Here is a 112,082-nt window from a genome sequence, read left to right as displayed (position 1 = left end):
CCAGCGGCGAGACGAACCGCGCCGCGGTCTGCGGGTTCACCTTGTCCACCGCGAGGATCACGTCGGCGATCATGCGGTAGCCAGCCCCGTCCCCATCGTGAAAGCCCTGCGGATTGCCCGCGAAAGCCATGTAGAGCGAGCGCAGGCGGTTGGGATTCTTCAGCGTGAAATCGGGATGCTCCGCCAGCGCCCGGACCTGCGCGATCACATCGGGATGAAGCGAGAGCGCCTGAAGGGTGAACCACTTGTCGATCACCAGCGCATTGCCGCGATACCGCTCGTAGAACGCGGCGAGCTTCGCCTCGCGCTCGGGATGGTCGAGCCCGGCGAGCACCATCAGCGCGCCCTGCCGGTCGGTCATGTTGTCGGCGGCGTCGTATTGCGCGGCGGCGAGGTCGGCCGCGCGCGCCGGGTCGGCGGCGGCGATCAGGACGAGCGCCTGTGTCTTGACCTTGCGCGCGCCGCGGCCCGCAGGATCGTCGAAGCCGATGCCGCTTGCCCGTTCGTGCAGCGCGGCGAGTTCGCCCGCGAGTTCACGGCCCAGCGCGGCTTTCAGTGCCTCGCGCTCGCGGTGGATCGCGCCGGGATCGGCCGACCCGCTGCGCTGCGCCATGGCCTCGAACAGGTAGGTCTCGCTCGGCAGCAGCATAAGCTCGCCGCGCATCGCATCGTCGAGCTTTTGGTCCGCCAGCACCGCGCGCATCGCCGCGACGACAGCCTCGCGTCCTGCCGCCGCTTCGCTTTCGGACAATTCGCCGCTCGCCGCACCGACAAGATGCGACAGCGCGAGTTCCTGCATCGCCTCGGACCGGGCGAAGGGATCGTCGTCGCGCGCAGCGAGGAAGACGAGGTCCTCGTGCGCAAGCTCGCGCTCGATGATGACCGGCGCGGAAAAGCCGCGATTGATCGAGACGACCGGATCGGGTCCGGCAAGCGGGAGGTCGACAGTCTGCTCGGCCTCGGACAGGATCACCAATTGCTCTTCGCCAAGCACGCCGCCATCCGGCGCATTGCCGCGCGAATGCACCGCGAGGCGCAGCGGGATCGGCATGGGGCTCTTGTCGGGCTGGCCCGGCGTTTCGGGCACGGTCTGCGACAGGGTGAGCGCGAGCATGTCACCCTTTACCTCGGCCGCGACCTTCACCCGCGGCGTGCCGGCTTGGGCGTACCACAGGCGGAACTGCGCAAGGTCCAGCCCCGCGCCTTCCTCGATCGCGCGCACGAAATCCTCGCAGGTGGCGGCCTCTCCGTCGTGGCGGTCGAAATAGAGGTCGGTGCCTTTGCGAAAACGCTCCGCCCCGGCCATGGTCCGCATCATGCGGATCACCTCGGCGCCCTTATTGTAGACGGTCGCGGTGTAAAAATTGCTGATCTCGCGGTAGCTGTCCGGCCGGATCGGGTGGGCGAGCGGCCCCGCGTCCTCGGGGAACTGCGCGGCGCGCAGAATGCGCACATCCTCGATCCGCTTGACCGCCTCGCCCCGCATGTCCTGCGAGAAAAGCTGGTCGCGCAGCACGGTGAAGCCTTCCTTGAGCGAAAGCTGGAACCAGTCGCGGCAGGTGACGCGGTTGCCCGACCAGTTGTGGAAATATTCGTGCGCGATCACGCCTTCGACCGCGTCGAAATCGGCATCGGTCGCGGTGTCGGGATCGGCCAGCACATATTTGGTGTTGAAGACGTTTAGTCCCTTGTTCTCCATCGCCCCCATGTTGAAATCCGAGACGGCGACGATGTTGTAGAGATCAAGGTCGTATTCGCGCCCGAAAGTGTCCTCATCCCATTTCATCGACCGGTGGAGCGATTCGAGCGCATGGTCGGTCAGCGCGAGGTCTTCGCGGCGCACCCAGACATTGCACTCGACCTCGCGGCCCGAGCGGGTGGTGAAAGGCTTCGAATTCGCCACCAGGTCGCCCGCAACCAGCGCGAAGAGATAGGACGGCTTGGGCCAGGGATCGTGCCATTCGCCCCAATGCGTGCCGTCGCCATTGTCGCCTTGCGCCGTGCGGTTGCCATTGGCGAGCAGGATCGGGAAAGCTTCCTTCGGTCCCTCCATGCGAACGGTGTAGGTCGACAGCACGTCGGGCCGGTCGGGGAAGAAGGTGATGCGGCGAAAGCCCTCGGCCTCGCACTGGGTGCACAGCATCCCGCCCGAGGCGTAAAGGCCCATCAATTGCGTGTTGGCGGACGGATCGACCTCGGTCACGATTTCGACCTCGTGCCCCTCGCCGGGGAGCGTGAGGACGAGGTCCGGCCCGTCCATCCGGTAATCGGCGACCTCGACCCCGTCGATCGCGACTCGCTCGGGTTTCAGACCGTCGCCGTCCAGCCGCAATTCCTGCCTGATGTCGTCCGACGCCGGGTTGCGCTCCACGCGCAAGGTCGCGGTGATGCACGTCTTTTCGAGGCCGAGTTCGAAGGCGAGCCGGGTCTTTGGCACTGCCCAGGGATAGGGCCGGTAATCCTCGCGCCGGATCACCGGCGGCTCCTGCGGAGTCGGCGCGGCATCGGCCACATAGGTGTTGCCTTCGGGGTTCGTCGGGGTCTTGGCTGCATCCATGAGAGTGGATTTAGATTGATTCGGCCCCGCGTCCAACCGCATGAAGCGTGCCATGTCGCATTTGTTGGTCTTCGGTCTTGGATATACGGCGAAACGCATCGCGGCACGGCTGCACGAATGCGGATGGGCGGTGCGCGCAACAGGCAGCGCGGGCGAGCTCGATTTCGCCGATCGCAACGCTGTGCTGGCCGCGCTGGACGAGGCGAGCCATGTCCTCTCTTCGGTTCCGCCGGACCGCAAGACGGGGAGCGATCCGGTGCTCGAAGCGTATGGCGATGCTCTGCAGCACAAGCCGCTGTTCTACCTCTCCTCGACCGGGGTCTATGGCGACCGGCAGGGCGCATGGGTGGATGAGGCGACACCAACCATCGCGCAGTCCGGGCAGGGCCGCAGGAGCGCGCGCGCCGAGGCGGACCTTGCATGGATGGACATGGGCGCGCGGGTGTTCCGCCTGCCCGGCATCTACGGGCCCGGACGCAGCGCGCTCGACCGAGTGCGCGAAGGCAAGGCGCGGCGCATCGACCTGCCGGGGCAGGTCTTCAGCCGCATCCATGTCGACGACATCGCCAGCGCCGTGGTCGCCGCGCTGACGCTAGACGCGCCGCCCGGAGCCTACAATATCGGCGACGACTGGCCTGCTAGCGGCAATGAAGTGACCGAACACGCCTGCCGCCTGCTGGGTGTCGAACCGCCGCCTCTGGAGACGCTGGAGGAAGCGAACCTCTCCGAAATGGCGCGCGGGTTCTACATGGAGAATCGCCGCGTCGCGAACGGCAAGGCGAAGCGGGTGCTGGGCTGGAGGCCGCTTTACCCGACCTATGTGGAAGGGCTGGAAAGCCTGACCTGAGGAGCGAGGCCCGGCTGCACAGCAGCCGCAAGGGCGGAGTCGAAGCCGAAGGCGCAGACGTGCGAAGCACACCTGCAAGCCCGCCCGCAGCGGGCGCAGCTCTGCTGCGCGTCTAGCGAGGACCGCGCGCCCGGATGGGCGTGCGGCAAACGACGACTCATCGCCTCAGCCGCGCCGACTCCTCGACCTGGATCGCCTTCTGCCGCCGCGCGCGCAGCGCGATGACCATTCCTAACACCGCCAGTACCATCCCCAGCATCGTCAGCCCCGTCCAGCGATAGTCCTCGAACACCGTCGACAGACCCATCGCGACCGCGATCGTCAGGATCGAATTGTAGGCCGTGCGCCCCGCCCCGATTTCGCGCACGAGATTGTAATGCAGCGGGAAGGTCACGACCGAGCCGATCAGGGCGAGATAGGCGATACCCGCCCAGTAGGTCGGCTTCATCGGGAAGGGCGGCGGCCCGGCGGTGGCAAAGGCGTAGAACAGGTCGAAGCTCGTGCCGTAAAGCATCGCCCAGGCCAGCAGGCTCACCATCGGCACGGCGCGGCCCGTGGGATTGGCCTGGATCACGTTGGCGACCGAGGCCGCGAGGATACCCAGCATGGCAAGCGCGATGCCAAGCAGCACGTTGCCGCCGACCACGCCCGCATCCGGGTTCGCCCGCCATTCATGGATCAGCAGGAAGGACACGCCCACGATCGCCACCGCGCTGCCGACAATGAAACCACCCTGCACTGTCTCACCTAGAAACAGGCGCGCGAACAGGGCGTTGGGCACCATCAGCAGCGCGAACATCATCGCGACGATGCCCGAGGTTACGTAAAGCTCGGCGTGGTAGACGAACAGGAAATTGCCCGAGAACTGGAACAGCCCCACCAGCACAGCGAGCCTTTGTTCCGGGCCCGTCAGCCGCAACCGCCGCTTCATCAGGAACGCGACGCAGAACAGCGCCGGTGTGGCGAGCGCAAAGCGGTAGAACACGCTCCACGCCGCGGGCACGCCGTCGATCTGGCCGGTGATGACGAACCAGGTCGACCCCCAGATCGTGCCGGTCAGCACGAAGGGGAGGATGACCCTCCAGCTGAGCATGTCGGTCGTGTTGACGCTCACAGGGCGGCGATCGCCTTGCCGAGTTCCTGCGCGTCCTCGGCGCGCGTGTTCCACGCTGAGACGAAACGCGCGGCATCCACGCCCCAGTCGTAGAAGGCGAAACCCTGCGCCCGCAGCGCCTCGCGTTCCTCCGGGGAAAGCCGCACGAACAGCTCATTCGCCTCGACCGGGTGCATCAACCGGTCGCCGCAGCCGCTCGCGACTTCCTGCGCCGCCGCATTGGCGTGGGCGGCATTGGCGAGCCACAGATCGCCCTCCAGCATGGCGAGCACCTGCGCGGCGAGATAGCGCCCCTTGCATTGCAGGTGGCCGGCCCGCTTGCGGCGATAGCGCACTTGCGCCGCCTGTTCGGGATCGAACAGCACGACGGCCTCGGCACCCATCGCGCCGTTCTTGATGAAGCCGAAGGCGAGGCTGTCGACCGGGCCGCTCGCCGCCCGCGCCGCCTCGCCCGCATCGTCCGACAACCCGGCGGCGGCATTGGCGAAGCGCGCGCCGTCCATGTGCAGGCCGAGAGAGCGCGTCGCAGCGAACTTGCCCAGCGCCTCCAGCTCGGGCAGCGCGTAGGCGCGGCCATATTCGCTCGCCTGCGTGATCGAAATCGCGTGCGGCTGGACCTGGTGGACGTCGTCGCGGATCGGGTCGATGGCCTGCGCGATGCCCTCCGGTGTCAGCAGCGCGCCTTCGCCGGGGACAAGGATCAGCTTCGCCCCGTGCAGGAAGAACCCGGGCGCGCCGCCTTCATCGACTTCGATATGCGCCTCCTCGTGGCACACCACCGCGCCGTGCGGCGCGCACAGCGTGGCGAGCGCCAGGCAATTCGCCGCCGTTCCGGTCGCCACCCAGAGTCCGGCGCAGTCCCGCCCGAACAGAGCGGTGAAACGCGCGTCGAGCTCGGCCGAAAGCGCATCGCCGTCATAAGGATTGTCGGGGTTGTCCGCCGCGCGCATCGCCTCCCATACCCTGGGATGGACGGAGGCGTTGTTGTCGGAAAGGAAGGGTTTCACGTCGGTCATTACGGAACGCCTCTAGCCGCCATGGCGTTGATGGCAAGGAGGAGCAATCGCATGACCGAACCGGGCCCGAACGGCGACATCACCATCACCCATCACGTGCAGGGCCAGGGCGGGGTCTACACCGCCGTAATCGAGGGCGAGAGCGAGGAAGGCTATCTCGAATGGCAGCCCGGCGACGAGGAGGACGTGCGCGTCGCGCGCACCACGGTCGTCCCGCGCCCCATCGGCGGTCGGGGGGTTGCGGCAAAGCTCACCGAACGCATGGTCGAGGATGCACGGCGCGAGGGCTTCCGCATCCGCCCGGACTGCTCCTATGTGGCGAAGAAGTTCGACGAGAATCCCGACTGGGCCGCTCTCAGGACCTAGCGTGGCGCCCCGTCCAGGCGCGAAAAATCGGTTTCGGCAATGGTCTCGAGGATCTTGGTCCGGACCTCGCGCGCGCGATTGAGCGGCACACCGGGAATCGCAAATTCACCGCCCGCCAGTCCCAGATGGACCGTCGCATAGCCGCGCCATCGCGCGATCGGCCCCTGCGCGATCTCGACCGAATGGAGCTTGCGCCGGGTCGCGACCTGCGTCTTCGGTGAGAGGATCCCGCTCACCGCCATGATCTGCGCCTCGTCCAGAGCGTGCCGCTTGAACCGCCAGGCGAGCGCCTGAAGTCCCGAATTGAGCACGCCGAGCGCGAAAGGCCCACCCGCCGCGAGCCACGCCCATTCGGGCGCGAAGACCGCGGTCGCCACCCCGGCGATGATCGCCGCGATGAAGAAGGCGAGCGAATCCCAGATCATCGAATCGGTGCGATATTTCCGGCTTGCGCGGTGCCAGTCCTCTCCCGCTCCCGGCAGGCGAAAGCCGGCGACCCGGGCGATCGGCTCGATCTCGTCGAGCTGCGCAAAGGGCGCGACCACGTGGCTGGTCGAGCCCGCATCCTGCGCGAGGCTGACGAAGGACAGCGAATGCCAGCCGAAGCGGTAGCGCAGCCAGCCGGTCGCCAGCATCACCCCCTGCACCCGGTGGACGGGCATGACCACGTCGGTCCGGGTGAACAATCCGCGCCGCCGACGAAAACCGCGCGCGGTGCGTTCGAGCACGAAGCCCCATTCGCGCGCGAAAGTCCGCGCGATCCCCGTCGCCGAACCGATGAACAGGACCGCGACGAGCCCGGCCAGCGCGGTCAACACCTGCCCGTAGGCGCCGAGTTCGAAGATCCAGCCGCCCTGCCGTTCGACCACCTGTTCGACCACGCGTTCATCGATGTCATCGAAATCGAAGAAACTATTGGCGTACTGGAACAGGCCGCCCAGCACGGCGAAGACCGCGAGCGAGAATTCGAACAGGCCGAAAGTAAGGAGACGCCCGCCATCCATGGCAAAGAGCGTTTCGCCCTCTTCGGTTGCCGCAGCGCGACTTTCGGGGGGCTCGGCGCTCGCGTCGTCGTCCTGCGCGCCCTCTTCCTGCACCTCGTCGCGCCGTTCGCGCACCAGCTGGCGCAGGCGCTCGCCCTCGGCACTGGAAAGATAGGAAAGCGCAAGGTCGTCCGCCCCGCCCGCCCCGGTTTCGAACTTTACCGCGACGAGATCGAATATCCGCGCCAGCAGGGGCTGTTCGAGGCTTACGTCCTGAATGCGCTCATACGGGACCGAACGGGCCGAGCGGGACAGCACCCCGCTTTCGACGCGAATGTCCTGGTCGCCCACTGTGTAGGTCAGCCGACGCCACGCGACATAGCTGAACAGCGAACCGACCAGCGTGATGGCCAGACCGACGCCGAGCCCGATCAGCACGCCCGCCCCGCCGGTCGAAACACCGGCGAATATCGCGGGCAGGATCGCGCCCTGCGCGCTCGACAGGCTGCCGATGACGACGCTCAGGGGCGCGGTGCGGCGGGGCTCGCCGCTCGGCGCAGCATGTCGAGCAGCGTCGCCCGGAGGATGGGCGGCATGGGCCGGCCCGTCGGCGCTCACATCGGCGTTCACAGGCTCTCGCGCTTGATGTGGGCGCGGATTTCCTCGCGCATGTCGCGGGCATGTTCCTCGCCCAGCCCCGGCAGGTCGACCGAGGCGTTGTGCGTGCCGGCCGTGTGCAGGGTCATGGTGGCGATGCCGAAAGCACGTTCGAGCGGGCCCTGGTCGACATCGATATGCTGCACCCGGCCGAAGGGGACGACCGTGTCGGAACGCCAGAGGATGCCGCGCACCACGCGCAAACGGTCATCGCTCATCTGATAGCCGCGCGCAGCGAAACGGCGCTGCGGGATGCGGATCACGAGCACGATGGCGAGAAGAAGCAGCGACCCCGCGATCACGCCGGAAGGGATCGGCGCACCTTCGGCGGCAAGGATCGCCTCGGCGATCAGCGCGCCGATCAGGATCGGGATGAAGACGAACACGGTCTGTAGGCGGAGCAGCGTTTTGTAGCTGGGATGCAGCGCAGTCAGCTCCTCGCCATCGGCGACGGGCCGGATCCGCTCCGAGGGGAGGGATTGCGCACCTGCGGGAGCGGCCGGGGAGAGGGTCGATTCCATGACTGCGACAATGTGGGCCGGAGCGCGCGGGCGCAAGCCCTCTCTCTGCCGGGACCGCCCCTCTCCCGATCGGTGCCGAAACCGGGCCCGCTCAGGCGCGCTGGTTGAACCGGCGGCCAATCAGCGCGGCGGCGATGTTCGTCTTCTGCACGTCGGTCGTCCCGCCCGCGATTCCCCAGCCGAAGCCGTCGCGCAGGCGCTGCTCCATGCCGTATTCCTTGTGGTAGCCGTATCCACCCATCACCTGCACGCCCATCGCCGTGACCTCGCGCACGATTTCATTGGCGTAGCACTTGGCGACGCTGCTCTCGTAGACCGTCGGCAGGCCGTCGGGCTGGTGCGCGGCATTGGCGGCGGCGCGATGGATGAGAAGGCGCGCGGCCTCGACCTTCATCGCCATTTCCGCGATCTTCAATTGCACCGCCTGGAAATCGATGATCGGCTTGCCGAACGCCTCGCGTTCCTGGACATATTGTGTCGCGGCTTCGAGAGCGGCGGCGGCGACGCCGAGGCTCTGCGTCGCGTTCCCACAGCGTTCGAGGCCGAAGGCGCTCATCAGCTTGCCGAAGCCGCCTGCGCCGATGATGACGTTTGCGCCCGGCACCTTCACGTCCTCGATCGCGTAGTCGGCGGTCGGGATGCCGCGAAAGCCGAGCAGTTCCTCGCGCTTGCCGAAGACCATCCCCTCCATGTCCTTCTCGAGCAGGATCGCGCCGATCCCCTTCGCACCGGGATCGTCGGTGAAGCGGCAATAGGTCACGTAATAGTCGGAATGCCCGCCGCCGCTGGTCCAGCGCTTGTAGCCATTGACCACGTATCCGTTGCCGTCGGCGAGAGCGCGGGTCTTGAGATCGGTCAGCGCCGTTCCCGCATCGGGTTCGGACATGGACACCGCGACGACCTTCTCGCCCCGGATCACCTCCGGCAGCACCCGCGCCTTCATCTCGTCGGAACCGAACCGCTCGATCGTGCGCACCGGGCCGACCAGCGCCTCGAACACCGGGAAGGCGACCGCGTTCGAGACCTGCGCGAATTCCTCGAGCACCAGCAGCGCCTCGAGATGGCCGAGGCCGAGCCCGCCGTATTCGGTGGGCAGGTTGACGCCGAGAAAGCCCATCTCGCCATAGCGGCGCAGCATGTCATGGGGGACCGGGTAGTCCTTTTCCTCCATGTCGCGGGCGAGTTCGGGCAATTCGGCCCGGGCGAATTTGCGCGCGGTTTCCTGGAGCTCGCGCTGGTCGTCGGTGAGTGTGAAATCCATGGTCCCTCGATCCCCTTTATGCTCTCGTGCGTCCCCTAGCGCATTTGTGAGGGCGACGGGCAAGCCGCTTTTCGCGTAAACCCTTGCCCACACGCAGACAGGGAGAGAACGCGCGATGAAACTCTATTCCAGCCTCGGTCCCAACCCGCGCCTCGTGCGCATGTTCATGGTCGAAAAGGGCCTTGCCGAAGGGGAGGCTTTCGAGCGCGTCCATTACGACATCATCTCCGGCGAGAACCGGCAGGACGAAGGCTATCTCGCCAAGAACCCGCTCGGCACGATCCCGACGCTGGAACTCGATGACGGGACCTGCCTCACCGAAAGCTGGCCGATCTGCGAATATGTCGAGGAGATGCATCCCGCGCCCAACCTCTTCGGCGAAACCCCGGTGGAGCGCGCGACGGTGAGGAAATGGGCGCGATTGTTCGACCAGGAAGTGGTCGTGCCGATGACGATGGGCTTTCGCGCCGGCGCGGGCCGCCCAATGTTCGAGCCGCGCATGACCGTCGTCTCGCCCGAAGCGGGCGCGGAACTGTCGGCGCTGGCGGACGAAAAATGGCGCTGGTTCGACAAGACGCTGGGGACAAGCGATCACTTCGCGCTGGGCCGCTTCACCTTCGCCGACCTGATCGTCTTCTGCTTCGCCAATTTCGGCTTCACCGTGGGCTGGAAACTGCCCGACGGGACCGACAACCTCGCCCGCTTCATCGACACGCACGGGCAACGCGAAAGCGCGGGCATCTGGCAGCAGGCCGAATAATGCCGGACCTTTCGGGAAAGGTCGCTCTCGTCACCGGCTGCGCCTCCGGCATCGGCGCGGCGAGTGTGCGGCGGTTGGCAAGCGACGGTGCGCAGGTATTCGGGACCGACCTCGACGAAGCGAAGGGCAAGGCGCTGTGCGACGATGTCGGCGCGCGCTTCGCGGTGCAGGACGTGTCGGACCGGGCGCTGTGGCCCAGAATCGTGGCGCAGGCGGTCGAGGCTTTCGGGCGGCTCGACATCCTCGTCAACAATGCGGGCATGGTGACGGGCAAGAGCATCGGCGAGGTCGATGACGACACGTGGGACCGCGTGCTCGCGGTGAACCTCACGGGGACCATGGCCGGATGCCGCGCCGCGATCGCGGCCATGATCGACAATCCCGGCGGCGCGAAAGGCTCGATCATCAACATCGCCTCGACCACCGCCATCGCGCCGCTGCCCACCGATGTCGGCTATTCGGCGAGCAAGGGCGCTGTGCGGGTCATGTCGAAGTCCATCGCCACATGGTGCGCCAAGCAGGGCCATGACATACGCTGCAACACCGTCATCCCCGGCGCGACCGAAACGGGTATCCTCGACGCGGCCGAAGTCGATATGCCGGGGCTCAAGGCGGCGGTGGCGGCGACCTCGCCGATGAACCGGCTGGCCGATCCGGCGGAAACGGCGGCAGCGATCGCCTTTCTCGCAAGCGACGAATGCCCCTTCATGACGGGTGCGGAAATGCTGGTCGATGGCGGTGCGCTGTCGATCCATCCCGGCTTTTGAGGCTCAGCCCTCGGCCTTGATCCTTTCGACATAGCCCGAGCGCGTCATCTCGCGGCCGGTCCACACGAAAATCGCCAGCGCGCCGATCCCTGCGGCGAAGGATACCGACAGCACCGACACGGCAAGCGCGGCATTGCCCTGCGTCGGCTCGAGCGTGTCGCTCAGCCAGCCGATCAGGTAAAGTCCTGCAGCCTGCCCGAACAGGTTGTTGAAGAACAGCGCCACCGCCACCGCGAATCCGCGCTGCGAGGGTTCGACGGCGGACTGGATGCCCGACATGATCGGCGCCTGGCTCGCCACGAAGATCGCATAGCCGATGGCGAACAGGCCGAGGAACACCGCGAAATCACCCGATCGGAAAGCGAGCCAGAGCGGCAGGATGCACCCAAGGCTGACAATGCCGGGAAACCATGCCCGCCAGCGCTCGTCGAAACGGGTGAGCCAGTCGGTCAGCACGCCGCCCAGCACCGGGCCCGGCACGCCGCCGATGAGGAAGGCAAGCCCGAGATAGAGCGCGACATCGCCGACCGAGACTTCGAACAGCCGGATCATCGCAGGCGCCATCCAGAAGGCGAGCGCATAGCCGATCATGATCTGGACCGCCCAGCCCAGCGCGAGACCGAGGAACACCCGGTTCGCCAGCAACGAACGCAGCGTCTCGCCTAGCGGGGTCTGGTCGGTGCTCATGCCCACGGGGGCGTAGCGGCCCCGGCGCGGCTCGATCACGGTGAAATAGAGCAGGCCGCCGATCGCAAAGCCGGGCGCGGCCATCAGCACGAAAGCCCAGCGCCAGCCGAATTCCTCGGCCAGCAAACCGCCCGCGATCAGCCCGAACGCGGTGCCCAGCGTCGATCCCAATGTGAGGAAGCCCATCGCGCGCGCCAGTTCGCGGCGGGGGAAGTAGTCGGCCAGCATCGATTGCGAGGCGGGGCCGGAGCACCCTTCGCCCACGCCGACCCCGGTGCGCGCGAAAAACAGCGTCCAGAACCCCGTCGCCGCTCCGCACAATGCGGTCATCGCGCTCCAGAAGCTGATGGCGCCCGCGACGATGTTCTTGCGCACCGACCGGTCGGCCAGCCGCGCGGCGGGAAAGCCCGCGACGACATAAGTCAGCGTGAAGGCCACTCCGCCCAGCAGGCCGAGCTGCGCGTCGGAAAAGTCGAACTCTGCCTTGATGTCCTCGAGCAGAATCGAGAAGACCAGCCGGTCGGCGACGCTGAACAGCAGCGTGCAGATCAGCAGGAACAGGACATACCAGCGATAGCCGCTGCCTTCGCCGCGCACCGGAGCCCCGGTGAGTGGACTCTCAGTGGTGGGGTCTGGCGTCGAGGCCATTGTCCACCGGGATCGTCAGCCCGTTCAGGAACCGCGCATCGTCCGAGGCCAGGAACAGGACGCAGCCCGCAACGTCCTTCGGCGCTCCGAGCGCGTCGGCGGGCAGCGGGCCTTCGGGAATGTCCATCGGCGCCTCGCCCGCGCGGCCCGACACGCCCATCACCATCGGCGTTTCGATCCCGCCGGGCGCGAGCGCGTTGCAGCGAATGCCGTATCCATTGTCCTGGCAATGCATCGCGATCGAGCGCGTCATCGAGGAAATCGCGCCCTTGGCAGCGGTATAGGCGGGGATCGTGCCATAGCCCATCAGCGCCGCGGTCGAGGCCATGTTGACGATCGAGGAACCGCCCCCGCCGATTGTCTTGTGGCGGTGCTTCATCAGCGGCAGCGCGTATTTGCAGCCGAAAAACGTGCCCATCACGTGAATGTCGAGATGGAGGCGGAAATGCTCGGTCGAGACGGTCTCGATGTCCTCGAAAATGACATTGCCGGCATTGTTGACGAGGATGTCGAGCCCGCCGTGGCGCTCCTGCACGGCCTGCATCACATCCTGCCATTGCGTCTCGTCGGTCACATCGAGCGCCAGCGCCTCGCCGCCGATCCGCACGGCCACTTCCTGCGCCTGCCCGATTTCGCGGTCGGTAACGATCACTGTCGCGCCTTCCGCAGCGAGCGCTTCGCAATCAGCCCTGCCCAGACCCATGGCGCCGCCTGTCACGAGCGCGATGCGGCCCGCTACCCTTCCCGTCATGCCTCTCTCCCAAGCATTGTCCTGTCGGGTCGCGAACCTATTGCACGTCCACGCCCGCGCCACTGATTAAAGCGATGGGGCCCGGATCTTGTTGGGCGCGGCTCCCTCGAAAAGTGCCAGTCGCGCGCCGTCCGCCGCGCGCGGTATGAACGCTGCAGGGAGAGAACCGATGGACGCAAGCGAGATCGCCCGCCTCAAGGCTTTGATGGAATGGGAGGGCCGCCGCACCGCGCCGCCGCGCGGCTTTCCGAAGCTGCCCGACATGCCCGCCGCGCGCTACACCTCGCCCGAATATTACGCGCTCGAAAAGGAACGCGTGTTTCGCAGGAGCTGGCTGTTCGCAGGGCACATCGACGAAATCCCCGAACCGGGCTGCTGGATGCGCTGGCACAATGCGGGCGATCCGATCGTCATCGTCCACGGCATGGATGGCGTGGTGCGGGCCTTCTACAACACCTGCCGCCATCGCGGCGCTCCGGTTGTGACCGAGGAGTTCGGCAAATCCAGCCGCCTGATGTGCGGCTATCACAACTGGACCTACAAGACCGACGGGACGCTGGTCGGCGTGCCCGAGCGGCAGGACTTCCCGCCCGATTTCGACATGAGCTGCCGCGGGCTCATCCCGGTGCGCTGCGAGAGGCTTGGCAATGTCATCTTCGTCAATTTCGACGATGAGGCCATGCCGCTGAAGGAATGGATGGGGCCCTTGTGGGACGAATGGGCCGAGTTCGCCTTCGACCGGATCCGGCTCGCCGCGCGCCATTCATTCGAGCTTCAGTGCAACTGGAAGGTCGCGATGGAGGCGAACATGGAAGTCTACCATGTCCCCTTCATCCACCCCGAAACGGTCGCGCCGCTGGTCGATCCCAAGCGCAATCTCAACACCATGTATCCCAATGGCCACGCCCGGATGCTCGCCCCGCCGCCGCGCACGACGGATCGCGAGCACGTGCGCGCGATCGATTCGCCGCCGGGCTGGCAGCAGATCGAGAGCGTGGGCGAACTCGGGCGCACCTGCACGCAGAGCTACACGCTGTTTCCCAACTGGGTCTCGCCGTTGTCGAACTACTTCGTCCCGCCACTGGTGTTCTGGCCGACTTCGCTGAATACGACCCGGCTCGAACTGGTGACTATGGCGCTCGACTGGGGTGACGGGCCCGCGCCCGACCTGTGGACCGTGCCCGACGACACGCAGCCGGGCGGCCGGCGGATGAGCCCGATCATTCTCGAGGACACGCAATTCGGCGAAGCGATCCAGAAATCGATGGAAAGCAACGCTTTCCGCAGCGTGCCGCTGTCCTATCAGGAAGCGCGCATCTACTCCTTCCACCAGTCGCTCGACCGGATGATAGGCGTGCACGACGTGCCGGAGGAGCTGCGCATCGAACAGGTCATCGGCGAAGAGTGGACCTGGCCCAACGAACCGCGCGACGCGCTGCTGCGCGAGGAGGCGGGAGAAGCCTGCGACGCGGCCGAATGAGCAGCGAGGGCATTCTCGCGTGACGTTACGGCATGGCGATTTTGCGAGGGCCTGTGACGAATTTGCCGCAGTTTGGAGGGCTCCCTAGCGGTTTTGCTAGATGAGCGCCCGATACCCCGACCATACACGTGACGGTGTGCCAAGAGACGCAATCAAGGCGTCCGGGCTGGGGAACAGGGGCCGGCCGCGTTCGGCCTCACGCAAGGGAGAGATCTGATGAGGACCCGTCACACCCGTACTGTATCCGCTCGCAGCGCATCCGCGCGCCGGGCGCTTCTTGCCGGGGCCGCGCTTTCGTGTCTGGCTGCTGTGCCGCAGGCCGCTTTCGCACAGGACATGGAAGAGGCCGAAGCGCAGTCGCCCGACGAACAGCAGGTCATCATCGTCCAGGCGCGCCGCCAGAACGAGACCCTGCAAGAAGTCCCCGTAACCGTCACCGCGATCGGCGGAGAGACGCTGTCGCGCTACAATATCGACCAGGTCGCGGACGTGGTCAGCCGCGTTCCGACGCTCAATGTCCAGGTCGGCGGCTCCGGCTCGGGCGGCCAGCTCTCGCTTCGCGGCGTCGGCTCCTCCAACATCTCGGCGGCGTTCGATTCGGCGGTCGCCTTCGATTTCGACGGGGTGCAGGTCTCCACCATGCGCCTCGTGCAGGCGGGCTTCTTCGATGTCGAGCAGATCGACGTGCTGAAAGGTCCGCAATCGCTGTTCTTCGGTAAATCGGCCTCGGCGGGCGTGTTCGCGATCCGCTCGGCCGATCCGACCTCGACCTGGGAAGTAGGCGGCGCGGCTTCCTACGAATTCGAGGAAGATGGCTACATCGTCCAAGGCTACGTTTCCGGCCCGGTGACCGACACGCTCGGGGTCCGCCTTGCCGCGCAGTTCAACGACATCGACGAATATGTCGTACTGCAGGACGGCACGCCGGCGGCCAATGGCCGTTTCCGCGGGCTGACCAACATCGTCGCGCGCGGCACGCTCGACTGGGAGCCGAGCTCGAATTTCGACGCCAATCTCAAGGTCCAGTACGTCCGCAACGAAAATGACGGCGCGATCCAGCATTCGGACATCTCCTGCGGCGCGAACGGCGTTGCCGACCCGATCACGTTGCTGGGCGGATCGATCATCATTCCGGGCGGCTATGACTGCAACGCCTTCGACCAGCGTTACTTCCTGCCCGACACCGCACCGCCGCTGGCGGGCGGCGTGCCGACCCCTTCGGCCGCGGCCGGGCGTAACGGCGTGCCTTTCGGCGAAACCGACGTCTGGTTCTCGCGCCTGCTGATGAACTGGCAGATCACCGACAGCCTCAAGCTGACTTCGACCACGGGTTATCTCAATCTCGATGCGGTCGACTTCGACAACTATTCCTATGGCGGCCTGCTCGGCCCCGGCGTGCCCGGCGGTGTCGGTACGTCCGACCCGGTCAACCAGCTCGAACAGTGGACGCAGGAATTGCGCCTTGCCTCGGATTTCGAAGGTGCCTTCAACTTCATGCTTGGCGTGTTCTACGAGGACCGCAAGTTCGTCTTCGACACCGCTCAGCAGGCGGTGAACATCTCCTTCCTCGGCCCGGACCCGGTCACCGGCTTCACCTATGACTGGGACCGTCGGCAGGACACCGATACCGAAGCGTTCTCGGTCTTCGGCTCGGTCATGATCGACCTGACCGAGGATCTCGAGCTGTCGGGCGGCGTCCGCTATACCGATGAAACAAAGACCGCGGTCATCACGGTGCCTTACCTGCATACCTTCCTGCAGGGTCCGGGCTTCGTCTCGCCGGGGTTCAATTCCGGCCCGATCGAGTTTTCGGACGACAATTTCTCGCCCGAGATCACGCTGCGCTACAAGGCGACCGAGGACATCAACGTCTTCGCCAGCTTCAAGACCGGCTTCAAGTCGGGCGGCATCGACAACTCGGCGCTGCCGTCCCAAAGCCTTAGCGTAGCGGCGAACAGCGGCGATTTCTCGCCCCTGATCTTCCGGTCGGAAACGACGCAGGGCGGCGAAGTCGGCATCAAGACGCAGTGGGCCGACCGGACCTTCACCCTCAATGCAACCGCCTACTACTACGTGTTCGACGACCTGCAGGTGCAAAACTTCGACGCGGTGGCGGTGCAGTTCCTCACTCTCAACGCGGGGCAGGTGACCTCGCAGGGCATCGATCTCGAGGCGAACTGGCTGACCCCGGTCGACGGGCTGAGCTTCTCGGGCAACCTGGCCTATCTCGACGCGGAATTCACCGACACCTTCATCACCAGCGCGGGCAACGATCTCGACGGTCGCGATTCGGCTCGTGCGCCGACCTGGTCGGGGAACCTCGCCTTCGACTTCGTCACCCCGATTTCGGACGGCCTCGATTTCGGGCTGAACGGCAACATGATCTATTCGGGCGAATATTTCACCAACGAGGACACCCGCAACGACTTCATCCAGGACGATTACGTGACCTTCGACGCGTCGGTCTCGATCGGCGCTGCCGACGGGACGTGGAAGGTATCGCTGATCGGGGTCAACCTCGCGGACGAGATCTGGGTCAACACCTCTGCGCCGCGACCCTTCCTTCCGGCGACGGGCGACGACCTGATTTTCACCCAGAACCGCGGGCGGCAGGTCTTCCTGGAAACGCGCTTCCGCTTCTGACGCCGGTGCATGAACGCAATGAAGGGGCGGGCCTTGGCAGGTCCGCCCTTTTGCGTTGGCGCGCGGGCACAGCCGCCCCCTTTCAAAAGTGAGCATTGCGCCCTCCGCCGATATGGGCGCATCATCCCGCCATACCGGGCGGATCAACGGGAGAACTGGATATGTCGCGCGAACAACTGGTCGACATGACGCGCAGCCTCGTCGCACATGGCGAGGCGGACACGATGGAACTCACCGACGAGGTCGTGCGCGTTCCGGCAAGCGCCTACACCGACCCCGAACAGTTCGAGCAGGAGAAGCGCAACATATTCCGCCGCCTGCCGCTGATGGTTGCGCCGTCCTGCGAACTGCCCGAACCCGGCGATTACAAGGCGATGGATATCTGCGGCGTGCCGCTGCTGCTCTCGCGCCAGAAGGATGGGCAAATCGCCGCCTTTCTCAACATGTGCACGCATCGCGGCAATCCGCTCGCCTCGGGCACGGGCAAGGCGAGCCGTTTCACCTGCGGCTACCATGGCTGGACCTTCCGGCAGGACGGCGACCTTCTCGGCGTTGCCAGCCCGCAGGATTTCGGGAAAGTCGACAAGGCCGCGCATTGCCTCAAGCGTTTCCCGGTGCTCGAGCGCGCGGGGCTGATCTGGGTGACGCTCGATCCCAATTCGAAGCTCGCCATCGAGGATTACCTGTGCGGCTACGATGCCCTGCTCGAAGCCTTCGGGTTTGACGGCTGGACCCTGTTCGCCAAGCGCACACTGGCCGGCCCGAACTGGAAGACGGCCTATGACGGCTATCTCGATTTCTACCACCTGCCGGTCCTCCACAAGGACACGTTCGGGGCCGATTTCTTCAACCGCGCCAATTACTTCGCTTGGGGGCCACACCAAAGGCTCGCGAGCCCGTCGAAATTCGCCCAGCGCACCGGCAGCGACGAGCAGATCGACCTCACCCAGATGTCGGACGAGGAAATCCCGCAGGACGCGCTGGTGCAGGGCGTGTGGACGATCTTCCCGCATATCTCGATCGCAAGCTTCTATGGCGGCGGGCAGCGCGGAGCGCTTATCAGCCAGCTCTTCCCCGGCGACACCGTCGAGGAGAGCTGGACCACCCAGTTCTACGTCATGGAGAACCAGCCCGAGACCGAGGAACAGGTGAAATCGGCCCACGAACAGTTCGACTTCCTCGAAGTGGTGGTCCGCGACGAGGATTACGCCACCGGCAGGCGCCAGCACGAGGCGCTGCAATCGGGATTGATGGACCATGTCCTGTTCGGTCGCAACGAACGCGGCGGTCAGGTCTTCCACCAATGGGTCGAACGGCTGGTGAACGCCTCGGACGAGGATCTGCGGGAGATTTTCGCAGGCGAACAGCGCGAGGCCGCCGAATAGGACCCCTTAGAATTCGAAGGGTCGGGCCGGAGTGCTCGGCCCCCTGACGGTGGGATTGTCGTTCAGCGCGAGTTCGACCAGCGCAGTGTCGAAAAATTCGTGCAGCTCGGCGATCTTGCCGTCGCGGATGGTCATCACCTGGCAGTAGGTCTGAATATATTCGTGGCCGTTCACGCCCATGCCGCCGCCGCGCATGATGCCGACCACGCAATTCTCGTCCGCACACATGATCCGCCATTGCCGCGAGAATTGCACGGTTTCGGGGACGAGCTTGCCCACGACATTGTCCGCGACCAGCGGGCCGAAACATTCCTCCTTGCCGACCCATCGTCCCGAGACGGGCGTCGAGCCGACAAGGTTGAACACGACATCTTCACTGTGCAGGGCCGCCAGCGCATCGAAATCGCCCGCTGCCAGCGCTTCGTAATAGCGCGTGGCGAGCGCGATATTGGCGTCGCGGCTGCCCGGCATGGCGCAGCCCGCCTCAGCCGAAGGCGGGACGGAAATTGCTTTCGCCCCAGTCGACGCGCTTGGTCCATTCGCCCAGCGTTTCCAGCTCGCCTTCGAGTTCGGGGAAGCGTTCGTAGACATGGTCCATGTCGACCTCGAAAGGGCGCGTGGGCGCTTCGTTGTTGTATTCGTAGAAGGCCTGGATGCCCTTGGCGAAATCCTCGCGCATTTCGGGCGGCATGGAATCGCCCGCTGCCTCGACGAGGTAGCGGCCGAATTCCTCCGGCGTGCACGGATCGTACTTGATCGGCTTGCCGAGCGCTTCGGACAGGCACTCCGTCACCTGGCTGCCGACCAACCGCTCCGGCCCGCCGATATTGAGCCACGCGCCTTCCATGTCGGGCCGATCGAGGCTCGCCAGCATGAAGCGGGCGACATCGTCGAGGCTGATCCAGTTGGCCTCCAGATTGGGATTGTGCGGATAGACGTAGCGGTCTTCGTTGACGATGAAGGGCCGCGCCCAATTGGTCAGCAGATTGTCCATGAACAGCACGCTGCCGAACACGGTGCCCGGTGCGCCCGACCGCCACAGCGCGTTGATCCCCTTGGTGTTCTCACCATAGCTGAAAGGATCGCCGGGACGGTCGGGGATCCAGCTCGAGGTGTTCCACACCACCCGCTTCACGCCCAGTTCGGCCGCCGCCTTGCCGACCTGGCCGACCAGGACCGCGCGATCCGCGCGCGCCTGCAGTGGGTGGGTGTAGAAGATGTAATCCGACCCCTCCAGCGCGTCCTTGTAGGTTGCGGTATCATAGAGGTCCATCGGGCGGACTTCGACCTTGTCGATACCCTCGATGCTGCTGCCGGCGAAGGGATCGCTCTGGCGCGAAATCGCGCGCACGTCGTAACCCGCCTTCAGGGCCTGACCGACCTGCGCCGTGCCCTGCCTGCCCGAAGCACCGATGACCGTGATGCGTGCCATTGTCTCTTTCCCCTCTCAGCTTGTTCGCGAGCCCGTTCGAATTCGCGCAACCTAGGCGAAGGGTCCGGCCGCTTCCCCGGTGTTTTTTGATAGCGTGAAAATGACAGGTCGCGCTCTCCCCGTCCTAGCGAAATGGCGGGGTTGCAGGGCATCGTTGCGGGTCGGACAATGCTTCGATGGAAAACCGTCTCTGGCGCATCATCCGCCGCCCCCACGGAACCGCTTTCGAAGAGGCGCTGGAGCTCGTCACCGAGCCGCTGCCCGGTCTTGCGACAGGCGAAATCCTGATCCGCAACGCGATGCTGTCGATGGACGCGGGAACGCGCTTGTGGCTGACAGCGCGCAAGGACGGCTACCAGCCGCCGCTCCCGGTCGGGGCGCCGATGACGGGGCTGGTGCTCGGCGAAGTGATCGAAAGCCGCGCGGAGGGCTTTGCCGCCGGCGATCTCGTGCGCGCTTTCGGCGTGTGGGGCGAGCTGAGCCAGGTCGATGCGGCGATGTCGGGCGCGGTGAAACTCGACCCTGCCGTCGAGAACCGCCGCGCATGGTTCGGCCCGCTCGGCATGAACGGCTGGACCGCGTTGTGGGGCATCGAGCGAACGGGAGCGGCAAAACCGGGCGAGCGCGTGCTGGTCTCGGCGGCAGCGGGCGCGACAGGCATCCTCGCGGTGCAGATCGCGAAGCTGTTGGGCTGCGAGGCTTGGGGGATTGCAGGCGGGGCGGAGAAATGCCGTTTCCTGACCGAGGAACTCGGCATCGCCGGGGCGGTGGATTACAAGTCGGGCGACCTGGCCGGGCAGCTCGATGCGGCGGGCGGGTTCGATGTCTATTTCGACAATGTCGGGGGCGAAATCCTCGACGCAGTGCTCACCCGCATGAACCATTACGGGCGCATCGCGGTGTGCGGCCTGCTGGCGGACTATGGTTCGGGCAAGCGCACCGCCCCGCGCGAATTCGACCAGGTGCTGATGCGGCGGCTGCGGGTCGAAGGCTTCTTCTCGCCCGATTTCATGCAGGAAGGCGAAGCGCTCACCGCGCGCCTGCGCGAATGGGTCGAGGCGGGTGCGCTCGTGATGCCCTATGACGTGACGCGCGGGCTCGACAACACGCTTGCCGCCTATGCCAAGCTGTTCACCGGCGGTAATATCGGCAAGGTCATCGTGGAGCTGGACACATGAAAATCCATCTCGAAGCGCGCGCGGAAATCGGCGACGTGATCGCAGCTTACGCCCATGCGATCGACCGGCGACGGTGGGAGATGATGGACCGCCTGTTCCACGACGACGCCGAATTCCAGTTCGGCACCGTAATCGGCGACTGGCGCGGCTTCGTCGAACAGGCGCGCGCGATCATCGAGCCCTGCCTTGCGACCCAGCATCAGCTCGGACAGGTGCAGTTCGGGTTCGATAACGATCTCGTCTGTCACACCGAAACCTACATGACCGCGATGCACACCGTGCCCCCCGGCTATCCCGTGGCAGAGGTGTTCCCGGACAAGGGGCGCATCTATTCGGCCGTGATCGCCGGGCGCTATGTCGACCGGTTCGAAAAGCGCGACAACCAATGGCGCATCGCGCGGCGCACCGGCCTTTATGACTGGCGCGAGTTCCGCGAGGTCGACGGCGTCGACCTGGCCGAAATGCCCGAAAGCTCATGCGGCTACCATGACGAGCGCGATCCGGCGGCGCATGTCGTCGCGCGCTGGCTGGGCTAGGACCTTCTGATCGCGAACACGCCGCTCATAGTCGCGATCGCATCCTCGCCGCGCATGATCCGGCCGCTCGTATAGGCGGTGCGCCCGCCCATTCGGTCGATCGTGACATGCGCCTCGAGCCATTCGCCGAGCCGCGCGGAGGAAAGGTAATTGACCTGGAGAGTGATCGTCGATGGGGCGAGGCGCGGGCGCTCGGCATCGTAAACGGCATGGCTGAGCGCAACGTCGGCGAAGGTCGAGATCACTCCCCCGTGCGCACCGTCCTTGTAATTGATGTGATGCGCCATGATCCGAAGGCCCACCACGCGCGGTTCTTCGCCCCGTCGCCCGAGAAAATAGGGCCCGCCATGGTCGAGAAAGCCGGGCGAGAAGCAGGCGGGCTCGAAGCCCTCGGGAGGAGCCGGGTCAGCCATCGTATCGGACATGACCGCCAGCATAGCCCGAGATTCGTCCGCGCCAAATGCTATGAAATGTGCCAATGGTGGGACAGGGCAGCGCGCGTAGGCTCGCGCCCATGGGACAGGAGACACCGATCATGGCCAGCCAGGCTGCGCTCGCCGAGGCGGGATCGTTCTGCGACATCGTGCGCGAACATGCGCGCATGCGCGGCGACACCCTCGCATTCACCTTCGGCGAGGAGACGATCGCCTTCGCCGAGCTCGAGGAGAATTCCAACCGGGTCGCCAACGCGCTTGCCGCCTTCGGGGTGAAGAAAGGCGAGCGAGTTGCCTTTCTCGGCAAGAATCACCCCTTGTATTTCGAGGCGCTGCTGGGCGCGGCCAAGATCGGTGCGGTGATGACCCCGGTGAACTGGCGGCTCGCCCCGCCCGAAGTTGCCTATATCCTCGACAATTGCTGCGCCCGCGTGGTCTTCGTGGGCGAGGGTTTCGCCGATCTTCTCGGTCGGGTGCGGGAGTCCCTGCCCGAAGTCGAACAGGTCATCGGGATCGATGCGCCCGACCATGCCGGGACCGATTACCGTATCTGGCGCGACGGGTTTCCCGCACGTCCCCCGGCGACCCGGGTCGGGCTGGATGACGATGCGCTGCAGCTCTACACCTCGGGCACGACCGGGCGGCCAAAGGGCGCGGTGATGACTCACGGCTCAATCCTTTCCAGCCGCGACCCCGCAAGCGAAGGGCAAATGCGCAGCTGGCAGGAGCCGGTCGAGGGCGATGTGACGCTTCTTGCCATGCCGTGCTTTCATATCAGCGGGACCGGCACGGGTATTTCGACCATGGTTGCGGGCTCCAATTCCATAGTCCTGCCCGAATACGATCCGACCAGGGCATTGGACCTGATCGAGAATTACAACATCTCCAAGATTTTCCTCGTCCCCGCCGCGATCCAGATCCTGCTGAACCACCCGCGCGTAAGGGAGGTCGATTTCAGCCGGCTGAAATACGTCACCTATGGCGCCTCGCCGATTCCGCTCGAACTGATGCGCGAGGCGATGGAGGTGCTGGGCTGCGGCTTCGTGCAGATGTACGGCATGACCGAGACCAGCGGCACGATCGTCGCGCTCGACCCCGAAGACCACGTGCCCGAAGGCTCGCCGAGAATGCGCAGCGTCGGCACGCCGCTTCCCGGAGTGGAGATCAAGATCATCGACGAAGAGGGCAACACGCTGCCCGCGAACACGGTCGGCGAGATCGCGACGCGTTCGTCCAAGAATATGAGCCGCTACTGGAACAATCCCGAAGCCACCGCCGAGACGATCGATGCCGAAGGCTGGCTGCGCACGGGCGATGCGGGCTATCTCGACGAAGACGGCTATCTCTACATTCACGACCGGGTGAAGGACATGATCATCTCGGGCGGGGAAAACGTCTATCCGGCGGAGGTCGAAAACGCGCTCTACGCCCATCCCGGTGTTGCGGACGTCGCCGTGATCGGCGTGCCGAGCGCGAAATGGGGCGAGGAGGTCAAGGCCTGCATCGTCGTCAAACCCGGCGAGACGCTCAGCGAGGCCGAGCTGATCGCCCATGCCCGCGACCATATCGCCGGCTACAAATGCCCGAAATCAGTCGATTTCATCGAGGCCCTGCCGCGCAACCCTTCAGGCAAGATCCTGCGCCGCGAATTGCGCGCGCCCTATTGGGAAGGCAAGGAACGGGCGGTGAACTAGGCGCTCGCGAGACCCGGCAGGTCGATCGCCCGCGCGCGACATTCGGCATCGGCGAGCGCGGCGACGACCGACAGCGCGACGAGCCCGGGCTCTCCCAGTTCGGAAGCGACCGCAGCGGCCTCTTCGTCGGTGATCGCGGTGTGTTCGAACACCATGCGACGTGCGAAGGCGAGCACCGCCTCGGGAGCCACGCCGGGAGCGTGCTCCACCGGCGCACCATGGACCTCGGCCACCGCGCCGCGCACCGCCTCGACCAGCTCCGGCCCCAGCGCGTCATGCGCCGCATCACGAAACGCCGCGTAGCGGGCGGCGAGGTCGGGCGACCCGGCGAGCGCTTCGATTACCGGCCCGCTCACCCGGCATTCTCCGGCACGGCGGGTGTCGGCAGGACCGTGCGATCCATCTGCTCCGGCTCCAGCCCCAACGTGATCAACGCCTTGGCGAGCGCAAGGAACAGGGTCACACCCAGCCCGAGCTCGGCGATCTGTTCTGCCGAAAGGTGCCGCCTGAGCGCCGCCTTCGCATCGCCGGTGAGAAGGTCCGGATCGTGGATCAACGCATCGGTGAATTTCAGCACCGCCTTTTCCGCCTCGGTCAGCCGCGGCGAGTTTTCGTAATCGTCGGTGATGTCGTCCACCACCTCCTCGCCCAGCCCTTCGGCCACCGCCTTGTCGAAGCGGACATTGCGGCAGAACCCGCATTCGGTCACCCGCGCATTGCGCATCCGCGCGACCTCTTTCAGGCGCGCGGACAGCACGTCACTGTCCCAGAACCGCCCGTACAGGTCGGCGAATTTCTCCGCGAGTTCGGGCTTATGGGCGAGGACCGTGCCGAAATGGGCGGGCTCGCCCTCAATGGCTGAGGATGCGCGGGGAATGGTCGACATGGGCTTGTCTCCTTGGGCGCAAGTGTAACCCGCAGCCTGCCCGGGCCGCGCCTGCACATTTTCGCAGGGGGCGGCGCGGGCCAGCGCGTGGCAATCTGCCGGGCGCAACCGAATGGGGAGAAAAGGCCATGCCGGGACAGGCACAGGACGTGATCGAGCAATTCTGGCGCATCCAGGACGAAGGCGACTACACGAAGCTCGCCCCGCTCTTTGCCGAGGACGCGGTGGTGGAGGACCCGGTCTGGGGAACCTATCACGGGCGCGAGGCGATCCTTGACTTCATGACCAAGATGGTCGCCGAAATGGGGACAAGGAAAATCCGTTTCACCGTCGATGAAATTTGCGGCGACGATCACGCAGTCTGGGCGCGCTGGACGATGCATTCGCCCGAAGGATCGCGCGGGGGCTGCGGGATCTACAAGGTTTCGGGCGGCCAGCTGACCTATTACCGCGACTACATGGACCCGCCTGCCGAGTGACGCTTCGCTCGGGCCCGACCATATGGGTCCGATCACATGGGCCGATAGAGTTCGTGCCCGCTCTCCACGATCTGCAGGATCGGCAGCGGCAGATTCGGATCGGGATCGTTTCCCGGCTGTTCGGTCAGCGGCACGCGCCAGTCCATGATGTATTGCCGCCTTGAAATGCGCCATTCCATCGCGCCGTCGGGATCGCCATCGCTCGCGCGTTTCTCGAATTCGTCGAGATAGCGCCCGCCGTACAGATTGCCCGACCAGCTCCCGTCTTCCTGCTGGCGTATGCCGGTCGCCATCCCGTAGCATTCGACGCTTGCCCTCGTGAGCGAAGCGAGGTCGATCGAAAGGCCGGACAGCATGTGCCACCGGCGCTGGCTTGCCCGCTCTATCTCCATCACCACGGGGATGAATTCCGCCGCGGTCCCGGTGAAAAAGCCATAATCGATCGGCGCGTCGGGCCAGAAACAGCTGGCCTGGCCTTCGTCGTCGAGCCAGTCGAGCGTGCGCGAATAACGCTGCATCACATCGGCGATTTCCTGTTTTGCCAGCAGCGCTTCGAGCCGGGCGCCCGGGCCTTGCGACACGCTCATCGCCGATCGCTCCACCAGCCGGGAATGACAAGCGGGAACCGCTCCTGCGCGGTGCGCATCGCCTCGCTCGCATCCGGGGCAAGCGGCGGGTCGAGCGTCGGCGGCAGGCCTCCCCCTGCGCGTGTGACGGGGTCGACATATTCGAGCCGGATATCCTCCAGCACGTCGGCAAAATCGTGACTTTCATGGTGGTCGGACATCTGGTGGGCATAGAATGCCCATTTGTCCTTGAAAGCGAGCAGGCAGTAATAGGTCCGCTCCGCCTCGCCCTTCCAGTATTCGTAGCGGATCACGCCGGCCTCGGTCTTGAAGGTTTCGAGCACCATCGCATGCATGATGGCTTCCCAGGCCTCCTCCTTGCCGGGCTTGATCCGGATATGCGCGAGCAGTGTCGCCATTTGCGTCTCCTTCAATGGGCCGGATCGCTTGCCGGGGTAAGGTCGAGCCGGAGTTCGTGAATGCCGAGCATGATGCCGCCCTGATGGGCGAAGGTGTTGCCGGGCGCATAGGCGAAGGCGGCGATCGAATCGCACAGACGGTTCCAGGCGATCGTCTGTTCGAGCCGCGAGAGATTCGAGCCCGGGCATGATCGCGCGCCCTGGCTGAAAGCGAGATGCCTGCTCGCGGCGCGCCGGTCGAGCTTCACCTCGTGCGGATCCTCGAATTCGTCCGGATCGATATTCGCCGCCGCCCAGCGCAGGTGCAGCATCGATCCTGCGGGAACCTCGACTCCCTGGAAAACCTCGTCATGCGCGCAGATCCGGGTCGACAGGCCCTGCGTGGGAGAGCGCAGCCGCATCCCCTCCTCGATGAAAGTGCGGATCGCCTCGCGGTCCTTTCGGATGGCATCGTAAACGCCCGCCCGCTCGCACACGAGCTGGGCCTGTTCGGCAATGGCGTATTGCGTCGTCTCCAGCCCGCCGATCACCATCGCATAGACAACCCCGCCGACCTCGTCATCGGTCAGCCCGCGTCCAAGCGCCCGGTATTCGACCTGCGTGAGAAAGCTGATCATGTCGTCCTGCGGGTTCGCCCGTTTCTCGCGCGTCTTGTCGGCGACGTAATCCTTCATGCCCGCAAGCAGGCGGAACTTTTCCCGCGTCTGTTCGGGGGTGAGCAGGTTGCGGTGCGTGCGCCCGTGGACATAGGACATGACCTGCGCATTGCCCCATTCCTCGAGCTGCGGGATATCCTCCTGCGGAAAGCCGAGCAGGCTCGCCATCACGCGCTGCGGCAGGGGGCGGGCGAATTCGGCGACGAAATCGACTGTCTCGCCCGCTCGCGCCCGCTCGACCATCGGGGCCAGCAGGTCATCGACATGGCCCGCGATCATTCCGGCATGGCGGGTGCAGCCCGGCCCGACCCACGGATCGGTCAGCTCCTTGCGGTGCGCGCGCCACAATTCGGGCGTCGGGCGCAGCGACACGATCGAGGCGACCATCGCGTCGATATCGGGAATGTGAGCGGGCATTTCCCCGGTTTCGATGATCTGCGCGACCAGCAGCGACAGGGTCGGCGGAAACCGCTCCCAGTCGCGCACGACCCGCTTTACGTCCTCGTATTTCGTCAGGACGAAGGCATCGCTGCCCTCGCTCAGCCCCTCGCCGGGCAGACGCTGCACCGGCGCCTCGCGGTGCAGGATGGTATAGGCATCATACCAGTGCTCCTGCGCACCGGGCGCGAACAGGTCTATATCGGCGAGGCATTCAGGTCGCCGTGCCAGGACCTTAATCCGACCCCCGGTTCCGCCATCGCTTCGCATCTCGCCCGGCACGATCACGTCTCCCCAAGGAAAGGCGCAATCCCGACCCGCTTGGCAAAAGCGCCAATTGCCGCATCCGGTGCGCGCCCGCACCCTTGTCACCAAAGGCTGCCCTTACGGAAACGGACTATTTTGTCAGGTCGGGCAGCCATGGGAGACAGCAATGAGCAGGATCGACAAGCTTCCCCCGGAGCAATGGGACCCGCGCCTGCGCAATGCGGTGAACCCGGAAGCGCTCAGCGAGCTCGAACAAGGGCTGACCCGCTTCTTCGCCCATTGCCCGGAACAGGCGCTCGGCCTGATGGGATTCGGCGGGGCGCTTAAGATGCACCGCAGCCTGCCCGACCGGCTGGTCGAACTGGTGCGCCTGCGCATCGCCTTCTTCAACCAGTGTCGGTCCTGCATGGCGATCCGCTATTCCGACGCGGTCGCGGACGGGGTGGATGAAGGGCTGGTCTGCTCGCTCGAACGCCCGCAGGAAGCCGAAAACCTCTCGCCGGCCGAAAAGGCGGCGATCCGCTATGGCGAGCTAATGGCGACCGATCATCTCGCGATCGGCGATGACACCTATACCGAGCTGCGCGAGTATTTCAGCGAGGCCGAGATCGTCGAGCTCGGCATGACCTGCGCGTTTTTCATCGGCTTCGGCCGGCTCGCGGCGACGTGGCACATGGTCGAGGAACTGCCCGAGGCCTTTCGCAAGGCCGAAAGCGCCGGGACCATCGCGCCGTGGGGCTCAGACAGGATCGAGGTGCGCTGATGGCGACGCGCGAGCCGGACGGACTGCCGGAAGACCCGCCGCCGGGAGGTGGCGGGCCCGCGATCAACCTGTTCGATCCCGAATTGCAGCAATGCCCCTGGGAGGCCTATCGCACCCTGCGCGACGAAGCGCCGGTCTATCGCATTCCCGGCACCGACATCTTCGTCGTGTCGCGTTATGAACATGTGCGCGAAGTGCTGATGGACCCGGAGCGCTTTCCCAGCACCGCGAAGAACGAGCTGATGCGCGCCAGCCCGACCGATATCGAACGCGGACGCAAGGTCGCCGAACGCTTTGCCGAGAAGGGCTGGATCCCCGCCCCCACGCTCGCCGGACGCGACGATCCGGGCCACAAGCAGATGCGGGCGATGTTCAACGAGGCGTTCAAGCCGAGCCGGATCAAGCAGATCGATCCGCGAGTCGAAGGCCTTGCCTATGAGCTGATCGACGGTTTCCTGGACGAGGGCGAATGCGACTGGGTGAGCCGGTTCTGCATACCCCTGCCGCTGTTCATCATCGGCGAGCAGATGGGCGCAAAGCGCGAGGACATGTGGCGGATCAAGAGCTGGACCGATGCCTTCTTCCACCGCATCTCGCTGATGCTGCCCGAAGACAGGCATCTCGAAATGGTCGACCGCGAAATCGAGGCGCAGCATTATTTCCAGCCGATCTTCGAGAAATTGCGCAAGCAGCCCGATGACAGCCTCATCTCGGTGCTGGTCAACACCGTGATCGAGGGCTGGGGCCGGCCTCTCAATGACAATGAACTCCACGCCGAAATGATGGCCGACACCTTCGTCGGCGGCAGCGAGACGACGACCAATGCGCTCGCCGCGGGGATGAAGCTGCTGATCGAGAACAAGGACGTGTGGGCGAAGCTCAAATCCGATCCGGGCCGCTACATGCGCACTTTCGTCGAGGAGGTGCTGCGATTGGAAAGCCCGGTGCAGTCGCTGATGCGCTTCGCCCATGAGGACGTGGAGCTTGCCGGCGTGACGATCCCGGCAGGCTCGGTGATCAATGTCCGCTACGGCGCGGCGAACCGGGACGAGCGCGCTTTCGAATGCCCGGAAAAGCTCGATCTCGACCGGCCGCGGGCGGGCGCGCACATGGCGTTCGGGTCGGGCACGCATCATTGCCTCGGCGCGCCGCTCGCCCGGCGCGAGCTGACATGGGGCTTCACCGCCGTGGTCGACCGTTTCGAGGACATGCACTTCGCGGACGGGAAGAACGACTTCACCTACCACCCGCATTTCCTGCTGCGCAGCCTCAAACAGCTGCACATCAGCTTCGAGCCGAAAAAGACGCCCTAGATGTTCGCCCGCGCCGCGCTGCGTCCGGCAATATAACCGAAGGTCAGCGCCGGGCCGAGCGTGCCGCCCGCTCCGGCATAGATGCCGCCGGTGGGACAGGCGATCGCATTGCCCGCGCCGTAAAGCCCCGCGATAGGCTCCCCGTCATGGCCGAGGATGCGCGCCTCGCCATCGGTGCGCGGCCCGCCATTGGTGCCGAGCATTCCCATATGCACCGACACGGCGTAGAAGGGCGCCTGTTCGATCGCGCCGAGCGTCACCGCCGTGCCCTCGCGGCTGCGATCGCCGTAGAAATGGTCGTAGGCCGACGTGCCACGCTCGAAATCGGGATCGTGGCCCTCCCGTGCGAAGGCGTTGAACCGCCCGACCGTGGCGGCGAGCGCGGCGGCATCGATGCCCAGCTTTTCACCCAGCGACTCGAGGCTGTCCGCGCTCGTCACCCAGTCGGGCAGGGGCTGGCCCGGCATCCGGGTGCCGAGCGGATAGCGCGCGGCGTATTGCTCGTCGAACACCAGCCAGCAGGGCATATTGGGATAGGAATAGGTTTGCGCGTCGAACTGGTGGAAGGCTCCGGCAAGCGCGGAATAATTCGCCGCCTCGTTGCAGAAACGCTTGCCCGCCGCGTTGACCATGATCGAGTGGGGCACGGTGCGCTCGATCAGCATGGGCGCGGCGCGTCCGCCGCCTTCGGGCCACGAGGCTTCCGGGTCGGCGAGCGTCGGGGACCACCACGCGCTCGTCATGTTGCCGAGCTTCGCACCAGCTGCCATCGCCAGTTTCAGCCCCTCGCCCCGTGCCGTCGGGGGCGAGGCCGGCGCGGGCGCGGGACCGCGCAGGAAGGTCTGGCGCAATTCCTCGTCCCATTCGAAGCCGCCGGTCGCGATGATGACACCCGAGCGCGCGGCGAGCGCGAAGGGCTGGCCGTCCTTCTCGCCCTCGACCCCGGCGATACGTCCGCCCTCGCGCAGGAGTCGCTTCGTCTCGACCCCGGTTAGCGGCTCGATTCCCCTATCGAGGCACGCCTTCAGCAGCCGCCCGACCATCGCCTGGCCGAAGCCGCGCTCGTTCGCCTCCATCCGGCGCTTGAGTTCCTCCGGCGGGATCACGCCCGTCCCGCCGCCGAGCGGGGTTTCGCGCAGCATCATCGGCCGCGGCTCCTCGATGCCGTAGACCCGCGCCGCCCAGTCGCCCAATTCGCGGTAGTCGAACAGGTCGTGGTCGAGCGCGCGCCCGCCTTCGGGCTTCGCGCCGGGCCGGTCGAGATAATAGTCGGGATAGCCGTCGAGCAGCGCGACCTTGAGCGCGTCCCGGTCCTCGAGAAAGGCGAGCGCTTCGGGGCCGCAATCGACGAAGGCCTCGAGTGTTTCATCGACGAGGTCGCCGTGACCCAGCGCGCGGAAATAGGCCAGCGCCTCGGCGCGCGAGTCGGCCATGCCCGCGGCGCGCTGGCGCGGGTTGTCGGCGACCCAGATCACCCCGCCCGACACCGCGCCCGTCCCGCCGATGCGGTCGAAACGTTCGAGGATCGCAACCTCGGCCCCCGCCTCGTGCGCGGCGAGCGCGGCGGTCATTCCGGCGGGGCCGCAGCCGAGGATGATGATATCTACGGTTTTCATGCGGGGCATCATCGCGGCGGCGCGGGACATGCCAATTCGTCATTTTGGCAAGGTGCGCGCCTGCCTGCGGGGGGCTAGGCAAGGGCCAAGCGAGGGAGAGACGCCTATGAAACTCGAAGGAAAGGTCGCCGCCATCACCGGTGGAACGGCAGGGCTGGGGCGCGGGATCGCGGAGGCGTTCCTGCACGAAGGTGCCAAGGTCGCGCTGTTCGCCCGCAACAGGGAGAAAGGCGAGCGCGTGGTCGAGGAACTGCGCGTCGGGCGCGGCAGCCGCGACCGCGTAGCCTTCTTCGCGGGTGACGTCATGAACCAGTCCGATGTCGAAGGCTTCATCGACGGCGTGGTCGAGCAGTTCGGCACGATCGACATCCTCGTCAACAATGCGGGCGGGGCGGGCGATCTCCAGCCGATGGTGGACCTGTCGGACGAGGCCTTCGACGAGGCGATGAAGTGGAACGTCTATTCGACATTCTGGGCGACGCGCCGCGCGCTGAAAACGATGCTTGAAAAGAAGAGCGGGCGGATCATCAACATGAGCTCGATGGAGGGCAAGCACGGCAAGCCCGTCTTCACCGCCTATACCGCCGCCAAGCACGCGGTGAACGGGATCACGAAAAGCCTCGCGCGCGAGGTCGGCGAGCAGGGGATCACGGTCAATTCGATCTGCCCCGGCCTCGTCGTGACCGACATCATCAAGAATAACGGCCCCGCCACGGCCGAGGCGATGGGGATGGAATTCGACGAGATGATCGCGCTGTTCGCCAGCGAATCCGCGATCAAGCGGCCGAACACGGTCGAGGAAATCGCCGCCGTGGCATTGCTGCTTGCCTCACCCGAAGGAGCCGGGATCACGGGCGCACAGATCAGCGTCGACGGGGGAACCGCGCAGTTTTGACGGGGGCGAACCTCGCGTCAGCTCTCCGACTGCATCTTCGCCATCGCCGCGCCGACCGCTGCCTCGATATCGACCGCCTGGGGATTGCCGCGCAGGGTCACGCCGCCATTGGGCTGGATGTTCTGGCCGGTCACGAAGGCGTGATCGGTGCACAGCCACAGGCAGGCATGGGCCACGTCCTCGGAGGTGTTGAGCCGGCCCAGCGGATAGCGCGGCATGAAGGCATCGACGAGGCCGGGCGTGGCAAAGGCGCCTTCGGTCATCGGGCTTTCGGTGAAAGCGGGCGAAACCGTATTCGCCTTGATCCCGAGATGGCCGTAATCGTTCGCCGCGCATTCCATCATCGCCTCGCCCGCGCGCTTGCTGGCGATATAGGCGGCGTGGTTGTTGATGATCGCCTTGGTCGTCGCGGATGACAGCGAGATCAGCGAACCGCCCGTCGGCTCCTGTTCGCTCATCACCCTGACGAAGGCCTGCACGAAATGGTGCACGCCCTTGAATTGCAGGTCAGTGATCCGGTCTAGGTCCTCCTGCGTGATCTCGAGGAAGCTAGCGAGCAGCCCCCAGCCGGTCGTGTTGATCGCCGCATCGACCCGGCCCATGTCGGTCTTCGCCGTGTCGGCGAGCGCGTGGACCTGTTCATGGCTCGAAATGTCGCACAGCGCGTAATGCCCGCCGATCTCCTTTGCGAGTTCGGCCAGCGGCTCCTCGTTGCGCCCCGCGACCATCACTGTCGCGCCTTCCTGCGCGAACAGGCGGGCGGTCACCTGCCCCATGTTCCCCTTCGTCGCCGCGCCGAGAATGACGGCGGTCTTGCCTTCGAGCTGGCCCATGATCTCTCTCCCTCTCGTCTGATGCGGCCGGTTCTAGGCGCGCGCACTGACAAGTTCCCTTCACAAAAGTGTCCATTGTCCGCGCGCGCTCGCTGCCGGATAGGCCGGGACACAGCACAAGGGGAGGATACGCGCGATGTTCACTGGAAAAATCGAGGACCGCCTCGAAATCCGCGAACTGGCGGAAATCTACGGCGACGGCGTGGTCCGCATGGACAAGGACACCTGGGCTTCGGTCTGGGCGGATGATGCCGACTGGGATTTCATGGGAATGCAGTTGAAGGGACGCGAACAGATCGTCGAGACATGGCTCGGCGCGATGTCGAATTTCGACGCCGTTAGCTTTTCCTGCGTACCCGCCGCGATCGAGGTCGACGGCGACAAAGCGACCTCGCGTATCCAGACGCAGGAAGTGCTCAAGGCCAAGGACGGCACGACCCGCATGATCGGCGGGCTCTACACCGACGAACTGGAAAAGCGCGATGGCCGCTGGGTCTACACGAAGCGCGCCTTCGCCATCGTCGCCGAATACAATCCGCAGGAAGGATAAGACCGCAGATGGCCAAGATCGTCATTGCCGCCCAGATCGACCTCGACCCGGCCCAGCGCGCCGACGCGCTCGCCAGCGCCAAGCCGCATATCGACGCCGCGCTCGAACAGCCCGGCTGCCTCGCCTATGACTGGAGCGCCGACGGCAACGACCCGGCGCGGGTCAACGTCTTCGAGGAATGGGAAAGCGAGGAGGCGCTCGCGGCGCATTTCAAGGGCCAGGCCTATGCCGGGATGCGTGACCATATCGGCAATTTCGGCCTGACGAACGCGGTCAGCCGCAAATATCGCGTCGATGCCGAAGGTCCGGTCTACAACGAGGCTGGCGTGGCGACAGAGGCGTTTGGCTAATCTCCAGCCAGCGATCCTTGGCGCGATCCTCGCCGGGGGCCGGGCGCGCCGGTTCGGGAGCGACAAGGCGCAGGCGCTCTGGCGCGGGCGGCGGCTGATCGACCACGTGGCCGATGCGCTGGGCACGCAGACCACCGCGCTGGTCGTATGCGGGCGCGAAGAGCCGGGGTTCGGCTGCGTGCCGGACCTTCCTGCGCCCGGGCTCGGCCCGCTCGGGGGGCTTCATGCAGCGATCGCCTTTGCCGAGACGCACGGCTTCGCCCATGTCCTCACCGCCGGGGTGGACTGCCCGGACCTTCCCGCCGACCTTGCCGCGCGCCTTGCGGGAGAAGGCGCGGGCGTGGTCGCCGACCAGCCGGTCGTGGGACTGTGGCCGGTGAGCGTTACCGACGACCTTGCGGACTTCATCGCCGAAGGAGGCCGCGCGCTCTACGGCTTCGCCGAGCGCATCGGTGCACGGCGGGTGGCACTCCCCGCCCCGCTGCTCAACGTGAACCGCCCCGGCGACCTGCCCGGAAGCTAGAGCTTGAGCATCTGCTTGCCGCGGTTCTGCCCGGTGAACAGGCGCTTCAATGTCGCCGGAGCGTTCTCGAAGCCTTCCTGGACGTCTTCCTGGTAGGTCAGCCTGCCGTCGAGCACGAAGCTTTCGAGCCGCTTGCGAATGTCGGGAAACTCGCTCGCCCAGTCGAGCACGATGAAGCCCGCCATGCTCGCCCGGCGGAAGATGAGGTTGAAGTAATTGCCCGGCCCGCTCGGCTTGCCGCCCGTTTCGTAGCGGCTGATCCCGCCGCACACGACGACCCGCGCACCGGTGGCGATGTTGGCGAGCATGTCGTCGAGGATCGCGCCTCCGACATTGTCGAAGATCACGTCGACGCCGCCCGGGCAGTGCTGCTTGATCTGCCCCTTCACGTCGGCCGCCTTGTAATCGATCGCGGCGTCGTATCCCGCTTCCTCGACCAGCCACTTGCACTTTTCCGCGCCGCCCGCGATGCCGACTGCGCGGCAGCCGGCGATCTTCGCAAGCTGGCCGACGACGCTCCCGGTGGCCCCGGCGGCGCCGGATACGAGCACGGTGTCGCCCGCGACCGGCTTGCCGACCTTGAACAGCCCGCAATAGGCGGTCAGCCCGGTGGTCCCGAGCACGGAAAGCACGGCGGTCGGGGGCAGCTGCGTCTCGACTTTCACCAGCCCGGTGCCGTCATGGACAAGGTGCTCGGTCCAGCCGGTCGTGCCGAAGACGAGATCGCCTTTCTCGAACTTGGGGTTGTGGCTCGCCATCACCTCGCTGATCGCGCCGCCGCGCATAACATCGCCGATCTCCATGGGCGCGACGTAGTCGGCGATGTTCTCCATCCAGCCCTTCTGCGCCGGGTCGAAGGAGAGATAGCGCGTCGCGAGCAGCACCTCGCCTTCGCCCGGGTCGGCAAGCTCGGTTTCGGTCAGTTTGAAATCCCCGTCCTCGATCCCGCGTCCGAGCGGGCGGTCGTTGAGCAGCCATTGGCGAGTGGTGGTGGGCATGCGGTCCTCCTTTTCCTGTACCCCCTATTGCGGGCGCGCGGTGGCACTCTTCCACGGACAAAAGTGTCAGTCGCTGCGGCAAGGCCCTGTGCTATCTTCGACAATGAGGAGATTTGCGATGGGACTTGAGACGCAAAAGACTTTCTGCCGCTTCTGCCATGCCAATTGCGCGATGCTGGTCGATGTCGAGGTGACGGACGAGGGCACGCGCAAGGTCGTGGAGGTGCGCGGCGACCCGGACGATCCGGCCTATGGCGGTTACACCTGCATGAAGGGCCGCGAATTGCCGGATTCGCACAATGCCGAGCATCGCTTGAAGCACAGCCTCGTGCGCAATGACGCGGGCGAATTCGTCGAGACGCCGATGGACGAAGCGCTCGCCCACGTGGCAGCACAGCTGCGCCGGATCATCGATGAGCACGGGCCCCATTCGGTCGCGGTGTTCATGGGTTCGGGCGGGTTCCAGAACTCCTCGGCCATGGCCGCGAGCCTCAGCTTCGCGCAGGCGATCGGCAGCCGAAATTTCTACACCTCGGTGACGCTCGACCAGCCGGCCAAGGTCTACACCACGATGCGCTACGGAAGGTGGATGGGCGGGCCCAACACCTTTTCCGAAAGCGATGTTGCCATGTTCATCGGCAACAATCCGATCGTCTCGCACTATGCCCCCGTCGGCGGCGTACCGCCATTCAGTCCGTCGCGCCGCATCCGCGACCGGCAGGCCGATGGTCTCAAGCTGATCGTCGCCGATCCGCGCGAAAGCGATGTCGCACGACTCGCCGACCTGCACCTTCCGGTCAAGCCGGGCGAGGACCCGGCCCTGCTCGCAGGGATGCTCAACGTCATCATCTCCGAGGAACTCTACGACCGCAATTTCGTCGCCGCCCATGTCGACGGCTTCGACCAGCTCGCGCAGGCGGTGGCGACGATGACTCCCGAGGTCGCGGCGGAACGCGCCGGGCTCGAACCCGGTCAGATCATCGCGGCCGCGCGCATGTTCGCGGGCGGCACCAGGGGGTGCGCGGTCACCGGGACCGGACCCGAAATGGCGGGCAACGGCACGCTCACCGAATATCTCGTCACCTGCCTCAACACGATCTGCGCCCGGTTCAAGCAGGAGGGCGAAAAGGCCGCGATTCCCGGTGTCTTCACCCCGGCACAGGGCCCGCGCCGCGCGCAGGTCGCCCCGCCCGTGCCGATGTTCGGGGCCGAGGGCATGCCCGAATCGCGCTTTCGCGGCCTCGGCCATCTCGGCTGGGAAATGCCGTGCAACGTGCTCGCCGATGAAATCCTCACTCCCGGCGACGGGCAGGTGCGTGCTTTCATTTCGGTCGGCGGCAACCCGGTCGTGGGTTTCCCGGACCAGCAGAAGATGGTCCGGGCATTGGACGACCTCGACCTGTTCGTGCAGATCGACCCGTGGATGAGCGCCAGCGCCAAGCGCGCGGACGTGGTGCTCGCCCCGTCGCAATGCCTCGAGCGCGAGGACATCACCAACCTGTCCGAATGGTGGCACGAGGAACCCTATGCCCGCTATGTCGAGGCGGTCGCCACTCCGCCGGGCGACGTGATCGACGAATGGGAGATGTTCTGGACGCTGGCGAAGCATCTGGGCCTGACCATGCAGCTCGCCGGCGGCCCGCTGCCGACGGAACGCAAGCCGACCAAGGAGGAGTTCCTCGACCTCTCGGTTGCCGGATGCCTTGTCCCGCCCAGCCAGGTGCGGCGCGATTGCCGGGCCAATGGCGGCGCGGCGGTGATCTATTCCGACAAGCATCCGGTCGTCGAACCGGCCGATGACAGCGAATTCCACCGCTTCGACCTCGGCGCAGGCGACATGCCCGGCGAGATCCTGCGCTATGCCGACAACCCGCCGCTCAAGGCCGGATATGATTTCAAGCTCATCAGCCGCCGCTCGAAAACCCGCTTCAATTCGATCGGGCACCCGCTCAGGAAGTTGCAGGAAAAGACCACCACCAACCCGGCCTATATCCACCCCGAGGACATCGAGGCTCTCGGCCTTGTCGAGGGCGGGATCGTCGAGATCTCAAGTCCCCACGCGACCATTCACGGCGTGGTGAAAGCGAGCGACAAGGTGCGCCGCGGGCTCGTTTCCATGGCTCATGCCTATGGCGATGCCGATGCGTCGAAGGAAGACGTGCGCACGCGCGGTTCCTCGACCAATCGGCTGACCAGCGACACGATCGATATCGACCCGATCACCGGGCAGGCGCTGCAGAGCGCGATCCCGGTAAAACTCGTCGCCGCCTGACCCTTCCATAACGAAAACAAGGAAAACCCATGCCTGATAACCGGCGCTTTCTGTTGCAGCGTCGCCCCGACGGCGAGCCAGTGCGCGACGATTTCGAGCTCGTGACCGAGCCGACACCGGACCTTGCCGAAGGGCAGTTCCTGATCCGCAACCATTATGCCTCGCTCGACCCCGCCATGCGCGGCTGGATGGATGCGGGCGGCAACTACATGCCGCCCATCCCGCTCGGCGATCCGGTGCGCGCGACGACCATCGGCGTGGTCGAGGAAAGCCGCGCGGAGGGCTTCGAAAAGGGCATGTGGGTGATGGGTCTCAACGCCATCGAGGATTATTCGATCGGCGAAGCGGGCGGTTTCACCCAGCCGATCGACCCTGGCATGGTGCCGAGCGTGACCAATTACCTCTCGCTGTTCGGCGCGGTGGGGATGACCGCCTATTTCGGCTTTCTCGAAGTGTGCGAGCCCAAGGAAGGCGAAACCGTGCTGGTGACGGGCGCAGCCGGAGCGGTCGGAAGCGTCGTTGGCCAGCTCGCGAAAATCCGCGGCTGCCGTGCGGTCGGGATCGCGGGCGGGCCGGAGAAATGCGCGCGGCTGACCGAGAAATACGGTTTCGACGCCAGCATCGATTACAAGGGCAAGGACGAGGCCGCCCTGACAAAGGCCATCGCCGAGGCCTGTCCCGACGGCGTGGACGTGATCTTCGAGAATGTCGGCGGGGAAATCCTCGATGCCGGACTGATGAACCTCAACCTCTACGCCCGCGTCGGCCTGTGCGGCCTGATCAGCGAATACAACACCGAGCCGCGCGGCATTCGCAATCTGTGGCAATTGATCGTCAAGCGCGCACAGATCCGCGGCCTGCTGGTGGCCGATTATGTCGAGCGTTTCGCCGAAGGCGCGGCGAAAATGGGCGAATGGGCGGCTGCGGGGAAGATCGCCATCGACGAGCATGTCGACGAAGGCCTCGAAAACGCTTTCGAGAGCTTCATGCGCCTGTTTGCCGGGTCGAACCAGGGCAAGATGATCCTCAAGATCGCCTGATGGGGCGCTCCTTGCTCGTCCTGTCGGGAGGCCACCCCTACGAGGAGGAGCCGTTCGAAGCTTTCATCCACGCGCTCGGCGACTGGGACGTGACCCATCTCGTCCACCCGCAGGCCGAGGACGAGGTCGCGCGCGGCGCGGCGCAGGAAGCGGACGCGCTGCTGTTCTACGACATGCCGGGATACACCTTCGCCGAGGGCACGGTTACGACCCGCCCGCCCTCGCCCGGCTTCGTAAGGGCGATCACGCGGCGCTTCGAGGCGGGGCGCGGGGCGGTCGCGCTGCATCATGCACTGGCCGGGTGGGCGGAATGGGACGCATGGCACGACTGGCTCGGCGGGCGGTTCCTTTACCGGCCGGGCGAATGGCGCGGTCGTAAGGCTCCGGACTCGGGCTATCGCCATGAAATCGAATACACAGCGCGCGCCCTCGCCCATCACCCCGTCACCGCCGGCCTGCCCGAAAGCTTCCCCGTCACCGACGAGCTTTACCTGTGCCCCATCGACGAAGGCGCCGTCACCCCGCTGATCCGCGCCGAAGGGTTCGCCTTCACCCGCGACAATTTCTACTCTGCTGCCAATGCGGTGGCAGGCGACATGTTCAGCCGCGAGGGCTGGGACCATCCGACCGGATCGAGCCTTGTGGGGTGGGAGACCCGCGCCCTTGCCGCCCCCTTGATCTATCTGCAATTCGGCGATGGCCCCGCCACCTATGCCAACGGCCATGTCCGGCGCGCCGTCGCCAATGCGCTCGCTTACACATCGGGAGGAACAGGATGAGCAATATCGAGAAAGTCCGCGCCTTTATCGGCCACTGGAACGCAGGCGATATGGAAGCCATGTATGCGATGTGCGCCGAAGGCGTGGTTTGGCACAACGTGCCGATGGAGCCCTTCACGGGCAAGCCCGCGATGCGCGAGGCGGTGGCGGGCTTCATGGCCAATGTCGAGGCTTGCGAATGGGAAACCCATCACATCGCAGAGAACGGCGGCGCGGTCCTGACCGAACGGACCGATGCGTTCCGGCTGAAGGACGGTCGCCGCGCGGCGATCCGGGTCATGGGGACCTTCGAATTCGATGCCGACGGCCTGATCGCGGCATGGCGCGACTATTTCGACATGGGCGAATTCCAGCGCGCCTTCGCCGGCGGGTGAGCCGCGCCCTAACACATTCGTGCATCGCGCCTATGGGGCCGGGAGGGTTAGGAATTGGGCCAGCTATTCCGTCCGGTTGGGAGCCGCAGCCATGAACAAGCCCGAAGGCAACGTTTTCGCGCCCGAAACGCTGGTCGATCCGTTCGACTATTACCACGCCGTGCACGATGCGGGCGTCGCGATCGAGCACCTGCCCGAAATGAACACCTTCGTCGTCTACAGCTATGATCTGTGCAGCGAAGCCAATACGAAGCCGGACATCTTCTCGAACGATTTCAGTGTTCTGATGGGCCGCGAAGGCGACGAGGAAATCAAGGCGATCCTCGCCGAGGGCTGGGACGACGTGCCCACCCTGCTGACCGCCGACGCGCCGGTCCACACCCGCAATCGCAAGCTCGTCAATCTCGCCTTTTCCGCCCCGCGCGTGAACGCGATCGAGGAGGACATGCGCACCAAGTCGATCGAGCTGATCGAGGCGTTCGCCGGTAAAGGGGAATGCGAATTCGTCGAGCAGTTTGCCGTCCCGCTGCCGGTGGCGATGATCGCGGGGCAGATCGGGCTCGACGACAATCCCAAGAAGGTCAAGGAATGGTCCGACGCCGCCGTCGACCGTTTCAGCCAGATGGTCGACCAGGAGCGCAAGAAGGAATGCGCCCGCAGCCTTGTCGAATTCCAGCATTACATGAAAGGCAAGATCGACGACCGCCGCGCCAACGGGGGCGACGACCTTCTCACCGATCTCGTCGAGGCGCGGGTCGAGGGCGAGACGCCGCTGACCGATCCGGAAATCATGTCGATCATGCAGCAATTCATGGTCGCCGGGAACGAGACGACCACTTCGACGCTGGCGGGCGGATTGCTCCAGCTGATCCGCAATCCCGACCAGATGGAAAAGGCGAAAGCCGCCGCCGGCGGGCGCGATCCCAAGCTGATCGGCAATCTGGTCGAGGAATCGCTGCGCTATGAAACCCCGACTGCGGGCATGTGGCGCATCGTCAAGCAGGATACCGAGCTGGGCGGCGTGAAGATGCCCGCCGGATCGGTCGCGCAGCTGCGCTATGCGGCGGCGAACCGCGATCCGAACAAGTTCGAGGACCCGGACAAATTCGACATCGAGCGCAAGAATGCGCGCGCGCATCTCGCTTTTGGAAAGGGCCCGCATATGTGCGTCGGCAATATGCTCTCGCGCAAGGAAATGCTGGTTGCCTTCGATGAATTGCTCGAACGGCTCGACGATTTCGCCGTGGCCGACGAGGACGGGATCACGATCCTTCCCAATATCCTGCTGCGCGGTGTCACCCGTCTTCCGATCACCTTCACCCGGAAAGCCTGACTGAAATGAATTTCGACCTGTCCGAAGAACAGGAAATGTTCCGCGCGAGCGTCGAGCGCTTCGCCGCGCCGATCGATGTCGAGGCGCGGCGCAGGCTGCGCGTGAAGGACGGCGGATATGACCGCGCGCGCTGGCAGAGCCTGGCCGAGCTGGGCCTGATCGCACTCGCCGCGTCCGAAGAGGCGGGCGGCATGGGCGGTTCACCGCTCGATCTCGCGCTGGTTGCAGAGGCGATCGGCAAGGCGAACGCGCCCGATCCGTGGCTCGAACTCGGCGTGCTGCCCGCCCTGCTGCTGGAGCGCGGCGGTGCGCAGGGCGCGCTCGACAAAGTCCTTTCGGGCGAGACGGTCGCGTCGTTCGCCTGGACCGAGCGGGCCCAGCGCTACAGCCTTGCCGCCAGGGCGACGAAGGCCGACCGCGGCGACGGGGGCTTCGAGATCACCGGCGAGAAAACGATGGTGCTGGGTGCTCCTCTCGCCGACCTGTTCATCGTTACCGCCGATCTCGACGGCGAAACGCGCGCCTTCCTCGTGGCGAGCGATGCCGCCGGGCTGGACATGCGCCCCTATCGCCTGACGGACGGGAGCATGGCGGGCGAGGTCAAGCTTACCCGGGTCGCCGTCGGCGAAGGTGCGCTGCTCGATCTCGATGCGGGCGCAATCGCCGCAATCGCGAGCGAGGTGCGGTTGCAGGCAGCGGCGGAAATGGTCGGATTGTCCCAGCGCCTGCTCGACGACACGCTCGCCTATGTGAAGGAGCGCGAGCAGTTCGGCGTGCCCATCGGCAGTTTCCAGGTGCTGCAGCATCGCCTGGTCGAGGCCTATGCCAAGATCGAACAGTCGCGCTCGATGCTCTACCGCGCCGCGATGCGCGCGCGCGATGCCGATGCGGGCGGTCAAGCCGGAGACTGGCAGCGCGCCATTGCCGGAGCCAAGGCCTATATCGGCGAGAACGCCGATGCCATCGCGCGCGAAGCGGTGCAGATGCATGGCGGCATGGGAATCACCGACGAACTCGCCATCGGTCACGCGATGAAGCGCGTCATGGTGCTTGCCCGGCTGTTCGGGGATACCGATAGCGTGCTCGCCGAATATGCGCTGGCTGCGTGACCGGCGCGGCGTGACGGCTGCAGCCTGAAAACAGGCGCGAACAAGGAGGGACAAATGGGCGAGAAGATCGACCCCGAACTGTGGAGCGACGACCCGCAGCCGCACCTGATCGGTGGCAGGCTGCCTTCGGGCGAGATCGTGTTTCCCATGCCAAAGGGGGACGCGGCCAGGGATGTCGAACCCTACAAGCTGTCGCGCCGGGGAAAGTTGTGGTCGTGGACCAGCCAGGGCTTCCTGCCCAAGGAACCCTATGAAGGCCCCGGCTCCGGCCCCGGCGAAGGCCCGCCCGACTTCAAGCCATTCCTCATCGGCTATGTCGAACTTCCCGGCGAGGTCATCGTCGAAAGCCGGATCGTCGATGCATCGCTCGAGGATCTCGAACTCGGAATGGAGATGGAATTTACCATCGTGCCGTTCAACGACACTTACGACACCTATGCCTTCCGACCTGTATCGGGCGCGCAGGAGAAAGCCGCATGAGCGAGAATGTCTATATCATCGGGGCTGGCATCCATCCCTTCGGCCGGACCGAGGAACGCTCGGGCCGCGAACAGGGTGTCTATGCCGTGCGCGAGGCCTTGAAGGACGCAGGGCTCGAATGGGCCGACATGGAATGCGCCTATGGCGGCTCGGCCGCGGCGGGCAGCGCGGATATCATGGTCAATGAGCTTGGCCTCACCTCGCTTCCTTTCACCAATGTCGCCAATGGCTGCGCGACCGGGGGCAGCGCGCTCTCCGCCGCGCAGCAGGCGATCGCGAGCGGCATGTACGACCTTGCGCTCGCAGTCGGCTTCGACAAGCACCCGCGCGGGGCCTTCAACGCCAAGCCCGCCGATTACGGCCTGCCCGAATGGTACGGCCAGACCGGCATGATGCTGACGACGCAGTTCTTCGCGCTCAAGATCCAGCGCTACATGCAGCTCCACGGCATCAGCCGCACGACCCTGGGCCGGGTGGCGGAAAAGGCGTTCCGCAACGGGGCGAAGACCCCGCACGCATGGCGGCGCAGCGAGATCGACCTCGAGACGATCATGAACGCGCCGATGATCAACGATCCGCTGACCAAGTTCATGTTCTGCTCGCCGTCCGAAGGCGGGGTCGCGCTGATCCTCGCCAGCGAGAAGAAGGCGAAGGAGCTGGGCGCGCTCCAAAACAGGGGGGGCGTGAAGATCGCCCGGATCGCGGTGAAAACCCGTCCGCCGGATTCCTTCGAGGTGTTCCAGCCGGGCGTCAGCGTCAAGGATGGCGGCAAGCCCACCGTGCTCGCCTCCAAGGCCGCCTTCGAAGGCGCAGGGATAGGCCCGGAGGATGTCGAGGTCGCCCAGCTTCAGGACACCGAAAGCGGCGCGGAAATCATGCACATGGCCGAAAACGGCTTCTGCAAGGATGGCGAGCAGGAGGAATGGCTGGCCAATGGCTGGTCCGGCCTCGATGGAAAGCTGCCGATCAACACCGATGGCGGCTGCCTCGCCTGCGGCGAGCCGATCGGCGCCTCGGGCCTGAGGCAGGTCTACGAGAATGTCGAACAATTGCGCGGCCGCGCGGGCGAAAGACAGGTCGCAGGGCGCGACGGCAAGGGGCCGAAGCTCGGCTATTCCCATGTCTACGGCGCGCCGGGCCTGTCCGCCGTCGCCATCCTGGAGCGATAAGGGACGCCGATGGGCAGGATGGAAGGCAAGGTCGCGCTCGTCACCGGGGGCGCGGAAGGGATCGGGGCGACGGTCGGGCGGATGATCGTCGCCGAGGGCGGCAGGGTCATGCTGTGCGACGTCCAGATCGACAAGGCCCGCGCGCTGGCCGGGGAACTGGGCGAGGCGGCTGATGCGTTCGAACTCGACGTGCGCAATCTCGATCGCTGGCACGAGGCGGTGAAGGCGACGCAGGACCGCTTCGGCAAGCTCACCGTGCTGTGCAACGTCGCGGGCATTTCCGAACCCGGCAACGTGCCCGACGGCTCGGAGGACGTGTGGCAGCGCACGATCGATATCAATCTTCACGGCCCCTATTACGGAATGCGCGCCGCGATCCCCGCGATCGAAGCGAGCGGCGAGCCGGGGGCGATCGTCAATATCGGCTCGATGATCGCGATGCGCGCGGCCTCCTTCGTCGCCGCCTACAGCGCGTCGAAGGCGGGACTGCTCGGCCTTACCCGGTCGGTCGCTCTCGACCTTGCCGAACGCGGCCTGCCGATCCGCGTCAACATGGTCCATCCCGGCGCGATCCGCACGCCGATGTACGAACGCTACAAATATTCGGGCGCCGACACCCCGGAAAACATCGAAACCAATTTCGCCGCAACCCATCCGATGAACCGCATCGGCGAGCCCGAGGAAGTGGCGCGCGCCGTCCTCTTCCTCGCGAGCGACGATGCAAGCTTTACCACGGGCTGCGATTTCACCGTCGATGGCGGCGGGTCGATAAGGAGTTAGCATGGCCCGAACGGACAAGCACCAACCCGCCACACGCATCGACGCGCATTTCGTCGCCGCGGGCAAATATCACGACATCGACTACCCCCGGCTGGAGATTCTCAAGCTGCTCGCCGAACACCCGCAAATCCGCACGACCGTCGCGTGCGATTATTCGGGGCTGGAGCGGCTCGATTCCTGCCGTTTCCTGATCACCTATACCTGCGACCTGATGCCGAGCGAGGAACAGGCCAGGCAGCTTCGCGCATGGGTCGAAGGCGGGGGCAAGTGGCTGGCGCTGCACGGCACCAATTCGATCCTCGTCTTCACCGAGGAAGGCCTGGTCGATGCACCGAACGACCGGCCCGACGTGATGGAAATGCTCGGCACGCAGTTCATGGCGCATCCGCCGATCGGACCCTTCCCGGTCGAAGTGGTGAACAAGACCCATGAGCTGACCGAGGGGATCGAGGATTTCGAAGTGGTCGACGAGCTTTACCTGTCGAAGACCACCGCCCCTATCGACACGCTGATGCAGACCGCGTTCGAAGGCGAGGCGACCGGATTCGTCGAGGCGGACTGGGACAAGACCACCGTCCCTATCCTTTATACGAGGGATATCGGGAAAGGCCGGATCGTTTACAACACGCTCGGCCATTGCCGCGGTCATTACGACCTTCCGGGAATGGTCGATTTCTACCCGCACAAGGAAATGTGTGCGTGGAATTACGATGTCTATTATGACCTTCTGAGGCGCTCGATCGCATGGGCAATGCGAAAAGACTGAAGACGCGACAAGACTGACTGGACTTGACGAATTATGGATATGGATTTCTCACCCGAGGACCTGGCCTTCCGCGAGGAGGTGCGCGATTTCCTCGAGCACAACCTGCCCGCTTCGCTGCGCGACGGGGCGCGGCGCACGCCCGGCGTCTTCGTCGAGCCCGATATCGGCATGGAATGGCACCGCATCCTCCATGAAAAGGGCTGGGTCGCGCCCCACTGGCCCGAGGAAAACGGCGGCACCGGCTGGACCCCGACGCAGAAATTCATTTTCGAGAAGGAATGCGCGCTGGCAGGTGCACCCTCGCTCGCGATCCTCGGCCTCAAGCTCGTCGGCCCGGTCATCTGCGAATTCGGGACCGAGGAACAGAAGGAACGCTTCCTCCCTCGCATCCTGTCGGGCGAGGATTACTGGTGCCAGGGCTATTCCGAGCCCGGCAGCGGGTCCGACCTCGCCAGTCTCAAGACGACCGCCGTGCGTGACGGCGACGAATATGTCGTCAACGGATCGAAGATCTGGACCACCCACGCCCATCACGCCAACTGGATCTTCGCGCTGGTGCGCACCGATCCCAATGTCAAAAAACAGGCCGGCATCACCTTCCTGCTCATCCCGATGGACCAGGAAGGGGTCGAGGTCACCCCGATCCATTCCATGTCGGGCGACCACGAGGTCAACGCCGTGTTCTTCTCCGACGCGCGCACCAGCGCCGCCAACCGGATCGGCGAGGAAGGCCAGGGCTGGGGAATCGCCAAGTTCCTGCTCGAGAACGAGCGCGGCGGATCGTGCTTCGCCCCGCGCCTGCTCCAGTCGATCGACAAGCTCGAGGAGCTGGCGAAAGAACAGCCCTCCGGCGTCAACGGCGCGGTCGGCCACGATCCGCGCTTCCGCGACCGGCTCGCACGCGCCCGGCTCGAAGCCGAAGCGCTGGAAGTGACCGAGCTGCGCATCCTTGCCGAACTCGCCAAGGGCCGTTCGCCCGGGCCGCAGACCTCGCTGGTCAAGCTGCTCGGCTCGAATATCGGCCAGACCATCGACACGCTGCGGCTCGAACTGCTTGGCCCCGACGCGCTGCAATTGCCGCTGGAGCGCCCGCTCTACGGCAACGAAGCCCCCGAACCCGTCGGCAGCGAGACCGCGCAGACCGCTATGGGCCGCTATCTCAACAACCGCGCCGCCACGATCTTCGGCGGTTCGGACGAGGTGCAAAAGAACATCATCGCCAAGACCGTGCTCGGGCTCTGAGCCGAGCGGGACGGCGCACCAAGACAGGGGATTTCCAATGGACGTATCGAAGCTGATGTTCCGCGACGGGCTGATGGACGGCGAGCGCATCCTCGTCACCGGCGGCGGGACCGGGCTGGGCAAGGAAATGGCCGAGGGTTTCCTGAAACTGGGCGCGACGGTCTATATCTGCGGTCGGCGCCAGTCGAAGCTCGACGAATGCGCCGCGGAACTGATGGAAAAGCACGGCGAGAGCGGCGGCAAGGTCGTCGCCCATGCCTGCGACATCCGCGACGCCGATGCGATCCATGACATGATCGACGCGATCTGGGCCGATGGCGGCGCGCTCACCGGCGTGGTCAACAATGCGGCGGGCAATTTCATCAGCCGGACCGAGGACCTGTCGGTCAACGGCTTCAACGCCATCGCCGACATCGTCTTTCGCGGGACATTCTACGTCACGCTCGACGTGGGCAAGCGGCTGATCGCGGAAGGGAAAAGCGCGAGCTTCCTGTCGATCCTCACCACCTGGGTGTGGTCGGGCAGCGCCTTCGTCGTGCCTTCCGCCATGAGCAAGACCGCGATCCACGCCATGACGCAGAGCCTCGCGACCGAATGGGGCCGCTATGGCCTCAGGTTCAACGCGATCGCGCCGGGCCTCTTCCCGACCAAGGGCATGAGCGCGCGCCTTTCCCCCGGCGGGCAGGGCGGCAATTCCAAGAACGACATGAACCCGATGGGCCGCGCGGGCGAGATGCACGAACTCGCGAACCTCGCGGTGTTCCTGATGGGGCCGGGCGCGGAATATGTGAACGGCCAGACCATCGCGATCGACGGCGCGGGCTACCAGGCGCATGGCGGGACGTTCTACCCCGTGCTCCACGCGCTGGGCGACGCCGAATGGGAGCAGATGCGCGCGATGATCAAGGGCACGAACGAAAAGGACAAGGCCGAGCGCACGACGGGGTGAGGTCCAGAAATATCCTCTGACCACACTTGGTCCAACGACCGAAGAGCGGCGAAATTTGCTATGAACTCAATCTGCTGATCAACAGAGACCCCACCACCAGCAAAGCAAATCCCGCGAACATACCAAGGATGACGCTCAACCCCACTGCAGCACAAGATTTGAACATCAACCCGCGCCCTGCCGGTTCCAAGGGGGTTTAATCAGCCTAATGAGACCTGTCTCGAGTCCAGACGCCCCATCGACTGGCAGACCGTTCCACTCGAGGTCGGGTGGGCAGGCTACATAGACCTCAACGTTGTCGCCGTTGGCAAGGGCCGAAAGTATTAAGCCCTTCACGCGAGCGCTCGTCCTTTGTTTCTCGTGACCGTAAACATAATGGCCGAGGCGCGTCCGCAGGTCTCCCCTAGTAAGACCAATATAAGCGACAAGACCGTTGACCGAGAACGCGTAGACCCCCGGTTTCGCGGGTGATCGAGCAGAATATTGGAATGTGCCGTCGCCCGTGAGATGGCACTCACTCACCTTCTGAAAACCTGATGTGAGCAGACGGCTCGCAGGCCACGATTCGGCAGTCTTTTCGACTCGCTTGTCCCTTGCTCGCGTCAGATCGTTTCTTTTGCCCGCAGTGATGCCAGCTTGGACCAAAACATTCCGAACATGCTGATATCGAATCTCGAGATACTTTGCTATCTCCGTTCGTGAGTATCCAGCCCGCGCCAGGGCTCTGATCATCTCTGATTTTGTGGGCAGCCCCGCTATGACTGTGCTTGGTTCAGGTCGGCTCATGCAAGTATAGTGACAAGGATTTCATTTCTGGCTAGTCACTTTCTTCAGATGACCCGAGACCACGTCTCTATTCAAAAGCAATCCGAGCTAAGAGGGGCCGTTTGAGCTACCCCGCCGCCTCGTCGGCCAGCCTTTGCGCGGTCTTGTAATCGGGCTTGCCGTTGTTGAGCCGCAGCGAACCGTCGGTGAACACATAGAGCCGCGGGATCTTGTAGCCCGCCAGCCCCTCGCGGGCGTGCGCGTCGAGCGCTTCTTCCAGCCCCTCGGCATCGCCTTCGGGTTCGACCACGGCAACGACCTTGCGGCCGAAGCGTTCGTCGGGCAGCGAGACGACGCGCGCGTCGTGGACGTGCGGGTGGTCCATCAGCACCGCCTCGACCTCCTCGGGGAAGACCTTTTCGCCGCCGGTGTTGATGCACATGTTGTCGCGGCCGATGAATTCGAGGCTACCGTCCGCCGCCCAGCGCGCGCGGTCGCCGGTCATCAGCCAGCGCCGCCCGCCGATCTCGGGGAAAGTCTGGCGGTTCTTCTCGTCCTCGCCGAGATAGCCGAGAGGCAGCGGCCCGGTGCGCGCGACGATGCCGACGCCGTCGCTGCCGGGCGGAATCTCGTTGAGATTCTCGTCGAACAGCTTGGTCTCGCGGCCCGGCAGCGGCTGGAACTTGCCCCCGCCGGTGGACCCTTGCGCGGTGGTGATGACGATGCCTGTGCCCGAGCTTTCGGAACTGCCCAGCGCGTCGACGATCATCAGCGTCGGGTGATGCGCGATCAACCGCTGCTTGAGCGCGGGCGAGAACACCGCGCCCGATGAGGTGATCGAGCGCAATGTCTTGAGCACCTCTGCGCCATCGCCGCGCGCATCGAGCCGGTCGGCCAGCGGCAGGGCGAAGGCATCGCCGACGATGAACACGCCCTTCGCCCCGATCCGGGCGATCTCGTCCAATGCGATGTCGGCGTCGAATTTCGGATGCGGCAGCAGGGCGAGCGTGCCGCCCTTCAACAGGTGGATCAGCGCGGTAAACTGTCCCGCCCCGTGCATCAGCGGTGAAAGCAGCAGCAGCGGCGAGGTGCTCGCCGGGTGTTCGGGGCCGATCGTGACGGCCTCGGCGACCTGTTCATCGAGGGAGGTCGCAACGAAAGGCGGCTGTCCGGGCGCGCGCTGCCAGACCGAGATGCTGAAGGCCTGCCACGCCTCGACCATCGGCCACATCACGGCCTTGGGCATCCCGGTCGTCCCGCCCGTGGCGGTCAGGAAGAGCGCCTGCGGGTCATCGTGTATCGCGAAACCTTCGGGCAGGTCCGCCTGTTGCAGCGCGTCCCAATCGGCATCCGACACGTCGATCACCTGCGTGCCGTCCGGTGCGGCCTCCCGCGCGAGATCGGCGAAATCGCGCTCGGTGAAGATCGCCTTCAATCCGAAACGCGCGGCGATGTCGGCCAGTTCGCGCGCCTTGTAGTGATAGTTCACGTTGACCGGGACGACTCCCGCTTTCGCGCAGCCGAACCAGGCGAGCAGGTAATCGGGCGTGTTGCGCAGCATCTGCCCGGCGATGTCGCCCGGTGCGAGACCGCGCGTCCTGAGCCCGGCGGCGATCCGGTCGGTCGCGATTTCGAGTTCGCCCCATGTCACGACCCGCTCCCCATGGACGATGGCCGGCCGATCCGGCTCCACGGCGGCTGCGATTGCACGAAGGGCAACACAGAAATTCGACCCAGACCAGCTCATGAGTGCCAAGCTCCTTTTCTTTTCACATGTTTCGCCTAGAGTGCCGGATACCGCAATTCCCCTGCGTAAAATACGAGGCGAATCGACAAAAATACGCTACGCTGGCGCAGGAGCGGGGACCAGACGGAGGAGAGGAACCCATGAGCACGAATGTGGTAGAGTTGCGCGTGCCGCACGGCCGCGAAACCATCGAGCAATTGCTCGAGGAAGTCACCATCACCTGTCCCGAGGACATCCACGATGCGGCCGTCGCGCTCGCCCGTGTGGCGCAGGAACGCGGGATGCAGGTCGCGGTGTGCGACGACATTTCCTCGAAGGAACCGATGGTCGATGCCGAGGGCACGATCCTCAATGCCGATGTCTTCCGCTGGCTCGACGACGGGGCGCGCTGGTGGGAGGACCATCGCCTCGCGCTCCATTCGCCGCTGCCGCGGGCATGCCGCTACGAATCCGAGCCTTTCTGGGTCAATGCCCAGGGCTTCAACACGCGCTGGCGCAATTGCTACCTTGAGGAGATCGACCTGACCGATTTCGAGAAACGCGCCCTTTGCAGAGCGGCGATCGTTGTGCCGGTCCACCTGCCCTTCGGGCAGATCTCGGCGTCGAGCTTCATTTCGATGGATCGCGCGAAAGAGGATCTGTCGGAGGAATTCGCCGCCTATGGCCAGCTTTTCGCGCAGGTCGTGCGGCGCTTCGTCGCGGGCTATGTCCAGGCGATCCGGACCAAGCGGCGGATCCCTTCCGATTGCGTGCTGTCCAAACGCGAGGTGGAATGCCTGCGCTGGGCCGCGATCGGCAAGACGGACAAGGAGATCAGCATGATCCTCAACCGTAGCCACGCCACGATCCGCTATCACATCCACCGCGCGGGCGAGAAGCTCGACAGTGTCAACCGCGCGCAGACGATCTTCAAGGCGGGGCAATTGGGGTATCTGGGGGCTTCTGATTGATTTTGCGCAGCCCATCCGGGCTGCGATAGCCTCGCTCACGCGACCTTGCGGTCGCATCGCTGCGGGCGGCCGGTCGGCCTTGCGGCCCGCGACGCGGGCCGTACTAGCGCGATTAGGCTACCCGGCTCCAGCGATGCCCGGAAATCCGTGCTGACCCCGGAGCGCAGCCGCCGCGAGCGCAACCGCGCGAGCCGCAGCGGGCGCAGCCTTGCTGCGCGTCCAGCGAGGACCGCACCCCGGATGGGATGCGGAAAAACAATGACTCCCCTTAACCCAATTTGCGCAGCGGTTCCGAGCCGTCCCAGTCCTCGCACGCCTGCTTGATCATGGCGAACAGGCCCGGGCCGCTTTCGCCCTGCTGGAGTATCTCGACGAGGCTCCCCGGACCCCGTCCGGGGTCGACATAGATCACCCGGCTGTCGCCCAGCGCGCCCTCGATCACGATCTCGGCGCCGCGCGCGTCGCAGACGCGGCGGGCCTCCTCGATGTCCTCGACGAGGATACAGACATGGTGCAGGCCCCCGCCAACCTCGGCATATTCCCCGCGATAGATCGAGGGATGCGCATCGCGCGGACGGATCAGTTCGACCTGGATGTCGCCCCAATAGGCGAGCGCGAGGTCGAACGCCGCTTCGGTCGGCTCGCCCTTGTAGCGCATCCCTTCGAGGTGGATGCCTTCCATAAGGTGGAACGGGCCCACCCCCATCACCTCGGTCCAGTGCTTCACCGCCGCGTCGAAATCCTCCGGCACGAAGGCGAGTTGCATCACCTCGCCCAGCTCGCTCAGCCCTGTCTCATCCGCATTTCCCGCCACAACCATGCCCGTCCTCTCCAATCCGCTAGGATGACCGGGTGCGAAGCTGTGTGATATTGGGGCCAAGAAACACTGCGCAATTTGCGAGGCTCCGGAAGGCCGGGCGAGCGGCCGTGGCCTGCCAGAGCGGATCGAGAGGACCCATGAACGAAGTCAAGCACGTCACGCGCGAAGACCGGTGCCCCGGGATCAGCTATACCGAAATGCTCGAAGGCGACACCCGAACGCCGCCCGATTACCTGTTCGAGGAATCGACTATCGAGATGGGCGACGATCCGATTTCGGTCGATCCTTATATCTCGCAAGAGTTCGCGCAGGCCGAACGCGAGCGCATGTGGCCCAATGTCTGGCTCTTCGCGGCGCGCGAGGACGAAATGCCCGATCCCGGCGACACGGTCGTTTTCGACATTGCGGGCAAGAGCTTCCTGCTCGTCCGCCAGAAGGACGGCAGCGTCAAGGCGTTCTACAATGCCTGCCTCCATCGCGGGCGCAAGCTGCGCACCGAGGCGGGCAATTCGATCCAGCTGCGTTGCCCTTTCCATGGCTTCACCTGGCGCAATGACGGGTCGCTCAAGGAAATCCCCTGCGCATGGGATTTCAAGCATCTCGAAGGCAAGGACATGACCCTGCCCGAGGCGCGCGTGGAGCTGTGGGAAGGCTTCGTGATGCTGACCGAAAATCACGACCTGCCCGATTTCAAGACCTGGCTGGGCCCGGCGGCCTCGCATTACGAACGCTACGATTTCGGCAATCGCTATACGGGCATGTGGGTGCAGAAGAAGATCCCGGCCAACTGGAAGGCCACCGCCGAGGCCTTCATGGAAGCCTGGCACTCGATCACCACGCACCCGCAGCTGCTCGGCTTCCTCGGCGATGCGAACACGCGCTACGATCTGATCGGCGACCATTTCAACCGCGCGATCACGCCGTCCGGGGTTCTCAGTCCTCACGTGAAAGGCAAGAATTCGGACTACGTGCTTGAGAAGATGAACGAATTTTCGGGCGGGGACGATGCCCAGACCAACCGCCGCTTCACCGCAGGGGAGGGCGGGCAGGAAGGATACGATCCCGACGATCCGCTGGCCGCGCGCAAGGTCCTGGCCGAAGCGGGACGACAGGGCTTCGCCGAACAATATGGCTACGACTATTCGGACGCCGCCGACACCGAGATTCTCGACAATCACACCTACAACATCTTCCCCAACTTCGCCCCTTGGATCGGCTTCCTGCCGACGCTGGTCTATCGCTGGCTGCCGGGCGACACGCCGGATTGGTGCATTATGGAAATCCGCCTGCTCTTCCCCACGCCCAAGGGCGAGGACCGTCCGCGCGCAGTCGAGATGACCTACATCCCCGACGACGAGCCGTTCTCCTGGGCCGCCGACAAGATGGGTCCGGCGCTTGCCAACGTGTTCGACCAGGACATGGCGAACCTGCCTTTCGTGCAGGAAGGCATGAAGGCGATGAAGGAAGGCAAGATGGAGCTCGGCCATTACCAGGACAGCCGGGTGCGCCATTTCCAGACCACGCTTCACAAATATATCGACGGCGAGCTCCCGGCGACTAAGTAACCCGTCCCATGAGCATCACTGTCGACCTGTCAGGGCGCACCGCCCTCGTCACCGGCGCGTCCTCGGGCCTCGGCGCGCGGTTCGGCCGCATACTCGCGCAAAGCGGCGCGCGCGTCGCGTTGGGCGCGCGGCGCAAGGACCGACTCGAGGCACTCGCCGCCGAAATCGGCCCCAACGCCGCGGCAATCGCGATGGATGTCGCGCGCGAGGTCGATGTGATCGCGGGCTACGATGCCGCCGAAGCCGCCTTCGGCACGGTCGACACGGTGATCGCCAATGCGGGCGTGGACGGCGCAGGGCTCATGACCGAAATGAGCGAGGCCGAGATCGAGCGCACGCTGGCGATCAACCTCAAGGGCGCGATCCTGACCGCGCGCGAAGGGGCGAAGCGCATGATGGCGGCGGGCGTCACCAAAGGCCGCATCGTCCTTGTCGGCTCGATCACAGCTTTCGAGCCCTCCCCGGGCCTCGTCGCCTATGCCGCGAGCAAGGCTGGTGTGGTGCAGGCGGCGCGCAGCATGGCGCGCGAGTGGGCGCGAAAGGGTATCTGCGTCAACACGATCTCGCCCGGCTATATCCGCACCGCCATCAACGACGCATGGTTCGACACCGAGGGCGGGAAAAGGCAGATCGCGCGTTTCCCGAGGAAGCGGCTGATGGAGGAAAACGGCCTCGACGCACCCGTTCTCTTCCTGTGCTCCGACGCGGCGGACTTCGTCACCGGCGCGGACTTCGTGCTCGACGACGGCCAGACGCTCTAGGACGCGCGCCATGGCCCGCCGCCGCATCTCGCTCGCCGCCGGGATCATGCCCGAGGCGACCCCGTCCCAGCTGGTCGAAGCGGCGGCGAAGGCCGGGTTCGACATGGGCGGCATGTGGGCCGAGCAGGACAGCTGGACCCCGGCCACGACCCGCGCGATCCGCCGTCAGGCGCGCGAGGCGGGGGTGGAGCTGCTCGATCTCGAGGTCGCGTGGATCAAGCCGGGCGATCCCGACCCGTGGCTTACCGAGCTGGTCGACATCGCGGCCGAACTGGGCGCTCAAAACCTCCTGTGCGTCTCGAGCGATCCCGACCCCGCCTCTACCACCGCCAAGTTCCAGGCGCTGGTCGATCGGGCGCAAGGCACGGGCGTGCGGGTCAATCTCGAATTCGGCCTCTTCACGGAGGTGAAGACCGTGCACGACGCCCGCGCCATACTCGAATCGGTCGAGGCCGATGCCAAGGCGCTGCTGGTCGATACGCTGCACTGGTCGCGGTCGGGCGGGACGGCGAATGACCTTGCGGCTCTCCCAAGCGAATGGCTGTCCTACTGCCAGCCCTGCGACGCGCCCGCCGAGCCGCCCGACCTGTCGGACGGCGATGCCGTGATCGACGATGCGGTCAACCGCCGGATGCCGCTGGGGCAAGGAGGCCTCGCGGTGGGCGCGATGCTGGACGCGCTGCCCGACACGCTGCCCTGCGCGGTCGAGGAACGCTCCGCCGCCTTGCGCGAAGCCTTCCCCGACCTCAACGAACGCGCCGCCGAAGTTCTGCGCACCAGCCGCGCCTTCCTCGACGCGCGCGGGTGATTTCCTACCCCGGCGCGGCGCGTTACGACGGGGCGGCTCCTTCTCATCCTTGTCCCCCCTGGCCGAGCGAAAAGGCCCCTCGCCCCCAAGTGTCACCTTGGGGATGAGGGGCCTCAACGTTCTGAAATGTCTAAACTAACGAGGCGGCTGCAAAAGTGACAGGGTGTAACCTTTGTCCGCTTTGTCGCCCCTATTCGATCGTGCCGATGAGGTCGCCGACCTTGTAGACCGTGCCCTCCTCGCCGGTGGGATGGATCACGCCGCTCGCCTGAGCCTCGATCTCGGTCGTGCTCTTGTCGGTTTCGACGGTGTAGATCACCTCGCCCTTCTCGACCGTTTCGCCGTCGCCGAACATCCATTCGACAAGGGTCATCTCGGTCGCGCTCATGCCGAGTTTGGGAATGCGGATCTCGGTTGCCATGTTTCGGTCTTTTCCCCTAAGCCTTGCCAACGCTGGCCTTGATCTGGCCGACAATCTCTTCCTTGGTCGGGATCCACGCCTGTTCGAGATGGGTCGCGAACGGCACGGCCGAGAAGGTCCCGCCGATCCGGCGCACCGGGCCTTTCAGTTTGTCCCAGCATTTTTCCTGGATATTGGCGGCCAGTTCCGCGCCGGTGCCGAAGGGACGGACCGCTTCGTGCAGGGTCAGCGCGCGGCCGGTCTTGTTCACCGACTTGAGCACCGTTTCCTCGTCGTAAGGCGCGATGGTGCGCAGGTCGATCACTTCGACGCTGATGCCTTCCTTTTCCAGCTCCCCCGCAACCTCGAGCGCATCGAGAACGGTCCGGCCATAGGTGATCAGCGAGATGTCGCTGCCTTCCTTGGGAACCGCCGCCTTGCCCAGCGGCACGCGGTAGCCGGGGCCCGGATCCTCGGACTTGAGGCCGTAGCACAGGATGTTCTCGATGAAGATGACGGGGTCATTGGCCTCGATCGCGGAGCGCATCAGGCCGCGCGCATCGGCGGCATTGGACGGCGTGACGGTGTGAATGCCGGCGACATGCGCGAACCAGGCTTCGAGCATGTCGGAATGCTGCCCGCCGAAACCTACGCCGACGCCGGTCGTCGTGCGGATCACGATCGGGCACGGCGTCTGCCCGCCCGACATGAAACGCAGCTTGGCGGCGTGGTTGACGATCTGGTCCATGCACACGCCGACGAAATTCATCAGCATGATTTCGGCAATCGGCCGCTGCCCGGCAAGCGCTGCGCCCACCGCCGCGCCGACGATGGCGGTTTCGGAAATCGGCGTCGCGCGGATGCGGTGTTCGCCGTATTTCTCGGTCAGGCCCGATGTGACCTTGAATACGCCGCCGCCCTGCTTGGCGGATACGTCCTCGCCCAGGCAGAAGACACCGTCATCTTCCGCCATGGCTTCGTCGATGGCCTTGTTGAGGGCCTCGGTCATTGTGATCTCGGCCATATCAGGCAGTCTCCTCGAGAACGTCCTTGTAGATTTCGTCGGTATCGGGAAGCGGTGCATCGAGCGCATGCTGCACCGCCGCGTCGATATCGGCGTCGATGCCCTCGACGATTGTGTCGAGCTCTTCCTCGGTGAACTGGTGTTCCAGCATCACCTTGCGCAGCTTGGGCAGCGGGTCTTCCTGCTTCATCTCCTCGATATGCTCGGGCGGCATGTAGGAGAAATCCGAACCGAAGAAGTGACCCATCATGCGATAGCACATGGCCTCGACCAGCGTCGGACCCTCGCCGGCGCGCGCCCGGTCGACTGCGTCCTTCATCGCCGGATAGATCTGGTTCACGTCATTGCCGTCCACCCGCACGCCGTGCATGCCATAGCCGCGCGCACGCTCGGCGATGGTTTCGCTGTCGGTGTGATCGGCATAGGCGGTGTGTTCGCCATAGCGGTTGTTCTGGCACAGGAAGACGACCGGCAGCTTGTAGAGCTGGGCCATGTTCATCGCTTCGTGAAAGCCCCCGATATTGGCCGCCCCGTCGCCGAAGCTGACCAGCGTCACGCGCCCGTCGCCGTTGTTCTGGCTCGCCATGGCAAGCCCGTTGGCGATGGGAATGCCGCTGCCGACCACGCCGGTCGTCACCATGATGCCGGTGTCGGGATCGGTGATGTGCATGGTCCCGCCCTTGCCCTTGCAGGTGCCGGTTGCCTTGCCGAGGCATTCGCCCCACCACTTCTCCATCGGGATGCCCTTGGCGGTCTGTTCGCCCTGCCCGCGATAGGTGCACACGACATAGTCGTCGTCCTCGAGCGCGGCCATCGCGGCGGCGGAGACGAGCTCCTGCCCGCGCACGCAGTAGTACATCACGGCGACCTTGCCCTGCATGAGAAGCTCGCGGAACTTCTCGTCGGTGCGGTTCACCTTCATCGTGCGGGTGTAGATGTCGAGCAGCTTGTCGCGGTCTATTTCGGCCATGGGGGAAAGCCTTTCTGTCTTGAGGAGGGGGCGCGTCAGAACTGCACGCGCTGGGTGAAGCCGCCGTCCACCACTATGTTCGCGCCTGTCATGTAAGGCACGGCGGGGCTGGCGGTGAAGACGATCGCCTTCGCCACTTCCTCGTCATTGCCGAAGCGGCCCATCGGCATCTTGGCGAGCGTGCCTTCGTAAAGCTCGGGCATCATGCCCTTGATCGCCTCCCAATTGCCGCCCTCGTAATAGATCGCGCCGGGCGAGACGCAGTTCACCCGGATACCCTGCGGCGCAAGCGCCTGGCTGAGCTGCGAACCATAGGTGATGAGCGCGGCCTTCATCGCGTTGAACGCCTGAGGGGCGATGAAGGTCTCGAGCGCGGCGGTCGAGCTCATGAAGACGATCGATCCGGTATCCGATTCGGCGAGCATCGGGGTGAGCGTTTCGACCGCGTTCACCGCGCCCATGATGTCCATGTCGAGCGTCGCCTGCCAATCGCCGGTCCCGCCCGTGCCGGAGGACGAGGCGGTATGGATGAAGATGTCGCAGCCGCCCAGTTCCTTGGCGGCCTTTTCCAGCCACGCCTTGTAGGCATCGGCACCGTCATTCATGTCGAAGACCTCGGCAAAGACCTTGCCGGGACCGGCGGCGTCGATCGCGGCCTTGGCGGCCTCGATCTTGTCTTCCTTGCGGCTGAAGAATGCGACGTCGGCGCCTTCCTCGGCGAACAGCTTGAGCGAAGCGAGGCCGAGCCCGTGCGCCCCGCCGTTCATGATCACTTTCTTGCCCTTGAGTCCCAGATCCATGGCGCACCTCTCCCATGCGGTGATTGATTGCGCAGGGAATAGCGAAGGCGGCTGGCGGGGCGTATCGTCAAAAGTGTGGGGAGATGAAGTGTGATGCACCGTCCGCCTTCCACGGTCGCACAGCGACCACAAGCGGGGAGTCGAAGCCGAAGGCGCAGACGTGCGGAGCACACTTGCACGCCCGCGCAGGTGCCCGGAACGAAGCGAAGCGAAGTGGAGGAACAGCACCGCAGATGCTCGCCCGGATGGGCGAGCCTAAGAAAAAAGGTGGTGCTGCTGGGGAGGATTGAACTCCCGGCCTCACCCTTACCAAGGGTGCGCTCTACCACTGAGCTACAGCAGCGTGACCATTGCCGTGATGGCGGGCAGGCGCGCGCTATTGTCGCGCTGCCCCGCAATGTCAAGCGAAGGCTTGAACGGGCCGTGTCTTAGCGGCAAGGCGTTAGGGATGAGTGAGGAGCCCGACAAGAATATGGCGCGCGAGGAGCGGCTCGCTGCCAAGTTGCGCGAGAACCTGCGCCGCCGCAAGGCCCAGGCACGCGCGCAGTCAGAAGGAGGCATGCACGAATCGCGCGACAATGGGCTTTCCAAGCCGGACGAGCATAGCTAACCACACCCGCCTTCAAGCCCGATTTGGCCCGACAGAGACAGGAGCCTCGCGTCCCGTGCCCAAGCTGATCCTAGTGCGCCACGGCCAGAGCCAGTGGAACCTCGAGAACCGCTTCACCGGCTGGTGGGATGTCGACCTCACCGAGAAGGGCGTCGAGGAAGCCAAGGCGGCCGGGCGGCTTATGCAAGAGAAAGGCGTGCTGCCGACCCGCGCCTTCACCTCGCTGCAGACCCGCGCGATCAAGACACTGCATCTCGCGCTCGAAGAAGCCGGGAGGCTGTGGATTCCCGAGATCAAGGACTGGCGCCTCAATGAACGCCATTATGGCGGGCTGACCGGGCTCGACAAGCAGGAGACGCGCGACAAGCACGGCGACGAACAGGTCCACATCTGGCGCCGCAGTTTCGACGTTCCGCCGCCCGAAATGGAGCCGGGCAGCGAGTTCGATCCGGGTGCGGACCCGCGCTATGCCGGGATCGACGTGCCCTATACGGAAAGCCTCAAGCTCACGATCGAGCGCGTGCTGCCCTATTGGGAAAACGACATCCTGCCAGTCCTATCGAGCGGCGAGACCGTCATCATCTCGGCCCATGGCAACAGCTTGCGCGCGCTGGTCAAGCACCTTTCGGGCATCTCGGACGAGGACATCACCGGGCTCGAAATTCCGACCGGCCAGCCGATCGTCTATGATTTCGACGGCGCAAGAGCGGCGGGCGAACGGTATTACCTGAAGGACAGCTGATGGGCGCCGACACACCCGGCAGGGTCGCGATCGTGATGGGCAGCCAGTCGGACTGGCCGACCATGAAATGCGCCGCCGAAGTGCTCGAGGAACTCGAAGTCGAGCACGAGGCGCGGATCGTCTCGGCCCATCGCACGCCCGACCGGATGAGCGCCTTTGCGAAAGGCGCGGAGGGCGAAGGCTTCGACGTCATCATAGCGGGCGCGGGCGGCGCGGCGCACCTGCCCGGCATGATCGCGGCGATGACGCATCTCCCGGTGCTCGGCGTACCGGTCCAGTCGCGGGCGCTCAGCGGCATGGACAGTCTGCTCTCGATCGCCCAGATGCCCGCCGGGGTCCCGGTCGGCACGCTTGCCATTGGCGAGGCGGGGTCGACCAATGCCGGGCTGATGGCCGCTGCGATCCTTGCGCTTTCGGACGAGGACCTGTCGCAGCGCCTGCAGGACTGGCGCGCCGCCCGCAGCGCCGCCGTGGGCGAGGTGCCAAAGGACTGATGACGGATCGCTCGCCCCTTCCCCCGGGTTCGACCATCGGAATTTTCGGCGGCGGGCAGCTTGGCCGGATGCTCGCCATTTCCGCGCTCCAGCTCGGCTATCGCTGCATCGGCTACGCCCCCGCAGGCGACAATGTCGCAGCCGAGGCCAGCGCCGATTTCATCGAGAAGCACTGGGGCGATGGCGAGGCACTCTCGACCTTTGCCGCCCGCTGCGACGTGGTGACCTGGGAATTCGAGAACGTGCCGGTCACCGCGGTTGAGGCGATCCCGGCCGAACGGCTCGCCTGCGGGCCGCGCGCACTCGAGATCGCCCAGGACCGCCTCGCCGAAAAGCGCTTCGTCGAGGAACTCGGCGGGCTCGCCACGCCGCATATGCGGGTCGAAAGCGACGAGGACTTCGCCGCTGCCATCGAACGGATCGGGACTCCCGGGATCCTCAAGACCGCGCGCGAAGGCTATGACGGCAAGGGCCAGTGGCGCGTGGATGATGGTCATGCGGCCCGGGGAGTGCGCTTTCCGGGACAGCGCTGTATCTATGAAGGGCTGGTCGATTTCGAAGCGGAATTCTCCGTCATCCTCGCGCGGGGCAGCGATGGCGAGGTCCGTTTCTGGGATTCGGCGGCCAACACGCATGAAGGCGGAATGCTGGTGCAATCCGTGCTTCCTGCGGGTGCTCGGATCGAGGCGCAGGTTGAGGAGGCCCGCGCGCTGGCGAGCCGGGTTGCCGATGCGCTCTCCTATGTCGGCGTCCTCACGCTCGAATTTTTCGCCACGAAGGACGGGCCGGTCTTCAACGAAATGGCCCCGCGGGTCCACAATTCGGGCCATTGGACGATCGAGGGCGCGGCCACGAGCCAGTTCGAGAACCACGTCCGCGCGATCTGCGGCCTGCCGCTGGGCGCGACCGCGACGCGCTTCGCCACCATCGACATGCGCAACATCGTGGGCAAGCAGGCATCGCGTGCGCACGCAATCCTGGCCGAGGAAGGCGAGCCGCACCTCCACCTCTACGGCAAGCGCGAGGCGCGCGAGGGGCGCAAGATGGGCCACGTCACGCGGGTGGGCGCGCGCCTTCCGTGAGCGCTCCGGTGGTCCTGATCTATGCGCGCGCCGAAAACGGCGCGATCGGCCGGGACGGCGGCCTGCCCTGGCACCTGCCCGCCGATCTCAAACGCTTCAAGGCGCTCACCATGGGCAAGCCCATGATCATGGGCCGCAAGACCTTCGAGAGCCTGCCGGGCCTCCTGCCGGGCCGCCGCCACATCGTCCTCACCCGGCGCGAGCGGTGGGACAGCGAAGGTGCCGAGGTGGCGCCGTCGGTCGAAGACGCGCTGGCCCTCGCCCACAAGGACGATCCCGAAGCGATCGCGGTGATCGGCGGGGCGGCGATCTACGACGTGTTCATGCCGCTGGCGGACCGCATCGAACTGACCCAGATCCACGCGGAAATCGATGGCGACACTTTCATGAATGCGCCCGGTGCGGGCTGGGAAGTGGTCCGCCGTGTCGAGCATCCGGCCGAAGGGGGCCTTCCCGCCTATTCCTTCCTGACCTATGAGCGCGCCGAAAGGGGCACATCCTGATGCGCTGGCTCGATCACCGCGATCCCATTCCCGCACCCTTGCGCGGCGGCATCATCGCGCTCGGCAATTTCGACGGATTCCATCGCGGCCACCAAGCGGTCGCGGGTGAGGCGATTCGCTGGGCGCAGGCGGAAGGCCGCCCCTCGATCATCGCGACTTTCGACCCGCACCCGGTCCGTTTCTTCAAGCCCGATGTTCCGCCGTTTCGCCTGACAACGCTCGAACAGCGCCAGGAACTCTACCTCGCCGCAGGTGCCACAGCGATGCTGGTGTTTCATTTCGATGCGGACCTTGCCGGGACGAGCGCCGAAGATTTCATCGAGAGGATACTGATCGAGCGGCTCGGCGCGCATGGCGTGGTCACGGGGGGCGACTTCACCTTCGGCAAGGGCGCGAAGGGCAATGTCGAGCTGCTGCGCACGCTGGGCGGGCAGATCGGCCTCGAATCGCGCGTGGTCGAGGCGGTCGAGAAGGACGGCGTGGTCTCTTCCAGCCGCATCCGCGAGGCGCTGCGCGAAGGCGATCCGCAGACGGCCGCCGACCTCCTCACCCGGCCCTTCGCGATCCGCGGCGTGGTCGAGCATGGCGACAAGCGTGGGCGCACCATCGGCTATCCCACCGCTAACTTGGCGATCGACACCTATCTGCGCCCGAAATACGGGATCTACGCGGTAACGGGGAAAATCCTTCAGACGGGCGAAGTGCTGAAAGGCGCGGCCAATATCGGCATCCGCCCGCAGTTCGAACCGCCCAAGGAACTGCTCGAGCCCTACTTCTTCGACTTTTCGGGCGATCTCTACGGACAGGAGATCGAGGTCGCCTTCCACCACTTCCTGCGCGGCGAGGCGAAATTCGACAGCCTCGATGGCCTCATGGACCAGATGGAGAAGGATTGCGCCGAGGCGCGGCGGCTTCTAAGCGCGCTTGCGCAATGACCGACGACAGCAAGCGCGACCTCAAGGATACGGTTTTCCTCCCGAAGACCGATTTCCCCATGAAAGCCGGCCTTCCGCAGAAGGAGCCGGGCATTCAGGCGCGCTGGGACAAGATCGACCTCTACGCCAGGCTGCGCGAGGCACGGCGGGGTCGCGAAAAGTTCATCCTCCACGACGGCCCGCCCTACGCCAATGGCGACATGCATATCGGCCACGCGATGCAGCGCATCCTCAAGGACATGGTGGTGCGCTCGCAGAGCCTGATGGGCAAGGACGCGCCCTTCGTTCCCGGCTGGGACTGCCACGGCCTGCCGATCGAATGGAAGGTCGAGGAACAGTACCGCAAGAAGAAGCTCAACAAGGACGACGTCCCGCGCGCGGAATTCCGCGCCGAATGCCGCGCCTACGCGCAGCACTGGGTCGACGTGCAGCGCGGGCAGCTGAAGCGGCTCGGCCTGCTGGGCGACTGGGACAATCCCTACCTCACGATGGATTACGAGGCCGAAGGCACCATCGTCGCCGAGCTGATGAAGTTCGTGGAAAGCGGCAACCTCTATCGCGGCGCGAAGCCGGTGATGTGGTCCCCGGTGGAAAAGACCGCGCTGGCCGAGGCGGAAGTCGAATACGAGGACATCACCAGCACGCAGATCGACGTGGCGTTCGAGATCGTCGAAAGCCCGATCGAAGAGCTGGTCGGCGCGCACGCGGTGATCTGGACGACGACGCCGTGGACGATCCCGGTGAACCAGGCTTTGGCCTATGGGCCGGAGGTTGAGTATGTCGCCTTCAGGGCTGTCGCTGCTTCGCACGTCGGCCCAGATATCAGCCCAAATAGCAACCTCATCAATTCGTGGTTCCTTGTCGCTGAGCCCCTGCTTGAGGACTTTCAGCGGCGCACTAGCCTTGTCGCTGGGATGGGCAAGGATCGCAGAAATCTCAAAGGCTCCGACCTCGCCGGAACCAAGGTCCGCCACCCGATGCACCATCTCGGCGGGTTCTACGCCACGCCGCGCCCAATGCTCGCGGGCGATTTCGTCACCACCGATAGCGGCACCGGCCTCGTCCACATGGCGCCCGATCACGGCGAGGACGATTTCGAGCTGTGCAAGGCCGCCGACATCCACCCGGTCTTCGCGGTGATGGGCGACGGGCGCTATCGCGATGACTGGCCGTGGCTCGGCGCGGGCGATCTCGATGACGAGGGCAAGGAACGGAGGCGCGCGGTCATCAATCCCAAGTTCAACGCGCCCGAAGGCCCGATCTGCTCGGACCTGCGCGCAGCGGGCGCGCTGCTTTCAGCGAGCGCGGACTACGAGCACTCCTACCCCCATTCCTGGCGGTCCAAGGCGAAGGTGATCTACCGCGCGACCGCACAATGGTTCGTGCCGATGGACAAGCCTCTTTCCAACCCCTCCTCTTCAGAGGAGGGGCAAGGGGTGGTGCCGGCCCGGTCGGGCTCGCAGCCCGCAACCACCCCCGACCCCTCCTTTGAAAAGGAGGGGGGAGATACGCTACGATCCCGCGCCCTGTCCGAAATCGAGCGCGTGAAGTTCACCCCCGCCCGTGGCAGTCGCCGGATCGGCTCGATGGTCGAAGGCCGGCCCGACTGGGTGCTCTCGCGCCAGCGCGCCTGGGGCGTGCCGATCACGCTCTTCGTCCGCCCCGACGGGACCTACCTGCAGGACCGGGAGGTCAACGCCCGCGTGATCGCCGCGATCCGCGAAGGCGGCGTCGATGCGTGGGACGAAAGCCGCAAGGCCGAATTCCTCGGCCCCGAGCATGACCCGGACGAATTCGAGATGGTCATGGACATCCTCGATGTCTGGTTCGATTCGGGCTGCACCCACGCCTTCGTCCTCGAAAGCGGCAAGTGGGCGGACCTTTCGTGGCCCGCGAACCTCTACCTCGAAGGCAGTGACCAGCATCGCGGCTGGTTCCAGTCGAGCCTGCTCGAGTCCTGCGCCACCCGCGGCCGCGCGCCCTATGACCAGATCCTCACCCACGGCTTCACCATGGACGCCAAGGGCATGAAGATGTCGAAGAGCCTCGGCAACACGGTCGATCCGCTCAAGATCATGGAGCAATACGGCGCGGACATTATCCGGCTGTGGGCGCTGAGTGTCGATTTCACCGCCGACCACCGGATCGGGGACGAAATCCTCAAGGGCGTGGGCGACCAGTATCGCCGGCTGCGCAACACGTTCCGCTACCTGCTTGGCGCGCTCGACGGGTTTGTCGGCGACATGAGCGATGCAGGCGAGATCCCGGAACTCGAAATCTATGTCCTCTCGCTGCTGTCCGAACTCGACGAAAAGCTGCGCACGGCGGCGGAAGAATACGATTTCAACGCCTATACCCGCCTGCTGGTCGATTTCTGCAACGAGGACCTGTCGGCCTTCTTCTTCGATATCCGCAAGGACACGCTCTATTGCGACGGGCCGGATTCGGATACCCGCAACGCCTATCGCACCGTGCTCGACCTCTTGTTCCACGCGCTGGTGCGCTATGCCGCGCCGGTGCTGGTGCATACGGCGGAAGAGGTCTGGCTCACCCGCTACCCGCAGGACGGCGAACAGGGCGGCAGCGTCCACCTGCTCGAATGGCCGAGCGTGCCCACCGTCACCGCCGACCGCGCCAAGTGGGAGAGCTTGAGGCTCTTGCGCGAGCGCGTCACCGAGGCGATCGAGCCACTGCGCCGCGAAAAGACGATCCGATCGTCGAACGAGGCAGCCGTTACCGTGCCCGCCTCCGCCGTGCCGGAAGGCGTCAGCGACGAACAGCTCGCCGAATTGTTCATCAGCGCTCAAGTCACGCGCGGGCAGGGCGACGAAGTGACCGTGACCCGTTCCAGCGACAACAAGTGCGGCCGCTGCTGGCGCCTGCTGCCCGACGTGCCCGAGGACGGTGCGCTGTGCGGGCGTTGCGCATCGGTGGTGAGCGCGATGGACGAGGCGGCGGCGTGAGCGGAGTCTTCACTCGCAACCGGCTGATCGGGCTCGCGATCGCCGCCGTGATCGCGATTATCGACCAGGCGGTGAAATGGCTCATGATCGAGCCGCTCGATCTCAGGCAGGTGCGGCATATCGACCTGCTGCCGTTCTTCGACCTGACCTATACAGAAAACCGGGGCGTCTCGCTCGGCATGCTTCAGGCGACCAATATGGAGATGCGCTGGCTTCTGGTGCTGCTGACGGCGGGCATCGCGCTGGTCGTGCTGGTCTGGATGATGCGCGAGCGGAAGATCGCGGACATCGCCGCGCTGGCGCTGATCCTTGGCGGTGCGATCGGAAACATCATTGATCGCTGGGAGCTCGGCTATGTCATCGATTATGCCGACTTTCATATCGGCACGTTCCGCCCCTTCCTCATCTTCAACATCGCCGATGCCGCGATCACTATCGGCGTCGTCATAATCCTTGCCCGCAGCCTGCTGGTGCGCGAAAAGGACCAAGACAACGAGAACCCGCGCCTGGATGAAACAGGCGAGACGGAGCAATGACCATGCGTATTTTCAAGACCGCGATCCTGCTCGGTTCTGCCAGCGCCATGCTCGCCGCGTGCGGCGGCGGCGGGCTGCTCAATCGCGACCGGCCCGACGAATTCGCCGTGCAGCGGCAGGCCCCGCTTGTCGTGCCGCCCGATTTCAGCCTCACCCCGCCCGAACCCGGCGCCCCGCGCCCGGCCGAAGGCACGGCGAGCCAGCAGGCCCTCGAAGCCCTGTTCGGCGGTCCCGCACCGCGCAGCGAGATCGAAAGCACCGCGCTCAACCGCGCCGGGAGCGCAGCGCCGAGCATTCGCTCGCAGGCGGGCGATGAAAAGACCAACACCGTCGCCAAGGGCCGCGTGACCCGCGACATCATCGCCGCGCCCGAAGGCGACGGCCAGAACGCGCAGACGCTTATCCCGGGCTGAAACCCCTAGTAAGCTGGATTTGGAGTTTCGCGCGCCCATCCGGGCGCGGGATTCTTGTTGCCGCTTCCTTCGCCTCGCTACGGGGCAGCTGCGGGCGGGCTTGCAGGTGTGCTTTGCACGTCTCGGCCTTCCGCTTCGACTCCGCCTTCGCGGCCCGCTCCGCAGGCCGGTTCGCGCAAGACTTGATGGAATGACTCAGGCGTCCTCGTGCTCGGGAACACGGCTCACCAGCACCTTGTCGATGCGGCGATTATCCATGTCGACGACCTCGAAGCGCCAGCCCTGGTCGGTGAAGCTCTCGCCTTCCACGGGCAGTTTCTTGAGCACCGACAGGACATAGCCCGCCGCGGTCCCGAATTCGCGGTCCTCGCCATATTCGAGGCCGAGCCGGTCGGCGAGCGCATCGGCCGAAAGCGCGCCAGAGACGAGCAGCGAACCGTCCGCCCGTTCGACCACTTGCGGGCTCTCACCCGCGTCGCGTTCGCTGGCGAAATCGCCCGCAATCGCGGTGAGCAGGTCGACCGGCGTCACCACGCCTTCGAAATGACCGTACTCGTCATGGACCAGCGCGAGCGCAATGTCGGCCGACTGCAGCACCCTCAGCGCATCCATCGCGTCGAGCTGGTCGGGCACGACCTCGGCCTTGCGGATCATCGCGCGGATCGAGATCGCTTCGCCTTCAACCATCCGCGCCAGCACCTCGCGCACCTTGACGAGACCGAGGATCGCATCGGGAGAACCCTCCGCCACCGGCAGGACCGAATGTGGGCTGTCGGCAATCGCGGCGCGGATCCGTTCACGGTCGGCATCGGCATCGATCCAGTCGACTTCGGTGCGCGGGGTCATCATCTCGCGCACCGGCCTCTCGGCAAGGCGCACCACGCCCGTGAGGATCTGGTGCTGCTCGGCCTCGATCACACCCGAACGGGTCGCTTCGGCGAGGATCATGCGCAGTTCGTCGGAAGTGACCGAGGCCTGCCCCTTCGATCTGATCCCGAACAGGGCGATCATCGCTGCGGAGGACTTGTCGAGCACCCACACGAGCGGTGCGGCGACCCGGGCGAGCCAGTCCATCGGGCGCGCCATGACCAGCGAGATCGGCACCGCTGCGCGCAGGGCGAGCTGCTTGGGCACGAGTTCGCCCACCACGATGGTAAAATAGGTCGTCAGCGCGATCACGAGGGTGAAACCGAGCTCTTCGGCGATATCCGAAGGGACGCCGAGAAAGGCCAGCCGCTCGGCCACCGGCATGCCCAGATTGGCTCCCGAAAAGGCCCCGTTGACGATACCGATAAGGGTGATGCCGACCTGGACCGTGGACAGGAACTTGCCCGGCTCGGCAGCAAGTCGCATCGCCACCCCGGCGCTTTTCGATCCCTCGTCGCGCCGGGCCTCGAGCCTTGAAGTCCGCGCCGAAACTATGGCGAGTTCGGACATGGCGAAGACGCCGTTGAGCACGATCAGCCCGGCGATGATGAGAAGTTCTGGCCAGGGAAAGGGGGTCACGCGCCAAGCGCTAGCACAATTGCCCGGCCATGCCAGTGCACAATAGAGCATGCAGCCGTCGAAAGCGCTGTCATCCGACGGATCGCGGGACTAGACTGCGCGCGTGCGCACGATCTTCGCTGTCGGACCTGCGCGATCGACGCACGCGTAAAAGGGGAAGGCGAGCGGAACAAGGGGCGGTTCCCCCGCTTGTAAGGGAACGGCAGGTAGGGCCGTAACGGCCCTGCAATGTTAGAGAGTGGAGGACAAAAATGAGAATATCACGCATCCTTTTGTCGGGCACGGCAGCGCTGGCCCTCGTCACCACGAGCGGCTGTGTCACCGATCCCAATACCGGTGAACAGAAGGCCTCGCGCACGGCGATCGGCGCGGGTGTCGGCGGCACACTCGGTTACCTGCTTGGCAGCGTGATCGGCGGTGACGCCGCGCGCATCATCGGCGCAGGCATCGGCGGGTCGGCGGGCGCCGTGATCGGCAAGCAATATGACGACCAGATCAAGGAGCTCGACGAGGTCACCGAAGGCACGGGTGTCGAGGTCGAGGAAATCGGCGACCAGGAAGCCATCCTGCTTCGCATGCCGGACGGCGTGACCTTCGCCTCCGGCTCGGCACAGGTCAATCCCGGCTTCTACGATACGCTCAATGCCGTGGCGCAGAACCTGATCGACTATCCCAACAGCCTAATCGACGTGTACGGCTTCACCGACACCACCGGATCGGACGCCTTGAACCAGCGCCTGTCCGAACAGCGGGCGCAGGCCGTCGCCGACTATCTTGCCGCCCGCGGCGTAGCGCGCAGCCGGATCGCGACCCAGGGCTATGGCGAGCAATACGACTATCTGCGGGTCAAGACCGCGGACGGAGTGGCCGAACCGCTCAATCGCCGGGTCGAGATCAAGATCATCCCGATCTCTCAGGATGACGTGAACGCGGCGCGCAGCAACTGAGCGCAAGCCAATCGCGAAACTGGCGGGCGGCGCAGGCGGACCTGCGCGCGCCCGCCTTTCATTTGAGCTGATCGGCCCGCCTCGCCAAATGCCGGACGGCCGCTTCGTGAATACCGGGCGCGCATACCAGCACGCCGAAATCGCGCGGGTCGTGCTTGTTGTAGTCGAGCGGCCTGCCGAAGGCATCGCTGACCCTCGCCCCGGCCTCGCGCGCGATGAGGGTCGCGGCGGCGATGTCCCATTCGAAGCCCCAGCGAAGCGTCGCGACAAGGTCCGCCCGATCATCGGCAACCATCGCGATCCTCAAGGCGATCGAATTGGGCTTTTCGACCGCGACCAGCATCGAATCCTCCGCCTCCAGATGGTCGGCTGGAACACGTGCGCCCTCGAAATTCTCAAGGGTGCTGGCCTTAAGCGGCGCGTCATTAAGGGTCGCCCCCTGTCCCGCCAGGGCACACCATTCCTCGCCCCGAGCGGGCGCGACCAGCATGCCGATGAGCGGACGCCCCGAACTGACCAGCGCGACCGAGATCGCCCAGCCGCTGCGCCCGCGCACGAAATCGCGGGTGCCGTCGATCGGGTCGACCTCCCAGATGAGACCGCTGCGGGTGCGGCGCTTGTCGTCGGCCGTTTCCTCCGACAGCCAGGCCGCCGCGGGCAGCAGGCGGGTGAGTTCGCGCCTGAGGAAGCGATCGACTTCGAGATCGGCCTCGCTCACCGGATTGCCCGGTGTCTTGTCCCAGCTTTCGAGCGCATGGCCCGCGCCCGGCCAGCGGGCATGGGCGATCCGGCCCGCCTCACGGACGATCTGAGTAAAACGGGCCTTGTCTATCACTTTTCAGGGTCTTTTGCGGGGGACATGTCACGGATCAGGCTTGGCCGCGCGAGAGACACTTTTCAAGCGCCCCGATCCATGCTTAGGCCGCGCGCAACCTCCCCGGCGATACGAACAAGGGATCGAAAGCTGATGAACGTCCACGAATACCAGGCCAAGGAACTCCTCAAGGCACACGGGATCGCCGTGCCGGACGGGCACGCGGCGCTGAGCGTCGAGGAAGCGGTCGCGGCGGCGGAGAAGCTGCCCGGGCCGCTCTATGTCGTGAAGGCGCAGATCCACGCCGGCGGGCGCGGCAAGGGCAAGTTCAAGGAACTGCCCGAGGACGCGAAGGGCGGCGTGCGGCTCGCCAAGAGCCTCGAGGAGGTCGAAGCCCACGCCAGGGAAATGCTCGGCAACACGCTCGTCACCGTGCAGACCGGCGCGGAAGGCAAGCAGGTGGGCCGGCTTTACGTGACCGACGGGGTGGATATCGCCAAGGAATACTATTTCTCCCTGCTGGTCGACCGCGCGACCGGGCGCGTCGCGATGGTCGCCTCGACCGAAGGCGGCGTGGATATCGAAACCGTCGCGCACGAGACGCCGGAGAAGATCACCACGATCACGATCGACCCCGCGCAGGGCTTCATGCCGCATCACGCGCGCGCGCTCGCTTTCGGCCTCAAGCTCGAGGGCGATCTCAACAAGCAGGCGCAGAAGCTCGCCAAGCAGCTTTACCAAGCTTTCATGGCGACCGATTCCGCGATGCTCGAAATCAACCCGCTGGTCGAAACCGATGACGGCAAGCTGACCGTGCTCGACGCCAAGATGAGCTTCGATTCGAATGCGCTCTTCCGCCACAAGGACATCGCCGAGATGCGCGACGAGACGGAAGAGGACCCGAGCGAGGTCGAAGCGAGCGAATACGACCTCGCCTATATCAAGCTCGACGGGAACATCGGCTGCATGGTCAACGGCGCAGGGCTCGCCATGGCGACGATGGACATCATCAAGCTGAACGGCGCTTTCCCGGCTAACTTCCTCGACGTGGGCGGCGGCGCGACCACCGAAAAGGTCACCGCGGCGTTCAAGATCATCCTCAAGGACCCGGCGGTCGAGGGGATCCTCGTAAACATCTTCGGCGGGATCATGAAGTGCGACGTCATCGCCAACGGCATCGTCCAGGCGGCGAAGGACGTGAACCTGCAGGTCCCGCTGGTGGTCCGGCTCGAAGGCACGAATGTCGAGGCAGGCAAGGAAATACTCGACAATTCGGGCCTCGCCATCGTCAGCGCCGACGATCTGGGCGATGCGGCGCGCAAGATCGTCGCCGAGGTCAAGCAGGCGGCGTAATAGTTTGGGCCCGCCCCCTCGGGCGGGCCTCCTCGGTGCTGTTCCGCCGCTCGCGCGGCGGGCACCTTCGCCGCGGGCGCTCGCCCTTGGGGCGCTGGCGCGACCAGGCCCGGTCTAGTCTGCGAGCTGCCGATCGATCGGGTCGTAGCGGAAGACCAGTTCCTCACCCGATTTCATTCGCACCGCTGCGACAAGGCCCTCGCCCGGCTTCGCGGGGTCGGCGCAACGCAGGGTCAGGCCGTGGAAGAAGGCGGCGCATGGCTCGATAGCGGCGAGGCGGAAGGTGACCATGTCGTCCTTTTCCTCCCACCCCGTAAGATCGGCGTTGAAATGCTTCAGGCGCAACACCAGCGAGCCGCCCTCTTCCATCAGGTAGACGTGCTCGGTGAAGCGGACCTCGCCGTTCTCGCCCTGCTGGACGAAGGTCCCGACCATCGTCCCCCCTGCCGGCGGAAGCCAGTTCTCCTGCGCGGGCGCGCCGCCGATCCCGGTGCCCTTCCATTGGCCGACCAGCCAGTCCACCTGCGCGAGCGTCGCTGCGGGCGGCGGCTCGCCTTCCAACGCGAGCCTGGTCTCAAGAGGCTCTTCGGCACAGGTCGTTCCCGCCATGAGCAGGGGAGCCAACACCGTCAGCCAAGCCGGTTTCATCATCGTCACCCTACCCCTGCCTCACCTTTGCAACGCGCGGCTATCATAGCGGAGCGAAACGCGGCTTCCCACGCAAAATCGGCACTTGACCTCGCCATGGGCGAGCGCAAGGACATGGCCCGAAGGCACCGGTTCGCCCGCGATCCGGAACCAGTCGCCTCGGTTGACGTTTACGTAAAGGCCAGCTAGGGCGCGGCTCGAAAGTTTCGTCGTGCACCGCAAGGGGCTCCATCCCCGCGGGCTTGGCCAAAGGGAAAGGAAGCGCACATGAAGATCCTCGTCCCCGTCAAACGGGTGATCGATTACAACGTGAAGCCGCGGGTCAAGCCCGATGGCTCGGGCGTCGACCTCGCCAACGTCAAGATGAGCATGAACCCCTTCGACGAAATCGCCGTCGAGGAAGCGATCCGGTTGAAGGAAGCGGGCAAGGCCGAAGAAGTCGTCGCCGTGTCGATCGGCCCGGGCAAGGCGCAGGAAACGCTGCGCACTGCGCTCGCCATGGGCGCCGACCGTGCTATCCTGGTGGAAACCGATGAAGAGGTCGAACCGCTCGCCGTCGCCAAGATCCTCAAGGCGATCGCCGAGGAGGAAGGGCCCGGCATCATCATGCTCGGCAAGCAGTCGATCAGCGACGATTCGAACCAGACCGGCCAGATGCTCGCCGCCCTCATGGGCCGACCGCAGGGCACCTTCGCCAACACGGTCGAAGTCGATGGCGATCACGTCACCGTCAAGCGCGAGATCGATGGCGGGCTCGAAACGGTCAAGCTGGCCATGCCCGCGATCGTCACCACCGACCTGCGCCTGAATGAACCGCGCTATGCTTCGCTGCCCAACATCATGAAGGCGAAGAAGAAGCCGCTCGACACCAAGGCCCCGGCCGATTTCGGCGTCGACATCGCGCCGCGCCTGACCACCACCAACGTCGCTGAACCGCCCGTGCGGCAGGCTGGCGAGAAGGTCGAGGACGTCAACGCGCTGGTCGAAAAGATCAAGGCGCTCGGCATCGCGTAAGCGTGGCCCGATAGCGCTAGAAAGGAAGAGACAGATGAACACTCTGGTTCTGGTCGAACACGACAATGCCACCGTCAACGATGCGACTCTCGCAGTCGTCACCGCCGCGTCGAAGCTGGGCGATGTCCACGCGCTCGTCGCGGGCAAGGATTGCGGCAGCGTCGCCGAAGCCGCAGCCAAGATCGCGGGCGTTTCCAAGGTCCTCAAGGCGGAAGATGCCGCCTACGAACACGGCCTTGCCGAAAACGTCGCCCCGCTCGCAGCTTCGGTGATGGAAGGCTACGATGCGTTCCTCGCCCCGGCGACCACGTCTGGCAAGAATATCGCCCCGCGCGTCGCCGCGCATCTCGACGTGATGCAGATTTCCGACATCCTCTCGGTCGAGGGCGACAAGACCTTCACCCGGCCGATCTATGCCGGCAACGCGATCGCGACCGTCGAATCGACCGATTCGAAGATGGTGATCACCGTGCGCGGCACGTCGTTCGAGAAGGCCGCCACCGAAGGCGGCTCGGCATCGATCGAGGATGTCTCCGGCCCCGGCGACGCGGGCATTTCGAGCTTCATCGACCGCGAGATCGCCAAGAGCGACCGACCCGAACTCACCAGCGCCAAGGTCATCGTCTCGGGCGGCCGCGCGCTCAAGGACAGCGAGACTTTCGAGCAAGTCATCACCCCGCTCGCCGACAAGCTCGGCGCGGCGATCGGCGCAAGCCGCGCGGCGGTCGATGCGGGCTATGTCCCGAACGATTACCAGGTCGGCCAGACCGGCAAGATCGTTGCGCCCGAAGTGTATATCGCGATCGGCATTTCCGGTGCGATCCAGCACCTTGCCGGGATGAAGGATTCGAAGGTCATCATCGCGATCAACAAGGACGAGGACGCGCCGATCTTCCAGGTCGCCGACATCGGGCTGGTCGCGGACCTCTACAATGCGGTGCCGGAGCTTACGAGCGAGCTCTAAGCCCCTGCAGAAAAACCCAAGGTTGTGAAGGACCTCCGCCGCGCTAATGTGCGCGGCGGAGGTTTTTCATGAGCGCCAGATTTCACCTTGCCGCGATGTGCGCCCTGTTCGCGTCTGCTTCCCTGATGGCGCAGGAACCCGACATCGCAAACCTGCCGGACGATGTCGGTGCGCCTTCGAACGCGGTGAAGCTCGCACCTCTCGGCCCGTGGAACATCGATTTCGGGGACAATCGCTGCCGTCTTACCGGCCTTTTCGGAACCGAGGAGAACCGCCACCTGCTGCTGGTCGAGCAGGCCGCGCCGAGTCATCAGTTCGGATTGACCCTCGCCGGGCCGGAAATCGACAAATTCTACAACGCGCCGCGCCTGGCGCTGGGACTGCGAGATGGGGAGCCCATGCGCGAGAGCGACGGGCACGGTCACGGCATGGTCGAGGGCTTCGGCAGCGCCCTGATCTTCACCAGCCTCGACATCGCCGATGAAGCGGGAGACACCGACGAGGCCGGGAGTGCCGCGAGGCCGGTCGCGGCCACGATCGATCTCGATGCAGCCGCGAAATCGGAGCGGATCGTGATCGCACGGGGCGACAAGGTCGTGAGCTTCGAGACGGGCAATCTCGCCGAACCGCTGCAGGCGATGAACGTGTGCACGACCGACCTGCTCACGCACTGGGGCCTCGATGCCGAGAAGCATCGCGCCTACGTCCCCCCCGAATGGACGAATCAGGAATTCGTGGTGCGGCGCATACTCAGGACCTATCCCGACGAGGCGCTCCGGCGAGGGGATTCGGCAATCTTCCGGATGCGGGTGATCGTCGGGACCGATGGCAGGGTCGAGGATTGCCATCTCGAGCAGTCCACCGCCGCGCCCCATTTCACGCCGACGGCCTGCCGGGAAATGCAACGGGCCCGCTTCGAGCCCGCGCGCGACACCGAAGGCGCGGCGATGCGCTCCTTCTACGCGACGTCCATCACCTACGCGGTCAATTGAACAGGGACCGACAATGAGGATCACGAAAATCGCTTTTGCCGCAGCCATCGGCTCCGCGCTCCTTTCAACCGCTGCAGCGGCCAGACTCGACCTCGCGCCCGCATCGGACTGGGAACTACGCGAATATGACGACAAGTGCCGGATCGCGCGCGATTTCGGCACAGGCGAGGACGCGGTGACGCTGTGGATCGACAAGGGCGGGCCGGGGCCGAGCATCAATCTCACCTTCATCGGCCGGCCGCTGCGCGATCCCTCCGGCCCGACCGTCCGGTTCGCATTCGCCCCTGACGAACCGGCGGAGCGCAGCTATGTAAAGGTCACCTCGAGCGCCGGTCGTCCGGTCCTCGCCCTGTTCGGCGTACGGCCGATGGAGGCGCTGCCCGGTGGTGGCGAGACATTGGTCGCTGGCGCCGCCGCGCCGATGACGGACGAGACGGCGGAACCAAACGAGTCGGAATCGGTCGAAGAAAAGGCAACCGACACGATCACTCATGAACCTCTCCTCGCGCTCGAAGCGATCGAACTCGCTGGCGCGATCCGGGCGAGTGTGACGCTCGACCTAGCCGGTTTCGATTCGGCGATGGCGCAACTTCTCGGCTGCACCGAAAGATTGACCGCTCGCCTGAGCAAGGGGCCGGCGGACGGATCGCCGGCCACCCCGCGCGAACAGCAGCGTTGGGCGCGGAAGATTATCATGAACTATCCGTCCCACCTTCTGCGCGATGAGGAAGAAGGCACGGTTTCGGTCCGGCTGACGATAAACCGCCAGGGGCGCGCGAGCTTTTGCGAGGTGACCGATTACAGCGGACCGGCCGGCTTCAACGAAACGGCCTGCCTGCAACTGCTCAAACATGCCCGCTTCGACCCGCTCAGGAACGGTGATGGGGAGCCTCGAGCCTCCTTTTGGCGGACCCGGATCATCTACGCGATCCAGGATTAATCAAGCAGCGCCGAGCCTAGAGCAGCCCCGTAATGAAATGCAGCGTCATCCCCACCAGCCCGCCGACCAGCGTGCCGTTGATGCGGATGAACTGGAGGTCGCGCCCGACCGCGCCTTCGACCCGGCCGGTGATCGTGGTCGCGTCCCAGCGCTTCACGGTGTCGGACACCAGCGTCACGATTTGCGACCCGTAGCGCGTCGCAACGCCTACCATCGTGCGCCGGGCGAAGCGGTTGATCTGGACCTGCAGCCGCTCGTCCTGCTTCAGCGCTTCGCCGAGATCGGCAAGCGTGCTGCGCATTTCCGCCCCCATTCCGCTTTCCGCATCGCGCGCGCGGCGGATCAACGAACGGCGCAGGCGCTCCCACACGCCCATCCACCATTCCGCGACCGCCGGGTTTTCGAGCAGTTCGCGTTTCATCTCCTCCACCCGCTCGCGCGTTTCGGGATCGTGCTGGAGATCCTGCGCGAGCTTTTCCAGCCCTTCCTCGACCTTGTGGCGCAGCGGGTGGTCGGGATCGACCAGCACTTCGGCGAGCAGCTTGTAGAGCCCGTCTAGCACCGGTCCGGACACCTTGTCCTCGAGCCCGATCCAGCGGACGATGCGATAGGTGCGTTCGTGGATGATCGCGCGGATCGTTTCCTCGTTGTCTTCCAGCGTCAGGCCTGCCCATCGGATCAACCCGTCGATCAGCGGCTGGTGGCGCTTGTCGGCCATCATGCTCTCGATCATGCGCCCCGCAAGCGGGGAGATCTCGATCTTGGCGAGCTGCGCGCCCAGCCCGCTCCTCACCTGGTTGCCGAGCCGGTCGGGATCGAGCGATTCGAGCACTTCCGCGATCAGCTCGGCCGCGCCTGCCGTGATCCGCGAGCGTGCGTCTTCGCCGCCGCGTTCCGGGCTGGCCACAAGGAAATCGCCGATCGCGCGCGCGACATTCATGCTCGACATGCGCCGGGCGACGACTGCGGGTGTGAGGAAGTTCTCGCGCAGGAAGGACGCCATCGTGTCGGCGATGCGGTCCTTGTTCTGAGGGATGATCGCGGTGTGCGGGATCGGCAGGCCGAGCGGGTGGCGGAACAGCGCGGTGACTGCGAACCAGTCGGCCAGCCCGCCCACCATCGCCGCCTCGGCGAAGGCGTTGACATAGCCCCATGCCGGATGCGCGCCGAGCAGGCCATGGGTGGTGAAGAAGATCGCCGCCATCGCCGCGAGCATGCCCGTCGCCGTCCAGCGCATCCGCCGCGCGCGATCCGGTGTCAGCGGGGCGCCGCCATAAGGAGAAGAGCCGGGACTAATGCTGGCCATGATCGGCCTGATAGCGGCAGGACCGGGCCTGCGTCACGTCCCGCCCACTCACTCTGCCGGTTCACTCCCCGGCGGGAGCTTGTGGGCCGGGGTAGCCGCGCCGCCGGGCACGGGTGCATCTGGCCTAGGTCCCACCGGCTGCCCAACGCCGCCCTGGCCTCCGCTCTCGGGCGGAATCGGACGGCCGTCATCGCCCGGACGATAGGTCAGCAGACGCTCACGCAGCCAGGGGCCGACCCGCCTCTCGAAGCCGTCGGCGAGGCTGAAGCCCGCCGGCACGATCAACAGGGTGAGCAGGGTCGACAGGATCAGGCCGCCGATCACGACGATGCCCATCGGCTGGCGCCACGCTCCGTCGCCCGATAGCGAAAGCGCGACCGGGACCATGCCCGCCGTCATCGCCACGGTCGTCATCACGATCGGCTGGGCGCGCTTGTGCCCGGCTTCCATGATCGCCTCGAGCTTGGAGGTGCCACGATCCATTTCCTCGATCGCGAAGTCGATCAGCAGGATCGAGTTTTTCGACACGATGCCGAGCAGCAGGAGAATCCCGATATAGACCGGCATGGATTGCGGTTCGCCGACCAGCCAGATCAAGAGCACGCCGCCCAGCGGAGCGAGCGCGAGGGAGGTCATGTTGACCAGCGGACTCATCAGACGCTTGTAAAGCAGGACAAGCACCGCGAAGACCAGCAACACGCCCGCAGTGATGGCGATGGCGAGATTCACTTGCAGCTCGGCCTGCCATTCGTCCTCGCCCACCGCGCTGCGGATGATCCCGGTCGGCAGGTCCTGCAGGGTCGGCAGCGCATCGATCTGGGCCATGGCCTCGCCCTTTACGACGCCGCTGGCGAGATCCGCCCCGATCAGCACACGGCGGCTCTGGTTGTAACGCTGGATTGCCGTCGGGCCCGAGCCGAATTCGATTGTCGCCACCCGGTCGAGAGGAACCGATCCGCCTGCAGCCGTCTGGACCGGAAGATTGCGCAATGTGGTGAGATCGCCGCGCGATTCCTCGCCGAGACGCACCGTGATCGGGATCTGGCGATCCTCGAGCGAGAACCGCGCCGCGTTCTGTTCGATCTCTCCGAGCGTCGCGATGCGGATCGTCTGCGACAGGGCAGCCGTCGTCACGCCGAGTTCCGCCGCGATCTTCTCACGCGGGGTGATGATGATCTCGGGCCGGTCGAGATCGGCCGAAATGCGCGGCGCGACCAGCGTGTCGAGCCCCTTCATCTCCTCGACGAGGGAAAGCGCCGTTTCCTCCAGCAGTTTGCGGTTGGAGCCGGCCAGCATCACGGTGATGTCTCGGCCGGAGCCGAAGCCCGCGCTCTGCGACTGGAAGCGCACCCGGGCATCGGGGATCCGGGCAAGAACGGGGGCGAGTTCGCGCTCGAACTCGATCGAGCTCCTCTCGCGATCGTCCTTGAGGGTGATGAAGATCGACGAATTCGCGCCCTGCCGGATGACCTGCAATTGCCGCTCGACCTCGGGTTCCTCGCCGATCCGGTCGGCGACCGTGTTGACGATACGCTTGGTCTCCTCGAGCGTCGTGCCGGGCACGGTTTCGATCTGGACCTGCGAATTCTCGTCGTCGATGGTCGGCTGGAACTGGCCCGGGATCTGGCCGAACAGCAGGATCGTCACCAGCAGCGAGAACCAGCCCACGCCCAGCATCCAGACGCGATGGTCGTAGAAACGGGCCGTGAGGTAGCGCATCCCGTCGCCGAACCGCCCGCCCGCATTGCCGGCGAGTTCGACCAACCTGAACACACCCCAGCCAGCGAGGAAGGCGAGGCCCGAGGTGACAAGTACCGTCACCACCTCGAAAACCTTGGCAACGGTCTTGTAGAGCCTGCCGTAGGGATCGCTCGACACCGCGCTTGCGGCCTTGTCCGGCACGCCCAGCCCGGCGAGCAGGTCGTACACCGTGAAGATCGCGAAGCCGGTGACGCAGAGCAGCAGCAAGACCGTGAGCAGCAGCGCGATCACGTACAGCCAGCGCGCGCGCGGCGCTTCGACCCCTGCGCGGCGCGCGGTCATCTTCCCGGTATCCAGCGTCCAGCCCAGCACCGCCATGTAGCGGTCCATCCACACGCCTTCGCCGTGCGCGCCGTGGCCCTTGGCCTTGAGGAAATAAGCCGCCATCAGCGGCGTCACCATCCGCGCGACCGCAAGCGACATGAGCACCGCGACCACCACCGTCAGGCCGAAATTCTGGAAGAACTGACCCGAAACGCCCGGCATCAGGCCGACGGGTAGGAATACGGCGACGATGCAGAAACTGGTCGCCACCACGGGCAGGCCGATCTCGTCTGCGGCATCGATCGAGGCCTGGTAGGCCGATTTGCCCATGCGCATGTGCCGTACGATGTTCTCGATCTCGACGATCGCGTCGTCCACCAGCACGCCCGCTACCAGCGCAAGCGCGAGCAGGGACAGGAAGTTGAGGTTGAACCCGAGCAGATCCATGAAGAAGAAGGTCGGTATCGCCGAGAGGGGGATCGCCACCGCGGAAATGAAAGTCGCCCGCCAGTCGCGCAGGAACAGAAACACGATCACGACCGCGAGCAGCGCGCCCTCGATCAGGGCCCACATCGAGGAGGTGTACTGATCGCGCGTATACTTGGTGCTTGTACCAAGCGAAAGGAATTCGATCCCCTCGAATTCCGCCTCCATTGCCTCCATTTCCTTGATCGCCTCGTCGTAGACGGCAAGGTCGGAAGAACCGCGGGCGCGGTTCATCAGGAAGTTGACCACTTCCTTGCCGTCCACTTCGCTAAGCGCCGTGCGTTCGGAGTAACCGTCGCGCACCCGCGCCACATCGGCCAGGCGCACAGTGCGCCCTCCGCCCAGCTGGATCTGGCGCTGCGACAGGTCATAGGCGGTATCCGCATTGCCGAGCACGCGCAGCGACTGCCGCGTGCCGCCCAGCTCGGTCAGCCCGCCCGCCGCATCGAGATTGGTCTGGCGCAGGACATTGTTGATCTGCGACGCGGTCACGCCGAGCGCCTGCATGCGCGCGGGGTCGAGAATGACCTCGATCTCGCGATCGACACCGCCGAGCCGTTCGACTTCGGCCATGCCCTCGATGTCCAGAAGCCGCTTCGAAACCGTGTCGTCGATGAACCAGCTCAACTCCGCGATCGTCATGTCGTCGGCCTCGACCGCAAAATAGCCGATCGGCTCGCCCACCACCTGCACCTTCTGGACACGCGGTTCGAGGATGCCGTCGGGCAACTGGCCGCGGATCGAATCGATCGCGGTCGTCACCTCGCTAACCGCTTCGATCAGGTCGGTGCCGATCTCGAACTCGACGAAGGTTCCCGAGGACCCTTCGCTTGCGCTCGACTGGATCGAATTGACCCCGTTGATCGAGCGCACCGCAGCTTCGACGCGCTGGGTAATCTGATTTTCGATCTCGACCGGAGAAGCGCCCGGCTGGACGATCGTCACCTGGACCGCGGGAAAATCGACGTCGGGATTGTTGGTGACGTCCATCCGCATGAAGCTGACGATCCCGGCGACGAGCAGGGCCGTGAACAGCACCAGCGGGATCACCGGATTGCGGATCGACCAGGCGGAAATGTTGCGGAGGCTCATTCTCAGATCACTCGTCTTGCTAGGCCGCCCGGGCCGCAGGGCGTGCGGGTCATTATCACGCAGCGTTCTCGCCCGAGTCCGGTTCCCCGCGCGCGGCGCGACGGGGATTGACGGTTTCGCCCGGATTCAGAAAGCCGCCGGCCTTGAGGACGATTTCCTCGTCACCGCTCAGTCCCTCGATAATGGCTATCCCGTCGGCAGTGACGAGGCCGGTGCGCACGCCGACGCGGCGGGCCTTGTTCTCATCGTCGACGACATAGACAAAGGAGCCGTCATCGTCGGCAAGCACTGCGCTTTCAGGCAGGATCGTTGCGGTAAGAGTTCCCGAACTGATCCGCGCCGTGGCAAAACCACCGGGACGCAGTTCGGGCGCGAAGGGCAGCGCGATGCGCGCAGTTCCCTGCCGGGTCTGCGGGTCGATGACCGGAGAAAGCTGCCAGACCTGACCCGTGAATTCTTTGTCCGAGCCGCTCGGTACGACCGTTGCGGGAACGCCGACCGAAAGACTCGCCAACTGGTCCTCGCTGACCTGCGCGAGCACTTCCATTTCGCCGCCGCTCGCGATCCTGAACAGGGCGCTGCTGCCCGGCCCGACCGTCTGGCCGGGCTCGACATTACGCTCCAGCACATATCCGGACGCCGGGGCGACCACGTTGAGCCGGGCGTTGCGTGCCTGCAATTCGTCGAGCTGCGCCTCGGCCACGCGCACGCGTGCCACCGCCGAATCGCGCGTTGCACGCAGACGGTCGATATCGGCCTTGGAGACGAAGCCGCGCTCGACCAGTTGCAGGGCGCGTTCGAGATTGGCCTCGGCAAGGCTCGCATCGGCGCGCGCGACTTCGACTTGGGCGGCCTGCGCCTCGGCCTGCTGGCTCTGTACAGAACGGTCGATCACTGCGAGCACCTGGCCCGCACGCACCCAATCCCCCGCATCGGCCCGGACGGCGAGCACCTGTCCGCCCTCGCCCGCCACGCCGACCGGCATTGGGCGGCGCGCCGCGATCGTGCCCGGGACCTCCACAGTGCCCTCGATCGTGGTCCGTCCGGGGACCACGACGCTCACCACAGGAGCCTGCGATTGATCGTCGCCTGCGGGAACCGGCTCTCCACCGGCCAGTGCGAAATAGGCGGCGATGGCAAGCAGCAGCGCAAGCAGCCCGCCGCCACCGATCAGCAGCCAGCGCACGGCAGCGGAGGAACGGGTTCCTTCGCCTGCGACGACTTCGGCGGGCACGCTGTCCGCCGCATCTGCCGTGATGGTGGTCTCGTAATTCATGGCCGTTCCCTGATGACCGGAGGACCCTGCACGATCGCGTACATTCCGGTCGCGGCTGCCTGAGAAAGCGACCGCGCATTGGTTTGGTGTATTATGTGCCTAAGGCACTTTGCGCACTATACATAGTTGGCCGCGAGCGCTGCGGCAATGCGCGGTTCGACTGATGACTTTCACCGTAGACGAAGGGCGAGGCCCCCGGTTCCGCTTTCGCCCGCCGACCGGACCCGATGAAACCCCTTGTCGTTGCCTGCCAGCCTACCGCACACGCCCGCGCTGGACGAGATTGAGCAGGCCGAGCAGGATCACCGCCCCGATGAAAGCGGAGGCCAGCGCACCAATATCGCTGATGTTGCCGATGCTCCCGCCCCCGAAAAAGGCGAACATGCCATTGCCGATGAATGACCCGGCAATCCCCACCACGATGTTCCAGAAAATGCCCATCTGGGCATCGCGATTCATCACGAGGCTTGCCAGCCAGCCAATGACCCCGCCCATGACGATGAATAGGATGAAACCCATGTCCTGCCCCCTTTTGCGTCAACCGCAGTCTCATACGCGATCGAGCCGGGCTGCGCCATAGCCTGCGGCGCGCCCGGAGGCTTGGAGATCAAGAAGACCTGGCGACTGGGATTAAGCGCGCGGCATTTCACGCACCCGGGATCAAAAGTTCAGCTGGCGCTCGTACTTGTCGCGATAGACTTGGATCTTGGTCACTCGCAGCCCGCGCATGCCCACACGGTCGACCGCGCGCTGCCACGATGCGAACTCCTCGAGCGTCAGTTCGTAGCGCTCCAGCGCCTCGTCGAGAGTCAGCAATCCGCCATTGACCGCGGCGACCACCTCGGCCTTGCGGCGCACGACCCAGCGCTTCGTATCGGGCGAAGGCAGATCCTCGAGGGTCAACGGCTCGCCAAGCGGGCCGATCACCTGGGCGGGGCGGATGTCCTGGTTCTCAATCATCAATTTTCTCTCGCATCGCCTGTTGCTGCATCCCCATCGTGAATTGGGTGAATGCCGCGCGAGGCTTTGCGAGCCTCTAAATCATCGGGGTTAACAGGTCGTTCGCCATCTTCGAGAGCGGCAAAGTAACGCGCCGCCGCATCGCCGAAACTTGCCGCAGCGCCCTCGATGCTCGACTGCGTGTCGCGCCGCAGCAGCAGCCTGAGATCACGCGCGGCCGCGAGCCGCGCGGTGAGTTCGCCCCAGTCGATCGCCCGCAATGCATCACCGCCACGCCCCGACGCATCGGTGCGCTCTGCCGTGCCGGTCGCGCGGCTTTCATCCTGCACCCGGCGATCGCCGTCACGGCCTGCTGCAGTGCCCTGCGTATTCGGACCGAAGGAGTTGACCTTTTCGAACATGACGAGCGGTTTAGCGCGCGGTTCTCAAGATGTGGTAAAACCCGGATTTACCAGCGCTTAGGAATACCGCTTGGCGATGTGTGAACCACGAGCCGCACCCGCTCTGCGCGGCAGGGGTGGCGCTCGCTAGCGGCACTGCCTATATGCCCCGCGCATTTTCATGGATGCCGCTACTCGCCTCGATGCCGGCCCGCTTGCCGGGCTTGATTGCACTTCGCTGTTCGACCTGCCACGCCCGGCGGTCGAAAGCCGCATCGTCGTGGCGATGAGCGGTGGGGTCGATTCGTCGGTGGTCGCGGCGCTCGCGGCCGCATCCGGGGCAGAGGTAATCGGCATCACGCTCCAGCTCTACGATTACGGCGCAGCCACCGGGCGCAAGGGCGCGTGCTGCGCGGGCGACGATATTTCCGATGCGCGGGCCGTGGCCGACCGACTCGGCATCGCGCATTACGTCTTCGACCATGAAAGCGCCTTTCGCGAGGACGTGGTCGACCAGTTCGCCGACGAATATCTCGCCGGGCGCACCCCGGTGCCCTGCATACGCTGCAATATGGGGCCGAAATTCACCGACTTGTTCCGCATGGCGCGCGAGCTGGGGGCGGACTGCCTTGCGACCGGGCATTATGTCCGCCGCGTTCCGGCAGCAGGCGGTCCGCATCTCTATCGCGCGCTCGATCCGGCGCGCGACCAGTCCTATTTCCTGTATGCGACGACGCGGGAGCAGCTCGACTACATCCGCTTCCCCCTGGGCGGCCTGCCCAAGACGCAGGTGCGCGAGCTGGCCGAGGCGGCGGGCCTGAGGAACGCGGCCAAGCCCGACAGCCAGGACATCTGCTTCGTGCCCGACGGCGATTATGCGAAGATCGTCACAAAACTTCGCCCCGAAGGCGGTACGCCGGGCGACATCGTGCACGCCGCCACGGGCGAGAAGTTGGGTACGCACGAAGGCATCGTCCATTTCACCGTCGGCCAGCGCAAGGGGCTCGCGATCGGCGGCCAGAGCGAACCGCTTTATGTCGTCGGCCTGGACGCCGAAAGCCGCGAAGTGCGCGTCGGGCCGCGGCGCCTGCTCGCGGTGGAGAACGCCGACGTGATCGAGACCAATGCGATCGGCGACTTGCCCGCCGAAGGCCTCAGCGCCAAGGTGCGCTCAATGGCAAAACCGGTTCCGGTCACGCTCGAGGGGAAACTGGGCGACGGGGCGAGCGTTCGCATCCGTTTCGCCGAACCCGAATACGGCGTGGCGCCGGGGCAGGCGGCGGTTATCTATGCCGGCGATCGCGTGGTGGGCGGCGGCTGGATCGATTCGACGCAGGCCGTGCGCGCCTGACGGCTAGCCGTCCCACGGCTCCAGCACACACCCATAGCCCTCGCGATAGGTCGCGGTGTTGTCCGTTACGAGAGGGAACCGGGCGGTAACGCTTTTCGCCCGTTCATCGTCGACCAGCGTGACCAGTTCCATGCCGGCGAGCTTGTCCTTGGCGCAATCTTCCAGGCTGCGCCCGGCGACGAAGCGGCACGAACAGGCCACGCGCGCGGCATAGGAGGTGCCGACCTCGGCATAGCCCTCGATCGGTTCGCGATAGGCGATGGCCGCGACAGCGATGCCGCCGACCACCAGCAGCAGGAGCCACACGCCGAGGCGCGATCCTAACGAGCGTTTCGATTTTGCCATTGCCAAGCCTGACGGGTTCGGAGATTGGAGCCGGAATGATGTGTCGTGACCTGCCTGTTAGGCGTGCCGCCCGCCTCGCGCCAGCCCCTCTCATATCGGCCCTCCTGCTTGCAGCGTGCGGTGCCTCCGCGCCGAGCACCCCGGCTCCCCTGACCGAGGAGGCGCGCGCCGCCGTGACCGATAAGGCGGGAGCCCCGAAAGAACAGCTCGCCCGGGAAATCGACGACCTGTTCACGCAGGACGGCCTCGGCGAAACCCGCGCCGTGCTGGTAATGGCCGATGGCGAGCGGGCCGCCGAACGGTATGCGCAAGGCTACGATGCCGACACGCGCTTCGTCAGCTGGTCGATGGCGAAAACGGTGACCGCGGTGATGATCGGGATGCTGGTCGCCGACGGGCTGCTCGCGCTCGACGCACCCGCGCCGGTCGAGCTGTGGCAGCGCCCGGGCGATCCGCGAGCGGCGATCACGCTGCGCCACCTGCTCCAGATGCGATCCGGCCTGCGACATACCGAAAGCGGCGATCCCCCTTACGAATCCTCCGAAGTGCGGATGCTGTTCCTCGACGGCCGCGACGACATGGCGAAATGGGCGAAGGAGCAGCCGCTCGAAGCGGAGCCGGGCGAACGGTTCGAATATTCCTCCAACACGACCGTCATCCTCGCAGACATCGCCGCCGATGCGCTCACTGACAAGGATGATCCCGATGCGCGGCGCAAGGCGGTGACGGATTTTCTCGACACCCGCCTGTTCGAGCCGCTCGGAATGGATTCGATGGTTCCCGAATTCGATGCGTCGGGCACGCTGATTGGCGGCAGCCTGATGCACGCGACCGCGCGCGACTGGGCGGCATTCGGCGAGTTCCTGCGCCGCAAGGGGCGCGCACCTGGCGGCGAACAGCTCGTGCCCAGCCGCTGGGTCGAAGCGATGATCTCACCCAGCCCGGCAGCCGCGCATTACGGCCTCCAGACCTGGCTCAACCGGCCGGTCGAGGGACTCGAATTCCCGCATCCCTTGTTTCCGGAGCGCGCCTCGGAAAACCTGTTCTCTCTGATCGGGCACATGGGCCAATACGTGCTGGTCGCCCCCGACCGCCGGCTGACAGTCGTGCGGCTCGGCCATTCCGACGCCGAGCAACGCCGCACCATGCTCCAGCAGGCCGCCGACGTGGTCGAACTTTACCCGCAACGCTGAATGCCGAAAGGCATTCGGCGGAGAGCCCCCGCGTAGGACGCACCCTGGGGCGGTCGGGCCTGGCGCAGGCGGGCGGTCCCAGCCGGCGCCGGGGACTCACCCAAGGCTCAAAGCCGGAATGCTCCCTCGACCACGGTCACGCAAGGCCCGCCGAGCCAGGCGCGCTGGCCCTTGCCTTCACCCTCCAGCCGCATGGTGAGATCGCCGCCGCGCTTGGAAGCCTGATGCGCGCGCATTTCCCGCTTGCCCAGCCGCTCCGCCCAGAACGGGGCGAGCGCGGCGTGGGCGCTACCGGTCACGCTGTCCTCGGCGACGCCCCAGGCAGGCACGAAGACGCGGCTGACGATGTCGTAATCGCTGCCTTCGTCGGCAGGCGCGGTGCAGATCGCCATCAGGTCGATCCCGCGCAGCGCCGCCATGTCGGGGGTGAGACCGCGGATCTCGGCCTCGGATCGCATCGCGATGATCGCGGTCTGTTCGGCCCCGTACCACGAAACGAACACTTCCCCGCGAAAGCCGATCGCGGCAAGCAGGTCCGGATGCGAGGCGCGTTCGACCAGCGTGACGGGAAGCGCCAGTTCGTATCCTGCGGCGCTCTCGGCCTTCCTGACCTCGAGAATACCCGCCTTGCGGGTGCGGAAGGTGACCCGCTCGGCATGCCCGAAGCGCTCGGGGTGCGAAAGCAGCACGTGCCCGCTCGCCAGCGTCGCATGGCCGCACAGCGCGACCTCGTCGGTCGGAGTGAACCAGCGCAGTTCCCAGTCCGCCTCGCCCGATACATCGCGCACGACGAATGCGGTCTCGGCGAAATTGTTCTCCCCGCCGATTGCCTGCAGGGTTTCGTCCGGCAGCCATTGGTCGAGCACCATGACCGCGGCCTGGTTCCCGCCGAAGGGCTGCGCGGCGAAGGCATCGACATGCCAGTAGGGGATGGTCTGGGTCATGCAGGTCCTCAAGGGTAAAGCAACGTGTCGGTCCAGCGCAGCGCATCTCCCGCACCGGTGAGCGTGAAGAGGCGGCGGTCATGCAGGCGGTTGTCGCGGTCGCGCCAGAATTCGATGCGCTGCGGCGACAGGGTGAAGCCGGTCCATTCGGGAGGACGAGGGACCTTGCCCGCCTGCTCGTGCTCCGCCCAGATCGCCTTCACGCGGTCGATATAGGCCTGGCGCGTATCGAGCGGGCGCGACTGGTCGCTTGCCGCCGAGCCGACCTGGCTCTTGTAGGGGCGCGAATGGAAATAGGTATCAGCGCGCTCCGGCGAGACCTCGGTGAGCGGGCCGTCGATGCGGATTTGCCGGCGCAGGCTTTTCCAGTGGAACAGGAGGCTGGCCTGCATGTTCGCGCGGATTTCCCCGCCCTTGCGGCTGTCGGCATTGGTGAAGAAGGTGAATCCGCCGCCGACGACACCGTAATCCGCGCCCTCTGCGGCCCCGTGCCCTTTCAAGAGCACCATGCGCACCGAGGGCGCACCGTCCGGGGTTGCGGTGGCGAGCGCCATCGCATTGGGATCGTTGATCTCGGTCTCCTGCGCCTCCGCCAGCCACTGCGTAAACAGGGCGAAGGGATCGGCGCCGGAGGGAATCTCACTGTCTGCGAGCTGGGCGTCGTCGAGGGTGTCGGGGGTGGTCATGGAACGGCTCCGAAACACATGGTGCAGGCGAGACCGGCCAGGCTGGGCGGTCCTCGCCACAAAATCCGCGGGGCTGGCAGCGGTTCCTCGCTGCGTCATCTTCGAGGTACCGACCCGTCCTTTCTTGACACTGCGCTCCATAGGCGCGCCGCCCGGTCCAAGGAAGCCATGGGCATTTGCCTTGCGCCATCCGCATCTTGGACAGCCTGCACGCTTGCGCGCTCTCGCTGTTGCACCTAGCTAACACGCCATGGCCGATCCCTATCGCACCCTTGGCGTGGCGCGCACCGCCTCCGAAAAGGAGATCAAGAGCGCCTATCGCAAGCTCGCCAAGGAATTCCATCCCGATCGCAACAAGGACAATCCCAAGGCGGCGGAGAAGTTCTCGGACGTGTCGAGAGCCTATGACCTGCTCTCCGACAAGGACAAGCGGGCACGCTTCGACCGGGGCGAGATCGATGCCGACGGCAATCCGCTCAATCCCTTCGCGGGCATGGGCGCAGGAGGCGGGGGGCGCGGCTTTCGCGGGAGCTACGGGCCCGGCGGGCAGCGCGGGGGTTATCGCGACCAGGGCCCCGGCGGGCCGGGCATGGGGGCCGAGGACCTTGACCTCAGCGACCTGTTCGAAGGCCTGTTCGGCGGCGGTCGTTCGCGCCCGGGCAGCGGCGCAGGCGCGGGGCCCCGCGGTTTCGGCCAGCGTCCCCCACCCCCGCCCAAGCGCGGTGCCGACATCCATTATCGCCTCGCTGTGCCGTTCACCGATGCCGCCTCGGGCCGAGACCAGCGGATCACGCTTGCCGACGGCAAGGCCATCAGCCTCAAGCTTCCTGCCGGTGTCGAGAGCGGCACGCAGATGCGTCTCAAGGGCAAGGGACATTCGGGCCCGGGCGGCGACGGCGACGGGATCGTCACGGTCGAGGTCGGCCCGCATCCCTTCTTCCGCCGCGAGGGCGACAATATCCGCATGGACCTGCCGATCTCGCTGGACGAGGCCGTTCGCGGCGGCAAGGTCAAGTGCCCGACGGTTGACGGCCCGGTCATGCTCACGATCCAGCCCGGCACGCATGGCGGCACCGTCATGCGCCTGAAAGGCAAGGGCTGGACGAAAGCAGGAGAGAAGACCGGCGAGAGACCCGCGCGCGGCGACCAGCTGGTAACGCTTGAAATCCAGCTGCCCGAGGACCTTTCGGAGCTCGAGAAGCGGCTCGATGGCTGGATCGACCCGTCGAAGCCGCGCGAGAAATTCGGCCTCTGATCCGATGGCGGGGCGGGCCTCTTCACTGCGCTCCTCGAGGCTTCCCCCGGCCGAGGACCGTGAAGTCCGCTCGCTTTCGCCCGAAGCGCGGCGCCGTGCGGCGCGCGAGGAAAGCGCGACTGACGGCCTGCGCAGCGCGCTGGTTCGCCGGGTCGGGCCCGGCACGCGCGCCTTCGAGGTGATGAAGCGGACCGCAATCGGCACCTACCAGGACGGCTTCATCCATGCCGGCAATCTCGCCTATCTTTCGATGCTGGCGATCTTCCCTTTCTTCATCCTCGGCGCGGCGATCTTCCAGCTCGTCGGCGGGGCGCAGCGGACCTCGCAGATGATCGACGCGGTTCTGGTGACTTTGCCGCCGACCGTTTCGGACACGATCGAGCCGGTCGCCGCCAATATCGTCGAAGCACGCTCGGGCTGGCTGCTGTGGCTGGGCGCGGCGGTGGCGCTGTGGACCGTTTCCAGCCTGGTCGAGACCATCCGCGACATTCTGCGCCGCGCCTATGGGACGAAAGCGATCCATGCCTTCTGGAAATACCGGCTCTTTTCCGCGGGGATCATTCTCGGTGCGGTTGTCCTCCTCCTGATCTCGCTGTTCGCGCAGGTCGTGATCGGGACCGCGCAGGCGGTGATCGATGCAAGCCTGCCGCAGCTTTCGCAATTGATCGGAACGCTTCGCCTGTCGCGGATCGTGCCCGCACTGGGCCTCGCACTGTCGCTCTACATGCTGTTCTACAGCCTGACTCCGCACGAATACCGCGCGCGCGCTTATCCCAAATGGCCCGGTGCGCTGTTCACGGCGGCGTGGTGGCTGGGAGTGACGACCGCCCTGCCCCCCATCCTGTCGAGCTTCTTCGCCTATGACCTTACCTATGGCAGCCTTGCGGGGATCATCGTCGCGCTGTTCTTTTTCTGGCTCGTCGGGCTGGGTCTGGTAATCGGGGCGGAACTCAATGCGGCTTTGGCCGAGCCCGACCGGGCCGAGGGCGACGAAGCCGAGGAAAGCGCCAAGGGTGCGCACACGGAGGAGTGAGACGAGTATGGGCGATCTGATGCGAGGCAAGCGCGGGCTGATCATGGGGCTCGCCAACGACAAGTCGCTGGCCTGGGGGATTGCAAGCAAGCTGGCCGAACAGGGTGCCGAACTCGCCTTCTCCTATCAGGGCGAAGCGCTCGCGAAGCGCGTGAAGCCGCTGGCCGAAAAGCTGGGCAGCGATTTCACCTTCGAATGCGACGTCGCCGACATGGATGCGCTCGACCGGGCATTCGATGCGCTGAAAGAACGCTGGGAGACGCTCGATTTCGTGATCCACGCGATCGGCTTTTCCGACAAGAGCGAACTGCGCGGCAAGTTCGTCGACACCAGCCTCGACAACTTCCTCATGACCATGAACATTTCGGCCTATTCGCTGGTCGCGGTGACGAAGCGCGCCGCCGAAATGATGCCGCCCAAGGACGAGGATGGCAGCGGCGTCGGGAGCATCCTGACGCTGACCTATTACGGCGCGGAAAAGGTCGTGCCGCATTACAATGTGATGGGAGTTGCCAAGGCCGCGCTCGAGACCGGCGTCAAATATCTCGCCAACGATCTCGGCCCTGCCGGCATCCGGGTGAACGCGATCAGCGCCGGCCCGATCAAGACGCTCGCGGCGAGCGGGATCGGCGACTTCCGCTACATCCTCAAATGGAACGAGCTGAATTCGCCTCTGCGCCGCAACGTCACGATCGAGGATGTCGGCGGGGCGGGGCTCTACCTCTTGTCCGACCTCGCCTCGGGCGTGACGGGTGAAGTGCACCATGTCGATGGCGGCTATCACGTGGTCGGCATGAAGCAGGAAGATGCTCCGGATATCGCGCTGAGCTGAGGCAAAGCTCCGGGGAGCGGCCGAGCGGCGGCGCGCAACCGTCGATGCCATGCCTCCCGCAAGGCGTCGTCAGGCGTTCGTGCCGCCGGATTCGGTCCCGCCAGCGTCCTTTCGCACGGGAGGCGGCATGGTGACCGAAAGGACGAACGACGCCCAGCTCGGGAACAAGGCTCGCAAGGCGGCAGAGGAAAGCTGGACCTTCAAGTAGAGCGCCATCGGGACCGGATAATGCGCGGTGCAACAGGTTCCCAGATCGACCCGAACCCCGCCGGGCCCACCCGACAGGCATATGGCCACGGTTCGCGGCGAAGGGCGTGAGTGCTCACTCAGCCAATGCCCGGCGCGACGAAGCGAATCGGCTCGAGCTCGAACCGCAGCGCCGGTTCCCCGCGCAGGGCGCGTGCCCTTATGTCGATGACCAGCTGCGAACAGTCCGGCGGCAGCGCATTGATACTCATGCGATTCCTTCCCGGCTCGATGGTGCTCTCGCCCGCCTTGGCCGACTGTCCCAAACATGTCAGCTCCAGCCGGACGGAATCCTCGCGCACGGGCCTTGAACCGGCATAGGAGGTCAGGATGGTGAATGGTGCTCTGCGCGCATCGACGATCCGTCTGGCGACGAGCCCGCCATGGCCCGACTGGACGAAAATCTCGAGCCTTTCTCCATCGAGGCTAGGCTGTGCACGGACATATCTCCGATCCGAGAGGTCCCACTCGAAAGGCGGGTAATCCGATGCCCACGACAATTGTGTGCCTTCGTCCACGGCTTCGCTTTCAGAGGCGGCAAAGCGGCTGTAAAGCTCGCGCGCCAGCGCAACCTCGCCCTGGGAAGCGAGACCGGAAATCAGGATCGCATCGAATTCGTCATCCATGAAATCAATATCGCCCCGCAGCTGCGCGAGCGCGGGCCGCGCCGCCTTGCGCCGGACGGCATAGGACAGGAAGCGCTCCTGCCATGTCGCCGACCCGTCCAGCATTTCGGCGAAGGCGGGCATGCCCTCAGGCTGGGCGAGCGCGTCGAGGAGGATCGGAAAGAAGCGCTCGCGATATTCAGGATGCACGCGCAGGATCTGGTCGAGCGTTTCGATCGTGCGCGGGAAATCACCCGCGTCGAGCCCTTGTTCGATGACGAGCCCCTGCAAGGCGAGATCCCGGCGGTTAAAACGCGAGGCAAGGTCGAGAATCCGTGCCCGGGCCTCGCCGGGCTCGCTGGCAAGGGCCATGACAACGTGCGCCTTGGGCACGAGAGGATCTGCCGCTATCGCGGCGCGCGCGTCGTCCCGAGCGGCCCGGGCCGCGGCGGACAGCTCTTTCCCAACTCCTTCTCCGGCACTCTCGCGAAACCGGGCGAAGGCAACGTGTTCGCGGGCGAGCCCGTTCAAGGGGAAGATCGTCACCGCAAGGTCCGGCGCGGCGTAAGTGAGCACGCTGCTCAGCGCCTGAAGACCGGTCAGAAGGGCAAGAGGCAGGCCGAGCGCAAGGGCGATAACAGTGCGCATGCGGCCCATTGCCGGGGAACGATTGGCGGGCGATGTCACGCGAGCGATCCGATCAGCCCGTCCCTACACATCGATTGCCGCAGCGCGACCGTCCGGCTTTTCGGGCGCGGCTTCCTTCCCATAGCCATAGCCATAGCCATAGCCGTAACCATAGCCGTAGCCCGCAGTGCGCTCGTCCAGCTTCGTCAGGAGTACGCCGAAAACAATAGCTCCGGATTGCTTGAGCCGTTCGATCGCGCTTTCGATGGCCTTGGCCTTCACCCGATCGGATTCGATCACGAATATCACGCCCTCGGCTGCGCGGGCGGTTTCGACTGCATCCGCCAGCGAGAGCAGCGGCGCGCCATCGATGACGACCTGGTCGTAGGTTTCCTGCGCCTGTTCGACCAACTGGCGGAGCCGGGGCGTTGCGAGGAGATCGACCGGGTTCGGCGGGCGAGGTCCGCTGGGCACGTAATCGAAGCCGAATCCGCTGACCGCAATCGCTTCGTCCTGCAGCGCGGAATCCGGGGCGGTGAGCAGCCGGGAGAGCCCGCCCCTGCCTGTCGTATCGATCCCGAGGGTCGCGGCCAGGGCCGAATTGCGCAGATCGGCATCGATCAGCAGCGTCCGCTTGCCAAGCTGCGCGAAGCTGGCGGCCAGTGCGGTCGCCGAAAAGCTCTTGCCCTCGGCCGGGACGGTCGAGGTGAACAGGATCGATCTCGGTTCGCCCTTCGGTGTGAGGAAGGCGACGTTCGAGCGGAGCGAACGATAGGCTTCGCTGGTCTGCGAAGAGCGCTGTCTGAGTTCCTCGAGGCGTTCCTCGCTGCGGAATTTGGGGATCGCACCCAGCAGCGGCAGGCCGAAACGCTCCTTGACTTCGCGGGTGTCGCGCACCGTCTGGCTCATGGCGACCCGCAGGTAGACGAGCCCGGCGGCCAACAGCACGGCAATGCCCAGCGCAAGGAGAAGGTTGAGGAAGAGCGACGGCGAGATCGGCCCGTCCGGCACGGTCGCCTCGTCGATGAGCTTGATGTTGTTCTGACCGGCGCCCGATGCCTCCAGCTCCTTGAAGCGCTGGAGAAGCGCGTCGTAGAGTGCCCGGTTAGTCTCGACCTCGCGCCGCAGGATACCGTACTGGATGCCCTGGTTCTGCTGGCCGAGGAATTCGGACTTGGCCTGTTCGAGCTGCGCGCGCAGCTGGCGTTCGCGCAAGCGGGCGGATTCCAGCTCGGACGTCGACTTGGCGCGGAGCGATGCGCGCAGGGATTCAACTTGGGACTGCTTCTGCTTGATCAAGGGATAGTCGGGCCCGAAGTTCTCCTTCATCGTCGAAAGCTGGGCCTCGGCGAGCGCGAGCTCCGATGTGAGCCGGGAATCGCGCCCGTCGCTCGAGACATCCCCCGAAACAAGTGCGGATTCAGCTGCGATGCGATCGGTCACGGCCTGCGCGAGGGCGGCGTTCAAGGCCTCGAGGTCAGCAGCGATCAGGGTCTGCGTGGCTGAACTCTCCCCTCCGTCCGGCGACGCAGAATTGAGGATCAGGATCTCGTTCTGGTTGGCATAGCTGATCAGCTCCTGCTCCGAACGGGACAGGTTGGCGCGCAGCTCCTCGATCTGGTTCCTGAGGAAGTCGCGCGCCTCGATATTCGTGCCGAACCGCTTTTCGTAGTTCGCCGCGATATATTCGTTCACCCAAAGGTTGGCGATCCTCGCCGAGACTTCGGGAGAGGGGCTGACGAACTGTACGTCCACCAGGCTCGACTGCGCGATGGGCTGAATCTCGATTTTGTCGAGCAGCAGTCCGCCGACTGACTGCCGGTCGAGGCCTTCGGGATCTTCGAGCGAAAAAGCGTCGAGAAATTGCTCATCGCGAAGGAGATTGCCCGCCTCGATCACGCGACCGGCCATGAAGCGCGACCGGAGCAATTCGTATTGCGTGTTGAGATATTGCAATTCCGACACGGACGCTTCCGCCTCAAGCGGGTCGATATCGGTGACGTTGGCGGCGACCTGCGACACCTCGATCCGCGCGGTGGCACCGAATTGCGGGGTCGTCAGCAACGTGACGACCAGGCCGACCAGCAGGCAGAGTGCGACGATACCGCCGACCCAGTACCGCAAGGCAAGAGCCTCGATCCAGTAGCGTTCGAGATTGAGCGCGAAAGCCTCGTCCTGGTCGTAATAGGCCTGGGAATCGCGGGCGGTCTCGGACGGGACGGGACCGTGCGAAGCGACAAGCGAGCTGGAGGGTTGTTCGGTCATCGTCAGATCCTGTTGAGGAGAACGACGAGTGGGGTCGACAGCGGCACCAACTGCAAAATGTCATCGAGCCTCCGCCTGGCCGGCGAATCCCCGACCATCACCAGGTCGTCGGCAAAGAGCCGCGGATCCTCGGCATTGCCGCGCCGGATGGCCGCCACGTTGTAAAGGCCGATATACCGCTGCCCGTCCACGGTCCGCATGATCAGCACATCCTCGCTCTCGGCATATTCGGTCAGTCCTTCGGCCTGGTTGACGATTTGCATCAAGGTCGGTTGACCGGCCGCCGGATAGGATCCGGGACGTTTGACTTCGCCGCCGATGGAGATCGACGGGGGCGGCAGTTCCTCGGGGATGACCCGGACCTGCGGATCGACCAGGAACCGGCCGCGAAGCCGGTCGGCGATGATCGACGACGCCTCACTTGGCCGACGCTGGCCGATTTCCACCTGTCCGAGCAAGGGAAAGACGAGATTGCCCTCCTCGTCCGTGAGGTAGGTCCCGCTCAGCTCCTCGGCCCCGACGACGAAAATGTCGAGCTTTTCCTGCGGCCCGATCGTGTAGAGCGTTTCGCCCCTCGGCGCGGGCAGCGCCTGCAGGTCGGTGACCTCGATCCCGGAAGCAAGCCCGAAACCTCGGTCGGTCGCGCACGCTGCCAGCGTCGCAGCCAAGATCGTCACGATCATCAGTTTGATACGGTTTATGGATCGTCCCCCAATCTTGCGGCGCGCATGCCTTGTACTGCCCATGCGCGTCCCGGAAAAAGGCTGTCGGTTGCTTGCCATGCCTCAATCCCGGTCCGCCCCGCGTCCGTTGTGCGAATCGAGCGCCAAAACAAGCACTAGCCAGATCGATATGGTCTGGAAAGCGGGCGCGCGAAGGGGATAGTCGAACACGCTGGCCACCGCAATAATGGTGAAGATCGAAAAGGAGAAGACCACCCGCGAGGCCGGGATCGATGCCCGCGCGAGGCGCCGCAGCGCGCCCAGGATCCACAGCAGCACGGCGACCAGAAGGGCGATTGCCGGGGCCCCTCCCTCGATCACGAATTGCGCCCAGTCGTTGTGCGCCTGGTTGACATATTGCGCGTAGAGCAGGCCGGTCGGCTCGAAGATGTGATAAACCTCCTCGAACGATCCGAAGCCGGAGCCCAGCAACCAGAACTGCCCCATCATGTCGGTGAGTATGGGCCAGATGCGCCAGCGCAGATCCTGCAGCGGATCGCGCAGGAACAGGCCTTCGACGCCTGGGGCCCGGTCCAGCGCGACAAATGCGAATAGCACGAGGGCGACTATGGCGAGGAACGCCAGCGGAGGCGTTCGCGGATTGCGCAGGACGCGGATGAGCATCCCGCTCTCCCCCCCGCGCGACCGCATGGGGCGAATGTTGAGCCACAACATGAGTCCGGAGGCAAGGACCGCGAGCACGCCCATGCCGAGCCCGGCGCGCGACCCGCTGACCAGCACGGCGAGCAGGACGAGCAGGAAGGCGACCGGGCTCACGAAGCGCACCCAGAACAGCTTCGCGCGCAGTGCCGGGCTGATGCCGAGCCGCGCGATTGCCAGCAGCGCGAGGGCAGAGAAGACCGCCGAGTGGTTCTCGTTCGCGAAAATGCCTACGGGAAGGCCGCGATTGGTCTGGGCGTAGAAATAAAGCGGGCTCGCATCGCCCGAGACGACTTGCAGAAGGCCTAGCGCGGCATCGAACACGCCGAGCCCCGCGACCAGCAGGAGCAGCTCCATCACGCTCAGCCGCAGGGCCAGCGCCAGCAGGAGTGCTGCGGCGGGCACAAGGAGGCTGAAAAGCGCGTTGAGCGTCCGGCTGGGGACCAGCGAAAGCGGGCGCCAGGCGGCCTCGACACCGACCGCCTGGTCCATCTCTGCCACAAGGTCGCGCATCGGCAGCGATTGCCAGAGCGCAGCCGGCAAGGGGACCAGCTGCAGCAGGACAAGTCCGCCGAAGGCGGCCAGAAGGAACACAGGTCCCCTCGCCCGTTCGAGGTCGTGTATTGTAAGGATCAGCAGAGGTACGATCAGAAACAGCGCGGCAAGCGGACGCAGCGCAACGATCTGGATCGCATCGGCCCGCGAGCTGCCGCCCAGCAAGGCAAGCGTCAGCGCGAAAAGGCCGATCGTGACCCAAGCCAGCGGGCGCGATTCGGCAAGGACGCGGGCCGGGTTGCTCGAAAGGGAGGCCATGAAGGGTTCGTGTCCGTTCCGGATGTTACTCTGCGATTTGTCCGGAAGTTCGTTATATTCTTCCGATCAGGGCCTTGGCCAACTGCTTAGGTCAGCGCCGCGCGCTTCTCAAGCCCTGCCTGAACCCCTGCCCCCGACGCACGCGTTGGTTCGGATCACCCCGCAAAAAGCGCGAAATAGGCCTGGCCGATATGCCTCCATGTGTAATCTCGGCAGGCAATCTCCCGCATGTTTTCCCCGACCGCGCGCCCGTGTTCTTCGCTCAGGCTGTCAAGGATGTCGCGCAGTTGCGCCGCGCTCTCGAAATAGAGCGCCTCTCCCCGTGTCGTGTGGCGGTTGAAGCTGCATCCGTGGGCGGCGACGGGAATGCCGAAATGCATCATCTCGACGAGTGAGGGATTGGTGCCTCCGGCAGCATGGCCATGGACATAAAGCGAGGCGCGCTGGCGCAGGGCCTTCAGCGCGGCTGGATCATAGACGGGATCGTGAATGACGATCGTTGGATGGCCGCGATATTTCTCTTTGAGCGCGCGGCCATAGGCGCTTTTGTCCCAGTTGCCGACGAACACCAGCTTCCGCGCCGCCCCGTCGAAGGCTTCGAGAATCATCGCGACATTGTTTTCCGGCTCGATCCGACACAGTCCCAGCGCAAAGCTGTCCGGCAGGGACTTGGCCGCCGCCTGGTCGGGGTCTGCCTCCAAAGCGTGGTCCCCGCCATAGGCAATGACCTGCGCGCGGCAACCATAGGTGCTGTCGAGATAGTCGGCGATTGCCGCATTGTCGGCGATAACGACATGCGAGGCGCGGACCGCCATCCATTCTGCGAAGCGCAGATAAGCCCGCGCGAACCGGCCCCATTTTTCCCGCTTCCATTCGATCCCATCGACATTGGTGATGATCCGTGCACGACTGACCAGGCGCAGCAGCGGCAGGACCGGAGCACCAGAGACCCCCAAAAGAAGCATCCGGTCGTGTCCCCGCCGCGCCGCATCGAGCAGGCAGACGAGGTCGTAGGGTATCGATTGCACGCCATTGGCATCGAGCCCGACATAGCGCAACCGGGCGCGGCCATGGCGTTCGGGGTGCTCCTCGAAAGCCTTGCCCGAGCAGTAGACGGTCAAGTCATGGGGGCTTTGGGTTTGCTCGTGAAAGGCGACGAGGTTTTCGGCGAGGGTTTCGAACCCCCCGTAATTGGCGGGCACACCGACCATGCCGAGAATGGCGACCTTATGTCCGACGGCGGGAGGGCCGGCGCGATCAGGCACGGATCGCTTGGACCATCGCGTGTGCGGACCGGCTCCAGGAAAAGCTGTCCAGCATGCGTTCGCGCACCGCCTCACTGCGCCCGCGTGCCTCGTTGGTAAAGGCGCGCTCAAGGGTCGCCTTGATCTGGTCCGGGTCGTTCGCATCGAAACTGCCATGGACATGGGGCACCAGTTCGGACATCGCGGTGTTGTCTGCGCAGTAGGATATTCCACCAGCCGCCACCGCCTCAATGATCGGCATGCCGAAACCCTCCGCGCGCGAGGGATAGATCGATGCGCAGGCGTTGCGGTAGACCCAGGTTAGCTGGTCGCGACTGATGTTCGACAGGCAGCGCACCCTGTCTCCAGCCCGCTCGAGCGCCGCGTCGAGCTCGGGGTAAGCGAGCGCCGGCGATCCGACCAGCACGAGCGTTTGGTCGGGGTCGAGACCGTCCAGCATATCGCAAAAGGCATTGACGAGGGCATGCTGGTTCTTGCGCGGTTCGAAGCGGCTGACATAGACGGCGAACCGGCCATCGGCGAGACCGGGAACCGGCTCGGCGGGCGCATCGACAAAGGCATCGGGCGCCGCCGGGACGACCTGGATGCGGTCGAGCGGAATGTCGAAATGGCGATGGATCGCGCGGCGCGAATATTGCGAACTGGTCACCAGCTTGTCGCTGCGCATGGCGCTGACCCGGAACAGGGCAGCATTCTTGACGCGGTAGGAAAGCGGGAAATAGGCCGTGTGGTCGAGAAACAGCAGGTCATGGATCACGTTGATCCACGGGCCGGTCTTGCGCAGCGGGCAGATGTAGTTGAATTGCGCGTAATCGGGCTTGATCCGCGCCTGCAGGCGGGGCAGTTCGAGCCCGAGGCGCGCGATGCGGCCGGTGCTGCGCAAGGGCTCCCACTCGATGTCGGGGGCATCCGGGAACCAGCGCGCGACGCTTGCCTCCTCGTGGCAGCACACGATGATCCGGGCGAGGCCGTCCCGCGCCATCGCTCCGTAAAGGCCCGCTATATAGGCACCGCTGCCCTGCGGCGTCCCGTCGAGCACATGCCCGTCGACCATGATCGTCGGCTTTGCCATGTAACCGTGTTCCCGATCCGCTTCGGATGCCGCCCGCCCCGCCAGGGCAACCGGAGATCAATGCTTGAGACGTCCGGCCTGCAGCAGGTCGTAATCCTCGCGCACCATCATCTCGACGAGTTGCGGGAAGCTCACCTTGCGCTCCCATCCGAGTTCCGTCTCGGCGCGGCGCGCATCGCCGAGCAGGAGGTCGACTTCGGCGGGGCGGAAGAAGCGCGGATTGACCTGGACGATCGTCTTGCCCGTCTTGGTATCGATCCCTTTTTCATCGACCCCTTCACCTTCCCAGGCGAGCGTCATGCCGAGCTGCTCCCCGGCGATTTCGGCGAATTCGCGGATCGTGTGGGTTTCGCCCGTGGCGAGTACGTAATCGTCCTGCGGGTCGGCATTGATGATCCGCCACATCCCCTCGACGTAGTCGCCGGCGAAGCCCCAGTCGCGGCGGGCGTTCATGTTGCCGAGCTCGAGCACATCCTGCTGGCCCAGCGCGATACGCGCCATCGCCAGCGATATCTTGCGGGTGACGAATTCGCGCCCGCGCAGGGGGGATTCGTGGTTGAACAAAATCCCCGAACTCGCCTTCAGCCCGAAGGATTCGCGGTAATTCTTGGTGATCCAGTGGCCGAACAGTTTCGAGACGCCATAGGGGCTGCGCGGGTAGAACGGCGTCGATTCGCTTTGCGGAGCCTCGATCGCCCCGAACATTTCGGATGTGGAGGCCTGGTAGAACCGTGTCTCGGGACTGAAGGTCCTGATCGCTTCCAGCAGGCGCAGGACCCCGTTTGCATTGGTATCGGTCGTGCTGAGCGGCTGCTCCCACGAAGTGCCGACAAAACTCTGCGCCGCCAGATTGTAGACCTCGTCAGGCTTTTCGCGATCGATGATCCGGGCGATGTTGGTGAATTCGGTCAGTTCGAAATCGACGGTTTCGACCTGGTCGGAAATGCCGAGATATTCGAGCCGGGCCGACTGGCGCGAACTGCGGCGGTCGGCGCCGACGACGCGGTAGCCCTTTTCGAGCAGGAGCTTGGCGAGGTATCCCCCGTCCTGCCCCGATATGCCCGTGATGATTGCGGTCTTGGTCACGTTTGGCCTTTCCAGAAAATCGGCTGGATTGCTCCGATGCATTCCCCGGGCCGACCCCATAACGCGATCGGACCGAATGGCAATATCGGCGAAGGCACGGATCGGCCCGGCGCTTCTTGTCCGGCATGAAACCAGACTGCGCCCGCTATCCGGCTGTTTTTGGCACGAATATGAAGTTGTTCACGTAATCGGGATGCATCGGGTCATCGAGATGGGGTCGCTGATCCCTCTCGTAATCGAACCGATCGAGCGGCACGACATCCTCGCCGCGCATGAAGAAGCCATCATAACCAAGGTCGGTGACGAGGGCGAAAATCGCATCGATCGGACTTTCGAGATGGCGCTGTTCGATCTCGATCAGGAGGACCGGCCTGCACGACGTAATGGTGGCGAGCGCCCCTTTTATGACTTTTTCCTCGTGCCCTTCGACATCGATCTTCATCAGGTCGACTTCGGTGAAACCATAGCTGTCGACGGTCCTCACCTCGACTTCGCGCACCTCGCAAGGGTCCCCCCTCGGCTCGAGCGAGGCGAGCTGCGCGTTGGGCTTGCCGCCGACCAGCGGGATGTTGAAGCGCAGCGTGCCCTGCCGGTCGGAAAGGGCCACGTCGTGGACGCGCACCTTGCCGCTGCCCAGGGCGCGCAGCCTGTAGGTCACCTCCCTGAGCGGCTCGAACGCCTCGACCCGGCCGAAATGTTTCGAGAAGAAGTAGGAATAGATGCCCATATTGGCGCCGATATCGACGAAGACCCGGCGTCTTTCGGTGAGCGAAAGCGCGCGGAACATCTCGTCGTCGAGCATGCCGATAGATTTCAGCCAGGAAAATCGCAGGGGGAGCTGGTATCTGTCCGGGACGACCGCTTCGGCCAACGCGATCAGAACTTTCTTCATCCAAAGCCCCCTCTTGCATTCCGGCGCGCGCGCCACCGTCCGCGCGCGGGATGCGTCATTCCCGATTGCCTTCGCAAGGCACCGGTCGCGTGCCGATCACGCGCGCGGGGTTGCCGACAATCACGCTTCCGGCCGGGAAGCTCTTGGTCACGACCGCACCCGCCCCGACAACACAATCATCACCGATCTCAACGCCCCCGAGGATGGTCACATTGCTTCCCAGCCAGCACCTCGCTCCGATCCGGACGGGTTCTTCGGTGACGGATTGCCGCCGGATCGAAATCGCCGGATCGTCGAAATCGTGATTGTCGCTATGCACATAAAGGTGCGGGCCCACAATGGTCTCCGTATCTATCCGGATCCCACCGTAAGCACCGAGATAGAAGAAGTCGCCGATCCCGACATAATCCTCCAGCCGCACGCCCCGACCCAGTTCGGCGAGGCTTCCCGTGGCAGACATCCGCCCGTATCGGCCCAGCGAAACGCCGGCGCCGATTTCGATCCCATCGCGCGAGAGGCCTTCTATCAGCGTTCCGGTTCCGATTTTCGAGAATCTGCCGATACGGATCCGGCTGCGTTGGCGAAGGATCACGCCGGGCTCGAGGTAAACCGGCCCGCGCCAAATGACGAGGCCGCGCAGCAGGGCCGTCGCCTGCCTCAGGGCCAGCATCACCAGCTCGGAATTGCGTATCTCGGGATCGATACGGATTTCGATCCCTTTTGCCTGCCTGATGGCAGCTTGAAGAAGGCGTCTTAGGAGGTTCTGCTTTTTCATCGGCTCGATCGTCAGGAAAGGGAAGCAGGCAAGAGACCACGTCCTAGGTCGTGCCAATCGCCCGGCCGCGACATCACAAGAAACGCTTGCGCATCGCGTCGAATAGGTTGCCATAGCTTTTTGACGAGTAATACGCCGCCATCGCCGTCGCCACCGGAAAGGTCAAAAGGAGCATGGCCAATTCCAACGGCGATGGGTTCGCGCCGCTTGGCGATTGCTGGAGGTGGCGGTGGAAAAAGCGTTCGACCAGCCATGTCTCGGTCACCGAAAGGGTTTTCTTCCAGCTTTCGAGCCGCGCAGGGTCGAAGCCTGTCCGGCCCTCCTCGCCGCTATGCGAGGAACCGCTGTCGCTCACCTCGGTCATGGACCTGTCGAAAGCGAGGCCGAGCCAGCCGGAAACGCCCGAGAGCACATCGTCCTGCTTGCGGACGAGTTCCTCATAGACGACGGGCAGGACATCGGGCTCGTTCGCGGCCTCGTCGATGGCGCGCAGGGTGGGCCGCAGCATCAGCAACTGGAGGATCGGGTGGCCGGACCATCTTACCCTCTGAATATCCTCGTCGGGAATGTCGCGCGCGCCCTTTTGCACCCCGATCCAACGCCGTTTCTGGGAGGCAAGGATGGCCCGCGGATCGCGCTTCATGAGGAGGAAGCCAGCCTGTGCGAACTCAGCCCGGATCCGCTCCCGATAATAGAGATTCATGGGCGTGTGCTCGACGATAACACTCGCGCCTTCGCGCCGTGCGAGCCAGTCGAGATAGGCGGGAAACACGGCTTCGCCGGGCCGGGCGATGGCATTTTCGGGCGGGTCGGGCCATTCGGCGATCTCGCCGTTCTTCACCGCGAAAAACCCCGCCTCGTCCTGAACCACGCAGAGCTGCGAAACGAGGTGACGGCCCGCATCGGGTCGAGTGGCCGCCTTGGGATCGAGCAGGTTGTAGAAATGCAGTTCCTCGGTGGCGAAGACCTCGGGATGCCGCCCGAGCGCTTCGGCCAGCACCGACGTGCCGGACCGGCTTGCCCCCACCACGAATACGACCTTCGCCATCAAACGCCTTTCCCAAGGTGCGCTGCCATTCGATACCCTCCCGATGCGCGCCGGGTCACTCGGCCATCCGCCTTGCAAGGTCCTCGCGCCAGTCCGCAAGGTCGAGGCCGGTGATCTCTTCGAGCCCTTTGAGATCGTCCCGCATCGCGTCGAGGACCGCGCGGGGGGCGGTCGCCATGATCGCCTCGGGGTCGTCTTCGAGCGGGCTCTGGTTCAGCTTTTCGAGAGCGAGGAATACGCTGCGCTTGAGGCTTCTCGGGAACATCCTCACGATCGCCCGGCGCAGGGGCGACTTGCCGCCGGGCGCATGGATCGCATCGCGCAGGAACGCGCTTCGCGCTTCGCTCGCCGTGTTGGAGCGCGCCGCGAAGTCGACCGTCTCGGGTGCCGGTTCGACCCCTATGAAAGCGCAAATCCGGCGGTATCCCGCCTCCCCCAGTTCGTCCGATCGCATGAAGAGGAATTCCGCCTGCGGAAATTGCTCCCGGAAGCGCTTCACCTGCTCGGCGTAACGACTGCGCGCGGTGTATCCGAGGTGATCGGCGGCGAACCCGTCGGGGTCATCGTGCAACCGCGACCCCTCGAGCGTAAGGGCCTCGCGAAAGTCGTGCGTTTCGTATCCCCGGCGACGGGACATGAGATATTGCGACAGCGCTCGCTTGAGCGGATGCCGCAGGAGCACGATGAACCTGTGCGCATCGCTCGTCGCCCCGATATTGGCCGCAGCTTGCGGCCGGTAGAGATATTCCGGATCGACCTCGCCCACTGCCTTTCCCTCGATCGCCTTCGGGAATTGCTCGCGGTACCATCCCGCACCCTTCGCGAACCGGTCGGGGTCGGCGAAAAAGCGGGTTTCCTTGTGAACCGGAAGCGCGATCGCGGGATGGGCGGCGAGCCAGTCATGGACACTCGTCGTCCCGGCCTTCTGCGCTCCCACCACGAGGAAGTCGATCGCTATCGGGGTCGATACGCTCACCTTGCGGCCTCCTCGATCGCTTTCGCGAGATGGTCGGCGCGCCTCGCATTGAACGGCGACAGCCGCCCGGTCGCCCGCAGGGTCCGCAGCCGTCGTGCCGGCAGGTCGCCGTCGCCGATAATGCGTGCATAGAGGACCACGCTGCGCGCTTCGTAGGCGAGCATTTCATTCCTTCCCGGCATAGTGGCCCCGCCTTCGTGGCGAACCTCGATCTCATGGCAGACGCTTGGCGGGCCGAGCTTTTCGGCCAGACGCCGGCTCAGTTCGACTTCCTCGAGATAAAGGAAGAACCGTTCGTCGAATCCGCCGACCTCCTCGAACGCGTGGCGCGGCACGACGAAGAAGGCCCCGTTCGGGTAGGTGAAGCGATACAGGGGCCTGAAGAGGTGAAGCCACCGACGGGTCATCGCGATGTCGGTAAGAAGGTTGCGATATTCCGGCCGGAGCGTAAGCGGCGCGCTCAGTTTCGTGCCCGATTTCTGGCGCGGTCCGCCCCAGCGATCGGGCAGGAAATGACCCTCCAGCCCTCCGATGGGTGCGAGAAATTCGATGTCGGGGTTCACGAAGGCCAGAAGGTCGCCCGAGGCCCGCGCTGCGCCCGCATTGCAGCCCGCCCCGAAACCGTGGTTCTCGGTGTATTCCAGGGTGACGCAGAAGCCTGCCTCCCGCAGCCGGTCGGCGTGCTGCCCGGTCCGGGTATCGCCCGAATTCTCGACCAGATGAAACGCGATGCGCTCGCGGTATTCGTCCGCGTCGTGATGGGCCAGGAACGAGCCGACATAGGGCGCGAGGATATCGAAGGACCTGTGGCAGACCGTGACGATCGAGATCATGGCGGGCGCTCCTGCAGCGGGATTCGACGAGGCGGGAACGGCTAGAAAGCGCGCGCGGGTGCGGTGGATCCCACGCGTCGCGCGCCCGGGCGGGAGCGCGACCCGACCCGTCGCCGCCGCCCCGCACGGGCCTGCAGCAGCATGATGCCGAACGACGTGCTCCAGACGATCAGCAGCCCGTCGAAGCTCGTCTTGTTGAGGGGGCCGGAGATGAGCGCGGATGTCAGCAGCATCACCAGCGCACCGCCGCGCACGATTCGCGAATGGATTTCGAACTCGGCCGAACGCGCGCGCAGACGGGCGGAGAACGGGCGGATCATGAAAGCGAGATAGGCGGCTAACCCGATAACACCCGTCTTCACCAACAGTTCGAAATAGACATTGTGGAGTCTGGGCAAGCTCAGCACGTCACGGCTGCGGAAGGTGACAAGCCTGCCGAGGTCGATGTTCGTTCCGTGCCCGAGCCCGACAATCCTTTCCGGAAAGGATGCCTGCAGCCAGGTCGCGTAGGCCCGGTAGGCCTCGAACCCGCGCCAGTTGCGATACATGTCGAGACGCGAATCGCCGGTTTCGAACATCACCTCGTTGAGCGAATTCTGCAGCTTGCCGAAAAAGCTCACATTATGGAAATCGTACTGCGGCAGCAGCGGGAATAACGCTGCGATCGCCAGCGTGATGAATCCGAACACGAAAAGCGCCCGCCCGCCGGCCTGCAGCGCGCCGTAGGCTGCGAGCCAGCCGATCCCGAAAGTGAGCAGGGTCGCCCGCGATTCGCTCAGCGCGATCATTCCCACTACGGCGCATATGGTTGCGGCCCGGATGATCGTGCGCCCACGGGCTTTGGCGGGATAGAACTTCCACACGAACGGCGCCATGAACGCGGCGAGGAAGGATGTCGGCCGCAGTTCCCCTTCTTCCAGCGCCACCGTTGTCAGGGCGTTGAGCGTGTGGGCCAGCGCAACCGCGATGACGACCACCGCCATCATCTTCATCCAGTTGCGGTCGGTCCTGAAGAGATAGGCGAAAATGAGGCCGAGCGACACGATCGCGGCCGGCTTCAATATGTACCATATGTCCTTGAGCACCGCTCCTGCCGGATGGCCCAACGAAAATGTCGTGCCGGCGAGCAGCACGATGAGAAGCGGTATCGCCGGGTTCTGCGCAGTGAAGAAGAAGCTCGGGCGCAGCGCCAAGAGCAGCAGCACGACCGCCGCCATCAACGGCCAAGAATAGATTTCGGCCGGCGCGAATTCCATGATCAGGATCAGCAGGGCAATCAGCGGTGGGTTCATCGTGTTTTTTCCGGCGGCAGATGCGCCCCTTTCTGTTGACGATGTGCGAGAGCAGCCTTGAGACCGGATCATTCCCCGCGAGGCCGTCACCCCTAATGCGGCTTGGCGCTGCGCGCTAGAGGGAGCCACGATCCGGCCTGTTGCCGCACAGCGCACGCGAGCAGGGGCTCACACCGGACCGGAGAAAAAGCGGAGCCGACGGAAAAGTATCGCCGCTGCGAACAATTTGATGACGACAAGCCCGATCGCCACGCCAATCGCCGCGCCGAGCGCGCCGTAATCGGCGGCGAACACCAGCACGCAGGCGGCAAGCACCACGAAACCCAGCGCGCGGGAAATCAGGTTTTCCCGCTCGTGGCCGGTCATTGCGAGGAAGAGAGCCGGAGCCCCGAGCGCGACGAAGAAAAGCTGGGCAAGGCACAGCACGGCCATGGGAAGAAAAGACGCATCGACGAACTCCGGCCCGAAGGTGAGGCCGATGATCGGCCTGCCCCAGATCAGGAGTATCGCCGCAATCGGCAACGCCGCAGCCAGCGCCAGCCGGGCGGCCGAACGCGAAAGCCGGACCAGCTCGGAGCGATTGCCCTCCATGTGCGCCTGCACGATCTTCGGGCCGAGGATCGCGTTGACGAATGTAAGTGGCAAGGCGACGAGCTGCGATCCCCGCTCGGCGACCTTCAGATAGGCGACTTCCGCTTCGTTGCCGAGAAAACCGAGCGTCAAGGTCGCAAACTGGGAAATCAGCAAGCCCAGGCCGGTGATCATCGCGAATGAGAGGAAAGCCGCCGATAGCGACCGGAACTCATCCAGCGATACCAGCGCGAGGCGCAATTTGTCGCGCGGCGGCTGCCTGAAAGCATAGGACAGCGCGACGATCGTGGCCGCGCAAAGCCCGGCGAACTGGGCGATGAGCGCGCTGTCGGAATCGAGACGCCCGGCGAACCGGAGCGATGCAGCGCCGAGCAAGAGTAGCGTCGGCGGGATCAGCTGGCGCAAGGCTTCGCCGAAGCTCGGCCGGCCGAACCCCTTTGCTATGCCCTCGCCGAAAGACACGAAGGCGAGCCCGGGCACGAGCGCGAGCGCGAGGCCGGTCGCGAGGTCGGATTCGCCTGCCGTCAGGCGCGCGATCCCCAGCACGCAGGCCGCCAGGGCGCAGGAGGCGGCGACAATCCAGAGGCTCGCCGTCGTCACCAGGCGGCCATAGCGCTGCCACTCTCCCGACTGCCTGGTTTTCGCCACCTCACGCGTAAGCAGGAGCGCAAGCCCGCCCCCGACTGGGAGCGACAGGATGGTCGCGAAAGCGATTGTGAAGCTGAATTTCCCGAATTCCTCGACCGGCATCCACCTTGCCAGGAGGATGTTGACCAGGAGCGACAGGGGAACCCCGACAGCGTAAACCGCTGAAACCGATAGAAATAGGCGCAGCATGATCGGTATTTTTCTCCCGAAAGGATGCGCTAAAGGGCGCGCCTGCGGGATCCCTCCCAATGGCGCGCGCTAATGATCGATGCCGGCCTCACAGTCGTTTCGTGAATCGTCCGATGCGATCGATTACACGGGCGACGCCCCTAGGCCGGTCGAGGGTTTCATTGAGAAAGTAATCGGTTTCGACATCGATCGCGTCGAGCTCGGCTGCGGCAAGGAACGCGGGCAGGATCGACCCGTCCTGTTCGAGAGCGGCATCGTAATCGATGATGCGTGGCTCTCCGAAACGCTCCCAGAACCCGCGCAGCGCCTCCCAGTCGAAATACCAGTCCGCATCGACTCTTTCGGCATCGCCGAGGGATGCAATGCGGCCTGCAACGCCCATGGTGTCGAGTTGGCGGTCCCAGGACCGTCGGCGCTTGCCGACCTCCCGAAACGCAATGATTGGCACGATCCGGTCGAACAGCCCCTCGAAACAGCGCTCGAGCGCCTCCGCTTCCGCCTCTGTGCGAAGGAAGGAAAAGGCTTCGCTGCTGACAATGAGGCGATCGCCGCGCGAGGTCCGCGCCCAATCCCGGAAGCGATCGACCTGTTGTTCGCAAGCGGCCTTCTCGCTGCTCTGGGAACCATTGAGCCGCATGGGCGTGGGCAGTTCCGCCCTTATGAAACAATGCGCCAGCGCCCAGGCATTCGCTCGCGCGGCATCGTTGCGACCGCGTTGGATGCGACTGCTTTCAAGGAAAACACTTGCTCCGAGGTCTTCAACCCGCCCGGATTCCTGGCGCAGGAACTCCTGTATCGATGTCGTCCCGGTCTTGTGCGGGCCGACGTGGATGAACAAGCTTCGCACTGTGCTGGCTCCCTCGAGCGCGTCTCAATCATCGGTTCAGCCGCCTCAGTTCGGCCCCGAATTGGACCCGACGAAGCTCGGAAACGGTACTTCAGGAGCTGGCCGGGCCGCTCGCACCCATGACGGTGATTTCGGCAAATCACAAGTCGGTGCGAAGAAGGAGCCCGAGACCTCGGTCCCAATCAGGATGGACCGGACTCGCCCGCTCGCACCAGGCGTCGGCCGCGAAAGGAGAGCAAGGCATGCGGCATAACGGCAGGAGTGAGCTTTCACATCAAGGCACGTTCGCTATGCTAACGCTCACAATTGACCTCAGATCGGGGGTGCTTTGACCTTGCGCCCGGCCCCACAGGAGCTAGTGAGCAATCTGATTCACATCCGAAGAGGAAGTTCTTCTGATTGGCTTTGATGCCGATTTTTCCTATTCGCCGAGTCCAGTGGGTCGCACCGCATTCCGCATCGCCCATGCCAGGTGCCGATGCAAAGGAGCAGAAGCTGTAATGCGAGCCGCCAACGACCCGCTCCAAGAGACGCGTTGCCGTCAAACGCCCATAAGCCGAACGCGGATCGATGCCGGAATGATGCAGTCGCAATCGCAAAACCTGACGATCCCGACATCCCGCCGAATCTTCGGACGGTCCGATGTCCAGCTGCTGCTTTTGCTTTTCGCCGGCCTTATGCCCTTGGTGGTCGTCTGGACCGGTATCCGCAACCTTCCGCTCGAAAACGCTCTGATCCTGAACACGCTTTACGCGCTTGCCCTCGCGATTACCGCCGGGTGGTATGTCATTTCGCGGCTGCGCTCCTACGCCAAGACGCAGCAGCTTACTTACGTCTTCCCGATCAATTTCCTGATGTTCAGCACGGTGCTGGCGGTGATCGCCATCCTGCGGGCGGATTATTCGGCGGTGCTCTATTTCTGGGGCGCCGTGAGCGCGACGACGGCGAGTTTCGTGCTCAACGTCATCAATCGCGGGACACGTTCGCTCCATTTCGTGATCCCCGGCGGGCGGACGGACGAGATCGCGTTATACGGCAATTTCATTGCCGCACCCGAACTCGTCGAATTGCGCAGCCTGCTCGAGGCCAAGCGGATCGACGGGGCGATCGTCGCCGACCTGCATCACGATCACCCCGACGAGTGGGAACGGCTCTTCGCGCAGGCGGCGCTAAAGGGTATCCCGGTTTACCACCACCGGCAGATCGCGGAGATGCAGAGCGGCCAGGTCAAGATTTCGCACCTGAGCGAGAATGATCTGGGTTCACTGATCCCCAACGCACCCTACATCCCCATCAAGCGGCTGGTCGATATCCTCGCCGCGGTCGCTCTGCTGCCCGTATGCCTGGTGCTCTTTCCGATTATCGCGTTGGCGATCAGGCTGGATTCGCCCGGGCGGGTCTTCTTCGTCCAGGAACGGGTCGGCTTTCGCGGGCAACCGTTCCGGATGTTCAAGTTCCGAACCATGCTTGACTTGAAGGCGGTTCCCGACTGCGAGCGCGAAAGCGCGATGACCAAGGCCGACGATGACCGGATCACACGCATCGGGCGCTTCCTGCGCAAGACGCGGATCGATGAATTGCCGCAAATTTTCAACGTCCTGCGGGGCGACATGAGCCTTATCGGCCCCCGGCCCGAGGCGATGGCGCTGTCGGAATGGTACGAAGGCGAATTGCCGTTCTATTCCTATCGCCACATCGTGCGCCCGGGCATCACCGGGTGGGCGCAGGTCAATCAGGGCCACGTGACGGACGTCAGCGACATCCTCTCTAAATTGCGCTACGACTTCTATTACATCAAAAACATCTCGCTCTGGCTCGACCTGTTGATCGTGCTCAAGACGCTACGCGTGGTCTTGACCGGGAGCGGCGCGAAGTAGCGCTGCAGAGGACGAGAAGGCCTTGCGCACCATCCTCGTCACCGGTTCGGCCGGGTTCATCGGCTACCACCTGGCCGAGCTGCTGCTCGGCGAAGGGTTCAGGGTGGTCGGCTATGACGGTTTGACCGACTATTACGACGTGCGGCTGAAACAGCGCCGTCACGAAATGCTCCTGCGCCACGAGGATTTCCGCGCAGAGATCGGCATGCTGGAGGATTTCGAGCGGCTGCACGCGCTGGCGATGGAGGAAAAGCCGGAGGTGATCGTGCACCTCGCCGCGCAGGCGGGGGTGCGCTACAGCCTCGAAAATCCGCGGGCCTATGTCGATGCCAACCTCGTCGGGGCGTTCAACGTCATGGAGTGCGCCCGCGAGCTCGATGTGGATCACTTGCTGCTGGCGTCGACCAGCTCGGTCTACGGCGCGAATACCGTAATGCCCTTCCATGAGCGGCAGCAGGCCGACACACCGCTCACCCTCTACGCTGCGACGAAAAAGGCGAACGAGGCGATGACCCACGCCTATGCGCATCTGTGGGACCTGCCGACCACGTGTTTTCGATTCTTCACCGTCTATGGGCCATGGGGCCGGCCCGATATGGCGCTGTTCAAGTTCACCCGCGGCATCCTCGAAGGCACGCCGATCGACATCTACAACGAGGGCGAGATGTACCGCGACTTCACTTACGTCGCGGACCTCGTACGCGGGATCCGCCTCCTGATTGACGCTCCGCCGGAGCGGCCCGCAAGTCCCGGCGACATAGGCGCGCATGACAGCCTATCGTCGGCTGCACCGTGGCGCGTTGTCAATATCGGCAATTCGGACAAGGTCCGGCTGATGGACTTCGTGACTGCGATCGAGACGGAATGCGGGCGCGAGGCGGTCAAGAACTTCATGCCGATGCAAAAGGGCGACGTGCCCGCGACCTGGGCGGATGCGACGCTGTTGAAGGAACTGACCGGCTATGCACCGCAGACCGGGATAGGCGAGGGAGTGAAAGCTTTCGTCGCCTGGTACCGCGATTATTACGACGTCTGATGGCGCGCGGGCCGTTGAAACCCCTCACTTATCGTCGGATGGCAATTCGCCCGGCTGGATCGCATCCAGCGGAACCTGGTCTTCGTCGCCATCATCGAAGGGCCCCGGCTTCGAAGGTTCGATCGGGGGCTGACGTTCGGCCGTGTCGACGGGCGGCGGGGTGAGGGTCGGATCGACTTCGCCCGGCAGAGCCTGGTCGCGCTCCCGCTCGAGCCGCTGCATGTATTCGCGCTCGATCATTTCGACACGCTCCTGTTCGGCGGCTGCCTCTTCATCGATCGTCGAAAGGCGCTCCTGCCGCGCCTCCTCGATCAGCTGGCTGAAGCGCACGGTCTCGGCCTCGGAGCGGTCCTTGTAAGCGGCCTCGATGAAGCGCTGGTTGCACCCGGTGAAACCACCCGCCCCGGCCGGATCGCACGACATGGCGCCGAAAGCGCCGACATATTTCAGTTTTTCGACTTCGCGTACGCGCGAGATGTTCTCGGGCGAGTCGCTCTGGCGCAGGTTCTTCGGGATGCGATAACGCTCGGCCTCGACGAGGATTTCGCAAATCACGATCTCGTCATCGGCCGTTGCCTCGGGGCACTCGTCCTCGCTGTAGGCGATGACCATGTTGACCTTTTCGCCGCCCGCGCTCTGCGCTGCGGCAGGCACTGGCGGCAAGAACGCGGCGAGGCCAGCGCTGGCGGCCATTCCGGCGATCCGGGAAAAGTGCATCATGATCTGTCCTCTCGTCCTCGCAAGGCCCTGCGCGCATTATCACGCCTTGCACCCTTGGCAATGGCGCGTGAACCGCATCTGAAGCACTGCGCGCCCGATCAGGCCCGGGAAGGGGCCGTCATATCCGCTCAGAGACCCTGATCGCGATGCGACAGCCGAGCTTGATCGCGCCGGCGAGAAGCGGGTAGGCCGGTGCCCGTTCCGC

At 65.1% G+C, this 112,082-nt stretch carries 109 protein-coding genes and 1 tRNA gene (2 of these 110 only partly in view); 55 read left to right on the top strand and 55 right to left on the bottom strand.

Annotation, left to right across the window (positions count from 1 at the left end; translation table 11 throughout):
• A protein-coding gene (gene pepN, locus RIB52_RS03225; protein WP_350172846.1) for an aminopeptidase N crosses the window boundary here: on the bottom strand, window positions 1-2,557 show its 5' portion. It extends 125 nt beyond the left edge of the window; the window shows 2,557 of its 2,682 coding nt (coding positions 1-2,557); the start codon lies at window positions 2,555-2,557; the stop codon falls past the left edge of the window.
• A 52-nt stretch (window positions 2,558-2,609) separates the two neighbouring features.
• Here pepN and RIB52_RS03220 point away from each other — a divergent pair, with 52 nt between their 5' ends.
• Window positions 2,610-3,404, top strand: a complete 795-nt coding sequence (locus RIB52_RS03220) for an NAD-dependent epimerase/dehydratase family protein (RefSeq protein WP_350172844.1) — start codon at window positions 2,610-2,612, stop codon at window positions 3,402-3,404.
• Between the two features lie 157 nt (window positions 3,405-3,561).
• Here RIB52_RS03220 and RIB52_RS03215 read toward each other — a convergent pair whose 3' ends face one another.
• Together RIB52_RS03215 and RIB52_RS03210 are read right to left on the bottom strand one after the other, a co-directional pair.
• On the bottom strand, window positions 3,562-4,497 hold the full coding sequence (locus RIB52_RS03215) for a DMT family transporter (RefSeq protein ID WP_502879469.1): 936 nt from the start codon (window positions 4,495-4,497) through the stop codon (window positions 3,562-3,564).
• A 17-nt stretch (window positions 4,498-4,514) separates the two neighbouring features.
• A complete protein-coding gene (locus RIB52_RS03210; RefSeq protein WP_350172840.1) occupies window positions 4,515-5,534 on the bottom strand; it encodes a threonine aldolase family protein in 1,020 nt (339 codons plus the stop codon).
• A gap of 51 nt (window positions 5,535-5,585) precedes the next feature.
• Between RIB52_RS03210 and RIB52_RS03205 the strand changes: the two genes are divergently transcribed.
• Window positions 5,586-5,900, top strand: coding sequence for a GNAT family N-acetyltransferase (locus RIB52_RS03205; RefSeq protein WP_350172838.1), 315 nt, complete (start codon window positions 5,586-5,588; stop codon window positions 5,898-5,900).
• Here RIB52_RS03205 and RIB52_RS03200 read toward each other — a convergent pair.
• The 3 genes from RIB52_RS03200 to RIB52_RS03190 all read right to left on the bottom strand — a co-directional run bounded on the left by RIB52_RS03200 (window position 5,897) and on the right by RIB52_RS03190 (window position 9,322).
• Window positions 5,897-7,513, bottom strand: coding sequence for a PH domain-containing protein (locus RIB52_RS03200; RefSeq protein ID WP_350172836.1), 1,617 nt, complete (start codon window positions 7,511-7,513; stop codon window positions 5,897-5,899). The two genes, RIB52_RS03205 and RIB52_RS03200, sit on opposite strands and share 4 nt — an antisense overlap.
• Window positions 7,510-8,061, bottom strand: coding sequence for a PH domain-containing protein (locus RIB52_RS03195; RefSeq protein ID WP_350172834.1), 552 nt, complete (start codon window positions 8,059-8,061; stop codon window positions 7,510-7,512). Before RIB52_RS03195 ends, RIB52_RS03200 begins: the two co-directional genes overlap by 4 nt.
• A 91-nt stretch (window positions 8,062-8,152) precedes the next feature.
• Window positions 8,153-9,322, bottom strand: coding sequence for an acyl-CoA dehydrogenase family protein (locus RIB52_RS03190; protein WP_350172832.1), 1,170 nt, complete (start codon window positions 9,320-9,322; stop codon window positions 8,153-8,155).
• A 115-nt stretch (window positions 9,323-9,437) separates the two neighbouring features.
• Between RIB52_RS03190 and RIB52_RS03185 the strand changes: the two genes are divergently transcribed.
• Window positions 9,438-10,082, top strand: coding sequence for a glutathione S-transferase family protein (locus tag RIB52_RS03185; RefSeq protein WP_350172830.1), 645 nt, complete (start codon window positions 9,438-9,440; stop codon window positions 10,080-10,082).
• On the top strand, window positions 10,082-10,849 hold the full coding sequence (locus RIB52_RS03180; protein WP_350172828.1) for an SDR family NAD(P)-dependent oxidoreductase: 768 nt from the start codon (window positions 10,082-10,084) through the stop codon (window positions 10,847-10,849). The genes RIB52_RS03185 and RIB52_RS03180 overlap by 1 nt, the downstream gene beginning before the upstream one ends.
• 3 nt (window positions 10,850-10,852) lie before the next feature.
• Here the strand turns inward: RIB52_RS03180 and RIB52_RS03175 are convergent, their stop codons facing one another.
• Together RIB52_RS03175 and RIB52_RS03170 are read right to left on the bottom strand one after the other, a co-directional pair.
• On the bottom strand, window positions 10,853-12,184 hold the full coding sequence (locus tag RIB52_RS03175) for a spinster family MFS transporter (protein ID WP_350172826.1): 1,332 nt from the start codon (window positions 12,182-12,184) through the stop codon (window positions 10,853-10,855).
• Window positions 12,156-12,935 carry an SDR family NAD(P)-dependent oxidoreductase gene (locus tag RIB52_RS03170; protein WP_350172824.1) on the bottom strand — a complete coding sequence of 260 codons (780 nt, stop codon included), beginning with the start codon at window positions 12,933-12,935 and terminating at the stop codon, window positions 12,156-12,158. Before RIB52_RS03170 ends, RIB52_RS03175 begins: the two co-directional genes overlap by 29 nt.
• A 169-nt stretch (window positions 12,936-13,104) precedes the next feature.
• On the opposite strand from RIB52_RS03170, the gene RIB52_RS03165 reads away from it, so the two are divergent.
• The 3 genes from RIB52_RS03165 to RIB52_RS03155 all read left to right on the top strand — a co-directional run bounded on the left by RIB52_RS03165 (window position 13,105) and on the right by RIB52_RS03155 (window position 18,443).
• The gene (locus RIB52_RS03165; RefSeq protein ID WP_350172822.1) at window positions 13,105-14,415 is read left to right on the top strand and encodes an aromatic ring-hydroxylating oxygenase subunit alpha; all 1,311 of its coding nucleotides are present in this window, start codon (window positions 13,105-13,107) and stop codon (window positions 14,413-14,415) included.
• A 216-nt stretch (window positions 14,416-14,631) separates the two neighbouring features.
• Window positions 14,632-17,058 (top strand): TonB-dependent receptor, encoded by a 2,427-nt coding sequence (locus RIB52_RS03160; protein ID WP_350172820.1) that lies wholly within the window; start codon window positions 14,632-14,634, stop codon window positions 17,056-17,058.
• Window positions 17,059-17,219: 161 nt separating this feature from the next.
• On the top strand, window positions 17,220-18,443 hold the full coding sequence (locus RIB52_RS03155; protein ID WP_350172818.1) for an aromatic ring-hydroxylating oxygenase subunit alpha: 1,224 nt from the start codon (window positions 17,220-17,222) through the stop codon (window positions 18,441-18,443).
• Between the two features lie 6 nt (window positions 18,444-18,449).
• On the opposite strand, the gene RIB52_RS03150 is transcribed toward RIB52_RS03155, so the two are convergent.
• Both RIB52_RS03150 and RIB52_RS03145 read right to left on the bottom strand, forming a co-directional pair.
• The gene (locus RIB52_RS03150; RefSeq protein ID WP_350172816.1) at window positions 18,450-18,914 is read right to left on the bottom strand and encodes a nuclear transport factor 2 family protein; all 465 of its coding nucleotides are present in this window, start codon (window positions 18,912-18,914) and stop codon (window positions 18,450-18,452) included.
• A 13-nt stretch (window positions 18,915-18,927) separates the two neighbouring features.
• Entirely contained in the window at window positions 18,928-19,875 is a 948-nt protein-coding gene (locus RIB52_RS03145; RefSeq protein WP_350172814.1) for an SDR family oxidoreductase, read from the bottom strand.
• Between the two features lie 176 nt (window positions 19,876-20,051).
• On the opposite strand from RIB52_RS03145, the gene RIB52_RS03140 reads away from it, so the two are divergent.
• Complete coding sequence (locus tag RIB52_RS03140) at window positions 20,052-21,053, top strand: NADP-dependent oxidoreductase (protein ID WP_350172812.1); 1,002 nt, start codon at window positions 20,052-20,054, stop codon at window positions 21,051-21,053.
• Window positions 21,050-21,589 carry a nuclear transport factor 2 family protein gene (locus RIB52_RS03135; protein ID WP_350172810.1) on the top strand — a complete coding sequence of 180 codons (540 nt, stop codon included), beginning with the start codon at window positions 21,050-21,052 and terminating at the stop codon, window positions 21,587-21,589. The genes RIB52_RS03140 and RIB52_RS03135 overlap by 4 nt, the downstream gene beginning before the upstream one ends.
• Here the strand turns inward: RIB52_RS03135 and RIB52_RS03130 are convergent.
• Entirely contained in the window at window positions 21,586-22,014 is a 429-nt protein-coding gene (locus RIB52_RS03130; RefSeq protein ID WP_350172808.1) for a PaaI family thioesterase, read from the bottom strand. The genes RIB52_RS03135 and RIB52_RS03130 overlap by 4 nt on opposite strands.
• 110 nt (window positions 22,015-22,124) lie before the next feature.
• On the opposite strand from RIB52_RS03130, the gene RIB52_RS03125 reads away from it, so the two are divergent.
• Window positions 22,125-23,717: a fatty acid--CoA ligase gene (locus tag RIB52_RS03125; protein WP_350172806.1), complete on the top strand. Its 1,593-nt coding sequence runs from the start codon at window positions 22,125-22,127 to the stop codon at window positions 23,715-23,717.
• On the opposite strand, the gene RIB52_RS03120 is transcribed toward RIB52_RS03125, so the two are convergent.
• Window positions 23,714-24,073 (bottom strand): hypothetical protein, encoded by a 360-nt coding sequence (locus tag RIB52_RS03120; protein ID WP_350172804.1) that lies wholly within the window; start codon window positions 24,071-24,073, stop codon window positions 23,714-23,716. The genes RIB52_RS03125 and RIB52_RS03120 overlap by 4 nt on opposite strands.
• Window positions 24,070-24,603, bottom strand: a complete 534-nt coding sequence (locus tag RIB52_RS03115; protein ID WP_350172802.1) for a carboxymuconolactone decarboxylase family protein — start codon at window positions 24,601-24,603, stop codon at window positions 24,070-24,072. The genes RIB52_RS03120 and RIB52_RS03115 overlap by 4 nt, the downstream gene beginning before the upstream one ends.
• A gap of 128 nt (window positions 24,604-24,731) precedes the next feature.
• On the opposite strand from RIB52_RS03115, the gene RIB52_RS03110 reads away from it, so the two are divergent.
• Complete coding sequence (locus tag RIB52_RS03110; protein WP_350172800.1) at window positions 24,732-25,082, top strand: nuclear transport factor 2 family protein; 351 nt, start codon at window positions 24,732-24,734, stop codon at window positions 25,080-25,082.
• A gap of 32 nt (window positions 25,083-25,114) precedes the next feature.
• Here the strand turns inward: RIB52_RS03110 and RIB52_RS03105 are convergent, their stop codons facing one another.
• Genes RIB52_RS03105 through RIB52_RS03095 form a run of 3 tightly spaced genes read right to left on the bottom strand, consistent with a single transcriptional unit; the run spans window position 25,115 to window position 27,449 of the window.
• Window positions 25,115-25,669, bottom strand: a complete 555-nt coding sequence (locus RIB52_RS03105; RefSeq protein WP_350172798.1) for a nuclear transport factor 2 family protein — start codon at window positions 25,667-25,669, stop codon at window positions 25,115-25,117.
• A complete protein-coding gene (locus RIB52_RS03100; protein WP_350172796.1) occupies window positions 25,666-26,067 on the bottom strand; it encodes a putative quinol monooxygenase in 402 nt (133 codons plus the stop codon). The genes RIB52_RS03105 and RIB52_RS03100 overlap by 4 nt, the downstream gene beginning before the upstream one ends.
• 11 nt (window positions 26,068-26,078) lie before the next feature.
• Window positions 26,079-27,449, bottom strand: a complete 1,371-nt coding sequence (locus RIB52_RS03095) for a cytochrome P450 (protein ID WP_350172794.1) — start codon at window positions 27,447-27,449, stop codon at window positions 26,079-26,081.
• 145 nt (window positions 27,450-27,594) lie between these two features.
• Here RIB52_RS03095 and RIB52_RS03090 point away from each other — a divergent pair, with 145 nt between their 5' ends.
• Both RIB52_RS03090 and RIB52_RS03085 read left to right on the top strand, forming a co-directional pair.
• Complete coding sequence (locus RIB52_RS03090; RefSeq protein ID WP_350172792.1) at window positions 27,595-28,191, top strand: carboxymuconolactone decarboxylase family protein; 597 nt, start codon at window positions 27,595-27,597, stop codon at window positions 28,189-28,191.
• Window positions 28,161-29,504 carry a cytochrome P450 gene (locus RIB52_RS03085; protein WP_350172790.1) on the top strand — a complete coding sequence of 448 codons (1,344 nt, stop codon included), beginning with the start codon at window positions 28,161-28,163 and terminating at the stop codon, window positions 29,502-29,504. Before RIB52_RS03090 ends, RIB52_RS03085 begins: the two co-directional genes overlap by 31 nt.
• Here RIB52_RS03085 and RIB52_RS03080 read toward each other — a convergent pair.
• Entirely contained in the window at window positions 29,501-31,120 is a 1,620-nt protein-coding gene (locus RIB52_RS03080; RefSeq protein ID WP_350172788.1) for an FAD-dependent oxidoreductase, read from the bottom strand. The two genes, RIB52_RS03085 and RIB52_RS03080, sit on opposite strands and share 4 nt — an antisense overlap.
• A gap of 106 nt (window positions 31,121-31,226) precedes the next feature.
• On the opposite strand from RIB52_RS03080, the gene RIB52_RS03075 reads away from it, so the two are divergent.
• Window positions 31,227-32,015: an SDR family NAD(P)-dependent oxidoreductase gene (locus tag RIB52_RS03075; RefSeq protein WP_350172786.1), complete on the top strand. Its 789-nt coding sequence runs from the start codon at window positions 31,227-31,229 to the stop codon at window positions 32,013-32,015.
• Window positions 32,016-32,032: 17 nt separating this feature from the next.
• On the opposite strand, the gene RIB52_RS03070 is transcribed toward RIB52_RS03075, so the two are convergent.
• The gene (locus RIB52_RS03070) at window positions 32,033-32,848 is read right to left on the bottom strand and encodes an SDR family NAD(P)-dependent oxidoreductase (protein WP_350172784.1); all 816 of its coding nucleotides are present in this window, start codon (window positions 32,846-32,848) and stop codon (window positions 32,033-32,035) included.
• 136 nt (window positions 32,849-32,984) lie between these two features.
• Here RIB52_RS03070 and RIB52_RS03065 point away from each other — a divergent pair, with 136 nt between their 5' ends.
• From RIB52_RS03065 to mobA, 3 genes are read left to right on the top strand one after another with little or no spacing between them, the layout of a single operon-like run.
• Window positions 32,985-33,398 carry a nuclear transport factor 2 family protein gene (locus tag RIB52_RS03065; RefSeq protein WP_350172782.1) on the top strand — a complete coding sequence of 138 codons (414 nt, stop codon included), beginning with the start codon at window positions 32,985-32,987 and terminating at the stop codon, window positions 33,396-33,398.
• 8 nt (window positions 33,399-33,406) lie between these two features.
• Complete coding sequence (locus RIB52_RS03060) at window positions 33,407-33,748, top strand: putative quinol monooxygenase (protein WP_350172780.1); 342 nt, start codon at window positions 33,407-33,409, stop codon at window positions 33,746-33,748.
• On the top strand, window positions 33,741-34,271 hold the full coding sequence (gene mobA / locus RIB52_RS03055) for a molybdenum cofactor guanylyltransferase (protein WP_350172778.1): 531 nt from the start codon (window positions 33,741-33,743) through the stop codon (window positions 34,269-34,271). The genes RIB52_RS03060 and mobA overlap by 8 nt, the downstream gene beginning before the upstream one ends.
• Here mobA and RIB52_RS03050 read toward each other — a convergent pair.
• Entirely contained in the window at window positions 34,268-35,269 is a 1,002-nt protein-coding gene (locus RIB52_RS03050) for an NADP-dependent oxidoreductase (RefSeq protein WP_350172776.1), read from the bottom strand. The genes mobA and RIB52_RS03050 overlap by 4 nt on opposite strands.
• Before the next feature lie 118 nt (window positions 35,270-35,387).
• On the opposite strand from RIB52_RS03050, the gene RIB52_RS03045 reads away from it, so the two are divergent.
• From RIB52_RS03045 to RIB52_RS02990, 12 genes are all read left to right on the top strand, one after another.
• Entirely contained in the window at window positions 35,388-37,541 is a 2,154-nt protein-coding gene (locus tag RIB52_RS03045; protein ID WP_350172774.1) for a molybdopterin-containing oxidoreductase family protein, read from the top strand.
• Between the two features lie 29 nt (window positions 37,542-37,570).
• Window positions 37,571-38,581 (top strand): NADP-dependent oxidoreductase, encoded by a 1,011-nt coding sequence (locus tag RIB52_RS03040; protein ID WP_350172772.1) that lies wholly within the window; start codon window positions 37,571-37,573, stop codon window positions 38,579-38,581.
• Window positions 38,581-39,360, top strand: coding sequence for a ThuA domain-containing protein (locus tag RIB52_RS03035; protein WP_350172770.1), 780 nt, complete (start codon window positions 38,581-38,583; stop codon window positions 39,358-39,360). The genes RIB52_RS03040 and RIB52_RS03035 overlap by 1 nt, the downstream gene beginning before the upstream one ends.
• Complete coding sequence (locus RIB52_RS03030; RefSeq protein WP_350172768.1) at window positions 39,357-39,734, top strand: nuclear transport factor 2 family protein; 378 nt, start codon at window positions 39,357-39,359, stop codon at window positions 39,732-39,734. Before RIB52_RS03035 ends, RIB52_RS03030 begins: the two co-directional genes overlap by 4 nt.
• A 91-nt stretch (window positions 39,735-39,825) precedes the next feature.
• Entirely contained in the window at window positions 39,826-41,067 is a 1,242-nt protein-coding gene (locus tag RIB52_RS03025) for a cytochrome P450 (protein WP_350172766.1), read from the top strand.
• A 5-nt stretch (window positions 41,068-41,072) separates the two neighbouring features.
• On the top strand, window positions 41,073-42,176 hold the full coding sequence (locus RIB52_RS03020) for an acyl-CoA dehydrogenase family protein (RefSeq protein WP_350172764.1): 1,104 nt from the start codon (window positions 41,073-41,075) through the stop codon (window positions 42,174-42,176).
• A gap of 54 nt (window positions 42,177-42,230) precedes the next feature.
• The gene (locus RIB52_RS03015; protein ID WP_350172762.1) at window positions 42,231-42,656 is read left to right on the top strand and encodes a Zn-ribbon domain-containing OB-fold protein; all 426 of its coding nucleotides are present in this window, start codon (window positions 42,231-42,233) and stop codon (window positions 42,654-42,656) included.
• Window positions 42,653-43,825 carry a thiolase family protein gene (locus RIB52_RS03010; RefSeq protein ID WP_350172760.1) on the top strand — a complete coding sequence of 391 codons (1,173 nt, stop codon included), beginning with the start codon at window positions 42,653-42,655 and terminating at the stop codon, window positions 43,823-43,825. Before RIB52_RS03015 ends, RIB52_RS03010 begins: the two co-directional genes overlap by 4 nt.
• A gap of 9 nt (window positions 43,826-43,834) precedes the next feature.
• Complete coding sequence (locus RIB52_RS03005) at window positions 43,835-44,605, top strand: SDR family NAD(P)-dependent oxidoreductase (RefSeq protein ID WP_350172758.1); 771 nt, start codon at window positions 43,835-43,837, stop codon at window positions 44,603-44,605.
• Between the two features lies 1 nt (window position 44,606).
• Window positions 44,607-45,371, top strand: coding sequence for a ThuA domain-containing protein (locus RIB52_RS03000; RefSeq protein WP_350172756.1), 765 nt, complete (start codon window positions 44,607-44,609; stop codon window positions 45,369-45,371).
• Window positions 45,372-45,404: 33 nt separating this feature from the next.
• A complete protein-coding gene (locus tag RIB52_RS02995; RefSeq protein ID WP_350172754.1) occupies window positions 45,405-46,613 on the top strand; it encodes an acyl-CoA dehydrogenase family protein in 1,209 nt (402 codons plus the stop codon).
• A 37-nt stretch (window positions 46,614-46,650) separates the two neighbouring features.
• Window positions 46,651-47,562 carry an SDR family oxidoreductase gene (locus tag RIB52_RS02990; RefSeq protein WP_350172752.1) on the top strand — a complete coding sequence of 304 codons (912 nt, stop codon included), beginning with the start codon at window positions 46,651-46,653 and terminating at the stop codon, window positions 47,560-47,562.
• A gap of 892 nt (window positions 47,563-48,454) precedes the next feature.
• On the opposite strand, the gene RIB52_RS02985 is transcribed toward RIB52_RS02990, so the two are convergent.
• The gene (locus RIB52_RS02985) at window positions 48,455-50,074 is read right to left on the bottom strand and encodes an AMP-binding protein (protein ID WP_350172750.1); all 1,620 of its coding nucleotides are present in this window, start codon (window positions 50,072-50,074) and stop codon (window positions 48,455-48,457) included.
• A gap of 140 nt (window positions 50,075-50,214) precedes the next feature.
• Here RIB52_RS02985 and RIB52_RS02980 point away from each other — a divergent pair, with 140 nt between their 5' ends.
• Window positions 50,215-51,024, top strand: a complete 810-nt coding sequence (locus RIB52_RS02980; protein ID WP_350172748.1) for a helix-turn-helix transcriptional regulator — start codon at window positions 50,215-50,217, stop codon at window positions 51,022-51,024.
• Between the two features lie 268 nt (window positions 51,025-51,292).
• Here the strand turns inward: RIB52_RS02980 and RIB52_RS02975 are convergent, their stop codons facing one another.
• Complete coding sequence (locus RIB52_RS02975) at window positions 51,293-51,844, bottom strand: VOC family protein (protein WP_350172746.1); 552 nt, start codon at window positions 51,842-51,844, stop codon at window positions 51,293-51,295.
• A gap of 137 nt (window positions 51,845-51,981) precedes the next feature.
• Here RIB52_RS02975 and RIB52_RS02970 point away from each other — a divergent pair, with 137 nt between their 5' ends.
• The 3 genes from RIB52_RS02970 to RIB52_RS02960 are packed head-to-tail and all read left to right on the top strand — an operon-like array spanning window position 51,982 to window position 54,978.
• Complete coding sequence (locus RIB52_RS02970) at window positions 51,982-53,409, top strand: aromatic ring-hydroxylating oxygenase subunit alpha (protein ID WP_350172744.1); 1,428 nt, start codon at window positions 51,982-51,984, stop codon at window positions 53,407-53,409.
• An 8-nt stretch (window positions 53,410-53,417) separates the two neighbouring features.
• The gene (locus RIB52_RS02965; RefSeq protein WP_350172742.1) at window positions 53,418-54,170 is read left to right on the top strand and encodes an SDR family NAD(P)-dependent oxidoreductase; all 753 of its coding nucleotides are present in this window, start codon (window positions 53,418-53,420) and stop codon (window positions 54,168-54,170) included.
• Between the two features lie 10 nt (window positions 54,171-54,180).
• Window positions 54,181-54,978 carry a sugar phosphate isomerase/epimerase family protein gene (locus RIB52_RS02960; RefSeq protein ID WP_350172740.1) on the top strand — a complete coding sequence of 266 codons (798 nt, stop codon included), beginning with the start codon at window positions 54,181-54,183 and terminating at the stop codon, window positions 54,976-54,978.
• Window positions 54,979-55,168: 190 nt separating this feature from the next.
• Here the strand turns inward: RIB52_RS02960 and RIB52_RS02955 are convergent, their stop codons facing one another.
• The 5 genes from RIB52_RS02955 to RIB52_RS02935 form a co-directional block, all read right to left on the bottom strand.
• The gene (locus RIB52_RS02955) at window positions 55,169-55,399 is read right to left on the bottom strand and encodes a biotin/lipoyl-containing protein (RefSeq protein WP_350172738.1); all 231 of its coding nucleotides are present in this window, start codon (window positions 55,397-55,399) and stop codon (window positions 55,169-55,171) included.
• A gap of 16 nt (window positions 55,400-55,415) precedes the next feature.
• The gene (locus tag RIB52_RS02950; RefSeq protein ID WP_350172736.1) at window positions 55,416-56,402 is read right to left on the bottom strand and encodes an alpha-ketoacid dehydrogenase subunit beta; all 987 of its coding nucleotides are present in this window, start codon (window positions 56,400-56,402) and stop codon (window positions 55,416-55,418) included.
• 1 nt (window position 56,403) lies between these two features.
• Window positions 56,404-57,372 carry a thiamine pyrophosphate-dependent dehydrogenase E1 component subunit alpha gene (locus RIB52_RS02945; protein ID WP_350172734.1) on the bottom strand — a complete coding sequence of 323 codons (969 nt, stop codon included), beginning with the start codon at window positions 57,370-57,372 and terminating at the stop codon, window positions 56,404-56,406.
• A gap of 35 nt (window positions 57,373-57,407) precedes the next feature.
• A complete protein-coding gene (locus RIB52_RS02940) occupies window positions 57,408-58,172 on the bottom strand; it encodes an SDR family NAD(P)-dependent oxidoreductase (protein ID WP_350172732.1) in 765 nt (254 codons plus the stop codon).
• Window positions 58,173-58,440: 268 nt separating this feature from the next.
• Window positions 58,441-58,515: transfer RNA gene (locus tag RIB52_RS02935), tRNA-Thr, on the bottom strand.
• A 105-nt stretch (window positions 58,516-58,620) separates the two neighbouring features.
• Between RIB52_RS02935 and RIB52_RS02930 the strand changes: the two genes are divergently transcribed.
• The 9 genes from RIB52_RS02930 to RIB52_RS02890 are packed head-to-tail and all read left to right on the top strand — an operon-like array spanning window position 58,621 to window position 66,450.
• A complete protein-coding gene (locus RIB52_RS02930) occupies window positions 58,621-58,782 on the top strand; it encodes a hypothetical protein (protein WP_350172730.1) in 162 nt (53 codons plus the stop codon).
• Between the two features lie 55 nt (window positions 58,783-58,837).
• Window positions 58,838-59,524 (top strand): 2,3-diphosphoglycerate-dependent phosphoglycerate mutase, encoded by a 687-nt coding sequence (gene gpmA, locus RIB52_RS02925; protein WP_350172728.1) that lies wholly within the window; start codon window positions 58,838-58,840, stop codon window positions 59,522-59,524.
• Entirely contained in the window at window positions 59,524-60,018 is a 495-nt protein-coding gene (gene purE, locus RIB52_RS02920) for a 5-(carboxyamino)imidazole ribonucleotide mutase (RefSeq protein ID WP_350172726.1), read from the top strand. Before gpmA ends, purE begins: the two co-directional genes overlap by 1 nt.
• The gene (locus RIB52_RS02915) at window positions 60,018-61,100 is read left to right on the top strand and encodes a 5-(carboxyamino)imidazole ribonucleotide synthase (RefSeq protein WP_350172723.1); all 1,083 of its coding nucleotides are present in this window, start codon (window positions 60,018-60,020) and stop codon (window positions 61,098-61,100) included. The genes purE and RIB52_RS02915 overlap by 1 nt, the downstream gene beginning before the upstream one ends.
• Window positions 61,097-61,603, top strand: a complete 507-nt coding sequence (locus RIB52_RS02910; protein ID WP_350172721.1) for a dihydrofolate reductase — start codon at window positions 61,097-61,099, stop codon at window positions 61,601-61,603. The genes RIB52_RS02915 and RIB52_RS02910 overlap by 4 nt, the downstream gene beginning before the upstream one ends.
• A complete protein-coding gene (locus tag RIB52_RS02905; protein ID WP_350172719.1) occupies window positions 61,603-62,538 on the top strand; it encodes a bifunctional riboflavin kinase/FAD synthetase in 936 nt (311 codons plus the stop codon). The genes RIB52_RS02910 and RIB52_RS02905 overlap by 1 nt, the downstream gene beginning before the upstream one ends.
• On the top strand, window positions 62,535-65,501 hold the full coding sequence (ileS, locus tag RIB52_RS02900) for an isoleucine--tRNA ligase (RefSeq protein ID WP_350172717.1): 2,967 nt from the start codon (window positions 62,535-62,537) through the stop codon (window positions 65,499-65,501). Before RIB52_RS02905 ends, ileS begins: the two co-directional genes overlap by 4 nt.
• On the top strand, window positions 65,498-66,037 hold the full coding sequence (gene lspA / locus RIB52_RS02895; RefSeq protein ID WP_350172715.1) for a signal peptidase II: 540 nt from the start codon (window positions 65,498-65,500) through the stop codon (window positions 66,035-66,037). The genes ileS and lspA overlap by 4 nt, the downstream gene beginning before the upstream one ends.
• 2 nt (window positions 66,038-66,039) lie before the next feature.
• A complete protein-coding gene (locus tag RIB52_RS02890; protein WP_350173151.1) occupies window positions 66,040-66,450 on the top strand; it encodes a DUF3035 domain-containing protein in 411 nt (136 codons plus the stop codon).
• Window positions 66,451-66,645: 195 nt separating this feature from the next.
• On the opposite strand, the gene RIB52_RS02885 is transcribed toward RIB52_RS02890, so the two are convergent.
• The gene (locus tag RIB52_RS02885; protein ID WP_350172713.1) at window positions 66,646-67,956 is read right to left on the bottom strand and encodes a hemolysin family protein; all 1,311 of its coding nucleotides are present in this window, start codon (window positions 67,954-67,956) and stop codon (window positions 66,646-66,648) included.
• A 251-nt stretch (window positions 67,957-68,207) separates the two neighbouring features.
• Here RIB52_RS02885 and RIB52_RS02880 point away from each other — a divergent pair, with 251 nt between their 5' ends.
• Window positions 68,208-68,903, top strand: coding sequence for a YiaD family glycine zipper/OmpA-like lipoprotein (locus tag RIB52_RS02880; protein ID WP_350172711.1), 696 nt, complete (start codon window positions 68,208-68,210; stop codon window positions 68,901-68,903).
• 58 nt (window positions 68,904-68,961) lie between these two features.
• Here the strand turns inward: RIB52_RS02880 and RIB52_RS02875 are convergent, their stop codons facing one another.
• Entirely contained in the window at window positions 68,962-69,738 is a 777-nt protein-coding gene (locus RIB52_RS02875; protein ID WP_350172709.1) for a 3'(2'),5'-bisphosphate nucleotidase CysQ, read from the bottom strand.
• 132 nt (window positions 69,739-69,870) lie between these two features.
• Here RIB52_RS02875 and sucC point away from each other — a divergent pair, with 132 nt between their 5' ends.
• Window positions 69,871-71,070, top strand: a complete 1,200-nt coding sequence (gene sucC / locus RIB52_RS02870; RefSeq protein ID WP_350172707.1) for an ADP-forming succinate--CoA ligase subunit beta — start codon at window positions 69,871-69,873, stop codon at window positions 71,068-71,070.
• A 114-nt stretch (window positions 71,071-71,184) separates the two neighbouring features.
• Here the strand turns inward: sucC and RIB52_RS02865 are convergent, their stop codons facing one another.
• Window positions 71,185-71,721 carry a DUF6265 family protein gene (locus tag RIB52_RS02865; protein ID WP_350172705.1) on the bottom strand — a complete coding sequence of 179 codons (537 nt, stop codon included), beginning with the start codon at window positions 71,719-71,721 and terminating at the stop codon, window positions 71,185-71,187.
• Window positions 71,722-71,985: 264 nt separating this feature from the next.
• Between RIB52_RS02865 and RIB52_RS02860 the strand changes: the two genes are divergently transcribed.
• From RIB52_RS02860 to RIB52_RS02845, 4 genes are all read left to right on the top strand, one after another.
• On the top strand, window positions 71,986-72,732 hold the full coding sequence (locus tag RIB52_RS02860) for an electron transfer flavoprotein subunit beta/FixA family protein (protein WP_350172703.1): 747 nt from the start codon (window positions 71,986-71,988) through the stop codon (window positions 72,730-72,732).
• A 34-nt stretch (window positions 72,733-72,766) separates the two neighbouring features.
• Entirely contained in the window at window positions 72,767-73,696 is a 930-nt protein-coding gene (locus tag RIB52_RS02855; RefSeq protein WP_350172701.1) for an electron transfer flavoprotein subunit alpha/FixB family protein, read from the top strand.
• Between the two features lie 68 nt (window positions 73,697-73,764).
• Window positions 73,765-74,688 (top strand): energy transducer TonB, encoded by a 924-nt coding sequence (locus RIB52_RS02850; protein WP_350172699.1) that lies wholly within the window; start codon window positions 73,765-73,767, stop codon window positions 74,686-74,688.
• Window positions 74,689-74,701: 13 nt separating this feature from the next.
• On the top strand, window positions 74,702-75,628 hold the full coding sequence (locus tag RIB52_RS02845) for an energy transducer TonB (protein ID WP_350172697.1): 927 nt from the start codon (window positions 74,702-74,704) through the stop codon (window positions 75,626-75,628).
• 16 nt (window positions 75,629-75,644) lie between these two features.
• Here the strand turns inward: RIB52_RS02845 and RIB52_RS02840 are convergent, their stop codons facing one another.
• The 6 genes from RIB52_RS02840 to RIB52_RS02815 all read right to left on the bottom strand — a co-directional run bounded on the left by RIB52_RS02840 (window position 75,645) and on the right by RIB52_RS02815 (window position 83,174).
• Entirely contained in the window at window positions 75,645-76,934 is a 1,290-nt protein-coding gene (locus tag RIB52_RS02840) for a DUF445 domain-containing protein (RefSeq protein ID WP_502879450.1), read from the bottom strand.
• A 48-nt stretch (window positions 76,935-76,982) separates the two neighbouring features.
• Entirely contained in the window at window positions 76,983-80,537 is a 3,555-nt protein-coding gene (locus RIB52_RS02835) for an efflux RND transporter permease subunit (protein ID WP_350172695.1), read from the bottom strand.
• A 55-nt stretch (window positions 80,538-80,592) separates the two neighbouring features.
• Window positions 80,593-81,813: an efflux RND transporter periplasmic adaptor subunit gene (locus RIB52_RS02830; RefSeq protein WP_350172693.1), complete on the bottom strand. Its 1,221-nt coding sequence runs from the start codon at window positions 81,811-81,813 to the stop codon at window positions 80,593-80,595.
• Between the two features lie 255 nt (window positions 81,814-82,068).
• On the bottom strand, window positions 82,069-82,332 hold the full coding sequence (locus tag RIB52_RS02825; RefSeq protein WP_350172691.1) for a GlsB/YeaQ/YmgE family stress response membrane protein: 264 nt from the start codon (window positions 82,330-82,332) through the stop codon (window positions 82,069-82,071).
• Between the two features lie 141 nt (window positions 82,333-82,473).
• On the bottom strand, window positions 82,474-82,773 hold the full coding sequence (gene sciP, locus RIB52_RS02820) for a CtrA inhibitor SciP (RefSeq protein ID WP_350172689.1): 300 nt from the start codon (window positions 82,771-82,773) through the stop codon (window positions 82,474-82,476).
• Complete coding sequence (locus RIB52_RS02815) at window positions 82,773-83,174, bottom strand: hypothetical protein (RefSeq protein ID WP_350172687.1); 402 nt, start codon at window positions 83,172-83,174, stop codon at window positions 82,773-82,775. The genes sciP and RIB52_RS02815 overlap by 1 nt, the downstream gene beginning before the upstream one ends.
• Window positions 83,175-83,334: 160 nt before the next feature.
• Here RIB52_RS02815 and mnmA point away from each other — a divergent pair, with 160 nt between their 5' ends.
• Window positions 83,335-84,504 (top strand): tRNA 2-thiouridine(34) synthase MnmA, encoded by a 1,170-nt coding sequence (gene mnmA, locus RIB52_RS02810; RefSeq protein WP_350172685.1) that lies wholly within the window; start codon window positions 83,335-83,337, stop codon window positions 84,502-84,504.
• A gap of 3 nt (window positions 84,505-84,507) precedes the next feature.
• On the opposite strand, the gene RIB52_RS02805 is transcribed toward mnmA, so the two are convergent.
• Window positions 84,508-84,849, bottom strand: a complete 342-nt coding sequence (locus tag RIB52_RS02805; protein WP_350172683.1) for a hypothetical protein — start codon at window positions 84,847-84,849, stop codon at window positions 84,508-84,510.
• Between the two features lie 38 nt (window positions 84,850-84,887).
• On the opposite strand from RIB52_RS02805, the gene RIB52_RS02800 reads away from it, so the two are divergent.
• The gene (locus RIB52_RS02800) at window positions 84,888-86,042 is read left to right on the top strand and encodes a serine hydrolase domain-containing protein (RefSeq protein WP_502879468.1); all 1,155 of its coding nucleotides are present in this window, start codon (window positions 84,888-84,890) and stop codon (window positions 86,040-86,042) included.
• Between the two features lie 107 nt (window positions 86,043-86,149).
• Here RIB52_RS02800 and RIB52_RS02795 read toward each other — a convergent pair whose 3' ends face one another.
• A complete protein-coding gene (locus tag RIB52_RS02795; protein WP_350172679.1) occupies window positions 86,150-86,986 on the bottom strand; it encodes a PhzF family phenazine biosynthesis protein in 837 nt (278 codons plus the stop codon).
• 8 nt (window positions 86,987-86,994) lie between these two features.
• Window positions 86,995-87,672, bottom strand: coding sequence for a pyridoxamine 5'-phosphate oxidase (gene pdxH / locus RIB52_RS02790; RefSeq protein ID WP_350172677.1), 678 nt, complete (start codon window positions 87,670-87,672; stop codon window positions 86,995-86,997).
• A gap of 250 nt (window positions 87,673-87,922) precedes the next feature.
• Here pdxH and RIB52_RS02785 point away from each other — a divergent pair, with 250 nt between their 5' ends.
• The 3 genes from RIB52_RS02785 to fabI are packed head-to-tail and all read left to right on the top strand — an operon-like array spanning window position 87,923 to window position 90,792.
• Entirely contained in the window at window positions 87,923-88,927 is a 1,005-nt protein-coding gene (locus RIB52_RS02785) for a DnaJ C-terminal domain-containing protein (RefSeq protein ID WP_350172675.1), read from the top strand.
• A complete protein-coding gene (locus RIB52_RS02780) occupies window positions 88,881-89,960 on the top strand; it encodes a YihY/virulence factor BrkB family protein (protein WP_350172673.1) in 1,080 nt (359 codons plus the stop codon). The genes RIB52_RS02785 and RIB52_RS02780 overlap by 47 nt, the downstream gene beginning before the upstream one ends.
• Before the next feature lie 7 nt (window positions 89,961-89,967).
• Window positions 89,968-90,792 (top strand): enoyl-ACP reductase FabI, encoded by an 825-nt coding sequence (gene fabI, locus RIB52_RS02775; protein WP_350172671.1) that lies wholly within the window; start codon window positions 89,968-89,970, stop codon window positions 90,790-90,792.
• A 326-nt stretch (window positions 90,793-91,118) separates the two neighbouring features.
• Here fabI and RIB52_RS02770 read toward each other — a convergent pair whose 3' ends face one another.
• The 15 genes from RIB52_RS02770 to RIB52_RS02700 all read right to left on the bottom strand — a co-directional run bounded on the left by RIB52_RS02770 (window position 91,119) and on the right by RIB52_RS02700 (window position 108,235).
• Window positions 91,119-92,291, bottom strand: coding sequence for a hypothetical protein (locus tag RIB52_RS02770; RefSeq protein WP_350172669.1), 1,173 nt, complete (start codon window positions 92,289-92,291; stop codon window positions 91,119-91,121).
• Between the two features lie 63 nt (window positions 92,292-92,354).
• Window positions 92,355-94,535: a GumC family protein gene (locus RIB52_RS02765; protein WP_350172667.1), complete on the bottom strand. Its 2,181-nt coding sequence runs from the start codon at window positions 94,533-94,535 to the stop codon at window positions 92,355-92,357.
• Window positions 94,536-94,537: 2 nt separating this feature from the next.
• The gene (locus RIB52_RS02760) at window positions 94,538-95,218 is read right to left on the bottom strand and encodes a polysaccharide biosynthesis/export family protein (RefSeq protein WP_350172665.1); all 681 of its coding nucleotides are present in this window, start codon (window positions 95,216-95,218) and stop codon (window positions 94,538-94,540) included.
• A 102-nt stretch (window positions 95,219-95,320) separates the two neighbouring features.
• A complete protein-coding gene (locus RIB52_RS02755; protein WP_350172663.1) occupies window positions 95,321-96,730 on the bottom strand; it encodes an O-antigen ligase family protein in 1,410 nt (469 codons plus the stop codon).
• A 155-nt stretch (window positions 96,731-96,885) separates the two neighbouring features.
• A complete protein-coding gene (locus tag RIB52_RS02750) occupies window positions 96,886-97,995 on the bottom strand; it encodes a DUF1972 domain-containing protein (protein ID WP_350172661.1) in 1,110 nt (369 codons plus the stop codon).
• Entirely contained in the window at window positions 97,988-99,067 is a 1,080-nt protein-coding gene (locus tag RIB52_RS02745) for a glycosyltransferase family 4 protein (protein ID WP_350172660.1), read from the bottom strand. The genes RIB52_RS02750 and RIB52_RS02745 overlap by 8 nt, the downstream gene beginning before the upstream one ends.
• A gap of 57 nt (window positions 99,068-99,124) precedes the next feature.
• On the bottom strand, window positions 99,125-100,153 hold the full coding sequence (gmd, locus tag RIB52_RS02740; protein ID WP_350172658.1) for a GDP-mannose 4,6-dehydratase: 1,029 nt from the start codon (window positions 100,151-100,153) through the stop codon (window positions 99,125-99,127).
• A 145-nt stretch (window positions 100,154-100,298) separates the two neighbouring features.
• Complete coding sequence (locus RIB52_RS02735) at window positions 100,299-101,045, bottom strand: FkbM family methyltransferase (RefSeq protein ID WP_350172656.1); 747 nt, start codon at window positions 101,043-101,045, stop codon at window positions 100,299-100,301.
• Window positions 101,046-101,100: 55 nt separating this feature from the next.
• Window positions 101,101-101,934 (bottom strand): acyltransferase, encoded by an 834-nt coding sequence (locus RIB52_RS02730; RefSeq protein WP_350172654.1) that lies wholly within the window; start codon window positions 101,932-101,934, stop codon window positions 101,101-101,103.
• Window positions 101,894-102,868, bottom strand: coding sequence for a sulfotransferase family protein (locus RIB52_RS02725; RefSeq protein ID WP_350172652.1), 975 nt, complete (start codon window positions 102,866-102,868; stop codon window positions 101,894-101,896). Before RIB52_RS02725 ends, RIB52_RS02730 begins: the two co-directional genes overlap by 41 nt.
• Before the next feature lie 55 nt (window positions 102,869-102,923).
• Complete coding sequence (locus RIB52_RS02720) at window positions 102,924-103,844, bottom strand: sulfotransferase family protein (RefSeq protein WP_350172650.1); 921 nt, start codon at window positions 103,842-103,844, stop codon at window positions 102,924-102,926.
• Window positions 103,841-104,677 carry a glycosyltransferase family 2 protein gene (locus RIB52_RS02715; protein ID WP_350172648.1) on the bottom strand — a complete coding sequence of 279 codons (837 nt, stop codon included), beginning with the start codon at window positions 104,675-104,677 and terminating at the stop codon, window positions 103,841-103,843. Before RIB52_RS02715 ends, RIB52_RS02720 begins: the two co-directional genes overlap by 4 nt.
• 41 nt (window positions 104,678-104,718) lie before the next feature.
• Window positions 104,719-105,969, bottom strand: coding sequence for an O-antigen ligase family protein (locus RIB52_RS02710; RefSeq protein ID WP_350172646.1), 1,251 nt, complete (start codon window positions 105,967-105,969; stop codon window positions 104,719-104,721).
• Window positions 105,970-106,137: 168 nt separating this feature from the next.
• The gene (locus RIB52_RS02705) at window positions 106,138-107,397 is read right to left on the bottom strand and encodes an oligosaccharide flippase family protein (protein WP_350172644.1); all 1,260 of its coding nucleotides are present in this window, start codon (window positions 107,395-107,397) and stop codon (window positions 106,138-106,140) included.
• Between the two features lie 88 nt (window positions 107,398-107,485).
• Window positions 107,486-108,235 carry a hypothetical protein gene (locus RIB52_RS02700; RefSeq protein WP_350172642.1) on the bottom strand — a complete coding sequence of 250 codons (750 nt, stop codon included), beginning with the start codon at window positions 108,233-108,235 and terminating at the stop codon, window positions 107,486-107,488.
• A 587-nt stretch (window positions 108,236-108,822) separates the two neighbouring features.
• Here RIB52_RS02700 and RIB52_RS02695 point away from each other — a divergent pair.
• Entirely contained in the window at window positions 108,823-110,121 is a 1,299-nt protein-coding gene (locus RIB52_RS02695) for an exopolysaccharide biosynthesis polyprenyl glycosylphosphotransferase (protein WP_350172640.1), read from the top strand.
• 22 nt (window positions 110,122-110,143) lie between these two features.
• Window positions 110,144-111,157 carry an NAD-dependent epimerase/dehydratase family protein gene (locus tag RIB52_RS02690; protein WP_350172638.1) on the top strand — a complete coding sequence of 338 codons (1,014 nt, stop codon included), beginning with the start codon at window positions 110,144-110,146 and terminating at the stop codon, window positions 111,155-111,157.
• A gap of 24 nt (window positions 111,158-111,181) precedes the next feature.
• Here RIB52_RS02690 and RIB52_RS02685 read toward each other — a convergent pair whose 3' ends face one another.
• Together RIB52_RS02685 and RIB52_RS02680 are read right to left on the bottom strand one after the other, a co-directional pair.
• On the bottom strand, window positions 111,182-111,877 hold the full coding sequence (locus RIB52_RS02685) for a hypothetical protein (RefSeq protein WP_350172636.1): 696 nt from the start codon (window positions 111,875-111,877) through the stop codon (window positions 111,182-111,184).
• Window positions 111,878-111,995: 118 nt separating this feature from the next.
• On the bottom strand, window positions 111,996-112,082 hold the 3' end of the coding sequence (locus tag RIB52_RS02680) for a demethoxyubiquinone hydroxylase family protein (RefSeq protein WP_350172634.1). It continues 435 nt past the right edge of the window; the window shows 87 of its 522 coding nt (coding positions 436-522); the start codon falls outside the window, past its right edge; the stop codon is at window positions 111,996-111,998.

Source organism: Erythrobacter sp., from assembly GCF_040217515.1.
Lineage (GTDB): Bacteria > Pseudomonadota > Alphaproteobacteria > Sphingomonadales > Sphingomonadaceae > Erythrobacter.
This window is presented reverse-complemented; position numbering and strand designations above follow the sequence as displayed.

Excerpts from the sequence above, each read along its gene's own strand:
- RIB52_RS03220 (WP_350172844.1), top strand. The coding sequence starts at position 2,610 with ATGTCGCATTTGTTGGTCTTCGGTCTTGGATATACGGCGAAACGCATC.
- RIB52_RS03215 (WP_502879469.1), bottom strand. The coding sequence starts at position 4,497 with ATGCTCAGCTGGAGGGTCATCCTCCCCTTCGTGCTGACCGGCACGATC.
- RIB52_RS03210 (WP_350172840.1), bottom strand. The coding sequence starts at position 5,534 with ATGACCGACGTGAAACCCTTCCTTTCCGACAACAACGCCTCCGTCCAT.
- RIB52_RS03205 (WP_350172838.1), top strand. The coding sequence starts at position 5,586 with ATGACCGAACCGGGCCCGAACGGCGACATCACCATCACCCATCACGTG.
- RIB52_RS03195 (WP_350172834.1), bottom strand. The coding sequence starts at position 8,061 with ATGGAATCGACCCTCTCCCCGGCCGCTCCCGCAGGTGCGCAATCCCTC.
- RIB52_RS03190 (WP_350172832.1), bottom strand. The coding sequence starts at position 9,322 with ATGGATTTCACACTCACCGACGACCAGCGCGAGCTCCAGGAAACCGCG.
- RIB52_RS03185 (WP_350172830.1), top strand. The coding sequence starts at position 9,438 with ATGAAACTCTATTCCAGCCTCGGTCCCAACCCGCGCCTCGTGCGCATG.
- RIB52_RS03180 (WP_350172828.1), top strand. The coding sequence starts at position 10,082 with ATGCCGGACCTTTCGGGAAAGGTCGCTCTCGTCACCGGCTGCGCCTCC.
- RIB52_RS03175 (WP_350172826.1), bottom strand. The coding sequence starts at position 12,184 with ATGGCCTCGACGCCAGACCCCACCACTGAGAGTCCACTCACCGGGGCT.
- RIB52_RS03170 (WP_350172824.1), bottom strand. The coding sequence starts at position 12,935 with ATGACGGGAAGGGTAGCGGGCCGCATCGCGCTCGTGACAGGCGGCGCC.
- RIB52_RS03165 (WP_350172822.1), top strand. The coding sequence starts at position 13,105 with ATGGACGCAAGCGAGATCGCCCGCCTCAAGGCTTTGATGGAATGGGAG.
- RIB52_RS03160 (WP_350172820.1), top strand. The coding sequence starts at position 14,632 with ATGAGGACCCGTCACACCCGTACTGTATCCGCTCGCAGCGCATCCGCG.
- RIB52_RS03155 (WP_350172818.1), top strand. The coding sequence starts at position 17,220 with ATGTCGCGCGAACAACTGGTCGACATGACGCGCAGCCTCGTCGCACAT.
- RIB52_RS03150 (WP_350172816.1), bottom strand. The coding sequence starts at position 18,914 with ATGCCGGGCAGCCGCGACGCCAATATCGCGCTCGCCACGCGCTATTAC.
- RIB52_RS03145 (WP_350172814.1), bottom strand. The coding sequence starts at position 19,875 with ATGGCACGCATCACGGTCATCGGTGCTTCGGGCAGGCAGGGCACGGCG.
- RIB52_RS03140 (WP_350172812.1), top strand. The coding sequence starts at position 20,052 with ATGGAAAACCGTCTCTGGCGCATCATCCGCCGCCCCCACGGAACCGCT.
- RIB52_RS03135 (WP_350172810.1), top strand. The coding sequence starts at position 21,050 with ATGAAAATCCATCTCGAAGCGCGCGCGGAAATCGGCGACGTGATCGCA.
- RIB52_RS03130 (WP_350172808.1), bottom strand. The coding sequence starts at position 22,014 with ATGTCCGATACGATGGCTGACCCGGCTCCTCCCGAGGGCTTCGAGCCC.
- RIB52_RS03125 (WP_350172806.1), top strand. The coding sequence starts at position 22,125 with ATGGCCAGCCAGGCTGCGCTCGCCGAGGCGGGATCGTTCTGCGACATC.
- RIB52_RS03115 (WP_350172802.1), bottom strand. The coding sequence starts at position 24,603 with ATGTCGACCATTCCCCGCGCATCCTCAGCCATTGAGGGCGAGCCCGCC.
- RIB52_RS03110 (WP_350172800.1), top strand. The coding sequence starts at position 24,732 with ATGCCGGGACAGGCACAGGACGTGATCGAGCAATTCTGGCGCATCCAG.
- RIB52_RS03105 (WP_350172798.1), bottom strand. The coding sequence starts at position 25,669 with ATGAGCGTGTCGCAAGGCCCGGGCGCCCGGCTCGAAGCGCTGCTGGCA.
- RIB52_RS03100 (WP_350172796.1), bottom strand. The coding sequence starts at position 26,067 with ATGGCGACACTGCTCGCGCATATCCGGATCAAGCCCGGCAAGGAGGAG.
- RIB52_RS03090 (WP_350172792.1), top strand. The coding sequence starts at position 27,595 with ATGAGCAGGATCGACAAGCTTCCCCCGGAGCAATGGGACCCGCGCCTG.
- RIB52_RS03080 (WP_350172788.1), bottom strand. The coding sequence starts at position 31,120 with ATGAAAACCGTAGATATCATCATCCTCGGCTGCGGCCCCGCCGGAATG.
- RIB52_RS03075 (WP_350172786.1), top strand. The coding sequence starts at position 31,227 with ATGAAACTCGAAGGAAAGGTCGCCGCCATCACCGGTGGAACGGCAGGG.
- RIB52_RS03070 (WP_350172784.1), bottom strand. The coding sequence starts at position 32,848 with ATGGGCCAGCTCGAAGGCAAGACCGCCGTCATTCTCGGCGCGGCGACG.
- RIB52_RS03065 (WP_350172782.1), top strand. The coding sequence starts at position 32,985 with ATGTTCACTGGAAAAATCGAGGACCGCCTCGAAATCCGCGAACTGGCG.
- RIB52_RS03060 (WP_350172780.1), top strand. The coding sequence starts at position 33,407 with ATGGCCAAGATCGTCATTGCCGCCCAGATCGACCTCGACCCGGCCCAG.
- RIB52_RS03050 (WP_350172776.1), bottom strand. The coding sequence starts at position 35,269 with ATGCCCACCACCACTCGCCAATGGCTGCTCAACGACCGCCCGCTCGGA.
- RIB52_RS03045 (WP_350172774.1), top strand. The coding sequence starts at position 35,388 with ATGGGACTTGAGACGCAAAAGACTTTCTGCCGCTTCTGCCATGCCAAT.
- RIB52_RS03040 (WP_350172772.1), top strand. The coding sequence starts at position 37,571 with ATGCCTGATAACCGGCGCTTTCTGTTGCAGCGTCGCCCCGACGGCGAG.
- RIB52_RS03035 (WP_350172770.1), top strand. The coding sequence starts at position 38,581 with ATGGGGCGCTCCTTGCTCGTCCTGTCGGGAGGCCACCCCTACGAGGAG.
- RIB52_RS03030 (WP_350172768.1), top strand. The coding sequence starts at position 39,357 with ATGAGCAATATCGAGAAAGTCCGCGCCTTTATCGGCCACTGGAACGCA.
- RIB52_RS03025 (WP_350172766.1), top strand. The coding sequence starts at position 39,826 with ATGAACAAGCCCGAAGGCAACGTTTTCGCGCCCGAAACGCTGGTCGAT.
- RIB52_RS03020 (WP_350172764.1), top strand. The coding sequence starts at position 41,073 with ATGAATTTCGACCTGTCCGAAGAACAGGAAATGTTCCGCGCGAGCGTC.
- RIB52_RS03015 (WP_350172762.1), top strand. The coding sequence starts at position 42,231 with ATGGGCGAGAAGATCGACCCCGAACTGTGGAGCGACGACCCGCAGCCG.
- RIB52_RS03010 (WP_350172760.1), top strand. The coding sequence starts at position 42,653 with ATGAGCGAGAATGTCTATATCATCGGGGCTGGCATCCATCCCTTCGGC.
- RIB52_RS03005 (WP_350172758.1), top strand. The coding sequence starts at position 43,835 with ATGGGCAGGATGGAAGGCAAGGTCGCGCTCGTCACCGGGGGCGCGGAA.
- RIB52_RS03000 (WP_350172756.1), top strand. The coding sequence starts at position 44,607 with ATGGCCCGAACGGACAAGCACCAACCCGCCACACGCATCGACGCGCAT.
- RIB52_RS02995 (WP_350172754.1), top strand. The coding sequence starts at position 45,405 with ATGGATATGGATTTCTCACCCGAGGACCTGGCCTTCCGCGAGGAGGTG.
- RIB52_RS02990 (WP_350172752.1), top strand. The coding sequence starts at position 46,651 with ATGGACGTATCGAAGCTGATGTTCCGCGACGGGCTGATGGACGGCGAG.
- RIB52_RS02985 (WP_350172750.1), bottom strand. The coding sequence starts at position 50,074 with ATGAGCTGGTCTGGGTCGAATTTCTGTGTTGCCCTTCGTGCAATCGCA.
- RIB52_RS02980 (WP_350172748.1), top strand. The coding sequence starts at position 50,215 with ATGAGCACGAATGTGGTAGAGTTGCGCGTGCCGCACGGCCGCGAAACC.
- RIB52_RS02975 (WP_350172746.1), bottom strand. The coding sequence starts at position 51,844 with ATGGTTGTGGCGGGAAATGCGGATGAGACAGGGCTGAGCGAGCTGGGC.
- RIB52_RS02970 (WP_350172744.1), top strand. The coding sequence starts at position 51,982 with ATGAACGAAGTCAAGCACGTCACGCGCGAAGACCGGTGCCCCGGGATC.
- RIB52_RS02965 (WP_350172742.1), top strand. The coding sequence starts at position 53,418 with ATGAGCATCACTGTCGACCTGTCAGGGCGCACCGCCCTCGTCACCGGC.
- RIB52_RS02960 (WP_350172740.1), top strand. The coding sequence starts at position 54,181 with ATGGCCCGCCGCCGCATCTCGCTCGCCGCCGGGATCATGCCCGAGGCG.
- RIB52_RS02955 (WP_350172738.1), bottom strand. The coding sequence starts at position 55,399 with ATGGCAACCGAGATCCGCATTCCCAAACTCGGCATGAGCGCGACCGAG.
- RIB52_RS02950 (WP_350172736.1), bottom strand. The coding sequence starts at position 56,402 with ATGGCCGAGATCACAATGACCGAGGCCCTCAACAAGGCCATCGACGAA.
- RIB52_RS02945 (WP_350172734.1), bottom strand. The coding sequence starts at position 57,372 with ATGGCCGAAATAGACCGCGACAAGCTGCTCGACATCTACACCCGCACG.
- RIB52_RS02940 (WP_350172732.1), bottom strand. The coding sequence starts at position 58,172 with ATGGATCTGGGACTCAAGGGCAAGAAAGTGATCATGAACGGCGGGGCG.
- RIB52_RS02930 (WP_350172730.1), top strand. The coding sequence starts at position 58,621 with ATGAGTGAGGAGCCCGACAAGAATATGGCGCGCGAGGAGCGGCTCGCT.
- purE (WP_350172726.1), top strand. The coding sequence starts at position 59,524 with ATGGGCGCCGACACACCCGGCAGGGTCGCGATCGTGATGGGCAGCCAG.
- RIB52_RS02915 (WP_350172723.1), top strand. The coding sequence starts at position 60,018 with ATGACGGATCGCTCGCCCCTTCCCCCGGGTTCGACCATCGGAATTTTC.
- RIB52_RS02905 (WP_350172719.1), top strand. The coding sequence starts at position 61,603 with ATGCGCTGGCTCGATCACCGCGATCCCATTCCCGCACCCTTGCGCGGC.
- ileS (WP_350172717.1), top strand. The coding sequence starts at position 62,535 with ATGACCGACGACAGCAAGCGCGACCTCAAGGATACGGTTTTCCTCCCG.
- RIB52_RS02890 (WP_350173151.1), top strand. The coding sequence starts at position 66,040 with ATGCGTATTTTCAAGACCGCGATCCTGCTCGGTTCTGCCAGCGCCATG.
- RIB52_RS02880 (WP_350172711.1), top strand. The coding sequence starts at position 68,208 with ATGAGAATATCACGCATCCTTTTGTCGGGCACGGCAGCGCTGGCCCTC.
- sucC (WP_350172707.1), top strand. The coding sequence starts at position 69,871 with ATGAACGTCCACGAATACCAGGCCAAGGAACTCCTCAAGGCACACGGG.
- RIB52_RS02865 (WP_350172705.1), bottom strand. The coding sequence starts at position 71,721 with ATGATGAAACCGGCTTGGCTGACGGTGTTGGCTCCCCTGCTCATGGCG.
- RIB52_RS02860 (WP_350172703.1), top strand. The coding sequence starts at position 71,986 with ATGAAGATCCTCGTCCCCGTCAAACGGGTGATCGATTACAACGTGAAG.
- RIB52_RS02855 (WP_350172701.1), top strand. The coding sequence starts at position 72,767 with ATGAACACTCTGGTTCTGGTCGAACACGACAATGCCACCGTCAACGAT.
- RIB52_RS02850 (WP_350172699.1), top strand. The coding sequence starts at position 73,765 with ATGAGCGCCAGATTTCACCTTGCCGCGATGTGCGCCCTGTTCGCGTCT.
- RIB52_RS02845 (WP_350172697.1), top strand. The coding sequence starts at position 74,702 with ATGAGGATCACGAAAATCGCTTTTGCCGCAGCCATCGGCTCCGCGCTC.
- RIB52_RS02840 (WP_502879450.1), bottom strand. The coding sequence starts at position 76,934 with ATGGCCAGCATTAGTCCCGGCTCTTCTCCTTATGGCGGCGCCCCGCTG.
- RIB52_RS02835 (WP_350172695.1), bottom strand. The coding sequence starts at position 80,537 with ATGAGCCTCCGCAACATTTCCGCCTGGTCGATCCGCAATCCGGTGATC.
- RIB52_RS02830 (WP_350172693.1), bottom strand. The coding sequence starts at position 81,813 with ATGAATTACGAGACCACCATCACGGCAGATGCGGCGGACAGCGTGCCC.
- RIB52_RS02825 (WP_350172691.1), bottom strand. The coding sequence starts at position 82,332 with ATGGGTTTCATCCTATTCATCGTCATGGGCGGGGTCATTGGCTGGCTG.
- sciP (WP_350172689.1), bottom strand. The coding sequence starts at position 82,773 with ATGATTGAGAACCAGGACATCCGCCCCGCCCAGGTGATCGGCCCGCTT.
- RIB52_RS02815 (WP_350172687.1), bottom strand. The coding sequence starts at position 83,174 with ATGTTCGAAAAGGTCAACTCCTTCGGTCCGAATACGCAGGGCACTGCA.
- mnmA (WP_350172685.1), top strand. The coding sequence starts at position 83,335 with ATGGATGCCGCTACTCGCCTCGATGCCGGCCCGCTTGCCGGGCTTGAT.
- RIB52_RS02805 (WP_350172683.1), bottom strand. The coding sequence starts at position 84,849 with ATGGCAAAATCGAAACGCTCGTTAGGATCGCGCCTCGGCGTGTGGCTC.
- RIB52_RS02800 (WP_502879468.1), top strand. The coding sequence starts at position 84,888 with ATGTGTCGTGACCTGCCTGTTAGGCGTGCCGCCCGCCTCGCGCCAGCC.
- RIB52_RS02795 (WP_350172679.1), bottom strand. The coding sequence starts at position 86,986 with ATGACCCAGACCATCCCCTACTGGCATGTCGATGCCTTCGCCGCGCAG.
- pdxH (WP_350172677.1), bottom strand. The coding sequence starts at position 87,672 with ATGACCACCCCCGACACCCTCGACGACGCCCAGCTCGCAGACAGTGAG.
- RIB52_RS02785 (WP_350172675.1), top strand. The coding sequence starts at position 87,923 with ATGGCCGATCCCTATCGCACCCTTGGCGTGGCGCGCACCGCCTCCGAA.
- RIB52_RS02780 (WP_350172673.1), top strand. The coding sequence starts at position 88,881 with ATGGCTGGATCGACCCGTCGAAGCCGCGCGAGAAATTCGGCCTCTGAT.
- fabI (WP_350172671.1), top strand. The coding sequence starts at position 89,968 with ATGGGCGATCTGATGCGAGGCAAGCGCGGGCTGATCATGGGGCTCGCC.
- RIB52_RS02770 (WP_350172669.1), bottom strand. The coding sequence starts at position 92,291 with ATGCGCACTGTTATCGCCCTTGCGCTCGGCCTGCCTCTTGCCCTTCTG.
- RIB52_RS02765 (WP_350172667.1), bottom strand. The coding sequence starts at position 94,535 with ATGACCGAACAACCCTCCAGCTCGCTTGTCGCTTCGCACGGTCCCGTC.
- RIB52_RS02760 (WP_350172665.1), bottom strand. The coding sequence starts at position 95,218 with ATGATCGTGACGATCTTGGCTGCGACGCTGGCAGCGTGCGCGACCGAC.
- RIB52_RS02755 (WP_350172663.1), bottom strand. The coding sequence starts at position 96,730 with ATGGCCTCCCTTTCGAGCAACCCGGCCCGCGTCCTTGCCGAATCGCGC.
- RIB52_RS02745 (WP_350172660.1), bottom strand. The coding sequence starts at position 99,067 with ATGGCAAAGCCGACGATCATGGTCGACGGGCATGTGCTCGACGGGACG.
- RIB52_RS02735 (WP_350172656.1), bottom strand. The coding sequence starts at position 101,045 with ATGAAGAAAGTTCTGATCGCGTTGGCCGAAGCGGTCGTCCCGGACAGA.
- RIB52_RS02730 (WP_350172654.1), bottom strand. The coding sequence starts at position 101,934 with ATGGCAACCTATTCGACGCGATGCGCAAGCGTTTCTTGTGATGTCGCG.
- RIB52_RS02725 (WP_350172652.1), bottom strand. The coding sequence starts at position 102,868 with ATGGCGAAGGTCGTATTCGTGGTGGGGGCAAGCCGGTCCGGCACGTCG.
- RIB52_RS02715 (WP_350172648.1), bottom strand. The coding sequence starts at position 104,677 with ATGATCTCGATCGTCACGGTCTGCCACAGGTCCTTCGATATCCTCGCG.
- RIB52_RS02710 (WP_350172646.1), bottom strand. The coding sequence starts at position 105,969 with ATGAACCCACCGCTGATTGCCCTGCTGATCCTGATCATGGAATTCGCG.
- RIB52_RS02705 (WP_350172644.1), bottom strand. The coding sequence starts at position 107,397 with ATGCTGCGCCTATTTCTATCGGTTTCAGCGGTTTACGCTGTCGGGGTT.
- RIB52_RS02695 (WP_350172640.1), top strand. The coding sequence starts at position 108,823 with ATGATGCAGTCGCAATCGCAAAACCTGACGATCCCGACATCCCGCCGA.
- RIB52_RS02685 (WP_350172636.1), bottom strand. The coding sequence starts at position 111,877 with ATGATGCACTTTTCCCGGATCGCCGGAATGGCCGCCAGCGCTGGCCTC.